This is a genomic window from Microvirga sp. VF16, assembly GCF_016864375.1.
GTDB lineage: Bacteria > Pseudomonadota > Alphaproteobacteria > Rhizobiales > Beijerinckiaceae > Microvirga.
Genome location: NZ_CP069355.1, coordinates 57,672 through 173,014 on the forward strand (window position 1 = coordinate 57,672; position 115,343 = coordinate 173,014).

At 59.3% G+C, this 115,343-nt stretch carries 97 protein-coding genes and 10 pseudogenes (2 of these 107 cut by a window edge); 34 read left to right on the forward strand and 73 right to left on the reverse strand.

Annotated elements, in window-relative coordinates:
* A protein-coding gene (locus JO965_RS25770; RefSeq protein WP_203444983.1) for an MFS transporter crosses the window boundary here: on the reverse strand, positions 1-461 show its 5' end (the start). 1,168 nt of this gene lie to the left of the window's left edge; the window shows 461 of its 1,629 coding nt (coding positions 1-461); its start codon is at positions 459-461; the stop codon falls past the left edge of the window.
* A gap of 1,444 nt (positions 462-1,905) precedes the next feature.
* Here JO965_RS25770 and JO965_RS25775 point away from each other — a divergent pair.
* The 6 genes and pseudogenes from JO965_RS25775 to JO965_RS25800 all read left to right on the forward strand — a co-directional run.
* Positions 1,906-2,196 (forward strand): annotated as a pseudogene (locus JO965_RS25775) (helix-turn-helix domain-containing protein); the annotation flags it as partial.
* Between the two features lie 31 nt (positions 2,197-2,227).
* Complete coding sequence (locus tag JO965_RS25780; protein WP_246777075.1) at positions 2,228-2,749, forward strand: transposase; 522 nt, start codon at positions 2,228-2,230, stop codon at positions 2,747-2,749.
* A complete protein-coding gene (locus JO965_RS25785; RefSeq protein ID WP_203444984.1) occupies positions 2,733-3,896 on the forward strand; it encodes an IS110 family transposase in 1,164 nt (387 codons plus the stop codon). The genes JO965_RS25780 and JO965_RS25785 overlap by 17 nt, the downstream gene beginning before the upstream one ends.
* 530 nt (positions 3,897-4,426) lie before the next feature.
* Positions 4,427-4,927, forward strand: a pseudogene (locus tag JO965_RS25790) (aminotransferase class I/II-fold pyridoxal phosphate-dependent enzyme); the annotation flags it as partial.
* Positions 4,902-5,774 (forward strand): phosphonopyruvate hydrolase, encoded by an 873-nt coding sequence (locus JO965_RS25795; RefSeq protein WP_203444986.1) that lies wholly within the window; start codon positions 4,902-4,904, stop codon positions 5,772-5,774. The pseudogene JO965_RS25790 and the gene JO965_RS25795, both read left to right, overlap by 26 nt.
* 6 nt (positions 5,775-5,780) lie before the next feature.
* Complete coding sequence (locus JO965_RS25800; protein ID WP_203445469.1) at positions 5,781-5,981, forward strand: transposase; 201 nt, start codon at positions 5,781-5,783, stop codon at positions 5,979-5,981.
* A 1,435-nt stretch (positions 5,982-7,416) separates the two neighbouring features.
* Here the strand turns inward: JO965_RS25800 and JO965_RS25805 are convergent.
* The 4 genes and pseudogenes from JO965_RS25805 to JO965_RS25820 all read right to left on the reverse strand — a co-directional run bounded on the left by JO965_RS25805 (position 7,417) and on the right by JO965_RS25820 (position 10,354).
* Complete coding sequence (locus tag JO965_RS25805) at positions 7,417-7,974, reverse strand: transposase (protein WP_203444675.1); 558 nt, start codon at positions 7,972-7,974, stop codon at positions 7,417-7,419.
* A 14-nt stretch (positions 7,975-7,988) separates the two neighbouring features.
* A complete protein-coding gene (locus JO965_RS25810; protein WP_203444674.1) occupies positions 7,989-8,531 on the reverse strand; it encodes a helix-turn-helix domain-containing protein in 543 nt (180 codons plus the stop codon).
* 26 nt (positions 8,532-8,557) lie between these two features.
* Positions 8,558-9,262, reverse strand: a pseudogene (locus JO965_RS25815) (aminotransferase class I/II-fold pyridoxal phosphate-dependent enzyme); the annotation flags it as partial.
* A 180-nt stretch (positions 9,263-9,442) separates the two neighbouring features.
* Positions 9,443-10,354 (reverse strand): LysR family transcriptional regulator, encoded by a 912-nt coding sequence (locus JO965_RS25820; protein ID WP_203444987.1) that lies wholly within the window; start codon positions 10,352-10,354, stop codon positions 9,443-9,445.
* 210 nt (positions 10,355-10,564) lie between these two features.
* On the opposite strand from JO965_RS25820, the gene JO965_RS25825 reads away from it, so the two are divergent.
* The 11 genes and pseudogenes from JO965_RS25825 to JO965_RS25880 all read left to right on the forward strand — a co-directional run bounded on the left by JO965_RS25825 (position 10,565) and on the right by JO965_RS25880 (position 22,435).
* Positions 10,565-12,136: an ABC transporter substrate-binding protein gene (locus JO965_RS25825; protein ID WP_203444988.1), complete on the forward strand. Its 1,572-nt coding sequence runs from the start codon at positions 10,565-10,567 to the stop codon at positions 12,134-12,136.
* 38 nt (positions 12,137-12,174) lie between these two features.
* A complete protein-coding gene (locus tag JO965_RS25830) occupies positions 12,175-13,218 on the forward strand; it encodes an ABC transporter ATP-binding protein (protein WP_203444989.1) in 1,044 nt (347 codons plus the stop codon).
* Positions 13,215-14,207 (forward strand): ABC transporter ATP-binding protein, encoded by a 993-nt coding sequence (locus JO965_RS25835; RefSeq protein ID WP_203444990.1) that lies wholly within the window; start codon positions 13,215-13,217, stop codon positions 14,205-14,207. Before JO965_RS25830 ends, JO965_RS25835 begins: the two co-directional genes overlap by 4 nt.
* Positions 14,207-15,142, forward strand: coding sequence for an ABC transporter permease (locus JO965_RS25840; protein ID WP_203444991.1), 936 nt, complete (start codon positions 14,207-14,209; stop codon positions 15,140-15,142). Before JO965_RS25835 ends, JO965_RS25840 begins: the two co-directional genes overlap by 1 nt.
* A gap of 11 nt (positions 15,143-15,153) precedes the next feature.
* Positions 15,154-16,023, forward strand: coding sequence for an ABC transporter permease (locus tag JO965_RS25845; RefSeq protein WP_203445470.1), 870 nt, complete (start codon positions 15,154-15,156; stop codon positions 16,021-16,023).
* Positions 16,024-16,080: 57 nt separating this feature from the next.
* Positions 16,081-16,845 (forward strand): hypothetical protein, encoded by a 765-nt coding sequence (locus tag JO965_RS25850; protein ID WP_203444992.1) that lies wholly within the window; start codon positions 16,081-16,083, stop codon positions 16,843-16,845.
* Between the two features lie 89 nt (positions 16,846-16,934).
* A complete protein-coding gene (locus tag JO965_RS25855; RefSeq protein WP_203444993.1) occupies positions 16,935-17,939 on the forward strand; it encodes a membrane dipeptidase in 1,005 nt (334 codons plus the stop codon).
* 179 nt (positions 17,940-18,118) lie between these two features.
* Positions 18,119-19,316: pseudogene (locus JO965_RS25860) on the forward strand (M24 family metallopeptidase).
* Between the two features lie 53 nt (positions 19,317-19,369).
* Complete coding sequence (locus JO965_RS25870) at positions 19,370-20,839, forward strand: alkaline phosphatase family protein (RefSeq protein WP_203444996.1); 1,470 nt, start codon at positions 19,370-19,372, stop codon at positions 20,837-20,839.
* A gap of 492 nt (positions 20,840-21,331) precedes the next feature.
* Positions 21,332-21,511 carry a recombinase family protein gene (locus tag JO965_RS25875; protein ID WP_246776992.1) on the forward strand — a complete coding sequence of 60 codons (180 nt, stop codon included), beginning with the start codon at positions 21,332-21,334 and terminating at the stop codon, positions 21,509-21,511.
* A gap of 3 nt (positions 21,512-21,514) precedes the next feature.
* Entirely contained in the window at positions 21,515-22,435 is a 921-nt protein-coding gene (locus JO965_RS25880; RefSeq protein WP_203444997.1) for a zinc ribbon domain-containing protein, read from the forward strand.
* 331 nt (positions 22,436-22,766) lie between these two features.
* Here JO965_RS25880 and phnN read toward each other — a convergent pair whose 3' ends face one another.
* The 15 genes from phnN to JO965_RS25955 are packed head-to-tail and all read right to left on the reverse strand — an operon-like array spanning position 22,767 to position 36,041.
* Positions 22,767-23,357: a phosphonate metabolism protein/1,5-bisphosphokinase (PRPP-forming) PhnN gene (phnN, locus tag JO965_RS25885; RefSeq protein WP_203444998.1), complete on the reverse strand. Its 591-nt coding sequence runs from the start codon at positions 23,355-23,357 to the stop codon at positions 22,767-22,769.
* Positions 23,358-23,361: 4 nt separating this feature from the next.
* Positions 23,362-24,111, reverse strand: coding sequence for a DUF1045 domain-containing protein (locus JO965_RS25890; protein WP_246776993.1), 750 nt, complete (start codon positions 24,109-24,111; stop codon positions 23,362-23,364).
* A gap of 21 nt (positions 24,112-24,132) precedes the next feature.
* Positions 24,133-25,419 carry an alpha-D-ribose 1-methylphosphonate 5-triphosphate diphosphatase gene (locus JO965_RS25895; RefSeq protein ID WP_203444999.1) on the reverse strand — a complete coding sequence of 429 codons (1,287 nt, stop codon included), beginning with the start codon at positions 25,417-25,419 and terminating at the stop codon, positions 24,133-24,135.
* Entirely contained in the window at positions 25,406-26,152 is a 747-nt protein-coding gene (locus JO965_RS25900; RefSeq protein ID WP_203445000.1) for a phosphonate C-P lyase system protein PhnL, read from the reverse strand. Before JO965_RS25900 ends, JO965_RS25895 begins: the two co-directional genes overlap by 14 nt.
* Before the next feature lie 14 nt (positions 26,153-26,166).
* Positions 26,167-26,994, reverse strand: coding sequence for an ATP-binding cassette domain-containing protein (locus JO965_RS25905; RefSeq protein ID WP_246776994.1), 828 nt, complete (start codon positions 26,992-26,994; stop codon positions 26,167-26,169).
* A complete protein-coding gene (locus JO965_RS25910; protein WP_203445001.1) occupies positions 26,994-27,905 on the reverse strand; it encodes an alpha-D-ribose 1-methylphosphonate 5-phosphate C-P-lyase PhnJ in 912 nt (303 codons plus the stop codon). The genes JO965_RS25905 and JO965_RS25910 overlap by 1 nt, the downstream gene beginning before the upstream one ends.
* Positions 27,902-28,996 (reverse strand): carbon-phosphorus lyase complex subunit PhnI, encoded by a 1,095-nt coding sequence (locus JO965_RS25915; protein ID WP_203445002.1) that lies wholly within the window; start codon positions 28,994-28,996, stop codon positions 27,902-27,904. The genes JO965_RS25910 and JO965_RS25915 overlap by 4 nt, the downstream gene beginning before the upstream one ends.
* A complete protein-coding gene (phnH, locus tag JO965_RS25920) occupies positions 28,996-29,541 on the reverse strand; it encodes a phosphonate C-P lyase system protein PhnH (RefSeq protein WP_203445003.1) in 546 nt (181 codons plus the stop codon). Before phnH ends, JO965_RS25915 begins: the two co-directional genes overlap by 1 nt.
* The gene (locus JO965_RS25925; protein WP_246776995.1) at positions 29,541-30,038 is read right to left on the reverse strand and encodes a phosphonate C-P lyase system protein PhnG; all 498 of its coding nucleotides are present in this window, start codon (positions 30,036-30,038) and stop codon (positions 29,541-29,543) included. The genes phnH and JO965_RS25925 overlap by 1 nt, the downstream gene beginning before the upstream one ends.
* Positions 30,013-30,711 carry a peptidase C39 family protein gene (locus tag JO965_RS25930; protein ID WP_203445004.1) on the reverse strand — a complete coding sequence of 233 codons (699 nt, stop codon included), beginning with the start codon at positions 30,709-30,711 and terminating at the stop codon, positions 30,013-30,015. Before JO965_RS25930 ends, JO965_RS25925 begins: the two co-directional genes overlap by 26 nt.
* A gap of 9 nt (positions 30,712-30,720) precedes the next feature.
* The gene (locus tag JO965_RS25935) at positions 30,721-31,611 is read right to left on the reverse strand and encodes an ABC transporter permease (protein WP_203445005.1); all 891 of its coding nucleotides are present in this window, start codon (positions 31,609-31,611) and stop codon (positions 30,721-30,723) included.
* Between the two features lie 12 nt (positions 31,612-31,623).
* Entirely contained in the window at positions 31,624-32,559 is a 936-nt protein-coding gene (locus JO965_RS25940) for an ABC transporter permease (RefSeq protein WP_203445006.1), read from the reverse strand.
* On the reverse strand, positions 32,556-33,425 hold the full coding sequence (locus tag JO965_RS25945) for an ABC transporter ATP-binding protein (RefSeq protein ID WP_203445007.1): 870 nt from the start codon (positions 33,423-33,425) through the stop codon (positions 32,556-32,558). Before JO965_RS25945 ends, JO965_RS25940 begins: the two co-directional genes overlap by 4 nt.
* Complete coding sequence (locus JO965_RS25950; protein ID WP_246776997.1) at positions 33,412-34,470, reverse strand: ABC transporter ATP-binding protein; 1,059 nt, start codon at positions 34,468-34,470, stop codon at positions 33,412-33,414. Before JO965_RS25950 ends, JO965_RS25945 begins: the two co-directional genes overlap by 14 nt.
* A gap of 11 nt (positions 34,471-34,481) precedes the next feature.
* Positions 34,482-36,041: an ABC transporter substrate-binding protein gene (locus JO965_RS25955; RefSeq protein ID WP_246776998.1), complete on the reverse strand. Its 1,560-nt coding sequence runs from the start codon at positions 36,039-36,041 to the stop codon at positions 34,482-34,484.
* A gap of 153 nt (positions 36,042-36,194) precedes the next feature.
* Between JO965_RS25955 and JO965_RS25960 the strand changes: the two genes are divergently transcribed.
* The 3 genes from JO965_RS25960 to JO965_RS49445 all read left to right on the forward strand — a co-directional run bounded on the left by JO965_RS25960 (position 36,195) and on the right by JO965_RS49445 (position 38,796).
* Entirely contained in the window at positions 36,195-37,715 is a 1,521-nt protein-coding gene (locus JO965_RS25960; RefSeq protein ID WP_246776999.1) for an alkaline phosphatase family protein, read from the forward strand.
* A gap of 17 nt (positions 37,716-37,732) precedes the next feature.
* A complete protein-coding gene (gene phnF, locus JO965_RS25965; protein ID WP_203445010.1) occupies positions 37,733-38,458 on the forward strand; it encodes a phosphonate metabolism transcriptional regulator PhnF in 726 nt (241 codons plus the stop codon).
* A 164-nt stretch (positions 38,459-38,622) separates the two neighbouring features.
* The gene (locus JO965_RS49445; RefSeq protein WP_371826921.1) at positions 38,623-38,796 is read left to right on the forward strand and encodes a hypothetical protein; all 174 of its coding nucleotides are present in this window, start codon (positions 38,623-38,625) and stop codon (positions 38,794-38,796) included.
* 243 nt (positions 38,797-39,039) lie between these two features.
* Here the strand turns inward: JO965_RS49445 and JO965_RS25975 are convergent, their stop codons facing one another.
* Complete coding sequence (locus JO965_RS25975; RefSeq protein WP_203445011.1) at positions 39,040-41,235, reverse strand: ATP-dependent RecD-like DNA helicase; 2,196 nt, start codon at positions 41,233-41,235, stop codon at positions 39,040-39,042.
* A gap of 896 nt (positions 41,236-42,131) precedes the next feature.
* On the opposite strand from JO965_RS25975, the gene JO965_RS25980 reads away from it, so the two are divergent.
* On the forward strand, positions 42,132-44,585 hold the full coding sequence (locus JO965_RS25980) for a type IA DNA topoisomerase (RefSeq protein WP_203445012.1): 2,454 nt from the start codon (positions 42,132-42,134) through the stop codon (positions 44,583-44,585).
* 250 nt (positions 44,586-44,835) lie between these two features.
* Here the strand turns inward: JO965_RS25980 and JO965_RS25985 are convergent, their stop codons facing one another.
* The gene (locus JO965_RS25985; RefSeq protein ID WP_203445013.1) at positions 44,836-45,243 is read right to left on the reverse strand and encodes a hypothetical protein; all 408 of its coding nucleotides are present in this window, start codon (positions 45,241-45,243) and stop codon (positions 44,836-44,838) included.
* Here JO965_RS25985 and JO965_RS48975 point away from each other — a divergent pair.
* Positions 45,242-45,376, forward strand: a complete 135-nt coding sequence (locus JO965_RS48975) for a hypothetical protein (protein WP_256451926.1) — start codon at positions 45,242-45,244, stop codon at positions 45,374-45,376. The two genes, JO965_RS25985 and JO965_RS48975, sit on opposite strands and share 2 nt — an antisense overlap.
* A gap of 5 nt (positions 45,377-45,381) precedes the next feature.
* Here JO965_RS48975 and JO965_RS49450 read toward each other — a convergent pair whose 3' ends face one another.
* The 5 genes from JO965_RS49450 to JO965_RS26005 all read right to left on the reverse strand — a co-directional run bounded on the left by JO965_RS49450 (position 45,382) and on the right by JO965_RS26005 (position 48,837).
* A complete protein-coding gene (locus JO965_RS49450) occupies positions 45,382-45,945 on the reverse strand; it encodes a helix-turn-helix domain-containing protein (RefSeq protein ID WP_371826922.1) in 564 nt (187 codons plus the stop codon).
* Between the two features lie 353 nt (positions 45,946-46,298).
* Complete coding sequence (locus tag JO965_RS48090; protein WP_246777000.1) at positions 46,299-46,814, reverse strand: hypothetical protein; 516 nt, start codon at positions 46,812-46,814, stop codon at positions 46,299-46,301.
* Between the two features lie 87 nt (positions 46,815-46,901).
* Positions 46,902-47,273, reverse strand: coding sequence for a DUF3800 domain-containing protein (locus JO965_RS48095; protein ID WP_246777001.1), 372 nt, complete (start codon positions 47,271-47,273; stop codon positions 46,902-46,904).
* A gap of 80 nt (positions 47,274-47,353) precedes the next feature.
* Positions 47,354-48,613 (reverse strand): type II toxin-antitoxin system HipA family toxin, encoded by a 1,260-nt coding sequence (locus tag JO965_RS26000; protein ID WP_203445014.1) that lies wholly within the window; start codon positions 48,611-48,613, stop codon positions 47,354-47,356.
* Positions 48,610-48,837, reverse strand: a complete 228-nt coding sequence (locus JO965_RS26005) for a helix-turn-helix domain-containing protein (RefSeq protein WP_203445015.1) — start codon at positions 48,835-48,837, stop codon at positions 48,610-48,612. Before JO965_RS26005 ends, JO965_RS26000 begins: the two co-directional genes overlap by 4 nt.
* A 104-nt stretch (positions 48,838-48,941) precedes the next feature.
* On the opposite strand from JO965_RS26005, the gene JO965_RS26010 reads away from it, so the two are divergent.
* Together JO965_RS26010 and JO965_RS26015 are read left to right on the forward strand one after the other, a co-directional pair.
* A complete protein-coding gene (locus tag JO965_RS26010) occupies positions 48,942-49,580 on the forward strand; it encodes a hypothetical protein (RefSeq protein ID WP_203445016.1) in 639 nt (212 codons plus the stop codon).
* A 209-nt stretch (positions 49,581-49,789) separates the two neighbouring features.
* Complete coding sequence (locus tag JO965_RS26015) at positions 49,790-50,059, forward strand: transposase (RefSeq protein WP_246777002.1); 270 nt, start codon at positions 49,790-49,792, stop codon at positions 50,057-50,059.
* Positions 50,060-50,212: 153 nt separating this feature from the next.
* Here the strand turns inward: JO965_RS26015 and JO965_RS48100 are convergent, their stop codons facing one another.
* The 20 genes and pseudogenes from JO965_RS48100 to JO965_RS26115 all read right to left on the reverse strand — a co-directional run bounded on the left by JO965_RS48100 (position 50,213) and on the right by JO965_RS26115 (position 73,282).
* Positions 50,213-50,449 (reverse strand): transposase, encoded by a 237-nt coding sequence (locus JO965_RS48100; RefSeq protein WP_246777003.1) that lies wholly within the window; start codon positions 50,447-50,449, stop codon positions 50,213-50,215.
* A 495-nt stretch (positions 50,450-50,944) separates the two neighbouring features.
* Entirely contained in the window at positions 50,945-51,172 is a 228-nt protein-coding gene (locus JO965_RS26025; RefSeq protein ID WP_203445017.1) for a hypothetical protein, read from the reverse strand.
* The gene (locus JO965_RS26030) at positions 51,169-51,810 is read right to left on the reverse strand and encodes a hypothetical protein (protein ID WP_203445018.1); all 642 of its coding nucleotides are present in this window, start codon (positions 51,808-51,810) and stop codon (positions 51,169-51,171) included. Before JO965_RS26030 ends, JO965_RS26025 begins: the two co-directional genes overlap by 4 nt.
* Complete coding sequence (gene panC, locus JO965_RS26035) at positions 51,807-52,742, reverse strand: pantoate--beta-alanine ligase (protein ID WP_203445019.1); 936 nt, start codon at positions 52,740-52,742, stop codon at positions 51,807-51,809. Before panC ends, JO965_RS26030 begins: the two co-directional genes overlap by 4 nt.
* 9 nt (positions 52,743-52,751) lie before the next feature.
* The gene (gene panB, locus JO965_RS26040; protein ID WP_203445020.1) at positions 52,752-53,633 is read right to left on the reverse strand and encodes a 3-methyl-2-oxobutanoate hydroxymethyltransferase; all 882 of its coding nucleotides are present in this window, start codon (positions 53,631-53,633) and stop codon (positions 52,752-52,754) included.
* Positions 53,634-54,539: 906 nt separating this feature from the next.
* Complete coding sequence (locus JO965_RS26045) at positions 54,540-56,192, reverse strand: MFS transporter (RefSeq protein WP_203445021.1); 1,653 nt, start codon at positions 56,190-56,192, stop codon at positions 54,540-54,542.
* 935 nt (positions 56,193-57,127) lie between these two features.
* Entirely contained in the window at positions 57,128-57,850 is a 723-nt protein-coding gene (locus JO965_RS26050) for a Crp/Fnr family transcriptional regulator (RefSeq protein ID WP_203445022.1), read from the reverse strand.
* 465 nt (positions 57,851-58,315) lie between these two features.
* Positions 58,316-58,573 (reverse strand): annotated as a pseudogene (locus tag JO965_RS26055) (alanine dehydrogenase); the annotation flags it as partial.
* Positions 58,574-58,602: 29 nt separating this feature from the next.
* Positions 58,603-58,914, reverse strand: a complete 312-nt coding sequence (locus tag JO965_RS26060) for a hypothetical protein (protein WP_203445024.1) — start codon at positions 58,912-58,914, stop codon at positions 58,603-58,605.
* Positions 58,915-59,810: 896 nt separating this feature from the next.
* Positions 59,811-61,445 carry an ABC transporter ATP-binding protein gene (locus JO965_RS26065; protein ID WP_203445025.1) on the reverse strand — a complete coding sequence of 545 codons (1,635 nt, stop codon included), beginning with the start codon at positions 61,443-61,445 and terminating at the stop codon, positions 59,811-59,813.
* Positions 61,442-62,380, reverse strand: a complete 939-nt coding sequence (locus tag JO965_RS26070; RefSeq protein ID WP_246777004.1) for an ABC transporter permease — start codon at positions 62,378-62,380, stop codon at positions 61,442-61,444. The genes JO965_RS26065 and JO965_RS26070 overlap by 4 nt, the downstream gene beginning before the upstream one ends.
* Positions 62,381-62,383: 3 nt before the next feature.
* Positions 62,384-63,340, reverse strand: coding sequence for an ABC transporter permease (locus JO965_RS26075; RefSeq protein WP_203445026.1), 957 nt, complete (start codon positions 63,338-63,340; stop codon positions 62,384-62,386).
* Between the two features lie 85 nt (positions 63,341-63,425).
* Positions 63,426-64,985: an ABC transporter substrate-binding protein gene (locus JO965_RS26080; protein WP_246777005.1), complete on the reverse strand. Its 1,560-nt coding sequence runs from the start codon at positions 64,983-64,985 to the stop codon at positions 63,426-63,428.
* Between the two features lie 93 nt (positions 64,986-65,078).
* Positions 65,079-66,422: a CapA family protein gene (locus JO965_RS26085; protein ID WP_203445027.1), complete on the reverse strand. Its 1,344-nt coding sequence runs from the start codon at positions 66,420-66,422 to the stop codon at positions 65,079-65,081.
* A 56-nt stretch (positions 66,423-66,478) separates the two neighbouring features.
* Positions 66,479-67,594, reverse strand: coding sequence for a succinylglutamate desuccinylase/aspartoacylase family protein (locus JO965_RS26090; RefSeq protein ID WP_203445028.1), 1,116 nt, complete (start codon positions 67,592-67,594; stop codon positions 66,479-66,481).
* Between the two features lie 973 nt (positions 67,595-68,567).
* Positions 68,568-69,659: an ABC transporter ATP-binding protein gene (locus tag JO965_RS26095; RefSeq protein WP_203445029.1), complete on the reverse strand. Its 1,092-nt coding sequence runs from the start codon at positions 69,657-69,659 to the stop codon at positions 68,568-68,570.
* A gap of 4 nt (positions 69,660-69,663) precedes the next feature.
* Positions 69,664-70,515, reverse strand: coding sequence for an ABC transporter permease (locus JO965_RS26100; protein WP_203445030.1), 852 nt, complete (start codon positions 70,513-70,515; stop codon positions 69,664-69,666).
* Entirely contained in the window at positions 70,515-71,369 is an 855-nt protein-coding gene (locus JO965_RS26105) for an ABC transporter permease (protein WP_203445031.1), read from the reverse strand. Before JO965_RS26105 ends, JO965_RS26100 begins: the two co-directional genes overlap by 1 nt.
* A 48-nt stretch (positions 71,370-71,417) precedes the next feature.
* Entirely contained in the window at positions 71,418-72,500 is a 1,083-nt protein-coding gene (locus JO965_RS26110) for a PotD/PotF family extracellular solute-binding protein (RefSeq protein WP_203445032.1), read from the reverse strand.
* Positions 72,501-72,574: 74 nt separating this feature from the next.
* Positions 72,575-73,282: a hypothetical protein gene (locus JO965_RS26115; protein ID WP_203445033.1), complete on the reverse strand. Its 708-nt coding sequence runs from the start codon at positions 73,280-73,282 to the stop codon at positions 72,575-72,577.
* Positions 73,283-73,553: 271 nt separating this feature from the next.
* Between JO965_RS26115 and JO965_RS26120 the strand changes: the two genes are divergently transcribed.
* The 3 genes from JO965_RS26120 (at position 73,554) to JO965_RS26130 (ending at position 76,390) form a co-directional block, all read left to right on the forward strand.
* The gene (locus tag JO965_RS26120) at positions 73,554-74,189 is read left to right on the forward strand and encodes a helix-turn-helix domain-containing protein (RefSeq protein ID WP_246777006.1); all 636 of its coding nucleotides are present in this window, start codon (positions 73,554-73,556) and stop codon (positions 74,187-74,189) included.
* Entirely contained in the window at positions 74,122-75,273 is a 1,152-nt protein-coding gene (locus JO965_RS26125) for an IS110 family transposase (protein ID WP_203445034.1), read from the forward strand. Before JO965_RS26120 ends, JO965_RS26125 begins: the two co-directional genes overlap by 68 nt.
* 610 nt (positions 75,274-75,883) lie before the next feature.
* The gene (locus JO965_RS26130) at positions 75,884-76,390 is read left to right on the forward strand and encodes a transposase (RefSeq protein ID WP_246777076.1); all 507 of its coding nucleotides are present in this window, start codon (positions 75,884-75,886) and stop codon (positions 76,388-76,390) included.
* 233 nt (positions 76,391-76,623) lie between these two features.
* Here the strand turns inward: JO965_RS26130 and JO965_RS26135 are convergent, their stop codons facing one another.
* From JO965_RS26135 to JO965_RS26170, 9 genes and pseudogenes are all read right to left on the reverse strand, one after another.
* On the reverse strand, positions 76,624-77,505 hold the full coding sequence (locus tag JO965_RS26135) for a 3-hydroxybutyryl-CoA dehydrogenase (RefSeq protein WP_203445035.1): 882 nt from the start codon (positions 77,503-77,505) through the stop codon (positions 76,624-76,626).
* Positions 77,506-77,570: 65 nt separating this feature from the next.
* Positions 77,571-80,195, reverse strand: coding sequence for a pyruvate, phosphate dikinase (ppdK, locus tag JO965_RS26140; protein WP_246777077.1), 2,625 nt, complete (start codon positions 80,193-80,195; stop codon positions 77,571-77,573).
* 88 nt (positions 80,196-80,283) lie between these two features.
* Positions 80,284-81,576 (reverse strand): citrate synthase, encoded by a 1,293-nt coding sequence (gene gltA, locus JO965_RS26145; RefSeq protein ID WP_203445036.1) that lies wholly within the window; start codon positions 81,574-81,576, stop codon positions 80,284-80,286.
* 10 nt (positions 81,577-81,586) lie between these two features.
* Positions 81,587-82,267, reverse strand: coding sequence for a 3-oxoacid CoA-transferase subunit B (locus JO965_RS26150; protein ID WP_203445037.1), 681 nt, complete (start codon positions 82,265-82,267; stop codon positions 81,587-81,589).
* Positions 82,267-83,004: a CoA transferase subunit A gene (locus JO965_RS26155; RefSeq protein ID WP_203445038.1), complete on the reverse strand. Its 738-nt coding sequence runs from the start codon at positions 83,002-83,004 to the stop codon at positions 82,267-82,269. Before JO965_RS26155 ends, JO965_RS26150 begins: the two co-directional genes overlap by 1 nt.
* 20 nt (positions 83,005-83,024) lie before the next feature.
* Positions 83,025-83,191, reverse strand: a pseudogene (locus JO965_RS48105) (4Fe-4S dicluster domain-containing protein); the annotation flags it as partial.
* Between the two features lie 191 nt (positions 83,192-83,382).
* Positions 83,383-84,387 (reverse strand): N(2)-acetyl-L-2,4-diaminobutanoate deacetylase DoeB, encoded by a 1,005-nt coding sequence (gene doeB / locus JO965_RS26160; RefSeq protein WP_203445039.1) that lies wholly within the window; start codon positions 84,385-84,387, stop codon positions 83,383-83,385.
* A gap of 324 nt (positions 84,388-84,711) precedes the next feature.
* Positions 84,712-85,791: a phosphotransferase enzyme family protein gene (locus tag JO965_RS26165; protein WP_203445040.1), complete on the reverse strand. Its 1,080-nt coding sequence runs from the start codon at positions 85,789-85,791 to the stop codon at positions 84,712-84,714.
* A 14-nt stretch (positions 85,792-85,805) separates the two neighbouring features.
* Positions 85,806-87,134, reverse strand: coding sequence for an aspartate aminotransferase family protein (locus JO965_RS26170; protein ID WP_203445041.1), 1,329 nt, complete (start codon positions 87,132-87,134; stop codon positions 85,806-85,808).
* Positions 87,135-88,114: 980 nt separating this feature from the next.
* Between JO965_RS26170 and JO965_RS26175 the strand changes: the two are divergent.
* From JO965_RS26175 to JO965_RS26185, 3 genes and pseudogenes are all read left to right on the forward strand, one after another.
* Positions 88,115-88,981, forward strand: a pseudogene (locus JO965_RS26175) (IS5 family transposase); the annotation flags it as partial.
* A gap of 71 nt (positions 88,982-89,052) precedes the next feature.
* Positions 89,053-90,093: an IS110 family transposase gene (locus JO965_RS26180; protein ID WP_203445482.1), complete on the forward strand. Its 1,041-nt coding sequence runs from the start codon at positions 89,053-89,055 to the stop codon at positions 90,091-90,093.
* 266 nt (positions 90,094-90,359) lie between these two features.
* Positions 90,360-90,542, forward strand: a pseudogene (locus tag JO965_RS26185) (IS5/IS1182 family transposase); the annotation flags it as partial.
* 340 nt (positions 90,543-90,882) lie between these two features.
* Here JO965_RS26185 and JO965_RS26190 read toward each other — a convergent pair.
* From JO965_RS26190 to JO965_RS26210, 5 genes and pseudogenes are all read right to left on the reverse strand, one after another.
* A complete protein-coding gene (locus tag JO965_RS26190) occupies positions 90,883-92,661 on the reverse strand; it encodes an ABC transporter permease subunit (RefSeq protein WP_203445042.1) in 1,779 nt (592 codons plus the stop codon).
* Between the two features lie 12 nt (positions 92,662-92,673).
* Complete coding sequence (locus JO965_RS26195; protein WP_246777078.1) at positions 92,674-93,672, reverse strand: ABC transporter ATP-binding protein; 999 nt, start codon at positions 93,670-93,672, stop codon at positions 92,674-92,676.
* A 253-nt stretch (positions 93,673-93,925) separates the two neighbouring features.
* Positions 93,926-95,029 (reverse strand): ABC transporter substrate-binding protein, encoded by a 1,104-nt coding sequence (locus JO965_RS26200; RefSeq protein ID WP_203445483.1) that lies wholly within the window; start codon positions 95,027-95,029, stop codon positions 93,926-93,928.
* A gap of 388 nt (positions 95,030-95,417) precedes the next feature.
* Positions 95,418-95,633 (reverse strand): annotated as a pseudogene (locus tag JO965_RS26205) (ISL3 family transposase); the annotation flags it as partial.
* A gap of 45 nt (positions 95,634-95,678) precedes the next feature.
* Positions 95,679-96,749, reverse strand: a complete 1,071-nt coding sequence (locus tag JO965_RS26210; protein ID WP_371826923.1) for an IS110 family transposase — start codon at positions 96,747-96,749, stop codon at positions 95,679-95,681.
* A 507-nt stretch (positions 96,750-97,256) separates the two neighbouring features.
* Between JO965_RS26210 and JO965_RS26215 the strand changes: the two are divergent.
* The 4 genes and pseudogenes from JO965_RS26215 to JO965_RS26230 all read left to right on the forward strand — a co-directional run.
* Positions 97,257-97,448 (forward strand): annotated as a pseudogene (locus tag JO965_RS26215) (methylaspartate ammonia-lyase); the annotation flags it as partial.
* A gap of 79 nt (positions 97,449-97,527) precedes the next feature.
* Entirely contained in the window at positions 97,528-98,628 is a 1,101-nt protein-coding gene (locus JO965_RS26220; RefSeq protein ID WP_203445045.1) for a M14 family metallopeptidase, read from the forward strand.
* Between the two features lie 130 nt (positions 98,629-98,758).
* Positions 98,759-99,916, forward strand: a complete 1,158-nt coding sequence (locus JO965_RS26225; protein WP_203445046.1) for a Xaa-Pro peptidase family protein — start codon at positions 98,759-98,761, stop codon at positions 99,914-99,916.
* 329 nt (positions 99,917-100,245) lie between these two features.
* A complete protein-coding gene (locus tag JO965_RS26230; protein WP_203445047.1) occupies positions 100,246-101,181 on the forward strand; it encodes a 3-hydroxyacyl-CoA dehydrogenase in 936 nt (311 codons plus the stop codon).
* Between the two features lie 189 nt (positions 101,182-101,370).
* Here the strand turns inward: JO965_RS26230 and JO965_RS26235 are convergent, their stop codons facing one another.
* The 12 genes from JO965_RS26235 to JO965_RS26295 form a co-directional block, all read right to left on the reverse strand.
* Positions 101,371-102,777, reverse strand: coding sequence for an aminotransferase (locus JO965_RS26235; protein ID WP_203445048.1), 1,407 nt, complete (start codon positions 102,775-102,777; stop codon positions 101,371-101,373).
* Between the two features lie 163 nt (positions 102,778-102,940).
* Positions 102,941-103,438, reverse strand: a complete 498-nt coding sequence (locus tag JO965_RS26240; protein ID WP_203445049.1) for an Lrp/AsnC family transcriptional regulator — start codon at positions 103,436-103,438, stop codon at positions 102,941-102,943.
* A gap of 75 nt (positions 103,439-103,513) precedes the next feature.
* The gene (locus tag JO965_RS26245; protein ID WP_203445050.1) at positions 103,514-105,058 is read right to left on the reverse strand and encodes a fumarate hydratase; all 1,545 of its coding nucleotides are present in this window, start codon (positions 105,056-105,058) and stop codon (positions 103,514-103,516) included.
* A 6-nt stretch (positions 105,059-105,064) separates the two neighbouring features.
* Positions 105,065-106,498: an aldehyde dehydrogenase family protein gene (locus JO965_RS26250; protein WP_203445051.1), complete on the reverse strand. Its 1,434-nt coding sequence runs from the start codon at positions 106,496-106,498 to the stop codon at positions 105,065-105,067.
* A 194-nt stretch (positions 106,499-106,692) separates the two neighbouring features.
* Positions 106,693-107,613: a LysR family transcriptional regulator gene (locus JO965_RS26255; RefSeq protein WP_203445052.1), complete on the reverse strand. Its 921-nt coding sequence runs from the start codon at positions 107,611-107,613 to the stop codon at positions 106,693-106,695.
* Positions 107,614-107,691: 78 nt separating this feature from the next.
* Positions 107,692-108,606: a CoA ester lyase gene (locus JO965_RS26260; RefSeq protein ID WP_203445053.1), complete on the reverse strand. Its 915-nt coding sequence runs from the start codon at positions 108,604-108,606 to the stop codon at positions 107,692-107,694.
* Between the two features lie 114 nt (positions 108,607-108,720).
* Positions 108,721-109,845: a CaiB/BaiF CoA-transferase family protein gene (locus tag JO965_RS26265; protein WP_203445054.1), complete on the reverse strand. Its 1,125-nt coding sequence runs from the start codon at positions 109,843-109,845 to the stop codon at positions 108,721-108,723.
* Between the two features lie 11 nt (positions 109,846-109,856).
* Positions 109,857-111,110 carry a methylaspartate ammonia-lyase gene (locus JO965_RS26270; RefSeq protein WP_203445485.1) on the reverse strand — a complete coding sequence of 418 codons (1,254 nt, stop codon included), beginning with the start codon at positions 111,108-111,110 and terminating at the stop codon, positions 109,857-109,859.
* Positions 111,111-111,398: 288 nt separating this feature from the next.
* Positions 111,399-111,488: a hypothetical protein gene (locus JO965_RS49455; RefSeq protein ID WP_371826966.1), complete on the reverse strand. Its 90-nt coding sequence runs from the start codon at positions 111,486-111,488 to the stop codon at positions 111,399-111,401.
* Between the two features lie 172 nt (positions 111,489-111,660).
* Positions 111,661-112,020: a hypothetical protein gene (locus JO965_RS26280; RefSeq protein WP_203445055.1), complete on the reverse strand. Its 360-nt coding sequence runs from the start codon at positions 112,018-112,020 to the stop codon at positions 111,661-111,663.
* A 402-nt stretch (positions 112,021-112,422) separates the two neighbouring features.
* Positions 112,423-113,910, reverse strand: a complete 1,488-nt coding sequence (locus JO965_RS26290; RefSeq protein ID WP_203445056.1) for a M81 family metallopeptidase — start codon at positions 113,908-113,910, stop codon at positions 112,423-112,425.
* 470 nt (positions 113,911-114,380) lie between these two features.
* On the reverse strand, positions 114,381-115,343 hold the 3' portion of the coding sequence (locus JO965_RS26295) for an aspartate aminotransferase family protein (protein ID WP_203445057.1). The gene runs 375 nt beyond the window's last position; the window shows 963 of its 1,338 coding nt (coding positions 376-1,338); its start codon lies off the right edge, out of view; it ends in the stop codon at positions 114,381-114,383.

Below are 115,343 nucleotides of genomic sequence, written 5' to 3' on the forward strand. Positions count from 1 at the left end.
AGATTGTAGCTCATGCTGTTGAGGGCCACCGCGCCGGGCAAGTGTTGCCGGGGAAGAATATCGCCCATCGAGGCGTACCAGGATGGGTCATGCAGCGCCCAACCGCAGCCGATCAGGAAGGTCAGGCTCAACAGCATCCAGGGTGTCAAGGCGCCGGCATAGGCGAGAAAGGCCAGGGAAGCAGAGACGCCTAACATCAGCAGTTGCGCCACCAGCATGATCCGCCGGCGATCAAAGTTGTCCGCGAGCGCTCCTGCGGCGAGCGAAAACATCATCACCGGGAGTGTGGCCGATGCGTGGACGAGGGCCACCATCTCATGGGACGTGGTAAGGCTCGTCATCAGCCACGCGGCTCCCACGCCCTCGACCAGGCTGCCCAGGTTTGAAACCAGAGACGCTGACCAGAGGGAACGGAAGGTCTTATACTGAAACAGGACCAGCGGAGATGTTCGCTTCGGCATGGTGAGTGGACTTTGTCATGAAATCGTGTTGGCGCAACACGAGCCTCTGGGATGGTGTTGAGAACAGTGCCGGATTAGCACTCATTCCGAACTCAGCACGTGTCTGCCGAGGGCATTTCTACTTGATCTTTCCTCGGCATGTTTCCCCGCATAACGCTCAGTTGCCGACCAGTTTGCAAGCCGATGAAACCCTCGGGCGCGCAGTGTCTGGCGAGCGAGGGCGCGAGACAGGACGATGAGTTCTCAAGATGTCATTCGCGCCACACCGGACCGCCCCTTGAACAGCGCTGCATGGGCGCACTGCTCGCTCTCGAATAGGTGTGGGTTCTAACGCTCGGACATACCGAGCCGGATTGAGAAGGCTTGTGACGGTGCGTCAGCGTCCTGGAGAGCCAGGACAGGCCAAGAGGCGTCGCAGGCGTTCTACGAGAGACAATCTAATCGTCATGTGGGACATCGGGGATCTGCGGAAGCGAGAGGAAGTCATGGGTGGAGGCATGCAAGCGTCTCCGGGAGGTCAGTGATTTCTGGCACGAATACTGCCGTATCGGCCAAAGGCCGTCTAGCTTGTGGATATGCGTTGACGCCAAATTTTTATTTGCATTGCCCCTCTTGACAGTGAGCCTCCTGCCTTATTCGCCTGAGGGGCCATGCAACATGCCTCCTGAAAGAGCTGCACCAAGGGCATACTTTTGATAGAGCGGCCGACAAGCCGAAGAAATTGCTCCCTCAGTTTCTGTAGCCACTGTGGTGGTGACGCACCTTCTAATCTGTCCCACGGTGTGAAGGCGTCAGAATACTATCAACTCCGAAGGTCGGCCGCATTTGGTGACACGGGAGTCTCATCGGGTACACCGCATGCTGCAGCGCGATGCGGACCTTCGAGCAACGCGCCAACGGCACCAGTGCGGCCACTTCATACGTCGGCTGAGAAACGCCGCGGCCGCATTCCATCAAATGCTGCTGCGGGTCATGGGTTGCGAACATACAGCTGTCGTGACTTATGGCAGTTGAGAGCACAAGTAGAGGACGGTGAACGCGGATGAAGTGACAGAGATCACGAGACAAAGATCAATGACCGTTCGTGGCCGATTGTTCACAATGCGGTTCACCATGACATCTCCTGAAAGGTCGGGGTTTAACGGATGCTCTTCACAGACGCGCAACACTCAATGGGGTGCGCGTGTGGGAGCCGCGGCGGACCACGCTGCCGATGACCTCGTCTCCCCACACAAGGCCGTCGCTGCTAAGTAGGTCTCCATAAGAGTTGCAACGGGAGAGCTGCGGGTGTTTCCTTGGGAGCATGCAACACCATGATCACTCTCCCGGGACGGGGCTCGACGAGGCGGATCGCAAGCGGCTGGCCGCAGCTCTTGCTGGCGCCCGTGAGGCCCGTGTGTATCGCCGCCTCGAGGCGCTGCTGTTGGTGGCCGAGGGCCATTCTATGGCCGAGGCGGCCCGCCGCTGCCGGGTCAACCGCTCCAGCGTCCACCGCTGGCTGGCGCAGTACCGGGCCGAGCACCAGACCACGGCACTGATCGACCGGCCGCGCAGCGGGCGTCCACGCCGTCACCCGAGGCTCACGCCGCAGCGGCTGGCGGCGGCCCTGGCACGCGACCCACGCCGCTGCGGCTACCAGGCCACGAGCTGGACGGTGCCGCTTCTGGCGCACGACCTCGCCGTGAAGGGCATCGCCGTCAGCCCCCGGACGCTGCGGCGGCGGCTGCACGAGGCCGGCTATCGCTGGAAGCGCCCGCGCTACGTCTATGTCGAGCGCGCGCCTCATCTGCAGAAAAAGGGGCATCGCCCGACGTCTGAAGGCCGGCTGGCACCGGGGCGATCGGCTGCTGTGCCTCGACTGGACGCTGCTGCGGCTGTTTCCACCCCTGCGGGCGACCTGGGCGCTCAAGGGCACCCAGGCGGTCGTGCCGATCACCGGCCGCAATGCCAAGCGGGTGCGGTTTGGGGCGATCGACTTGCGAAGCGCGCGCCGGGTGGTGCTGATCCGCACCCGCGCCGGTCAGGCCGATGCCCGGGCGTTCCTGTGCGCGTTGCGACGCCGCTACCGCCGTGCCGGCTGGCTCTGGCTGCTGAGCGACCGGGCCAGCGCCCACACCGCCCCGCAGACCCAAGCGCTGGCAACCCGGTTGCGCATCCGGTTCGTGTGGCTGCCCAGGCAAACACCCGAACTGAGCCCAATGGATCAGAAGCTATGGGGATACGGCGAGGACAGTGCATCATCGCCGGCGGAGCCAGCCAAAGGAGCGCCCCATGCCCCAGTGCCATGACTTGAGCCGATCTCGGAGTGCCTTCGTACAAGACAGCACGATCATCGCCGTCGTCGAGATGAGCCAGGCCAGCTGGCTCGTGGCCGCCATGGTGCCAGGCCTTGATCGCCATCCGCTCAAGAAGCTCGAGCCGGACCAGGACGGGCTGCTGCGCCTTCTGCGGCGCTGGCAGGACGAGGCCGTCCAGGCCGGCCGCCCGATCACCCGCATTGCCGTCGCCTTCGAGGCCGGCCGTGACGGCTTCTGGCTCGCCCGCTGGCTGCGGGCGCGCGGCATCGAGGCCTACGTCATTCATCCCACCAGCATCGCCGTCTCGCGCGAGCATCGGCGAGCCAAGACCGACCGGCTCGATACCGCCTTGCTCAAGCGGGCCTTTCTCGGCTGGCTGCGTGGCGAGTCGGATCACTGCAGCATGGCGGCGATCCCGTCTTTGGCGGACGAGGACGCCAAGCGTCCGAGCCGCGAGCGTGAGAACCTGGTCGAGGAGCGCACCCGGCTCGGCAACCGCATGAAGGCAACCCTCGCCCGCTTTGGAATTCGCAGCTTCCGGCCGACACTGCGGACCGCGCCCGAACAGCTTGAGGCGCTGCGCACCCCTGAGGGTGTTCCCCTGCCGCCCAACACCCTGGCCGAGATGCGCCGGGATCTGGCCCGCCTGCAGGTCGTGCGGGAGCAGATCCGGGAGATCGAACAGGCCCGTCTGGAGCGGCTGGACAGGGCCCCTGGAGAGCGGCATAACACCATGGTTCGCCTGCTGGCCCGGGTGATCGGGGTGGGGGTCGAAACGGCGGACTTGCTCGTCAACGAGATCCTCTCGCGTAATCTGCGCGACCGCAGGGCCGTGGCCCGTTACGCGGGCCTCACCGGGGCGCCGGACGAGAGCGGAGCCAAACGCCGGGAGAAGGGCTTGGCGAGGGTGGGCAATGCTCGGGTCCGTCGCAGCATGCTCCAGCTCGCTTGGCGCTTTCTGCGGTTCCAAGCCGACAGTGATTTGGCGCGCTGGTACCGGGCCCGCACCGCAGATGGCCGGGGAGCCACGCGCAAGACCCTGATTGTCGCTCTGGCGAGGAAGTTGCTCATTGCTCTGTGGCGTTTGGCAACGACCGGGGACCTGTCGCAGGGGATCATCCTTCGCCCGGCCGCGTGAGGCAAAGACCAAAGAGGCGATCAAGCTTCGGCCGCCAACGGCCGACACTGATCCGAGGTGGCGGCAACCCGACCCAGAGCATGGCCATCCTGCCGTGATCAGAATGGGCCCGCCGCCGCGGAGCTGCGCCAGCGATGCGCATGACTGCATCATGGGCCCGGATCTCAGTGATCCGCCGAATACAAGGGTGCCGGGCGATCGCCCGTGCCAGACGGCCAGCTCTCCTCGGATTGTCACAAGTCCAGCCTCCGCCAGACTGCACTCAACTCCATGACAGCAGGCTAAGACAGATGAATCAGCTCTTGACTTAAACGGCCCCATACAAGCTCTGGCGCGAGCTCAAGCGGCTGGTTGCGGCCAATCGGCAGGCGGCCTCCATCGATGCTCTGGCCGCTGATGCCGCAGAATGGGTGCTGAGGCTGACGCCGCAACAGGCGCGTCGCAAGGCTGGCATGGTATCCAAACACTTCTGGCTCAGAAAGCTGTCGCAGAACTTTTGGCAACCTACTTAGTGGTGCATCCGGCAGGTAGTGGGCTACGGCGCCGGGCCGAAGGATCTCATCAAGGCGATGAACACCATTGAGGGCCAGACATCGTCGCACACCAGTTCGATCTCGCAATATGCGGCGATCGAAGCCATTGTGGGCGATCAGAAGTATGTCGCAAACTTTGTGTCCAAGTTCCGCAAGCGTCGTGATTTCGTGGTCGAGAAAATCAACGAGGCCGAGGGCCTGACGTGCCGCGTGCCGGAGGGAGCCTTCTATGTCTTCGCCTCGTGCGCCGGCGTCATCGGCAAGACCACCGCTCAGGGCAAGCTGATCGAGACCGACACGGATTTCGCCATGTATCTGCTGGAACAATTCGGTGTCGCCGTCGTGCCGGGCAGCGGCTTCATGGCCTCGCCCTACATCCGCATTTCCTATGCCTCGTCGCTCGATGAACTCGAACGCGCGTGCGCCCGCATCCTCGCGGCCTGCGCGGCCCTTTCCGAAACCGGGAGCCGTTATGAGCAAAGCACGACAGTTGCGTGATCGCATGGCCGAACGCGGCCTGGTCCACATCATGGCCGCCCACAGCCCGCTTTCCGCGCGGCTGGCGGAAGAAGCCGGCTTTGACGGCCTGTGGGCCTCGGGCTTCGAGCTCTCGGCCCTGTATGGCTTGGCGGACGTCAGCCTGGTGTCGATGACGCAGCATCTCGACATGGTCCGCGCCATGGCCGAACAGTCGTCGCTGCCGATCGTGGCCGACATCGACACCGGCTTCGGCAATGCCATCAACGTCATCTATGCGATCCAGCAGTATGAGCGCGCGGGCGCTGCCGCCGTCGTCATCGAGGACAAGACATTTCCGAAGGTCACGAGTCTCGTCGCCGACGGTCGACAGGAACTGCTGCGGATTGAGGAGTTCGAGGGCAAGATCCGCGCGGCGGTCGCCACGCGGTCCGACCCTGACTTCCTGATCATCGCCCGCACCGAAGCCCTCATCGCCGATCTCGGGGAGGACGAGTCGCTCAGGCGCGCCGCGGCGTATGAGGCGGCTGGCGCCGATATGATCCTCGTTCATTCCAAGCAGAAGACGCCAGACGAGGTCGAGAGCTTTGTCCGCGCCTGGAACGGCAAGGCACCGATCGTCATTGTCCCCACCGCCTATCCGGAAATGAACGAGGCCCGCATCAAGGCATTCGTCAAGATCGCCATGGTCATCTATGGCAATCATGCCGTGCGCGCTTCGATCACCGCGATGAGGGATGTGTTCTCCCGCATCCTCAAAGATCGCGGCATCCACAACGTCAACCGTGCCATCGTCTCCGTCGAGGAGGTGTTCCGCCTCCAGAAGATGGATCAGGTTAAGGCTGACGAAAAGCAGTTCCTGTGCTGACTTAATCTGGGGGAGCATTCTCTCGGCAGTGCCGTCGCGGCCCATGATGCTGTCCATCATACGGCTCGTGAGTCTGCGCGTGGTCCGGTGCACATCAACTCGGCGGAAGGCTTCAATGACTGGGTGCGCCGCACCGTCTCAGGTGCGTTCCACCACATCAATGCGCATCGGGCTGATCTTTACTCCAATGAGATCGGCTTTCGCTGATCACAGCGGGTCGTCACAGGCCAGGCGCCGCGACATACGCGCAAGGCCCTAAGGTCACCAAGATCCTATCGGCGCGGGTCCCGCCAGTATGGCAACTCCTAGCCGTGCTTTGCTCAGCGGGCAAATCAGGCGCCGGACCCAAGCGTGTGGGAGCGACCTTCTCTCGCGACATGCCGCCTTCTTCGATGATCTGCAGCTTGCGTTCTGTTGTCCCGCGCCGCCGGACATGGCCAGCCATCAGCTGTACCTGCCGATACTTCTCGGATACGAGCTTGTCCTTAAGCACATGCTTGAGCCTTCCTGCTGATGCGGATGCCTGGTCGAAGCGGGGCGGCTCACCAGGGCGAATTATTGCAATTTAGCTATTAAATTGGCCCGTTTCCTGCACGACAATGCGAAAGTTGGATGATTTTTACCTCACTGGCGGTGTTAATTTGAAGGTTAAGGATGGTTCGGCCTCGGTGAAAAGCGGGATCGGGACCGACATGCGAAGCCATCCTCGGTTTGGTTGAGCAGCCCGCCGTGCTGTGTGTCGCCGCCTGTGTCGGAACGACCCGCCTGATCGACAACCTGGTCCTTGATGTCGCTTGTGACAGCGGAACAGATCTCGTCCTGGCGCAGCATCGCGATGTTTTTTGAAGGAAATTGCGCATGCCTCTGTTCTATTTCGATGTCCAATTGGGACCGAGTTGCTTGCCGGATCACACCGGCCTTGACCTGGAGACCGAGGCGGCCGCTGACTGATCGCCGGAGCCACGACCACCAAAACCCTCCTAGTGTGGTGCGACGAGCATGGCCCTCGCAGGGGCCGATCACCGTCGCGTGCCGTCAGCGACACGTGCTTTCAGCCGTGCCGGACGACGTGAGTGCCGTCCTAGCCACCGCCGGCGGCGAAACTGTCCGCCCTCGGCAAGGTTCGCATCATGCGGGGCCCTCTGCCGCTCGCGGCGCCCGAGAATTGGTCTTATGCCGCAACGCCTGACGGCAGGCAGGAACACTGTGCTTCTCAGCGGGACCGGGACGGCGCTCGCGCTCGTGACGGAACGGTTTTTCTCCGACCTCGTCTCGTTCGCGGCCTCGCAGCCATCGTTGTGCCGCGGCCGCGATGAAAGGTCGCGCACAGGATCAGCGACGCAGCCTGGGAGGTTTGAGCGATGACAACCCACCCGGACCTGATGTCTCACGCCTTCCCGGATCCCGACCTGATCGAGGAGATCCAGTTCCTGGATCACCGGATCCGGTTTGGACCGACGAAAACCGGCTGAGTGTCGTTTGTGGCGTGTCAGGGCCACCGTCCAACCATCGTTCTCGCGGGTGCTCGCGACACCCTGCTCGCGCAGTCGAACAAGCTAGTCGAGGAGCGGATCGGGGGGAGGCATTGAAGTGAGGAGTGATTATCGTTGGCCGCTGGCCTCTAAGTGGTGCATCCGGGAAGTCACGCCGCTCTCGGCAGGAGTGCAATGCCGGGTGAGCGGCGTGGGCGATGCCGACGGCGTCCGCCCCAGACAAACGGATGGCGGTGCGCATTCCAGTAGACTGTCGAGCGGTGGATCGCATCGGCGATCTCGTCCCAATTCTCGAAGCGCCGGCCCGCTAACGCCAGTGAACGCAGGATCTTCCACCAGGGCTCGATTAGATTGAGATAAGCCGCGTATTTGGGCTGGAACACCATCTCCCAACGCGGATGCGCCAGCACAAACAGCAGCACGTCGGTTGTGCGATGCGAGCTCAGATTATCCATGATGGCGTACACCCGCTTGGTCGAGCTCGGGATCCAGGTCTCAACCTGGTCCAGGAAGTCGACCCAAGGCGCACTGCCGCGTCCAGGATAGGGATGCGTGAAGGCTTCACCCGTTGCGGGACAGAATGCACCGAAGATGTAGCCTTTGGCGCGGCGGCCATAGTCAATCTCCTGTCTCGCGCGCTCGGCTGGTCGCGTCTTTGTCTGCACCAGCGCCCGCCCGGCATAACTCTTGGCGCTCACCGGTCCCATCTCGTCCAGACAGACTACACAACTGCCCGCAGGTGGCTTGGTGTAGAGCGTTTCGATCTTCCCCTTTTTTCGGCGAAGGCTGGATCAACCCGCTCCCCGAACCAGGTCTCGTGCTTGCGCCAGCGCAAGCCCTCGTGGAGCAGGATCTCGTCGATGCGGCTGCGTTGCATGGCGATACCTTTGTGCTCGTGCAGGTAGGCCGCCAATCGGTCGAGCGTCCAGGCAGCAAACGGCAGCCCGAGCGTCTGAGGCTTGGTCAACGCGGTGGCAATCACGGTGGCCGTCTGCTCGGGCGTGTAGGTCGGCCGGCGGCCCGAACGGTGCCGGTCCTTGAGCGCTTCCAAGCCTTCCGCGTTGAAGCGGCGAATGCGCTTGCGCACGGTCTCTCCATCCAGGCCAGCCCGGGCTGCAATCGCCGAGGCGCTCTCACCGTGACTGGCGCGCCAGATGATTTGCGCACGCTGCACGCGGTGGGCCGGAGCCGTGTGGGAGTGAGCCAGGCGCTTGACGGTCGCGAGTTCTTCAGCGGTTAAGTCCCGTAAGCAGACCGGTGCCATGGATCGCCTCCGCCAGCAGGTCAGAAGGGACTGCCATTATACCCCAGACGCCAGCCGGTCATGGCGCTGGATTTGGACACGCCATTGACCGTCAGGGTCCGGTCGATGAAGTCAGGGGCGGCTTCGGCCATCGTGGCGAAAGGCACGTCGTAAACGAGCTTCTCATAGATATCGTCCGCCAGCACATGGACCTGCGGATGCCGGCGCAGAACTTCGGCCAAGGTGGTGAGATCGGCCTTGGAATAGACCGCGCCGGTCGGGTTGTTGGGCGAGTTCAGCATCAGCCACTTGGTGCGCGGCGTGATTGCCGCCTCCAGATCCTGCGGCTTTAACTTGAACCCGCATGGCTCCTGGCAGGCGACGAGCACCGGCTCGCCTCCAGCCAACCTCACCATATCCGGATAGGAAACCCAACATGGCGTCGGCACGATGACTTCGTCCCCGGGATCGAGGCTGGCGAAAAGTGCGTTGAACACCACCTGCTTGGCACCGCAACCCACGGTGACCTGATCGATGTCGTAATCGAGCCCATTGTCGCGGAGGAGCTTCTGCCGGATCGCCTCGCGCAGCGGCTTGACCCCAGCGACCGGTGTATAGCGCGTCCTGCCTTCAAGGATGGCAGCGATGCCGGCCTTCCGGATCCCCTCAGGTGTCCCGAAATCCGGCTCCCCCTGGCTCAGCGTGACAATGTCAATCCCCTGCTCGCGCAAGGTGGCTGCCTTGGCGGTCATGGCCTTGGTCTGGGATGGGCGGACGGACTGGAGCCGTTTGGCAAGTAACGACAATGGAAGATCCTCGCAGAACCGAATTTTCGCCCGGCACTAAACGAGTCACCGGCCGCTTGCCAGTCTTGGTATCGCGCAAAGCGGGTATAATGATCGCGTTTTGCGATAAATTTCCAAAGCCGCAGGCTAACGGCCACCAGATTCGTCCTCCATCGTCTTCCGGCAGAGCCGGGTGAGCCAGCGGCAGAACGCACGGGCAATGTCCGGATTGCCGCCCCGATCCACCGCATAGGCACGGTATTGCATCCCGCTCGGCGCCCGCGAGCCGGGAAGCACTTGCAACAGGCCCTGTTTGATCAGGTCTGCGACGACAATGTGCGGCGTCACGAGCAGGGTCTGGCCGGTCGTGACCGCCGGCAGGGCCAGATAGTGGTGATCATAGCGCGCGCCGGTTTTGATTTCCGACGTCTTCAGGTCCATCCCGCGCAGCCAGGTTGGCAGAATGTCAGGGCGCGACGTGACGGCGATCACCGGCGTCGTCCGCAAGGCGTCGAGGCCGCGGCCGGCCACACAGTCCGGCGCACCGACGCAGACGAGTTGTTCATCGTAGACATCCCAGCGATCCGCCGGCTCGGTCAGCGTCAGGTCGCGGGTCAGCAACACATCGAAATTGTCGGTTCCGTTCGGGGCCGACAAAGAGCTGATGACATCGACGGTGACGCCACCCATTTCCTGCGAGAAATCGCGCAGGTTGGGGATGAGCACGGTATAGGCAAAGGTCGACAGCGACGTCCGCACGACGAGGTGGTTGGCGTCCTTGCGGTCATTGCGGCGCATGCGCTTTGCCGTGAACAGGATCGTGTCGAGCGGTTCGGCCACCGCATCGGCGAACAGCCGCCCGAAATCGGTCAGCCGGCTTTGGCGGCCGCGCCGTTCAAGGAGCTTTGCCCCGAAATAATCTTCGAGAACCGCCAGGTGACGGCTCACAGAACTCTGCGTGATGCCGAGCGCCTTCGAGGCTCGAGTGACACTGCTGTCGCGCGCAACCTGCACGAAGGCCCGCACCGCATTCAGAGACAGATCCTTTTCCTCAGCCACGATTCCTCGCCTCAACTTATCTGGAATTCATCGAGAATTCGGCGTTCGTTATCGCATTATTCGATGTACGTCATCAACCTGTAGCAAAAACGGGCGACTAGTCCCGACCGACACGGGCGCACATCAAGCGAAACACGGCGCAGAAACAATCTAGATGCCTAAACCGATGGAGCCGTGGTGGCCCGCCAAGCACCACAACAGGAGCCGCGCATGCACGATCTGACTTTTACAAGACGCAAGTTGATGACTGCTGGTGCCGCCTGCGGTCTGTTGGCCATGACCGGTGTGCGTTTCGCCGCCGCGCAGGCGGCGAACCGGCGCACGCTCAGGATCGGCATGTCCGGCTTCCCGCCCGCAGTGGAACCGGTCCTCTACGTTCATACGGCGACGCGGCGCATCGTGCCACAAATGTTCGACACGCTGATCGCTTTCGACCAGACCCCGGCCATGGCACTGCGCCCGGCCTTGGCAGAACGGTGGGAACGCGTGAGCGGAAAGGCGCTCCGCCTTTATCTGCGCAAGGGCGTGACCTTCCACAATGGCGGCCCATTGACCGCGGACGATGCCGCCTTCAGCCTCAGCCCCGAGCATTTGCTCGGCCCCGGTATGGCCGGTAAATCCACGGCGATGCAAACCCTGGATACGATCGACCGGGTCGAGGTCATCGACAGCCACACCGTAATCGTTCATGCCAAGGGCGAAGACCCTTTGCTCGAAAAGCGACTGGCGTCGTGGGGCTCGGAAATCGTTAGCAAGCAGGCTTTCGACGCAGCGGGTTCCTGGGAGGCCTGGACGGCTGCGCCGGTGGGAACTGGTCCTTACCGGATTGTCAGCCAGACCCTCGATGTCGCTGTTCAACTGGCCTCGCATGACGCGTATTGGGGTGGCTTGCCGCCTTTTGCCGGCATCCAGTTCCGGGTCATTCCGGAACTGGCCTCGCGGATGAATGCGCTAATGGCCGGAGAGGTGGATTTCGCCACCGACATTTCGCCGGATATGTTTGCTGAAATTGAGAAGCATCCGCAGCTCGAGGTTGCGGGCGGAGCGGTTCAGAATATTCGCTATCTGGCTGTCGATAAAACGAGCCCGGTTCTCGCAAAGGTCGGCATCCGCCGCGCGCTCAGCCTTGCGCTTGACCGCAAGGCTTTCGTCCAGGCGCTCTGGCAGGACAGGCTCCCAATTCCCAACGGCTTCCAGTTCCCGAGCTTCGGTGAAGCCTATCTCGAAGATTTCCCTGCCCTTGCCTACGATCCGGATCTGGCGCGCAAACTCCTCGACGAAAGCGGCTACAAGGGCGAAACCATCACCTATAAGTTGCTGAACAATTATTATCCCAATCAAGTCGCCGGCGCACAGGTCATGATCGAGATGTGGCGGGCGGTCGGTATGAATGTCGAAATTCAGATGATGGAGAATTTCGCACAGATCCAGACCAAGCCGGTTCATGCGATTTACGACAGTTCGTCGACCGCCATCTTCCCGGATCCGCTCGCTCATGCATGGCGCGAATTCGGGCCGAAAGGCACCTTGCCCAAGATAGGGATCTGGGCCAACGAGGAGTACTTCAGCCTTGGCGCAAAGCTCAAGGACACGGCCGATCCACAGGCGCGGCGGCCGATCCTCCGTAGGATGCTGGAGATTATCGGCCAGGACGATCCATCCTGTGTTGTCCTGCACGGTTCGGGCCAGTTCTATGGCAAGCGCAAGGACATCGCGTGGGAGCCAGGGCAGACACTCGATCTGAACTTCGGTCCCTTCAATCCCGCTTATGCGCGAAAATGACAACCGTCACCTCGACAGCCGGTCCACGGAAGGAAGCTATGCAAAATCTCGCCGGCTACACGCCAGTACCTGCTTCTCCGGAAGGTTCGGCCTCGCCGCTTCTGACGATCGAAGATCTGACGGTCGATTTCAGCGGCGTCCGCGTTCTTCGCGGGATCGATCTCGCGATTGCCCCGGGCGAGGCGTTGGGCGTCGTTGGTGAATCGGGCAGTGGCAAATCGGTCACCTGGCTAGCCGCTCTCGGCCTGCTGCCACGCACCGCGACCGTGTCCGGAAGCGTCCGGCTGGGCAGTACGGAGCTGCTGGGAGCGGCTGCCACGCGCCTCGACTGGGTTAGGGGCGGCCGCGTGGCGATGATCTTCCAGGACCCGTCAAGCGCGCTCAATCCCGTCATTCGGGTCGGCCGACAGGTCGGCGAGGTTCTCGCCCGGCACCGGGGTCTCTCGGGCGCGGCCATCCGGGCTGAGGCCAGACGCCTATTCGAACTCGTTGGCCTGCCGGACGCAGGCCGACGGCTCGACGCCTATCCGCATGAACTGTCCGGCGGCCAGAACCAGCGGGTCATGATTGCCATGGCGCTTGCCGGCGATCCGGACATGCTGGTCGCCGACGAGCCGACGACCGCGCTCGACGCCACAATCCAGGCACAGATATTGGACCTACTAACGGCGATCCGGCGGGAGACGGGCATGGCGCTCGTTCTCATCAGCCACGATCTGGGCGTCGTCTCCGAAACCTGCGAGCGCATTGTCGTGATGTATGGCGGTCGGATTGTCGAGACGGCTCCATCGGGGACGATCTTTGAGAGGCCGCGGCATCCCTATACACAGGGATTGCTTGCGGCATTGCCGCCGTTCGAAGGCGCATTGCGACGGCTCATCCCCATTGAGGGTCAGGTGCCGGAGCCTACGAACATGCCTCCCGGCTGTCCCTTTGCTCCCCGATGCCCGCAACGGCGGGCGGCCTGTGAAACGGTTGTGCCTCCCCTTGAGCAAATTGGGGATAGGTGGTTCTCCGCGTGCATAACCAGCAATGGAATTGACGCTGTTGCGGCATCTGAACTGAAAAGCATTCCGGCATGACGGATAACATTCTTGAATTGCATGGCGTTTCTCGCAGCTATGCGATGCGGCGGGGCCTCTTCGGACACAAGATTCCGATCCGTGCGGTCGATGATGTATCGCTGTCGGTAACAGAAGGGCGGACGTTGGCGCTGGTCGGCGAATCCGGTTCGGGCAAATCGACTACAGGACGGATCGCGCTCGGCCTCGAACGGCCGAACGGCGGGCGCGTGATCTTCCGCGGCGCTGACCTGCCGCCGGTCGATACCCTGCCCTGGCGCCGTATGCGCGCGCAGATGCAGATGATCTACCAGGATCCCTTGGCCGCGCTGGATCGCCGGCTTGCGATCGTCGATCAGGTCCAGGGACCGCTCGACGTTCATGATGTCGGATCGGTATCGGAACGAAGGCAAAAGGCGCTGGCGATACTCGACGCGGTGGGTCTGAACGCCAGCCACGCTTCCAGCCTCCCGCATGAGCTGTCGGGTGGGCAGCGTCAGCGCGCCGTGCTGGCCCGCGCGCTGGTCACGGAACCGTTATTGCTTGTCTGTGACGAGCCCGTCTCGGCCCTCGACGTTTCGATCCAGGCCCAGGTCGTCAATCTTCTCATGGACCTCCAACAGGATCTCGGCCTCAGTCTTCTGTTCATCAGTCACGATCTGAAAGTGGTGCGCCATGTCAGCCACGATATGGCGGTGATGTATCTCGGTCGCATCGTCGAATATGGCGAGACGAATCTTCTGCTCTCGCAACCCGCCCATCCCTATACCGAAGCGCTGGTTTCGGCGGTGCCGGCTGCCGGCCGTCGGACCCGTCAGCGTATTCTTCTCAAGGGCGAGCCACCCAATCCCGCCGCACGCCCGTCGGGCTGCACGTTCCATCCTCGCTGCCCCGTGGCGCGACCTGTATGCGCAAGCGTTTGTCCGCCGCTGGCAACACTGCCGGACGGACGAAAGGTCGCTTGCCATGCCGCCCACGCCAACCCGCTCAGCATGAAGGGCGAAAACTAATGTTGCGTTTCGTCGCCATTCGACTTTTGCGAGCCCTTCTGACAGTCGCGCTGGTCGTCACATTCGCTTTCATCGTGCTGAGACTTTCGGGCGATCCGGCGCATAGCATCATGGGTGAGGACGCTTCACCCGAGGCAATGGCCGCCTTTCGCCGTGAGTGGGGTCTCGACGACCCGCTCTGGGTGCAATATTTCCACTACTTCGCAGCGATCTTTCATGGTGAGCTCGGCCGGTCGATGCGGGGAGGCGGCCCCGCGCTCGACCTTGTGCTGGGACGGATTCCGGCAACGTTGGCATTGACCCTGCCCGCGCTCCTGCTGAAGCTGGGGATCGGCATTCCGGCCGGCATCTATGCCGCCTTGCACCGGAACAGCGCCGTCGACCGTTCCGTGATGGTCACCGCGGTTGCGGGCTATACCGTACCCAGTTTCGTCCTCGGCCTCGTGCTGGTTCAAGCCCTGTCGATCTGGCTCGGGTGGCTGCCGACCGGTGGCACGGGCGGCTGGCAGCATCTCCTGCTGCCGGTCATCACCCTCGGCATCGGTGGAGCTGCCGTCCTCGCCCGCTTCGTCCGCAGCGCGATGCTGGAGGTGCTGGGACAGCCCTATATCCGCACGGCCTGCGCCAAGGGCATCCCCTGGGCCGCAGTTGTGCGCGGACACGCCTTGCCGAATGCCGCCATTCCGACTGTCACCATCATCGGCTTCATGGTCGGCAATCTGATCGCGGGTTCAGTAGTGGTCGAAAGCGTGTTTTCCTGGCCGGGCGTCGGCAACCTGTTGGTGGTTTCCGTGGCGGGACGCGATCTGGCCGTCGTGCAATGCATTCTCCTGCTGGTGGCGCTCACAATGGTCCTGTCCAATCTCGTCGTGGATTTCCTGTACGGTTTCCTCGATCCGCGCCTGAGCAGCGCACCTGAAACCGGAGGACAGTGAAAATGAACGTGATGCAAAACATCGCGAAAACAAACGCAACGACAGCGAAGAAGAAAAAGAACGCGGGATACCGTCGGATACCGCTGACTGTCACTATCAGCGCGATCTGGATCGTTCTCGTTGTCCTCGTCGCGCTAAGCGCAGACATCATCGCGCCGTACAAGTACACCGCTTTCGATCTGCGCAACCGGTTGGCTCTGCCGTTCAGTCCGCAACATTGGCTCGGAACGGACGAACTCGGACGCGATATCCTGTCCCGGTTGATCGTCTCCGTGCGCATTTCAATTCTCGTCGCCGTTGGCGCAACATTGATCTCGGCCTGCTTTGGCACGGCCATGGGTTTTGCTGCCGCTCACTTTCGCGGTCGCGTCGAGCAATGCATTCTGATGCTCGCCGATTTTCAGGCGGCGATGCCTTTCCTGATCCTTTCACTCTCCGTGCTTGCCTTTTTCGGCAATGCGCTGCCGCTGTTCATCGGCCTGATGGGCCTTTATGGCTGGGAGCGCTATGTCCGCATCGCGCGCGGGCTAGCGATCGCCGCCAGCGCGCAGGGCTACGCCAACGCCGTTCGTCAGACGGGCGCAAGTCCATTACGGGTCTATCTGCGCCACATTCTGCCGAATATCTCCTCGACGCTGATCGTTTCGATGACGCTGACCTTTCCAGAAATCATCCTGATGGAAAGCAGCCTGTCCTTTCTCGGCCTCGGCGTTCAGCCGCCGATGACGAGCCTCGGGAATATGGTCGGCTATAGCCGGGAATATATGACGCGCGCACCCTGGATCATGTTTGCGCCGGCAGCGCTCATCGTCATGACGACACTCTCCGTCAGTCTGCTAGGCGATTGGCTGCGCGATCGTTTGGACAAGAGCCCAGAGTGACGCCGGAGCAGAACGGTCCTCGTCCTTTCGTCAATCGCAATCCAGAAAGAAGTCAAAATGAAACAAGACCACGGTCAGTCTGATCCGACCGCCCTTCTTCGTCCCGGCAAGCGCATTTACGGCGTGAGCATCGGCATCGCCATCATGGACCGCCGGTTTCCCCGTCCGGTCGGCGATCTTGGCAATCCGCGTTCCTTTGCCTTCCCCGTGCTGTATGACGTAGTGCATGGCGTCAACAATATGCCTGCCCTTTCCGTCGAGCAAACAGGAGATCTATTTACGCCGCTTTATGATAGCTGCATGCGGCTAGTCGACCAGGGCGTTGCTGCGATTACCACAACCTGCGGCTACGCCGCGCTTCTGCAGGAGCGGCTGGCCGAGAAGCTACCCGTTCCCTTCGCCGCCTCCAGCCTAGTGCAGATCCCTTCAGTCCTGGCATTGCTCGGGGGGCGGCGCAGGATCGGCGTGCTGGCCGCACGGGGCCGCAGCCTGACCGACCGACATCTCGCCGCGACGGGCGTAACGGCAGAGCAACTCGGCCGCATCCGTAAAATCAATCTTCAGGAAGCGCCCGCCTTCCGCCGCGCGATTCTCGACGCTCCTGGCGCCGAGCCGCTCGAAGTCCCTGCTGCGGCTCGGGAGATAGCTGCACTTTGCAAGGCATTGGCCGATGCCGATTCCGAAATTGCCGGCTTTGTCGCTGAATGCACAAATGTCGGTCCATATTCGGCCCACATCCAGGCAGCGACAGGCCTGCCGGTTTGGGACAGCGTCAGTCTCGTTAACTGGCTGCACGCCGGCGTCGCACGCGTCGCGGACTAAACGCATCGCTCTTCGGATGGCGACGTTCTCACGCATTCTCCTCGCCCCCGATCGGCAACGTAATCCTAATGAAAAAGGACAACCGAGAAATGACGTCAATTCGCGACGATGCCGTTGCGCTGACCAGAGACTGCTTTGTGTTCGACTGCCTGTCGAACGAGTACGTTCTGGACGAAGCCTATGCCCAAACCTGCCTCGATGCGGGAGTGAACGCCACAAACGTAACCTTTGCGGCTGAGCTCGATTGGGATGGCACGCTGAAGCTCTGGGAGAAGTACCTGAAGAAGATTGATGACAGTCCGCTGCTTCATCTCGCCTCGAATAGCGCGGATATCGAGCGAGCGCGGGCCGCGGGGAAACTGGCGGTCATCCCGGGTACGCAGGGCGCCTCGATGATCGACGACCAGCTCTGGCGGGTATCGCTTCTGTTTCGCCTTGGACTGCGGTTCGTGGGTTTGACCTATTCACAGTCCAACAAGCTCGCGGCGGGTTGCGGTGAGATCCGCGATGCGGGACTGAGCTTCCTCGGACAGGAATTCATCGCTGCCGTCAACGAGCTTCCGATGTTTCTCGACCTGTCCCATACTGGGCACGAGTCGCGGCGTCAGGCCATAGAATTGGCAAGGAACCCAACCTTCACCCATGCCAATGCCTATGCGGTTACGCCCAACGATCGCAACGTGAAGGACGAGGAACTGCAGGCCGTTGTCAAAAAGGGAGGCATGGCGGGACTTTGCTGCCTGCCGAGCACGGTCCGCAAGAGCCAGGCCACAGTCTCGGACCTGATCGACCACGCCGACTACCTCGTCTCGAAGTTTGGAATCGAAATCTGCGGACTCGGCCTCGACTACAGCGACGGATATATCGATTCAAAGGTGCAGCCGCCTGAGTCCATACGCTGGCGGACGCTCAGGCCGGACGTCTTCGGGACAAACCACGACTTCTTCAATCTGAAATATCCTCAAGGCGTCGAAAGCATCACCGGTTTGTCCAATATCACCTCGACGCTTATGGATCGTGGTTACTCACGAGACCAGATTTCAGCGATCCTCGGAGGCAACTGGCTGCGTACCATTCGCAAAGTCCTAGGGTAATTGCCAACAACACGTCACGACGTTGAACCTAGACAGAGCGTATCGTCAAGCAATCCGCTCTGTCTGAAACAGCAGCAGTTTTAGTAACACCCGATGGTCAGCAGCGCCCCGTCGCTCTCTCGACAGGAAACCTCATGGCTTATCTTCGCCCACTTGACCGCCAGCGCGCACAAGCTCTCATGCAGCAGGAAGGATTAGACGGAATCGTACTGATCCAACCCGAATCAATCACCTATGGCGCGGGCGCGCGCCCGGGCAGCGCCGCCGACTGGCGACAGGCAGGCGCAGCGTTCCTGATAGTGCCTGCAGATGCGGAGGAGCCAATCACCGCGATCATCGGCGATTTCTACGTTGAAGAGTTTCGAGCTGCTTCAGGAATCGATGACATCATGACATTTCCTGTCTGGGTCGATCTCATCGACATCGCAAAGATCCCCGCCGGACACCTCATCGAGCGTCTTTCGGCCGCTCGTCCGCCCGAACAGGTGCGCGCGAGGCCAGCGACCTTTAACCGCAAACAAACCTTCGCGCTTCTCGCGGATGCCTTGGCACGATGTGGGCTCTCAACGGCACGGCTCGGGACGGAGCATGCCTTTCTGCCGCTTTCAGATGCGGCAAATTTCATCGAGGCCTGCCCCAATGTGCGCTGGTCCGATGCGTCGCGACTCGTCAGCCGCTTGCGAATGATCAAGTCCACCGAGGAAATCGACCGACTGAAACTCGCTGCTCAATCCGCCGAGGCCGGCACTACGGCTGCCATCGCCCGCATCCGGCCCGGTTGCACCGCCGACGACCTGTTCGCAGTTTTCCGCATCGCCGCAGCACAGCGTGCGGCCGAACTCGGGCATGATGGCTCGGTCCTCGCGAACGGCGCCATTACGATCGGACCTGGTGCAACCGGGAAAGGCCGACCAGCACAAAAAGGGGATGTCATCCGCCTTGATCTCGGCTGCGTCATTGATGGCTATACGTCTGATTGCGCACGCACTGCCGTGCTCGGCCGACCGAGTGCAGATCAGCGGGCAATTTACGATGCCCTCCGCAACGCCTTAATCCGGCTTAGCACGCCTCCGCCCTGGGATCCCTTTACGCGAGGTGCATGAGACTGCAATGAAGTCCATGCATGCCCAAGGCTTTGACATGTATTGCCGAGGCCATTTTGGGCACGGCCTCGGTGCTTCAGTATTCGTCGAGGAATGGCCCTTCATCGCGGCGGATGAAACGACGGAGATCGAACCCAACATGGCGCTGGCCTATGAGTTGCCCTGGTATATTCGCGGCCTCGGGGCATTCATGTTGGAGGACCAGTTCACGATCGGCGCCCAGTCAGCCGATGCTTGCTGGACGTTGCCGCGCGAGCTGCTGATTTGCGACTGACAGAACGCTACAGACATTGCGCCCCAACCGAACTTCGCCAGGACACAAATATCATGCGATTTCTCATCGTCAGCTTCGACGGGTTACGCCCGGACCTCATCGACAGGAACCTGACGCCCAACCTCGCCCGGCTCCAAAATGCAGGCATGACGCTGTCCGGTCACCGCACGATCTATCCCAGCGAAACCCGTTCGGCCTTTCCGAGCCTTGTGACGGGTACCACGACCAGCCGGCATGGCATGGTCGGCAACAAGTACATCGACCGGTCCGTCACGCCGCAGCGCTACATCGACACGGCCGACGCGGTTCTCCTGCGCCAGCTCGACCTCGAGAGCCGCGGGCGGTTGATGTCGGCACCCACGCTTGGCGAAATCCTCGCCTCGGCCGGGCGCCGCCTTGCCGTTCTGGCGACCAACACGCCCGGCACCACCCGGTTCTTCCATCATAAGGCAGAAGATTTCGGGCATATCCGCCTCTCGGGCCATTTCCGCGAAGCCTGCACACCTGATGAGGTGCTGGCGGAAACCGAGGCCCGCCTGGGTCCGCTGCCGCCAGAGCCGCCGAAGACCGAACCCGATACGGCTGGGCAGGACTGGATCACCTCGGCTTTCCTTGAGGTGGTGTGGCCGAACTACTGGCCGGACGTCACGATCCTCTCCTACGGCGAGCCGGACATCACCTCGCACTTCCATGGCACAGGGGCTGACGCGACACGCGGCATCATCGCCCACTGTGATCGCCAGTTCGGCCGCGTGCTCGACTGGTGGGAAGCCGAGGGCGCCGCCGCCGGCGTGCAGATCATGGCGATCTCGGATCACGGTCACATCACCGGCCACACCCGCGTCTCCGTGGCCGACAGCCTGCGTGAAGCGGGCTTCCGGCCAGGCATCGCGCCTGCGTCTGATGTCGATGTCGTAGTCGTGCCGGGGCAAGTCGGCGCGCTATATCTCGCCGATCCAACCGACAACCAGGTCGCTAGGCTCGTCGCTGCGATCACTCACGAGCCATGGTGCGGGCCGGTCTTCACCCGCACAAAGAACGAGGCCGAGGGCATCGCTCCCGGCAGTCTCGGCCATCACCTCGTTTTCGCCGATCACGCCTGCGCCCCGGACGTCTCCTTCTGCTTCCGCGCGGATGACGGCATCGATCCCTTCGGCCTCATCGGCGGCACCTTCTACGACAACGACGGCCGCACGGGCCTCGGCGTGCATGGCGGCCTACATCCGAACGAACTGGCTGCCCTCGGCATCGTTGCCGGCTCGGCCTTTCCGGCTCGAGGCGCCGTCTCATCGGTTCCGTCCGGCATCTGCGATTTGGCTCCGACGATGCTGCACCTTCTCGGGATTGCGCAGCCGCAAAGCATGAGCGGACGCGTCCTATATGAAGTTCTGGAACGTCAACCGAAGGCTCCCCACATCTGCAGCGAAACCTTCGAAGCAAGGCTTGGTAGTTTCAGGCAGGTTCTACGGCGCGTTCGCGTCGGAGATACGACCTATATCGAGGGCGGAATCGCGGAAGGGTAAACCTCTGTACCGCAGAACTGCCATCACGCGAGCGTTAGTACTCAATACGCTCAAAAGTCCATCTCTTCGGACACCTCCTGCCGGGGTTTTGGTCCCTGTGCCAGGCGGCAGCCGAGCACTTCAAGAAACTGGTCGTAACGCTCGCCGCCTTTCGCCCGGGCGGCGGCTAGTGCAATCTCCGCGAGCAGCGCCGTCGATGTCGCTGAACATCCTGGGCTGAAACTCCCTCTTTTGGAACAGGAACAGACTTCTTGGTGTGAGAGCCCGTGATCTCGCAGTTTCGGGTTAGCTATCGACGCGGGTCAGGTTCGAGAAGTCCTCTTCCCAGCCATTTTGGTTAACTGAGAATCGCTTGCGGCGACTGAAGCGCGTTTGCGATCGAAGCTCAGGCCTACTCCAAACCCAGCCAACGCCCTTCGGCTACCGCTACATCACGCGTGAGGCTGGCGGGGAGACGCACGCTAGGAGATTGACGAGGAGGCCGCACAAATCGTGCGCCAGATTGTCACCTGGGTTGGGCACGAGCGCTCGATGCTGGCGGGAGTCTGCCGGCGCCTGCACGACAGCGGGCTTCCAAATCCGACTGAGCGGCCACACTGGAGCCGGGCGATGATCCATAGCATGCTGCTCGATCCTGCCTATGCGGGACAGGCGCTTTATGGTCGATGCTAGAGCGTGCCGTGGCGGCCGCCGCTTCATCCGCCGCGCGGCCACGATGGCCTGCCGCGGCGGTCCTGGCGGCAAGTGCTCGCCCCGACTGAGCGGCACATCAGCATCGCGGTGCCGGCGATTGTTGGCGAAGAACTCTTTGCGAGTGTCGCCGAGCAGTTGGAGGAGAACCGCAGACGCAGTCGCCAGCGGCTTGCGGGCGTTCAGTATCTGCTGCGCGGCCTACTGGTCTGCGAGAAGTGCGGTTATGGGTTCACCGGCCATCACCATCGCGGGCAGTGGCGCTACTATCGCTGTTGCGGCACCGACCGCAGCCGCTTCCACGGTGCATTCCGGTGCGATGCTCGGCTGGTCGCCACGGAGTTGCTTGACGAGGCAGTGTGGGACGAAATCTGCCGGCTGCTCGACGATCCGGCACAGGTGATCGCCGAGTATCAGCGGCGCCTGGACACCGTGCAGGCCACGCCGCATCGGCTCGAACTCGATGCCCTTGACCGTCAACGGGCCAAGGCCCGCCGCGCGCTCGAGCGGCTGATCGACAGCTACACGGAGGGACTGATCGAAAAGCCCGAATTCGAGCCGCGCCTGACCGCATTGCGCCGCCGGACAGCCCGGCTGGAAGCCGAAGCCAAGGCTCAACAGGAGGCCGATGAGCAGGTCCGCTCGCTGCACCTCGTCATTGGTAAGCTGGACCTGTTTGCCACGATGGTGCACGAGCGGCTCGGGGCTGCGGATTGTACGACGAAGCGCGACATTATCTGTACCCTCGTCAAGCGCATCGAGGTGGCCGATGATATTGTTCGGGTGATCTTCCGGGTTGATCCCGGCTTCTCAGGTCCACCTGAGACAGGCCGAACTTTGCACTATTGTCCAACACGTCGTTATCATGCATGCGATGCTCAAGACCGGCACCTTCTTCGACCATAGCGTCGGTGCTGCAGCTTGATCGTTTGAGAATCGCGTTCAATCTCAGAGCGCGCTGAGATGTCCCTGCCGGGATGTGGGCCGAGCCATTCCGCTTGATGGGATGCACTGCTGATACAGCCGAGTGCGTCGTCCACATGGGAAGGCTCCTTTCGCGAAGCTCGATCGTGCTGAGACGGTTGTCGACCGTGAAGACGACCCTGCTCCCGGCAGACGCTCACGCGGCGCGCCAAAAGACAGGCTGCGACCACGACTCTGCTCAGTGTTGCCTCGGCCCCGGTCGAGGGCCCATGTGGGTGAGGTATCGCGAAAAAGCTTGCAAAGTGGCCCGCGATTAGACGGCCCCATCAGAATCAGGATCCGCCGGCAATGAGCGCTGAAGAACCTCGACAAGCTGGTTGCCAGCAAAGGAGAGTTCGCCAGAATTGTCGATCGCCAGCGCATCATCTAGATTGACGTCAATCTTGTCGCTTCTCGCCAGGCGGGCTTTTCGAGACTCATGCCTCTCCCGTCCGCGCCTCTCCAGTCGTTGTGCCAGGACGGTTGGCGAGGCCGCGATGCTGATGACCTGAAGCGTGGCATAGCGGCGACGTGCTTCGGGGAGGATGGCGCGCGAGCCGTTAGCGACGACTACATGGCCTTGGGCAAGCCAGTCGTCGATGATGTTGGGAAGGCCGTAATGGAGCCCATGTGCCTCCCAATAGAGGGCAAAGGCTTCGCTCTCGACCTGTTTCCGGAATTCGGCGAGGTCGACAGGGTCATGGTCCTCCCCGACCGAAGCCGGGCGGGTGATGACGCGGCGGACGAAGCGAATCCGATCGTCATGCTGGAGACGCTCCTTCGCGTAGTCGATCAGGGTGTCCTTGCCGGCACCGCTCGGCCCGACTACCAGGACGAGCTGGCCGCTGAAACCAGGGTTCGTCATGATGCTACGCTCCCCGTTTCAATTCAAAACGGGAGCGGACGACGAAATCGGCCCCGGGCCGCGCCTGCTCGAACAGCGTCAGGGCATCGATGGCATAATCGTCCGTCGTCAGCGCCCCGAACAGCTTATCGAGCCGGTGCCGCACCCTCGATTGCATCCCAGACGGGAGCTTGTCGGTCAGCGTCATATGGAAGCGGAAACGGTCGAACACATAAGGATAGCCCCACCGCACCAGATGCGTGGTCTCGATATCATCGAGACGATGGCTCAGGCGTCTCTGCAATTCTGTTTCGTTCAAGGGTGCCCGAAACGGATCGAAGGCGTCAACGATGGTCGAGGCAAACGCGCGCAGCATCGGCAGCGGCTTGACCGGAACGAGGGCAAAGAAGCCGCTGATCAGATCAATCCGAAACCGACCGATCGGGCACGGCCGACAGGCCGCGGCAAAGCGGGACAGGGTTTCTTCGAGCTCGTCGATGTGTCGGCCGGCAGCGAGACGAAACGGCGCCTTCAGGGTCGCGTGGAAGCCGTAACGGCGGGGTTCCGTCGTGACGGACCGTGCCTCGTCGTGGATCTCCGGAGCAAGGCTGCCGCGAGCAGTCCGGAAGGCGTCTCGTCCCAGCCAATGAACGGCGGCTCGGGTTAACGGATGCCCGGCCGGCGGGCTGTAATAGATCGCGTAGCGTGGCTCGTCATCCGGACCGGGAAACACTGCAGCGACCTGTTCCGCCTCGGATCGTTCGGTGCTACTCACCTGATCGCTCCACCTGTCAAGTCACTGACGAACCGGCACTGGGCGGTATGGAACCTCACGATCCGCCATATTGCGGTGAGGTTGGATTGTCCTGCCAGCCTCATTTAACGAACCCCCAGCACTCCCTTGAGCCGGATGTGTTCCGACAGACTTCTCTCCCACGGTGAGCGTTCCGTCCGACCAGACCAACCGGCCGCCGCGAAGCGCGGCGCGCAGGCGCGGCATGCGGCCACGTTCAGCGATCACAAGGTCGGCGCGCAGCCCCTCGGCGATCTGACCGCGGTCGTCAAGCCCGAGCGCATTCGCCGGGTTTCGGCTCGCCAAGGCGACCGAGCTGGCAAGACCGCCTTCGCCAATGTCACCGAGCGCAATCACCGCCGGCAGGATCGCCGATGGATGATAGTCGCTGGCGAGAATATCGAGGACACCGGCCGCATAGGCTTCGCGAGCCGACAGGTTCCCGGAATAGGACAGACCTCTAACCGCGTTAGGAGCGCCCATGGCGATCGCAAGCCCGAGCCGCTTTGCCTCTTTCGCCGCTCCAAGGTTGATCGGAAACTCACTGATCGCGGCCCCGAGACTGTGCATCAGTGCCACCTTCTCGACGGTGTCGTCGTCATGGGACGCTATGGCAATACCACGGGTGCTCGCCAGCTCAGCCAGGCCGGTGACGATATGCATCGCGTCGCCATGCGCGGCGCGGTCAGCAATGCGCTGCTTGACGAGCTCGGCGGCTCGCGCCGTTTCAATCTTGTAGGCCTTCGCCGTGTTGGCGACATGGATCTCGATATCTCGATATTGGCCTTGACCGGGTGTGTGGTCCATCAGCGAGATCAGCCGAAGCGCGCCGGTATCCATCAACTTTTCTGCCACGGTGAGCGCGGACGGGAATGTCACCTCGAAGCGCGCATGCACACGGTGGTCGATCAGCAGCTCGGCGTGCATGGCGGCCAGCGCCTCGATCATGGCGCTCGTCTGTTCGACCGAGCGGACATGACCGTAGGTTGCCGGTGTAAAGGCAAGCGCTGCATAGGCGGTCGTCACGCCGCAGGAGGCAAGTTTCTTGTCGAGGTCGTAAATGCCAAGTTCGAGCGGCATGCGGGCATTGGCGCGCGGCTCGACCTCCTTCTCGATCATGTCGCCATGCATGTCGACGAAGCCGGGGAGCAGCAGCCTGCCGCCGCCTTCGACATCGGCATCCGCGATCGGCGTTTCCCGAATGTCGGCGATCAATCCGCCCTCGATCCTGACCGCGCCTCGCTCGATGACACGGTCCTTCAAGACGATCTCGAAATTACTCAGCCACATGGTTCGCCCCGTCCTCGATCTTGATGGCCTTCAGGTGGATTTCCCGGTCGATCAGCCCGGCTACGTCTTCCGGGTGATGGAAGACGCCGATCATCGCGACGCCGGACGCTTTCAGCTCGGCCAGGCGTTCGACGAGCGCCTGCCGGGCGGCGTGGTCGAGGGAGGCGGTCGGTTCGTCGAGGAGCAGCAGACGCTGCGGTAGGATCAGCGCACGCGCCAGGTTGACCTTCTGCTGCTCGCCACCGGAGAAGGTGGAGGGATAGGCCGGCCAGAGCTGGCGTTTGACCCCGAAGGCGGCAAGCCAGCGGCGGGCCTCGACAAGAGCCTCAGCATGCGGTGTGCCGGCGAGCCGGAGAGGCTCGGCGACGACCTCTTCCGCCGGAACGCGAGGGCGCGCATTCAGAAACTGCGTCACGAAACCGATTTCCCGGCGCCGCAGCACGGCGATATCGACATCGGCCGCCGCGGCCAGATCGATCACGCCCTCCCGCGTGTGGTAATAGGCATGGCCGGCGCGCGGCACGTAGGAGCGGTAGAGCGTGCGCAGCAGCGTCGATTTGCCGGCGCCGTTTTCGCCTTTCAGCAGGATGAACTCCCCTTCACCAAGTTCGAAATCGATGTTCTCGAAGGCAAAGAGCGTGCGCCTGAGGTGATGCATTTCGAATTGTTTAGAAAGCCTCTCGACACGCAGCACCGGTGCTCCGGCTCTGCGAGCGCTAACGTGAATGTTCATTTCGATATCTTTTCTCAAAGCTTGGCGTGGACGAGCTGCTGGGTGTATTCGTGCTGCGGATCCTGGAAGATCTGGTCAGCCAATCCCTGCTCAACCACCATGCCGCGGCGCATGACCATGACCCGATCTGCCATGGTGCGAATGACGCCGAGATCGTGCGAGACGAGAACCATGGTGATGGCGCGATCCCGCTGCAGCCGCTTCAGCGTGTCGAGCACCAGCGCCTGCACGCTGACGTCAAGGCCGGTGGTCGGCTCGTCGAGCAGCAGCACAGCGGGCTCGAGCGCGATCGCTTTGGCCAGCTGGACGCGCTGCTGCATGCCACCCGAAAGCTCGCGCGGTGTAGCGTCCATGCGCTGGATTGGGAACTCCGATGCATCAAGAGATTGGCGAGCGCGTTCGCGCAGCTCGGCGAAGTTGCGCTCTCCGGCGATCAGCAGGCGTTCGGCGACATTGCCGCTGCTCGTATGGTTCATCAGCAGGCCAAGATGCGGGTTCTGATAGACGATGCCGATGTGGCGCGCCCGCAGCATCCGCCGCTCGAAGCGGTCGAGCGTGAAGAGATTGCGCTCCTCCTGGCCCGGCAGCGCCAGATGGTAGCTTCCGGCATCAGGTGTATCCTCGAGGTTCATCATCCGAAGCAGAGTGGACTTGCCGGAGCCGGATTCGCCGACGATGCCGAGGACTTCGCCGGGGTAGACCGTGACGTCGACGCCACCGAGTGCCCTGACATCACCGAAGCTGCGGGTGATGCTGCGCATGGTTAGCATGGGTTCGGCCAGCATCAGCCGTGGCGGTTTATGCTTGATACCCGCCGCGTTCTCGATAGTTACGCTGGTCATCAGTCCATCCTCCCATTCTTGTACCAGGTCTCCCCAATCTCGACCTTTTGCCCTTCCGCCTTGCGGATGTGCTTGCTGGCGAAATTGCTGTCGGAAAGCTCAAACTTTGACGAACCGTCCTCCTGTGGAAGCTCGTTCATGAAGAAGCCGGTGACCTTGCTGCGGTAGCAGGTCTTGTCCCGATGGTCCTCGACCCGGTAAGGCACGTCGTCGAACACGAGGGGATCGACGTCCGTGTAAGGCGGTACGGCGTAGATCCGCTTTTCACCGCCTGCGGAGAGAATGGTCAGGTGCTCCGCCTGGTGCAGCTTCAACACGTCCCAGCGCGGGATCGGTGAAGGCGTGATCACGTGCCGGCCGTTGACGAGACTAGGATACTGATCGGCCTTCATAATCCGGCCGAACTTGACCAGTTGCTCGTAAAGAATGAGCCAGAGTTGACTATAGTCTGCGTCGCCATGCATCACTCTCGCGGCCGACATATCCGGCTGAACCGGCCGCAGCGGCTCCGGATTGGGCACCTGGAGAACCAAAATCTGGCCGTCTCGCAGCTTTTCCTCCGGGATACGGTGACGCGACTGGATGATCGTGGCTGCTTGAGTATCGAGGGTCTCGACACAACCCCCGACCCGACCGAAGAACTTGCGGATGCTGCAGGCATTGACGGAGTCGTCCGCGCCCTGGTCGATCACCTTGACGACGGAAGTCGGCTTCAGGAGCGTCAGCGTCACCTGAAGTCCGCCGGTTCCCCAACCACGCGCCATCGGCACTTCGCGACTGGCATAGGGGACTTGGTAGCCTGGCACCGCGACGGCCTTCAGAATGCGACGACGGAGCTCTCGCTTGGCCGACTCGTCGAGAAAGCCGTAGTTGAAATCAGCCCACTCCTTGGTCAACTCGTTCAGTCTCACAGCGCGGTCTCCTTCTCTTTCGATGCCATTTCCTCCTCGGTCTGAACTTTCGACGTCTCTGCTTCACGATCCGCCCTCACGCGTCTGTACGTGTCAAGCGTCGACTGGAAGGTAACGTAGTGCGGAAGTTTGAAGTGGAGGCAGAAGCCGGAGCCTTCGACCGGCTCGGTATGATAAAGCACGAACTCCTCGGTGACGGCTGGATGCGTATTGGGCTGACTGGATGCAAGATCGAGCGATGCGGCAGCAATCACTTTCACCTCATTCCAGCCAAAGGTAGCCGAGAAGCCGAGCTCGAGGTTCTTCGACTTGGAGATGATCTCCGCCTGGCTGACACGGACACGGCCGGCGCTGAAGATCGTCCCCCGCGGATGCCGCAACCGGAGCGGCGCTTCCGCGAGTCGCAGTTCGTTGACCGTCGGATGAACGGGGCCATAGCCGCGCATGGTGGAGTAGCCGAGCGCCAGCGTACCTCCGGTATCAGCACGGGCGAGACTCTGCAGCTTGTGAGCACGGCTGACGGGAAACAGCAGAGGCTGACGAGTGATGTCTGGAATGTCGTCCGGAACAACCTCCTCGATCGGGTGATCCTTAACGAGGCCCTGCGCTTTTTGCCATGCGGTGAGCGATGGCTGCGTCGCCGGCGCCGGTTCCGCTGCTGGGACCACCGGTTCCGGTGTGAACGCTTTCCCCTTCAGAACGCCGACCTGCAGCAGGCGGTGCGAATAATCAAGCGTCGGTCCGAGGATCTGGCCGCCTGGAATGTCCTTGAAGGCCGCCGAGATACGGCGAAGGGTGAAGAGATCCGGTTGCGTAACCGGCTCGGCGAAGCCGATCCGCGGCTGCGTCGTACGGTAGGCACGCAGGAGCAGAACCGCTTCGTATTGGTCTCCTCCGGCTTGCGCCAAGGCAAGGGCAGCCAGATCCGGTTCGTAGAGCGACGCCTCTCCCATAATGCGATCGATCAGATAAGGGAGACTGCTACGGATTGCGGTCACCCGATCAAGGTCGATGGTCCCGAGATCGTCTCGGAACAGCCGTTCTGATTGTTCGATGGCGTGTTCGCCACCCCTGGTTGCTACATAGGCCATCAGAGCATCTCGACTTTTGTTGAACGAGGGAGACCGATCGCGCGGTCGCCGTCGATGAGATAAACATCCCAGCCGAGGGGATAGCGGATCGCGTGAGAACGCACCTGCCAGAAGGACGGATCGATGCCATCGACCGCGATGGTCACGCTGTCCTTGATCCCAGGGCCAGTCAGCCACAGTCGGGCGCCGAAGCCGAAGCGAGCTGGTGCGAACAGGGTGGCCGCCTCGTCCGGATACGACAATGTGCCAACGCGCAACATCGAGAGTTCGGACACCTTTCTGGCGCTGTCAATCGTTGCGAAGACATAGTCCGCGTCGTGTAGGGAAGCGGCACGAGCACTGGTTTGGCGCAAAGCCTGCTCCAAGTTCGGATCATCCGAAACCGCGAAAGAGCATTCCCGATCGAGGAGGCTTTCTGCGATCGCCGCCCGTCCGTTGGAAGGTAGGGTTCGAACGATGCCAGGGCGGCTCAAGGCCCACATCAATTCCTCGAACGTGGCATTGGTCCGGCTATCATCGGCCGTCGGAAGCAGAGAGATTGTCATCAGAATGTCTCCATCTGGACGCGGGTTGCTTCGACCTTCTTTAGTCGTTCCCGATCGCTCTCTTCCTGATGGGCACATTCCGCATCCAGCAGTTCGACAATTGATAGGATATTGTGGCTGGCAGCGATCGCAGCGTCGATAACAGCCACCGCCATGGCATGTTCGAGATCCCTGCCGACGATTGCGCCGTAACCTTCCACCCCACGATCCGGCACCCGGATATGCGCCTCGGCGACAAGAACCTCGCCGAGATGAAATGCTGTTCCCCGCACTGTGTCCTGGTACGGCAGCATGGCGAGGCCGGTGCGATTGGTGATGACCGAAATCTCGCCAAGGCCGTTAAGGACCGTTTCAGCGCAGGCCTTGACGGCGTCAGGTCCACCTGATGCCAGGATCTCAAGTGCGCGCCGGTGGTCGAAACCACCGACAACAGGATCGTCAGTGTTTTTGTGTGTCATGTGTCTCTTTTCTTCAATTTGATGGGCGTAGATCGTCACTTGCTTCGAAGGGCGGCGGCAGCATTGCCAATGCCGCGCTGCCGGCCAGGACCACGGCTCGCTCTTCATCCGGCCCAAACTGGGAGATCTTCAGAAAGGCGTCATGGTCGACTGTCGTCATGTCGGTTTGGGCGTCTGCTTCCTTCAATGGGTCGTTGAAGGAGACGGTCTCGGCGGTGACGCCGGTCACTACGCTCCAGTGCGCGATTTTCTTTCCTTCGAAATCGATGCCGAGCATGACGATGGGGTACCAGCCTTGGTTCATCCAGCGAGCCAGGTCATCGATCGTGTAGTCGCGATGGGCGACAACGATGCCGGTCTGCGCTGCCTCCTTCAGGTCTCGCTCCTGAAGGATGCGCACCGCCTCCTTCTGGACGTCGTTTGCAGCACGGGATTCCAGGAAAGTTTGGTCGTGGCTGATAAGCGCGTGCGCCGCCAATCCTCGCCGTTTCAAAGTCAGCGCCAGGCCGAGCGGACCACAGCCCGCATGGATGGTCGTGGCTTCTCGCCAAATCTCCAATTCGAAAACTTCGTTGGGCACGAAATTCGGATCAAGCGCGGACATCACCATCATCACCGACGACGGTCCGCAGGTATAGTTTCTCTTCTGCCGATAAAGAGCGATCTTTCGCTCGACCGCCTGAACGGCCGGATCAGTTTGGGCTTGTGGCACACCTTCACCTCATTGTTTGTTCTGATCGTTTGGAGACCAGCCGTGGTCTCGCAGGAAATCGCTAAGCAGCATCAGAGAAAGAGCGGTCAAGGCGATCGCCACACCCGGGAGAACGGCTATCCACCAGGCCGTCATTAGATAACCTCGGCCGAAACCAACCATGTTTCCGAGGCTCGACATCGGAGGCTGAATTCCGAGGCCAAGGAAACTCAGCGTTCCCTCGAGCAAAATGATCTGCGTGAGCCCGATCGTCATGCCCGCAACGATCGTCGGCAGACAAGAGGGCAGCACGTGCTTGAGATAGATCCTTAATCGCGACGCGTTGTAGGTTCGCGCGGCCGTCACATAGAGGTGGTTCCTGGCCGTCAGCGCGGCTGCTCTTACCACTCGGGCGTGGCGCTCCCACCCGTAAAGGCCGAGAACGAAGACGAACAGAAACACCGAGTTGCCGAACACCGCTATGATGAGCAGGGCCACAATCATGAACGGCATCGCAGCCTGCATATCGACGAAAGCGGTCACGCATTCATCGACCACGCTTCCCAGTTCGGCGGCGAGAAATCCCAACAACGTTCCAAGCAAACTACTGATCAACGTGCCAGCCGCCGCCACCGCGACTGTAATCTGGATCGAGTAAATCAGCCGCGACAGAACGTCCCGCCCAAGGTCGTCGGTTCCGAGAGGATGGCTCCAGGTGCCTCCCAACAGAATCGGCGGCTGCAAACGAGCATCAAGCGCGATCGCCGCAGGATCGTATGGGGCGATCAATGGGGCGAGCACTGCAACGAGGACGCAGCTTATGATCCAAACGATTGACAGTTTCACCGAAAGGTCGGCCCACCGCCAGACCAACGAAACTTCGGTCGGCAGTCTGGCAGTTCTGAGGGACAAATCGGTCATCTCGATCTCCATTCAATGCTCTGACCTGCGCGCGCGCGGATCCACGACGACGTAGCAAATATCCACGGCGAGATTGGCCAGGATCATCATCGCGCCAGCCAAAATGACGATCGCCTGGACCACCGGGATGTCCCTGTTGCCGATCGAGCTGATGAACAGGTTCCCGACGCCAGGCCAGGAGAATACCGTCTCGACGACGATCGAACCGGTCACCAATCCGCCCACCATCAATCCCAACACGGTCAGGATCGGTATCGCCGCGTTGGGCAAGGCGTGATGGACCAGAATCCGCCATGAGGGGATGTCGCGCGCTCTCGCCGCCAAGACGAAAGGACTATCGAGAGCCTCCGCCAGCGCCGTGCGCGTATAGCGCGCGAGAACAGCCGCGTTCGCGGCCGCCACGGTGACGGCAGGCAGGATCAGGCTCGACCAGCCTTCCGCTCCATTCGTCGGCAACAACCTGAGCTCGATCGAGAAGATCAGCATCAATACAAGAGCGAGGAAAAATGCCGGGACACACAGGCCGCCGGAGCTGAGAACCGTGACAAGGCGGTCGACAAAGCCACGCCGGTAAACTGCGGCGATGATCCCCGCCGACGGCCCGATTGTTACAGCCAATGCTAAAGCGGCAGACATCAAGACGAGCGTTGCTCCAACATGGTCAAACACCACGGTCAACGCATCGCGGCGATAGATGTAGGATAAACCGAAGCTTCCAGTCAGAACGCTTTCGACGTAGGCAAGATACTGCTCGAAAATCGGCTTGTCCAAGCCAAGTTCGTGAGCGTACGCGGCTTTCATCTCTGGCGTGGCGTCCGGTCCGAGAAAGATCGTCACAGGATCGCCGATGCTGCGCAGCAGCACGAATACACAGGTCACCATCAAAGCAATCGACAGGAGAGCGCGCGCCAACTTGATACAGGCGAAGTTCAGAAGATGAGGGTTCATTGAAGCACCGCTTTCTCTGGGCCTTCCGAGGAAAGCGATTCTCTGCCCGCAACAGGCGCTGAGCGCTGCGTCTTGCTGGGGACCGACGCGAGGAGCGTGCGGGTATATTCAGCAGCGGGGCGAAGAAGAACGTCTTCCCTCAGGCCGCTTTCCACAACCCGACCGCGGTGAAGCACGACGATTTCGGAGCAGAGATAAGATATCGCCCTGATGTCGTGGCTGATGAACAGCAGGCTGAGGCCGCGCCGCTCACGCAGCTCGTTCAACAGGTTGAGGATTTGCGCCTGTACGGTCATATCAAGCGCAGATACCGGTTCGTCGCAGATCAGGAGCTCCGGTTCCACCAGCAGCGCCCGGGCGATCGTCACTCGCTGCGCCTGGCCGCCACTGATGTGCCGAGGAAGCTTTGCAGCGATTGCCATGGAGAGACCAACGCTTTCGAGCGCAGCCGCGACCCGTTCCATCCGCTCAGAACGGGGCAGCCGGAAATTCACGAGGAGAGGCTCCATCAACTGGTCGCCTACCGTCATCCGCGGATCCAACGCGTCCATCGGATTTTGGAAAATCGGCTGGACCCGGCGCCGAAACGACTGCAGATCGTGATGCGTAACCGGTCCGCCCTCGAAGGAAATTGTGCCTTGCCTTGGCCTTGCAAGTCCGAGCACAAGTTTCGCGATCGTGCTCTTGCCGCTTCCCGATTGTCCGATCAGCCCGACAGCTTGCCCCTTGGACACCGCAAAGCTGACATCACACAGTGTGGGACGAGCGGATGCTGCCGAGCGGTGGTAGTCAAACCCCACACCATTAAGATCCAGGAGGGGCCAGCCATCACGGTTAAATGCGTTTTCGCGGTCAAAAGGTTGCATCAGAGCCCCCGAGGTTATGACATGCTGCCGTGTGACTTACGTCGGTAGCAAACGTCGGCCTGATCCGCTTGCAGTTGTCCAGCGCGCTCGAACAGCGGGAGGCGAAGTGACAGCCGTTGCCCCTTAGCGAAGGATCCGGCACTCCTCCGGCGAGAGCGGCAAGCTTTGGTGGAGCAAGCGAAATCGCGGGCACGGCGGAAAAAAGGGTTCTCGTGTACGGATGCCTCGGCTGGCCGGCAAGTGCGCGGGTTGGGCCGATCTCGACGAGCTGGCCGGCATAAATGACGCCGATACGGTCGGAACGTTCGACGGCGAGGTCCAGATCGTGGGTGACGAAAAGCACCGCCATATTCCAGTCATCTCGCAGCCGCTCGATCAGGTCCATGATCTGCCTCTGCGTTGTCACGTCGAGTGCGGAGGTCGGCTCGTCGGCAATGAGAAGCCGAGGCTGGCGAGCAAGCGCCAACGCCATCATCACTCGCTGGTTCATTCCGCCGGACAGTTCGTGCGGGTATTTTTTCAGTGTCGCACGCGGGTCATCGATGCCCACGGCGTCGAGAAGGGATGCAGCGCGGTCGCGTGCCTCGCGTTTCCGCAGGTTGGACACGATCGCGACAGTTTCTGCCAATTGGAACCCAATCGTGCGCACCGGATTGAGGTATCGATTGGGCTGCTGGAAGATCATGGCGCGGGCGCTACGGTCGGCATTTGCCAGTGGCTTGCCATCGAACAATACATCGCCCGTGGCGCGCAGATTGGCCGGCAAGATGCCCATCAACGCGGAGCAGAGCAGGCTCTTTCCGCTCCCGCTCTCTCCCACCAGAGCAAAGAATTCGCCGTCTCGGATCTCCAGCGAGAGAGTTTCGAGCAAAGGCGTCTCGCGGGGACCGGTCGTCGATATCTCGAGATCAGACACTTCGAGGACGGGTCGCCCTCCAGCGTCAGGGTTGCATCGATTCCGCTCTGACTGAGTGATGTCGGCGCCGGGAGCCCCCGCCTTTTCGGCGGGGTTCAATGTGGCGCTGGGCGGCGCAAGAGTTGCCACAGACGCCTCCCTTACGACGCAATCGTGCCGGGGCGGAAGTCGAGCAGGCCGGTGGGCGTTGGAGACCATTTGAAGTCGGACCGCTTGCCGAAGAATTCGGCGAGCGAGTGGAGTACAGTACCGGGAGGGTCGACCTGATCGAATATGTCGAGCATCTCCTGGTAGGCGCGGCGCCGCTCCTTCGGATCGACTGCGGAAATGAGCGTCTTTTCCAGTTCGTTGAACCGCTCGTTCTTCCAATATCCGTTTTTCTGGAAGCCGCTCGCCGAACCCCAACGCGTGACGAATGAGGCCGCGGGATCCGGGAAATACGTCCCGTCCGAGGAGTTGTTGATAAAGCGCGGCACTTCTTCCTGCACCTGCGCCCAATTCTCTTTTCTCTGGATCTCGACGTTCAATCCTACCGCGTTCCACATCGCGGCCATGATCTGTGTTTCGGCGAGTTCGGCGGTGTAATAGTCTCCGACGGTCTTGAAGACGATCTTCTCGCCCTTGTAGCCCGCCTCCTTCAACAAGGTCTTCGCGAGCGCTGGATCATACGCCGGGACCGGCCGATCGGCATTATACAGAGCGCCATAGGCCGGCTGCTGATGCGATCGCGGAATGGATATGCGACCATGCCAGATGCTCTTCACCATTCCTTCGCGATCGATCGAAAGATTGAGGGCGCGTCGGATGCGCGGGTCCTTCAGCACCGGATTGGTGATTGCATCATACTGGACGGTCCTAAAAGACATCGTGTCGCCGCCGACGACATCAAGACGCGGATCAACCGTGATGGAGTCGAACTGGTCGGGCGCGATGGTGGTGATGATATCGAAATCACCGGCGCGCAGGCCCGCAACGCGTGCGGCAGGCTCGCGCACCAGACGGAATTCGATGCTGTCCAACGGAGGACGGCCGCCCCAGTAGTCGGGATGTGCTTCGAGGCGGATGCGGCTGTTTTCCACCGTTTCGACGACCCGGTACGGGCCGGCGCCGACGGGAGACCTCGCCCACTGGTCGAAGTTCGCAGCCTTGAGGAAGGCGGCCTTCGAGACAATCCCGCCACCATACGAGGTCAGGCGCTTGGCGAACACCGGATCCGGAGCCCTGGTCTTGAACTCGACATTGTATCGATCGACAGCCTTGACTTCAGCAAGCATCGGAAACGTGATTTGGCCGACGCTATAGCCGGGAGCGCCCTTTTCAAGCATACGCTCAGGGCCGAAGGTGAAGGCGACATCTTCGGCCGTAAGCTCCTGGCCGTCGTGGAACTTGACGCCTTGGCGCAGGCGCACCTTGAACACGACGTTGTCCGCCGTCTCGATCGCGACGGCCAGCATCGGCCGAAGTGCTCCGCCGTTCTTGTAGTCAATGCCAAACAGTTTGTCGTAGACGCTTTCCAGGACGCGGAAGCCCACGAGAGCAGTCGCGCGGGTATGCAAGGGATCCAGCTCCGTGCGCAGGTCCTGCATTGCAATCCGCAACGCTTTGCGACCGGTCTGTTGCGCCAAAGCAGGCATGGCATAAGGGAGCAAGCTCGCGCCCCCGATCAACTTCAGAACAGTCCGACGCGATTGGACGACCATGTTCAATTCCCTCATCTCTCCGGTTTCGGGATCCCGCAGCCCATTGCAGTCCCGCCGGCTCAGATACCGTCGTTCTATGACAGAAATAATACAGGTGCCTAGCTACCTAGGTACCTATTTTCGGCTCGACGTGTCCGACGGGGATGGTTATGGATGGAGCAGATTCGACCCATGGGGCATCCGCACATGAAATTCTTAGTCGTCGTCTTCGACGGACTTCGTCCGGATCAGCTGAATGAGAAAGTCACGCCGAATCTCTGCGCGCTTTCGAAGCTTGGCCTTGTCTTGAACAACCACACCGCATCATTCCCGAGTGAAACACGCGTGTCGTCGGCGGCGATCGCAACCGGCAGTCATTGTTCAGGTCACGGAATCGTCGCGAACAAATTCTTCGCCAATGGGGTCGCCATCGATGGCTCCTCCCTCCCTGCCCTGCTTGCGCTGGGAAGCGAAGCGGGCGGTGTGATGACTTCCGTCGCCCTGGGCGAGGTTTTGGCAAAGCACGGCAAGACCATGCTAGCGGTCGGATCGCAGTCCCAAGGGTCATGGGGGCTGTCGAACTGGGGAAATTGGCAGTCGGGGGGACCCGCTTACTGGGTTCATGATGCCGAACGATTCGCCAGCAACGAGGTCATACGGCGTATTGCTGCAGGTTTTCCTCCGCTCCCGGTGGGAGAACAACCCGCACTACAAACGATCAAACGGGTCATCGACGGATTTCTGGCCTACGCCGCCAGCGAGGCGCTGCCCGAGCTGACGTTGCTCTGGCTATCCGAACCGGACATCAGCTATCACATGTTTGGTCTGGTGCACCCCAGCGCCCGAGAGGTCCTCTCTCGCGTTGACCGCGAGTTCGGGCGCATCCTGGACTGGTGGGAAACGGAAAGGAAGAAGGAGCGAATCCAGCTCATTGCGGCGTCGGATCACGGCCATGCCATTATCGGCAAGCACATCTCTGTTGTTGAGCACCTTCGCCATGCAGGTTTCAAAGTGGGCGACGCCTTCGGCCCGGACGCCGATGTTGTCGTGAAGGCCCAACGCGCTGTGAACCTTTGGGTCCATAAACATGACGTCGGCCTGCTCAACGAAATCCACAGTTGCGTTTCCGTCGAACCGTGGTTCGGGATTGGCTTTTCCCGAACGACCGAAGGTGACGCGCCGCTTGTTCAAGGCACGTTGCCGCATTCAGCCGTCATGGCCGAGCATCCAAGAAGCGCGGATTTGACCTTCGTGCTCGGCAGTTGCGCATCCATCGATGCAGACGTCGACCCCGAGACAGTGTTCTACGACGGAGCTTATCCCGTCGGCGTCGGGATGCATGGCGGCCTGACGTCCTTTGAGCTTTCCGTTCTGGGCATCTTGGCCGGCGATTGGTTCCGGCCGGGTGTTTTGAGAACGCCTACCGGCATCGTCGACCTAGCGCCCACGATCCTGGCGGGCCTCGATCTGCCGATCCCTGAGACCGTTCAAGGCAGGATCCTTGAAGAAGCGATCGGTGGAGATGAGGGTCCGATTGACGAGGTGGAGGATGCAAGCCTGTCCGTCGAAAACGCCGGTAGCTGGGCTACCGTTCAGCGGGAGCGTTATCGCGGACGCCTTTATTTAAAGGGAACGAACTATAAATCCGCGCAGCACCAGGGCGACATCGGTCGCGTCACGACAGCTGCGATCTGAGCCTAACAGGGATAGTGATGTTTCAGGGCAAGCGATGGGAGTATGTGCGGGCAAAGATCGAGGAGAATATCGCCTCGGATCGTTTTGCGCCGGGTGAAAAGCTTCCAAACGATATCGAGCTCGCACGGCTGTATGGGGTCAATCGACATACCGTTCGATATGCCATACGGGCATTGGAGCAGCAGGGCTTATTGCGGGTGGAACAGGGTCGAGGCACCTTCGTCGTCGAAAACACCACGCCCTACTTGTTGTCCACTGAAACCAGATTGACGGACAACCTTCTTGCTCATGGCCGTTTAGCTCGCCGTACGATCTTATCCGGGGGGACCGGACCGGCTGATGATCGCTTGGCCAAGCATCTCGCGCTTAAGCCCGGCGATGACGTGCTCCGTATCGATACTCTCAGCTATCAAGATGAAATCCCTATCGTCATCGCGCACAGCTATTTTCCAGCGCAACGGGTCCCCGGGCTGCTGGACGAGTTTTCCGGCGTCAATTCAATCTCGACCGCACTCAAGCGTGTCGGCATCACGTCTTATTCCCAGCAATGGGTACAGATTAATGCCCGGATGCCTACGGAGGAGGAAGCTCGTCTCCTCGGCATGTCGACAGTTTCGCCAGTCTTCATCAAGGAGAATTTGGATTGTTCTGATGGCGTACCAATCAAGTACGGTGAGAACGTGCTTTGCGCTTCGAGGATAAGCTTTTTCATTGATTTCAACGACCTTCGACGGAAAGAGTAATTCCCAGGCAGGAGCACGGCTTGAGACTTGCAGCCTTATGACATCAACGGCATGTCCTGAACCGCGAGGCTGATACCTATCGTTGAGCTGGAGTTGCGCTTCGACAGCGCTCTTGCCCCGTCTTTGGCCTGTGCCATCGCCTCGGCTTCCGGTTTGTCCCACGCTTGCGGGATCTTAAAGATCGGCAGTTGGCACCATGGCGGACTCGGAGTTGCCCAGCAAACTTGAGCCGCAGATGGGCCGCCCGATCCGGGCTGATGTGGTATGCTCGGGCTGGCGTCAGTTGGCATTGTAGAATGAGAAAACCAGATTGCGACGAGTTCGGACATCAATCATGAGACAATCGGGCGGTCCGTTGTCTCACTTCAAATGTCAATTCTCAAGCCATGCGCCCTGAGTGATCACTGCCTCCAGCTCTAAATTCCGGGTCAGCGTTGAGAGACGATTGTCTCAAAGAAATGTCCAAAGCACCGCAAATTCTCAATTCAAATGCATCTTCTCAAATGAGGTGCTCACAGCTAAGTGCCTGAATAAACTCGCGCCGACGTCTCACACCAAAATGTCAACGGAAATCAGGAGAATTACGGGGAGAGCCACTCTCTGAGCTTGGTCCATCGACGTTTCGCCTGCCCTCCCCTGACGGCAATGCTAATGGCCTTCTTCTGCCCCACGAGGACCACAAGCTGCTTGCCTCGGGTGACTCCCGTGTAGAGCAGATTGCGGGCCAGCATCGTGTAGTGCTGTGTAGTCACAGGGATCACAACAGCCGGGTACTCTGAGCCTTGCGATTTGTGAATCGTCGTCGCGAAGGCCGGCACCAGCGTATCCAGTTCCCCAAACGGATAGATCACTTCCCGCTCGTCGAACAGGACCACAATGGCTCCTTCCTCGTGATCGATTCGATCGACCGTCCCGAGATCTCCGTTGAAGACGTCTCGGTCATAATCGTTCTGCGTTTCCATCACCCGATCACCGGGCGAAAAACGCCAGCCGAAGCGTTCGACAGTCGCTGGCGGATTCGGATTGAGAATGCGCTGAAGTTCGTGGTTCAGGTTTCTCGCACCAAGGACCCCGCGATTCATAGGGCATAGCACCTGGACATCCTTGGTTGGGTCCAGCCCAAAGCGGCGCGGGATTCGGTTCGTCACCACCTCAATCAGCTTGGCGACGCCTTCCTCGGGTTCCGCAATTTCAATGGTGTAGAAGTCGCTCGTCTCGCCGGCTTTGGGCGGCTGTGGCATCTGACTGTGATTGATGCGGTGGGCATTGACGACGATCTGGCTTTCCGCTGCTTGGCGGAAGACCTCCGTGAGGCGTGCCACCCGGATCTGTCCCGAAGTGATAATGTCGGATAGAGCCTGTCCAGGGCCGACGGAAGGCAACTGGTCCACGTCGCCGACCAGCAGCAACCCAGCATGACTCGGGATGGCTTTGGTCAGGGCATTCATCAGCGGCACATCGACCATTGAGGTCTCGTCCACCACGAGCAGGTCGCAGTCGAGCGGGTTCTCCTCATTGCGCGAGAACCCACCATGCTTGGGATCAATCTCCAGTAGTCGGTGAATCGTTTTAGCTTCCAAGCCGGTCTGCTCGGTCATGCGTTTGGCGGCACGGCCCGTGGGCGCCGCCAGCAGCACCCGAACGCCCTTGGCCACCAGGATGCGCAGGATAGTATCGAGGGTCGAGGTCTTGCCCACCCCAGGGCCACCCGTCATCACAGCAACTTTCGAAGTGAGCACTAGCCCCACTGCCTCGCGCTGGGAGGGAGACAGAATTTTACCTGTCTTGCCCTCAACCCACGGCAGAGCCTTTTCAAGGTCAATCGCCGGCCAAGGTGCTGTGCCGCTGGCGCGTGCTATCAAACGTTCAGCAATGGCGCGTTCTGCCCCATGCAGCCCTTTCAGGAAAATGCAGGTCTCGTCCTCGACCGTGTCGGACAAGACATCCTCTCCCTGGAGTTCCTCGGCCACGGCAGCCCGGATCAGGGCTGCGTCCACCTCAAGCAGCTTCTGGGCCAAGGTGATGAGCATCTCGATGGGAAGGCCGCAGTGCCCCTCGTCGGTGGCCGTCTGAAGCGCGAAGGAGACGCCGGCCCTGAGCCGGTGGGGTGACGTCTTCTCCACCCCGAGCTTGGCCGCGATAGCGTCTGCGGTTCGGAACCCGATCCCTCGCACGTCCCGAGCAAGCCGGTAGGGGTTCTCGGTCATCACCTTGATGGCCTCATGGCCATAGGTCTTGAAGATGCGGACTGCCCGGGCGGTGCCGACCCCGTGCGCATGAAGGAAGATCATAATCTCCCGTACGGCCTTCTGCTCAGCCCAGCCCGCCACAATCTTTGAGGCCCGCCACGGCCCAATTCCAGAGACTTCCTTCAATCGCTCCGGGTTAGCCTCGATGATCTCGAAGGTATCCTCTCCGAAGGCAGCGACGATGCGTTTGGCCATGGCAGGCCCAATGCCGCGCATCTGACCTGAGGCAAGGTACTTTTCGATGCCCTCAATGCCCGTGGGAGGCGTGGCTTTGAGCACATTGGCCTTGAACTGAAGTCCATGGGTCCGATCGCTGAACCAGATCCCGGTCGCGGTCACCCACTCGCCCGCCCCAATAGCAGGGGCGTGGCCCACGACCGTGACCAAGTCGCGTTTGCCGCGAGCCTGCACCCGCAGCACGCAAAACCCGTTCTCGGCATTGTGGAACGTGACGCGCTCGACCGTGCCTGCGAGAGCCTCAACAGGCTGACCTCTTTCCACCTGATCGGGTCGGACCATCTGGTTCATGCACCGCCCAGAGCCGCCGCATTGGCTCTGTCCCTGTTATTCTACTGCTCTGGTATTCTACTGCTCTGGACATTTGCCGACGAGAGCGAAGCTGGAGAACGACTAAGCCCCATGCACAAAGATTGTGTTCTTGTTTTGTCCTGCGAACCATTGTAGCTTCCCAATGTTTCGTGTGAGCCTGACTTAGGCCCGCTCGTTCGTGATTGAGGAGGATTGCGGCTGAACGGCACAACCCACCAACGTGCCGTGGACGATATCCACTCACCTCGGCTGCCTCTTGGTCTTCCTCATATTCGTCACACCCGTACGACGGGCAACCTCAACGGCGACCTCGGACCAGAACCGACGGCCTGATTCACTACCTCGTCTGAGACAGTACTCTGCTTGCTCCCGAGCCCGCTCGTAAGCGGCCCTCCCCTCGTACGCAATCAGAGACACGGCTTCGTATTCAATGACCGTGAGATCGGTGGCGGGGGCGGGCTGCCGGCGAAACCATTGTCGGATGCGATGAAGGAGTTTCAGCATGAGGCCATCGTCGTTCTGGTGATGGATTGAGCAAGCGAAACCCGATCGCCCCAACCTTCGGCAACCTGCGCTGATTACGATTGTCAAAGACAAAACAGGCTCGCTCCAGCCTGAGCCAGAGCGAACCTGTCCAAGGGGTGATCCGCAGTGGGGTCTAGAACACCGTCGGATCAGAGCCCCGGCAGCTGTTTTTCCCCTGGTCTCCCAAGGTACCGTGGGTCGCTAGCTCCGCCCGAACTCTGATATGGTGACTATCCCTTTTCTCAAAAGAGATCCCCGATCAGCCAGTTCGCCACAGCTCCTTCAGTTATTGACCGGCTTTGGCCCTAGAGATAATGTTCCCTCTATGTTCCAATTGTAGCCCCCGGGTCATGACCGCTCACTCAGTATCGCGCACGCTGTTCTTCTTCGAGAAGCCCTCGGCCATGCGCCAGCTGCAGCAGTTCTTCAAGTCGCCGAGCACGATCTGCGTTTCGGCCGAGGGTCACCTGTTAGCAGCAGTAGAGCCCAGCGATGTGCGGGACGAGTGGAAGTCCTGGCGTTTCGACACGCTGCCGATCGTGCTCGAGCGCATTCCGGTCACCTACGGCGCCAGCCGCTCCGGCCAGTCGCACAAGCCCAAGGTCGAGGCGATCAAGCAGGCTCTCCAGGGCGTGGAGCGGGTGATCATCGCCACCGATCCAGGCCGCGAGGGCTCGATGATTGCCTGGGAGGTGCTTGAGTATCTCGGGTACAGAGGCCGCGTAGACCGTCTGAAGCTGGGGGCCCTCGACGAGGTCTCGATCCGGCGGGCCTTTGCGGTCATGGCCAAGGAGCCGGATTCCGGCGAGCGCGACTATGCTGCCTACCTTGAGGCCCTCTGCCGCCAGTACGAGGACTACCACCTGGGGCTCAATGGCACCCGCGCCATCTCCCTGCGGCTGCGCCCGCCTGCCTTCCGCGAGCCCTGGCGCTTTGGCGGCGTACAGACGCCAACGCTTGCGATCCTGGCTGACCTGGAGAAGCGCATCCGCGACTTCGTCCCGCAGGATTATTTCAAGATTGCTCTGGTTGTCACAACAGAGACTGGGGCGGAGATCACCCTGTGGCATGCACCGAAGGACAAGATCCTCGACAAGCAGGTGGCCGCAGCAATCCAGCAGGCGGCCGCCTCTTGGTCAGGGCCTCTGAGTGTCGAGCAGAAGGATGTGCGCCGCTCGCCGCCTCGCCTGTTCTCGAAAGACACTCTCGCTCGCCGCTGCGCCAAGCGGTTCGGCTGGGATCCGCAGCATACGGCGAAACTCGCCCAGGACCTCTATGATCAGGGCTACCTGACTTATCCCCGTACCGAGTCCGAGCACCTGCCTGAGAGCCAGACAAGTGATGTCGGCGCAGTGATTGCGAGCATCGTCGGAGCCCTAACCGATCTCGCCGGCCTTGTGCCAACCGCAGGTGATCTTGTGTTCCGCAAGGGTAACAAGGGCCATTACGTCAAGGATCCCGGCGAGCACCACGCCATCGTGCCCTTGCGCAAGGTGCCCCAGCCGGGCAGCGTCAGCGGAGATCACCTGCGTCTCTGGGAGCTGGTGGCCAAGAGCTTCCTGGCGGCCCACTTGCCCGACGGCATCGATGCGCGGACCACGATCGCCGTGCAGGTGCCGACAATGCTCGGGCCGAAGCGGTTTTCGATCAGCGGCAGCGTGATCAAGTCCCCGGGTTGGCGGGCTGTCTATGGGGCCGAGGTCGACGAGGAGAACGAGGCTGTTCCGGGCAAGGCCAAGCCGGACGAGGAGCCCACCACCGGCCGCCTGCCGCCCGTCCGGAACAACGAGCCGGGAAAAGCAACCGACGCCCGGATCGAGACGGCCAAGACCGAGCCGCCACGCCGGATTACCCGCGGCGAGTTGCCCGTCGTCATGGGCCGCCTCATCGATCAGGTGGAAGACCCGGCGCTCAAGGCGGCTCTGGAGAATCCGGTGAACCCGAACGAGCCCAAGGGACTTGGGACCGCGGCAACCCGCGACACGATCTTGCCCAAGCTCCAGAAGAGCCAGTATGTTGACCTGCTGAAGGGCAAGGATCCGCCGATCCAGGTGACGGAGGTCGGGCTCGCTTTCATCGCTGCCGTGCGTCGGGTCTTTCCGGCCTACGGCGACCCGGTTGGCCGGGCGATGTTCGAGGCTGACCTGGCCAAGATCGGACGGGCCGCGACACGAGATGAGGCGGTCCGGCAAGCCGCCGCCTATCAGGAGCGGACGCGCACCCGCGTGCAGGAACTGATAGGAGCGATTGCACAGTCGCAGACAGTTACTGTTGATCCAACAACAGTCCCAATGAACTCTGCGGCGGCCGGGAAACCGCCGACGAAGGCCATGATTGCCTTCGCCACGTCCATTGCTGCCCGGAAGGGCGTGAAACTTCCTCGTGGTCTGAAGAGCAATGGCGCCATCTGCCGGGCTTTCCTGGACCAGCATGCGCCGGCACGATCATCGGAGCAGGGAGAGCACAACCCTCAGAATGGACTCCGCCCTCCGAGCGAGGCGATGATGCGCTATGCACGGGCACTGGCCGAAGAGCACGGCGTGGAGTGCCCACCAGAGATCACGACCGACTTTGCCGCCTGCCGGGCTTTTCTCGACGCACATGCCTCACGCAAGGCAACGAAATCAGAGGACAGGAACGGGACCAAAGTCCGCAGGAGCCGGTCGTCTACTCCCCCGAATGCTGACCATGACGACGGCGATGCTAGGGCTTCTGCCGTCAAACGGTCGATAGCTGCCAAGACCGGATCGACTCGCGGCCGTACACGAGCGCGCCGGGCAAGTCCGGCTCAACCGACTCGATAAGCTCGACAGCCGGTCTGCACAGCGCGTTGTCGGCTCAGGCTCATTGCTGAGAGACAATCGAATGAATGGCCAAGATCCATGAATTTGCCCCAACACCCATGAACCCAGCGCATTCATCAGGTGCCAAGGCACTATCTCTGAATGGGTCCGCCTGTAGGGGGGCATAAGAATTTGTGAGGCATCCCTGATAAATCAGCTTCAGGAGATCCGCCATCGCAACACGTAGCCCGCCCATCAAAGGGGGCTGCCCTCAAGGGCTGCATAGCTGCCCACCTAAACTCATGCTCTCCTGCCGCTTGGACATCGACAGGCCGATTCCGTTCAGAAGCTCGGTCAGCCGTTCGGTGGCCACCTGGCCTTGCGTGTGCAGGGCGAGGCAGAATCGCCGCGCGCCGTGTCCGTACCCGCTCGTGATCCCTTCCGGCAACGGCGCGATGGTGGTCTGACCCTCTGCCGTCACCCACCGTTCCCGTTTGTAGTGCACCACCTCGGCGACCACGACGAGATCCCGGCGCACCACCGCCTTGTAGCCTTTGAGGCGCGAGCCGGGTGGAGCCTCAACCTGGATGGTGACCTCGCGGGTGATCCGATCCCGTTTGGCACCGCGCCCAGGGCGTCGGCCCGATCCGACCGGCCGCGGCTGAGTGGCTTTCTCCATGCCGGACGGCTTGAAGGGCGCGCGGCGGCAGGTGCTTGAGCCGCGCGATCTCGTCCTTCAGGGCCTGATTGTCGAGGCGCAGGTTGCAGTTGTCGAGGCGCAGCCGCTCGACCTCCTCTTGCAAAGTCTATGACGCCATCATGACGCTGAGGTGCCGTTCCCTAAGGTCTCTTCAATCATCCTTGGATTCCGATCTAACAGAGCGAGAAGGACCCGGGCAGGCCCGTGCGGAAACCATTGCCCCTGCTCCCACCGTCTGACCGTGCGCGCTGACACTCCGATACGGCGGGCAAACGCCACTTGAGAGAGGCCTGTCTTTTTGCGAATCGCTGCGGCATCAAGGGCATCAGGAATTGTCAAACTTCCGCCTAGGCTCTGACTGTCTTCCGCCAAGCCGAGGATGTCGCCCAAACTGGCGATCAGCCGCTCGAAATCATCAGCCTCTCGCAAAGACTCGCTCCCTGACATAACACCGCAACCGAGCCGCTGATGGGTAGGCCAACACTCATGACCCGATTGTGTTTGGCTTACCACCTTCTCCCATGGATATTCAGGCCGAAATTGATCGCCGATCTGGACGACGCGCCTCGCGGACAAGCGCCAATTGAATGCAGTCGCGAGAGAGCAGACTGATGGTCCATTTCCGTTCTCACGGTCAAGCTCGGAGACGTAGCAGGCAGCGCCCCCCGCAAAAATCGGCATCGCAACTGCGCCGCTTGTTTACTATTGCTTATCCATCCCGGACAGGCTCAGACAGGCTTGGCAGCTAAACTATTGAAAAGGTTTGCGCGCCGGAGAGGATAAAACTGAGAACATGTATGTTATTGTAACTGCTTTGTAATTTCTGAATCTCTCCTCTGTACTACGGCAGCGAAGCAGCCGGCTGACAAAGCCGTGCGCTCCTTATCCGCCGAGTTGGCCAACTTCTTTCTTCCGCCGGTCTTCCAGCTCCTCGAAGTGTTTCTGTAAATCGGCGGGCAATGGCGCCTCTGGCGGGGGAAGATAGAGGATATGGCGCCATCTCTTGTCCAAGGCGCTCAGGGACACTTCGTCGGTCAGCCCTCGTCTCGCCTGTGTCCAGAACAGCGACTCCAGCTCAGGGGAAGGGACTTCTCCTCTTGGAGCCGCTTAGCGATCCACAGTGTGATGTCCACCATTTCAAGCCCGGCGCTGGAATCGCCGGAGGCAAAGGTTGGGGCTACTTCGGGCATATGCGAATAATCAAATGTCGGCATGCCAGGCCCCAGATCGCCCTTGTGACCTCTCAGTCTCCTATAGAACTCCGCCAGTTCGCCCTGCGCCCTGTTGAATTCAGTCTGCCGGTCAACGGTGATGCGCCTTACTTGCTTTTTACGTGCCGATGAATGAAGGGCGATAGTTTGTAACACCTGCTGAAAACCAACGAGGTTCGGCGATATCTGCAAGGCGCTATCATAGTTGCCCACGCCATAGCTGATCTCATGCGGATTGGCGGCCGCCCATCTGAGCGCGCCAGAAACAAGCTCCCGTGAGCGGGCGTCCGGAAGGGTAGTTACGCGTGGCAAGAGATCATTGCAAAGCTTAGTGAGCATTTGCGCTGCACGTGCCAGATTGCGCTCCCGCCTCGCCCTCCACGCCTCCTTCGCGAGGAATTCGTCAAATAGATGGGCCACTTTGAACTATAGGATATAACGAAGAGGAGTAAAATATTGATGCCAGGAGACAGCCTTGTTCAGGCCGGAGTTAAAAACCTGGTCGAAGAAGCAGATAACTGCGTGATCGGGCTTCTTGACCTTGAGGAGGGAGAAGCGCAGATCGTTCTTTTTGCTGAAACTTATGAGCTTCTCTGCGACGGTGGTCAGCCGCGCAACGCCGAGCTCGTTAGCATGAATCCTATTTACACCTAGTCCCCGGCGCAGATCCTTCAGTAAAGGCTCGGCGATCACGTCAAGGTTGGCGGACGCGCTGAGTAAGCCGTAATAAAGGATGGGTTGGTTTGGGTCGAATAGTTCCAGACCCGTATTGCCGCTTTCATCAATAAAACAATACATGAATCATATAGCCTCTTGTCGGTTTCGACGCGATCTCACCTGCTCTTCACGATTCCGGACTGGCACTACCGCTTATTCGCTTAATTAGGCGTCGCAATTCTCAACAAATGCGCCGCGCGAGCCTCAATGATACGACGGACAACTGTAAGAATTTCATGGGTAACGCCCGCCCCCTCAAATTCTGCCAGAAGCTTGTCTGCCTCGCCTCTGATGCGCCCTGCCAGTTCGGCTATGTCCTTGACCAGAAGGCGCTGAGCGCTGCGCGTCTCCGGGACGAGCGTGAGCCAGTGTTGCAACTGTATCGTGTCTGGAACCGAGCGCCCGCCGATCGCCATAGCGAGCTTCTTCGCGAGCCGCGGATATGCAGCCGTGCAAACGACATCATATAGCGGCGCAAGGTCAGGAACCTTGCCGCGATAGAGCAAAGCGTAATTCTTTCCGTGAGCGTCGGCGTTGCCGACAAGGTAATGGAAGATCAGCATACGAAGGAAGCGCAGACGGTCTGCCGCCGGACGCGCGGTGGCGCGGCCAATCAGGTCCAGTGCCTTCTCTGTCCCCGGTCCGCCTTCCTCTTCATATTTGAGCTCCGGCGGCACGCTCAAAGCCTGACAGAAATCTTCCTGGTGCAAGCGTGTGATCGTTCCGCCCTTGTGCGGCGAGCGGTCGTAGCGTTCGATGATCAGGAAGGATATCGCGCCAGTGCGGCGCATCTCGACGGCCGGCACCGGAAGTTTCAGGCGCGCTGCAAGGTGCAGGCAGAACAGTTCGTTCTCCACCGTGCCGTCGAGCGCCTGAATGAAGGGCTTGAGGATATGCGTAGTTGGTCGGCCGCCTTTGGCGAGGCCGATATCGTCGCCTTCCACGCAGACTGCAAGCTTGTCCTGCGCGCCGGCTAAGGACAGCCGGACACCTTCCTCACCGCCGAGCAAAGGACGCTCCCGCAGCTTGCCAAGGATTTCTTCGAGCCGCGCCGGGTTCAGCAGTTCGACGCCATCATCATCCGACGATGGCGGCGCCTCGCCGGCCCGATAGAGAGACAAGGCCCCAGCGCATTCACCACCGATCACTTCCAGGAGCCCAAAGGCATTGCCAGCAGAAATGCCGAGCGCACCTGCGAGGCGCTGCCGCGCGCCCTCATCCGGTAGCAGGCCTGAGAAAAAGGGACGAACCACACGGTCGGCGTAAGGCGCCTCCTGCAATGGCATGGAAAAGGAGATGGAGCGCGGCTCTCGTCCGGCGAGATAGTTGGGATCATAGGCGTAGCTCAGAGCACCTGCCTCGTCCTGAGCGAGGATGCCCGCCTTTGTATCGCCGAACCAGACATCGAGCAGGTGCGTCATGGCGCACTCTCTAGGCGGCTTCCGACGGAGACGCTAAGGCCTAGAGCGGCCGCCACCTGAAGAGCGCGTCCGATCTGACAGCTCTCCTTTCCCGCCTCCAACTCGCGCACAAACCGAACGCCCACGCCGGTAAGCCCGGCGAGCTGTTCCTGTGTGAGTTTCTGCGACCTCCGTTCCTGGCGGATTATGAGACCAAAGCTTTTGCTGTCTAAAACCGTTTGCATAAATCATCCCTATCGGGACGATTATAGCAGTGTGAGGATCAAGAATCTATAAAAAAGAACCGATCGGGACGATCAAGTGGCTAAAAGCCCAGCAGTAGCCAAAAATGTCCCGATCGGGGCGATTAGAGGACAGCCCTGATTCTATTAGAAGTACTAACCCTCCGTCGGTCCTCGTCGCCGATGCGAGTATTGTGATCAACCTCAACGCCTCAGGGCGGGCATCCGAGATCATCGCGGCGCTCCCCCACCGTATCGTGGTGACGGACAACGCCGTAACCGAGCTTGAAGCGGGTGAACGCAACGGCCATCGCGACGCCGGGCATCTGCGCCAACTCATCGATGCCGGTCTCATGGAACATGTCAAAATCAGCGGCATCGGAGCGCCCATTTATGAGAGTCTGATTGATGGTTCCGCCCGGCTCACCCTAGACGATGGCGAAGCAGCAACCATTACCTGCGCAGTGGAATTGGGAGGCTTCGCTTTGCTCGACGAGCGTAAAGCGCGAAGCCTCTGCGCCGCCTCGTTTGGCTCGCTGCCGCTCGCCTGCTCCGCAGAACTGCTTATGCATCCCGCCGTTGCGACCGCTCTTGCCTCGGCTCACATCGCAACGGTCGTCCGCGCGTTACAGGTGGGCCGCATGCATGTTCCGCCGGAGTTTGTCGGCGAGATCGCAAGCCTGATCGGACCCGAACATGCCGGATCTTGTATGAGCTTGCCGAAAAGTTTGCGAAGAATGGCCTAGTCATCACTAGAGCATTTTTCGGCGAAGTGGATCCGGTTCGCCATTAAAAGATGCGGCAAACCAAGAACAGAGCTGATTCCACGTTAGTGGAAGCAGCTCTAAGAGGCTGGTGAGCAATTTTATTGCTTACTTTAAGTCTTTGATTCAGAATGGATTTCGTGAGGAATGTGAGGCGGATGCGGGCTGTTTGACGGTTGAGGAGCCCCGCTATGGATATCTGTCTCTATGCCAGCGATCTCAACGACGACGAATGGGCGCTGCTCGCGCCACTGATCCACCGCAGCCATCTGGCCGGGCGGCGACAGATTCATCCCTTCCGCCGCATCGTCGATGCGGTCTTTTATTTGCTCCGCACCGGGGCGCAATGGCGACTGCTGCCGCATGGGTATCCCCCGCGTTGCACCGTTTTCTATCACTATGCCCAGTGGCGTGAGAACGGCACCTGGGAGCAGATCACGCGCGCTATACTGCGGCGCTGATTACCCGCAGATCTAACACAAGGCAGGCGCATGGCGGGGTACGTCGAAAGCCGCCTCAGGGCGACTGGAGACGTGCCCCGCGTCTATCGCCTTCTCAACCTCAGAGATCAGCACCGCGCCGCAAAGGCGGCCGCCTTTGCTCTTTCCAGCGCTTCAGCTCGTGTCGTCGTTTATCAGCGGTTTTCGACCGTCTTCGACAAAGGCGGTCCGCTCAGGGGTGGCCTCATGGGCGGCGAACCCGCAGAAACGCCGGAATGAGGCGCGATCCTCCAGTGCCTCCGCCAGCTTCACATCGGATAAGTCGTACCAGACGGCCAGTAGCAGGGCTCGGAACAAGGCCAGCGGTGGCCAGGCGGGTTCGCCCTTGGCAGCAGCGTAGATGTCGGCCAAGTGCCGATCCAGTGAGGACCAGTCGATCAGCTCCGACAGGCGGTCCAACGAGCCGCGATGGGTAAGGGATCAGCGATAAACGCGAAGACTTCCTGTCCAATCTGACGGCGTGCCATGGGACCGTTCCCGTCCTGTCCAACAGCTCCATTGAATCATCCAAGCAGCAATGGGTCGAGGCCACCCGCGCACAGGTCTCATTAGTCCCTCTTCGCCGAAGATGCAGACATTCGAGACGGGCCGACACCTCATCGCCTTTGCGGACAGGCCGGACGGGAGCGCCTCCCAGCCACCGGCACACCTCCTCCAGAGTTGCGAATTCCTCCTCGACCGCTGTGAAGGGAGACGGACGTGGAGCCCCTGGATGATCATCCAGAAGCTCGACAATCCACGTGGTGCTCTTGCTGTTCATGCCGCAGCGGACCACGCTGCCGATGATCTCGTCTCCCCACACGAGGTCATAGCTGCTGGATGCCAGCTGCAGAAGATGATAGCCCCTCACCTCAACGCCTCCACCCGCTGCTCGACCAGCTTGTGCGACTGTGCGAGCAGGGTTTGGCGATCACACGCGAGAACGATGGTCGGACGCTGGCCCTGACGCGCCACGAACGACACCCAGCCGGAGTGCGTCGGTCCAAACCGGATCCGATGATCCAGGACCTGGATCTCCTCGATCAGGCCGGGATCCTGGACGGCTTGAGAAGCCAGGTCAGGCTGGATTGTCATCGCTCAAGCCTCACAGGCTGCTTCGCTGGTCCTGCTTGCGATCGTCCATCGAGGATTCTGCTCAACGATGGCCTCGCGGCCGCAACTGAGATGAGGTCAGAGAAAAACCGTTCCGTCACGAGCGCGAGCGCCGTCCCGGTGCCGCTGAGGATCACAGTGGTATGCGCGAGGATGATAGCCGGTTGGGAGTGGCGCGCTGAGGCGCTGAGCCGCGATGGATCCTCAGACGGATCAGCCGTGAGGGGCCATACGTGCGCGACGAGCGTGCGACGGGAGGGACGGAGCCGGGCAATGACGGTGCCAAACGGCAGATCGGTCGTTTGCAGAACCTCCTCCATGCCGGCCGCCAGGCGTTGCGGCACGAACCAGTTCTCCGCTGTCGCGAGCGGCAGAGGACCCCGCATCATCGGCACCTGCCGGAAATGGACGCTTTCAGACGCGGCGGGTCCCAACGCAGCTTTGACGTCGTCCGGCACGGCTGCCAGCACGTGTCGCTGACGGCACGCGACGCTGATTGGTCCCTGCGCGAGGCCATGCTCGTCGCACCACGCCCGGAGGGTTTCGGTAGCCGTGGCCCCCGCGATCAGGCGGGTGCTCAGCTCCTGAATGAGAGCCTCGGTCTCGGATCGTGCCGTCATGACGGTCGCGGTCCTGCCGCACCAGCGGTGGCCTGCCGCCCGATCACATGCGAGACCAACTCGAGCTCGTGATCGGCCAGAGCTTGAGGTGGAGGGATCAGGAGCACATTGTCGATCAGGCGCGTGGTCCCGACACAGGCGGCGACGCATAGGGCGGCGGGCTGCTCGACCGAACCCAGGATGGGTTCGAGCGTCCGGGCATCCACCAGCTGCAGATACTGCAGCTGATCGACCTCCGTCATCTGGGCCTGCGCTGTCTCGACCAGCCGCTGGCTGTCGCGCTCTCCGGCCTGAAAGGCCGCGTGGGCCGCGAACAGGCCACGGCTGAGGCAGCGGGCGCGCGCGCGATCGGCGGCGCTCAGGTAGCTGTTGCGGCTGCTGAGCGCCAGCCCGTCAGGTTCACGCACGGTGGGGACTGTCACGATCTCGATCGGCAGGTTCAAATCCCGCACCAGCTGCCGGATCACGGCACATTGCTGGAAGTCCTTCTGGCCGAAGAAGGCGACATCCGGCTGCACGATGTTAAACAGCTTGGTCACCACGGTGGCCACGCCGCGGAAGTGGCCCGGCCGGACGGCGCCGCACAGCGGCTCGGCCACAGGTCCCGGCTCGACGTAGGTCTGGAAGCCGGGTGGGTAGATCTCGCTCGCGTCGGGCACGAAGATCAGGTTCACGCCGGCCGTGCGGCAGAGATCGTGATCGGCTTCCAGGGCACGGGGATAGCGGTCGAGATCCTCGTTGGGGCCGAACTGGGTCGGATTGACGAAGAGGCTCACCACGGTGATGTCGCAGCGGGCGACGCTCTCCTCGATCAGCGCGCGATGGCCCGCATGCAGAAAGCCCATGGTGGGCACGAAGCCGACCCGCAGGCCTGCGGTGCGGTAGCCTTTCAGGCACTGGGTCAGCGACTTGATTGTGCGAAAGGTGGGCATCGGCGGACCTCAGGCGCTGGTCGTGGAGGGATCCGGCGTCCAGGCGGATACCGCCGCCCGGGCCTCGGCCGGCAGGGCATAGGCTTCTGCGGGTGACGGAAAGGCGCCGCGGCGCACGTCCTCGGCCCAATGGGCGAGAGCCTGCTGCAGCAGATCGAAGCCGTCGAGGTAGGTACGCACGAACTTGGGCCGGTGGCCTTGGCTTAGCCCGAGCACGTCGTGCAGGACCAGCACCTGGCCCGAGCAGTCAGGCCCTGCCCCAATGCCGATGGTCGGGATGGTCAGGGTGCGGGTGATCCGCGCCGCCAGCTCGGAGGGGATGCCCTCGAGCACAAGGGCAAAGCAGCCGGCTTCTTGGAGCCGATGAGCGTCCTCCAGGATCCGGATGGCGTCCTCGGCTCCCCTGCCCTGCACCTTGAAGCCGCCCATGGCATGCACGCTCTGCGGCGTCAGGCCGAGATGGCCCATGACCGGGATCTCGCATTCCACGAGCGCCCGGATCGTTTCGACCCGCTTTTCTCCGCCTTCCACTTTCACGGCCGCCGCACCGCGCTGCAGGAAGCCACCGGCATTGCACAAGGTGTCGTCGAGGCTGAGGTGGTAGCTGAGATAGGGCATGTCGGCGACGAGCAGGGCCCGAGGCTTGGTCCGGGCCACGGCTTCGAGATGATGGTTCATCATCGCCATGCTGACCGGCAGGGTGTTGTCGAAGCCGAGACACACGTTGCCGACGCTGTCACCGACCAGAAGCATGTCGACCACGGGATCAGCCAACCGGGCCGTGACGGCATCATAGGCCGTGGTCATCACCAGCCGCTCGCCATCGCGCACCCGTTGCTGCAGCATCGGGATGGTGGCAAGCGGCCGATCGGGTGAAGGATGATGGCTCATGCGTACCTGCGCACCGTTGAGGCCGTAGAGACTACTCGCCACGTGTCCACAATCAGCTCGAAATTCGGCTGCCGTTGCCAGCAGCCTAAGTTTGGGAGGAATGCCTTTCCTCAGAGGAGCGACTGAGCGGGTAGATACGAGTCGCGCAAGGCCATTAGCATCAAGCAAAAAGCATTGAAATCCCGTGTCGCACATGTAATCGATTACGACATTAAATTGTTTGCCGGGATCTCGCGTTGTGTTGGGTAGAACACAGAATGCAGACGCCCTGTCGAGCTTTCATGGCGATTCCCGCCTGACCAAATTGCGCTATCGGCGCTTGTACCATAGCCAGATGACATCTTAAAAAGGCAGGTCGCAACATCACCGAGCACAGCGGTCTTTCACGGGCAGAGCGAGCCTGCGCAATCTGCATCTGTCGCGAATTGCTCGTCCATTCGCTTGCGATCGTCAACTCAAGAAGAACAAGCTGACTGTCTGCGATCAAAGGACAGCAAGAACAATCTCAATCAGGGGATAGATATAGAAAATCTAACCCTTGAACCCAGGCTCGTCGCCTCGCTCCTCGTATTCCCAGCGCGGCGCCCTTCTGTTCGTTCATTTGGGGCCCGTGTGCGGCGTTGATTTCAGCGGCCATCCTGGGAGCCGACGTCAATGCTCGCAGCCTTAAGCTGACCATGATTGCGTGCTGGAGCGATGACGCTGCATAGCATCTGACCAGGTGCATCGGCAGCCGTCACGAAGGATGGCGCAATGAAGAGCGGCAGCAGAGTGCAATCCGAATCGACCGTGATATGCCGGCGGCAGGTATAGGTTGAAATGGCTATCCCACAGCCCAAGAAAGCGCGGGTGCAGATGCACTTCTGCAAGCGCAGGTGGACGCGAACGACCCAGACCGTGAACAGATCAATGGCGGGACAAATACGGGGCCGGCTCGCGTTTGCGGGCCGTGCTTGTTGGTCGCTCAATCATGAGCGTCATGTGAGGTGGCTCCTCTCCCCCGTGCAACTGGAAGACGCGCTCGTCGAGTTCCCTGTCTGCTGTCGTGAGGCGGTGGTTGAGACGCAGGTAGTCGGTCCAGGTCGGGGTCTGGAAGGTTTCCGTCCATTGCAGTGGTTTCTGAAGGTTGCGCTGGAGGGTCCAGCGACGGGCACCGACGCGGCTGTGCACGTGCCGGCGTTCCCGCATGAGATCCAGGAACGGCGCAACATGGGTCTCGGGGATCAGATACTCGACCTTGACGATGATGGGTCCACTCCTCGGCTTCAGATTGAGGGCTACGGCCGGGGCGTCGAATTCCTCCAAAGGGTCGGGCTCGGAGCCACGGTGCTCGCGCAGCGGAAACAGGACGCCGGCTGCAGCAACGAGCACCAGAGCCCCTGCGGAACCCTCCAGCGCCCAGGTCAGGGAATGGTTCTGAGCCACCATGCCCCACAACCAACTGCCGGCTGCAAGACCGCCATCGACCAAAGCGTAGTAGATCGAGATGGTGCGCCCCACGACCCAGCGCGGGCTCGCCAGCTGCACGCTCACGCCAAGCCCGGACCAGGCGCTGACCCACCCCGCGCCGCCCAAGGCGAGGGCCACGGCCGCCACAGCCACCGAGGACGTCAGGGCCAGGGAGAGGGAGCAGGCCGCGCAGGCGAGGCAGGCCAGCGTCATCAGCCTCTCTTGCGCCAAGATCCGTCTGAACACACTGTTGGCGACACCGGCCAGGAACGCGCCGGTCCCAAAGCCGGCCATCGCAATGCCGAACGCGATGGGCCCTCCTGCCAGCCGGTCGCGGACCACCAGGGGCAGCAGCGCGAGGATGGCGATGCTGGCCAGGCCGAAGAGGGTTCCGCGGGCGATCGCCGCCTTGATCTCCGAGGACAGCGCGGTAAAGCGCAGCCCGTCATAGATCGCCGTGCGCATCGACTCCCGCGGGAGCGGCGAAGAGCGAACCTTCCATTGGCGGCGCCAGATGGTGCCCAGAGGAACCAGGTAGCTGAGGGTGGTGACAATGAGAGCTGTCAGAAGGCCAAACGAGGCCACCACCAGGCCGCCGAGCGCCGGGCCGATGGTCCGGACCGTGTTGAAGCCAACGGACAGCAGCGTCACGGCCGCGGGAACATCCCGTCGGCTCACAATGTCGCCCACCGAGGCTTGCCAGGCGGGATCATTGAGGGCGGCGCCGCTTGCGATCAGGAAGCTGAAGCCGAGGATCATCCACGGGCTGACAAGGCCCAGCGCCACACAACCGGCCAGCATCGCCGATGCGATCGTCATCAGACCCCAGCCAGCGAGCATGATCCTGCGACGGCTGTAGTTGTCGGCGATGGCGCCGACGAAGACAGACAACATGAACACGGGCAGGGTCGATGACGCCTGCACCAGCGCGACCATTAGATCGGACGTTGAGATCGTCGCCATCAGCCAGCTGATGGCAACAGTCTGCATCAGCCAGCCGAGATTGGAGACCTGCATCGCGAGCCAAATGGAGCGAAAGGTCGGGTTCCTGAGCGGCGCAAACGTCGTTGGCGCAACTGCAGCCGCATCTTCACCCGCTATGCTACTCATTGTGTTGGCCGTCCTCGCCGTGCGTTTCATCGGCTCCCACTTGGTCCAGAGGTTCGGGTCTGATCAGTTTCGCTGCCGCGGACGTGGATCTGTATCGATTGTGACTGCGGTCAAGAGCGCCTACCTTCCCCATAAGGCCACCATTCCACGCGGCGTGATGCGTGAGTCCACCATCGCCTGCCTGCAGATTGCTGTCATAACCTATGCCAGCTGAGAGCATAAGTTACGGCCGCCCACGCAGATGACGTGGCAGACGCCACCAGAAGAAGATCAATGACCGTGCGTGGCCAGCTTTTCACAATTCGGTTCAACATGACATCTCTTGACGGGCAAGCGTTCAATCGATTTTCTTCGCCTGCGACTCAGCTTGGATATCGCTTCCTGTCTCATGCGCGCTCCCGCAAGCACAGCTTGTGAGGGCGATCCCCTTCCGGCACCGCTCCAGGCGCCTTCGAGCGAGGTCGCATTGTAAGACGGGCCGATCGATCCACCAATGACCATCCTTGGGCGGAAAACGCGTAGCAGAATCAACCTTGGTGCGCGAACACGCTCCTAACATGATCAATCCTCGTTGTTCGAGAGAAGGAGTTTCTATTTTCCTCAAAAGAGCTAGAAGATTGCTTCTCCAAGATGATCCCAGCGGAAGAAACACTCTCATACAGGACAAGGGCGTCTTGCGAGAGCAAGAATAATTTGCCTGGAATCATTCTTTGAGATGAAACGGCAAGCTTCATTGTCCATCTGACTCAAGCTCCAACGTTCTTCAAAGCAGACCAATTCTGTCACTCCGGCGAAAGTCATCAAACGGTCAGGTGGATTGCACCGGCGATACCGGCCATAGCCATAGACAGGTAAAGCAAGCGATACCCGGTGGATGGTCGGCGTCGGACCCACTGATGCTCATCATCGTCATCCTCTGGGCGCATCGTGCTCTCTCAGCTCTGTGCGGGTGAGAGTTGCCGTGACCGCTGCCGCGCGATCTCATAACACCCACATGCGATCTGCTCGAGGCCGAAGCCATCGGTCACGGTGATTGCACCGCGGTCCTGGCTGATCAAACCCGTTGACTGAAGCCCACACGTGACAAGACTAACCGTCGACCGTTGCACCCCCAGCATGCGGGACAGATGCTCGTGCGTGAAGGGCAAGGTCGCCTGATCGGCGCGATCGCGCATGGTCAGGATCCAGCGGCAGCAGCGCGCTTCGACCCCGTGGGCGATGTTGCAGGCCATCGTCTGAAGAGCCTCTGCCAGCAGGGTCTCTTCGTAGCGCAGGAAGAGATCCCGCAGGTTCGGTCGCTCCTCGAACGCACGACGCAGGACGCCAGTGTCAATGCGGGAGGCACGGCCTGCGATGTGAACAACATAGCGCCCCAGAGATTGTCGTGTCACGAGCATGCTGGCCGAGCCAACCATCGCTTCAGACCCGAGCACCGCCATTTCGACGGTTCTGCCGTCGGGGAGAGCCGTCATGAGCGAGACAACGGCCTCAAACGGAAAGTACACGAACGGCATGCTCTCGTTGGTCTCGTAGAGCACAGTGCCCTTCTTCAGCTCGACCCGCTGAAGGTGTGGCTCAAGATGCGCGAAGTCGTCCGGCTGCAGCGCCGATAGCAACCGGTTCGTACGGTGGGATAAGAGGCATGAGGAAAGGGACATGGTAGTAACCCGTGACTTATGTACGTCTTACGTTTTGAGAGACTGACAAAAGCTCAATCGTGGTGCTAACCTGGTATCGAGTGGCCAAGCCTTCCCCCTCGTCTCGACCTCTCATCAGAACTTGCAATCCCTGATGGGTGTCACCGCTCTGAAAGAAAGGGGGCTCGCTGCGGCGCTGCCGAGCGAGCCCAAGTTTGGGAGGACCGCCTCAGAGTAAACCTCCGCGTCAGACGGAGGCGAGGTGGCGGGACCGAAGGCCACCTCCTTCGCTGCCGGCGCTGCCGACAGGGAGAGCAGCGCAAGGACGACGCCTGCGATAGAGAAGGTCCATAAAACATCGTCAGACATGCTCATGCCTGAACCCCTCCGCAACCTTAGGATTTGACGAGCGGCTGTTTTCTTTTTTCTCCAGATGTTCTACTGAGCGAAAGTCGACACTGACCCAGCATTCGGCTCCTACTCAAATTAGGCAGCGATTACTTCTTCAACCGCTGAAAAGGCGAGACCCAGACTGTCAGCGACAGCCTTGTAGGTCAGCTGTCCGCGGTGAATGTTGAGACCATTTCGCAGCTGGCGGTTCTCGGCCACAGCGCTGTTGCCCTTGTTCGCCAGCCCTAGACCAAACGGGAGCGTAGCGTCGTTCAGGGTGTGGCTCGACGTGAGCGGAACGGCGCCAGGCATGTTGGCGACACAGTAATGAACAACACCGTCGACCTCAAAGGTCGAAAGCGCGGGGAAAGACCACCGAGGATTCATCGATAACCGCTCGGTCCTACGGCAGCTGTGACCACAGACAGATCACCGCATGTGCCGACGTAATGATTATGGCTGACGAGACGCCTCGCAAAAATTCCGAAACCAAAGCCGTCATTCTGAGTCAGTCCCTTAGCTTTTGACGACACTTCTTTAGCTGATTGTGTTTTTCGCGGTGCGTCCTGATCTGAGATCTCAACACGACCAACAAAAGAGGTGCAGCTACCATAGATAGCTACGTAGCCTTGGCTTCTCAGATTTTGTTCCATTTCATCGAGCGAGTTAAACCACTGGCGAAGTAAGTGGATCATTTTGGCCTCCAGCTGCTATGGGCGGCTTGCAAGATCTGTGCCAAGGGAGGGTTCGCACACTAATTTCGCAGAACTCTGCCTCCAATCAGCAACGTCACCCAAACCGAGTAGACAGCGGGCGGCCGCGAGCGTCCAATTCAGTTTACAGATTGGTGTCTTCTGGCGCCGAGATGACGGCATGCGAAGCGGTGGCCAGAGCTGGGCAAGCGGGCGTTAGGCACGGCGCGGGTTGACAGTAATGCGCCAGCGCCACTGGCCAGCGCGCTGAGCTTCATACCCCATGGAAGTCTGTCATCCTGCGATGCGCTCCATACCCCAGAGTGTATCCCGGCGTACAATGTGAACACTCTGACACGGCGGATCCGCGTTCAAATTGCGCTCTGCCGCAGTTTGGGTGCAGTTGCGCGCTGAACTAATGCGGTTTCCAGGAGGTTGCACATGCACAGAAGCTTGCGATTCTCACCTCTGATCCCGCCTCGTCTGATCGTGGATCAAGTCCACGCCGATCCACCGCAAGTGACGATCACTTGCCGAGTTGATATGGCATCTACCTGCAAACCGGTGGAAGAATTTCTTCCACCTATGCTCAGAGATAGGTAGAGCACGCTGTAACGAAGGGATTCGGCGCTGAGGTGCCGAGCGTCGTATGGATTCTGATCTGGCTGTATTCTTGCCTCCGCTCAATCAATCCTGTCTCTTCCGTCATCCATCAGAAAGGAGAACGGAGAAGTCCGTTCGGAGATGGTTACGAAGCGCTCTGTTGCATCCATTGGCCGTGGGATTTCTGAGCTGGGCGAAGTCTCGATGGAGTTCAGATAGGTGGATCGATCCAGCGTCTAGCCGGTGAAACGCGAGCGATTCCCCTATAAGCTCCTCGGCTGCGGCCCCTAGCAATTTCATGAATAGGATGCGGCCAGCGACGCCCGTTTTCTAGCTTGAATTGTGGGATCAGGCACAGGAACGGAACCAATCAAAAGCCGGGTATATTCATGCTTTGGAGCTGACAGCACTTCGCTGGTCGAGCCAAGCTCCAAAAGCTCGCCATTGCGCAGAACTCCCACGCGGTGTGATATTGCTTCAACCACGGCCAGATCATGGCTAATGAATAATGCGGCAAAGCCCAGTTCCTTTTGTAAGGCCCTGAAAAGCTCCAGCACTTTGGCCTGGATCGAGACATCGAGGGCTGAGGTCGGTTCATCGGCAACAATAAATTCGGGGTTCAACGCCAGCGCCCGCGCGAGACCGACTCTTTGCCGCTGACCGCCCGAGAGTTCACCAGGGTACCGCGCAGCCATGTGACTTGGCAGTTGTACCTGATCAAGTAACTCGAGCACCCGCGCCCTGAGAGCCGGTGCTGATGGCATGGCGCGGTGCACCCGCAGCGGCTCAGCGATACAATCAAAAACCGTCATAAAGCGGTTAAAGGATGAGGCTGGATCCTGAAATACAAATCCTGTGCGTCGGCGTATCTCCCGTAGAGTCTTGCCGTTGGTAGCACGCAGATCCGTACCGAAAAGTCGCATTGCGCCACCAGTCACCGGTGAGAGCCCAACGACGGCGCGACCAATCGTACTCTTGCCCGAGCCGCTTTCGCCAACAAGCCCCAACACTTCGCCGGCCGGAATGTCAAAGGTGACCCCCTTGACCGCGGGCGCTGGAGTAGTGCCGAAGCGGCCAGGATAGGTAATCTCCAGGCGTTCAGCTTCAAGGACGAGCCGCTCCCGGGTGACCACACCCTCCTTCGCTGTCTCCTGTCCCAGCCGAGGTACAGCGGCTAATAGCCTGCGGGTATAGTCGGCTTTCGGCGCCGCAAAGAGCACAGTGCTAGGTGCTTCCTCAACAATGCGGCCCTGGTACATTACCGCCACCCGGTCGGCCAGGTCTGCCACTACACCCAGGTTATGGGTGATAAGCAGTATTGAACTGCCCAGTTCATCCCGGCAACGCCGCAGCAGATCGAGAATGCCGGCTTGGACTGTCACATCCAGAGCTGTGGTCGGCTCATCGGCAATGATCAGCGCCGGACGGAGCGCCAGCGCCATGGCAATCACGACCCGCTGTTTCTGGCCGCCGGAAAGTTGGTGCGGATAGGAATCTACCCTCGTCTCGGGATTCGGGATACCAACATCACGCAGCAACTCGATTGCTCGAGCGCGGCAGGCTCGTGGGTCACGCATGCCATGCGCCTTCAATCCTTCCGCAATCTGCCAGCCGATGGTGAAAACCGGATTGAGCGCGGTCGAGGGTTCTTGAAACACCATGGCAGCGGCTCCGCCGCGCAGCCGCTTGAGATCGTTCGGCGAGGCTGTCAACACATCCTCTCCGGTCAAGCTGATGCGTCCGCCGACCGTTGCGCCCTCCGGAAACATCTTCAGGATTGAGCGGGCAGTGAGTGATTTGCCCGAACCGCTCTCGCCCACCAGGGCCAAGATCTCACCCGGTTGCAGTTCCAACGAAACACCGCGAACAGCCTCGATCGCGCCATGGCCGAAAGAGATATTTAAGTTCTCGATAGAAAGAGGGACAGTCATACTGGCTCTCCATTTCTGGACCGTGGTGAGACAAGGTTAAAGAGCCTTCTGATCATGCCTACTCCCGGTTGAGCGCGCATACTTGGATCCACTAGGTCGCGCAGACCGTCACCGATAAGGGTCAGGGCGACTACAGTCATCACAATGGCCGTACTGGCGAAAAGAACCATGTAGGGCGCCTTCGCGATTGCCGCTTTGCCGTCATAAAGAATGTTGCCCCAGCTAGGGCCGGGCGGAGGAACCCCCGCGCCCAGAAAGCTCAACGCGGCCTCGATCACGATCGTCTCGGCGAAGATGAAAGTTGCCTGTACCGCCAAGACCGACAGCACATTGGGAAAGATGTGCCTCACCATGATGTGGAGATTGCTGGCTCCCATTGCGACGGCCGCTTCGACGAAGGTCTCGGAACGAAGCGCCAGTGCGCGAGCGCGCACCAAACGGGCAATTCCTGGCACGAATACAATGGAGAGCGCGATCAAAAGATTGCTAAAGTTTGGGCCGAAAGTCGCTGTCAGCGCCACCGCAAGCAAAAGGGCTGGAATGGCCATCAATCCATCGCAAATTCGCATGAGCACATGGTCAAGACTACGAGAAAAACTCGCCAAAATTCCTATCCCCACACCGACCGCGGCGGCCATGAGCGTCACACTGGCTGCGAGGCGAAGCGAGGTCGAGGCACCGGCCAAGATGCGCGCAGCCAAGTCGCGTCCGAAGTTGTCGGTTCCGAGAAGATGCGCGGATGAGGGGGGTTTGAGCCGGTTCAGAGGATCGACGGATAAGGGATCTAAGCCCAGCAAAGGCGGGAGCACCGACGCGGCGAGAGCCATACTGCCGATTATGCCAAAGCCGATGAGCAGCCGAGGGTTGTGGATCGCGCGGGAAAAGGTGCTGCGGTGCTGTCCAGTAATCGTATTGATGGTGACTGTCATAGCCATAATTCACTTCGCTCCTGCGCCAAGTCGAACCCTGGGATCGATCAGGCCGTAGAGCAGATCTACCAACAGATTAAGACCGAGATAAATGCAGGTCAGGAACAGGACGACGCCTTGCAAAACAGGATAGTCCCGCCGCACGATGGCGTTCACGAGCAGTGAGCCGATTCCAGGGATATTGAAGATTGACTCAGCTACCACCGCACCGGTAACCAACGAAGCGAAGCTCAACCCGATCATTGTGATGATCGGAAGGCCGGCATTGCGTAGGACATGGGCGAAGAGCAGACGGTTCTCACTGACTCCACGCGAACGGGCGGCGTCGACATATTCTGATTTCAACACGTCAAGCACCGACGCACGTACTGTACGGGTGATCACGGCTGCGTTAATCGTGCCAAGAGCTAGTGCGGGCAGGACGAGATAGCGCAAACCACCCCATAGATCGCTGAAGGGATCGCGATAACCCGCCACCGGCAACCATTGCAGCCAGACTGAGAAAACGATCACCAGAATGAGACTGAGCACGAAGCTCGGAAACGTGAGGCCAATCAGCGTAAATCCCGCAACACTATGGTCGAAGAGCGAGTCCCGCCTGCGCGCTGCCATTGTGCCCAAAGGTATAGAGATCAAAAGCGCATAGACGATTGCCAACACCGACAGCTGCACGGTAGGTAGAAAGTTCTGCCCGATAGCATCCGCGACCGACTTGTTGAGGAAATAGGAAGTCCCTAGATCGCCATGAGCGACTCTTGAGATCCAGCTGAGATAACGAACCCAAAACGGATCATTCAGTCCCATGCTGTCGCGCAGCTTCTGGACATCTGCCTCCAGCGCTTCTGGCCCAAGGATAATGCGCGCCGGATCGCCGGGGGTATACCAAGCAATCGAAAATATGACGATCGACGCGACAAGCAGAACGGGCAGGAGTGCTCCGACCCTGCGCAGAAAGTAAGAAAACATGACTTCCTCCCCAGTGAGGATGCGGTGCCGCCCTCATCTCGAGGGCGGCATCTTTGCAAGAGCGCAGTAGCGCCTAGGCCATCGTTCAGTTGTTCAGGCGAGCTGTCCACCAGATCGGTTCGTTTTGGATCTGAATTGCCTGAACCTTCCTTGACATGCCAAAGGCATAATCGATTTCGCCGACTCTCACGGATGGAATGTAGTTTTGGTTCCAGGCTTCAAGCTTACGATAAAGGTCTTGCGCTTCACTCATCGTGCCAGCCTTGCGGAACTTGGCGAGAATGTCTTCGAGTGCCGCATCTTGAGGCCCACCGGGGAAATCCTTATTGAGAAAGATCAGCTGCGTTGGATCAGTTTTGGGAACAGAACTCAGCGCGATCAGATCCCAGGCTTTCCCAGCACGTACCTTAACGAAAGTCGGCCAGTCGTAGCTTTCAACCTTGACGTTCAGCCCGAGGCTCTGCAACTGTTGCTGGATCACGATGGCGGCATTGTACATTTCGGCGAAGTCACGCGTGGTGATGAAGACCAATTCCCTCCCATCATAACCCGCCTCTTTAAGCAGTTCCTTGGCCTTGGTCGCATTAGCAGGATTGAATTCAGTTTCGCCCACCTCTGTCGTCCACTGCTTCTGGTCCAGCATCATTAAATGATTGTTCAATCGGAAGAATCGTGGATCTACTGCTGCTGCTGTCAGAATCGACCGGCGTTCAAGGCCGATATTGACCGCCTCGCGTGCCCGCTTGTCCTGAAAAATTCCGGATTTGCTGTGATTGAATCCTAGGTTGAGCATCGTGGCAGGGTAGGAGTCGAGCTGCAGCCTGTCATCCTGCTGGACTTCAGTTATGCTTTCAAAAGCCAGTGGGTTGACGATATCGTACTCCCCCGTCGACAGGCCCAGAGTACGAGTAGATTCGTCCGGAACGATTTCGATCCTCAGCTTGCTGAACGCCGGTGTGTGATCCCCCGCCGTGCCGCTTTGTTTGCCGCCGAAGGAGGTGTATCCGTCGTAGCGCTCCAACTCCATCATGCGATCTACCTGCCATTTGACCAAGCGAAAGGGACCGGTTCCGACGATTTTGGTGGCAGGCTTGTCCCCTGCGGCGGCAATGACCGCGGCAGGCATGATCACCGCACTTTGCGCAAATCCCAGTGCTAACGTATCCAGCACATTGAACCGTGGCGAAGGCAAATTCAGCACAACCGTGTTCCCTCCCTCGGCGCGCCAGGTCGCTCCCTGGAAAACATTCTTTCCGGGTAATGAATAGGTCCCCCAGCGTTCAAGCGACGCAATGACATCATTGGGTGCTAACGGCTGACCATCGTGGAATTTAATGCCGGAACGCAAGGTGAAGCGATACGTCCGGCCATCTTCGCTGGCGCTCCAGCTTTGAGCTAGTCCGGGCTGGATTTTCATATCCGCATCCAGCGTCAGGAGCGTTTCGAAGATGTTACGAACAAGCGTGTTTGTTAGAGTAGAGGTGGTTACATGCGGGTCGAGGCTGGGTGGCTGAGAGCCGTAGGCGACTACCAGGGTGTTGTTCTCTGCTGCCGTTGTTGTACCGGCAAACGCAAAGGATACTAGCGATAGTATTGCCGCAGGCAATGACTTGCGTATGTGCTTTAGGTGTAACATGATATTCATTCCTCTCTTCGAAGGTTATTGCTTATCCGCGACAGATTAGCTGGAGTTTCCTCCCTTGATACTCAGTGATGTAAGGTACTACTCCGTTGCCTTCTAAAGTTGGACATACGCTAGATTACCATTGGAGACATAGCGTGTTGGGCTTTTGGCCAAATGGCAGGTCTCCCCATTCCGCACGAGCTTGGTCCCAAACGGCTGAGAGAGTGCCGAAAAATGGTCGAGAATGGCGGATGCTGTTTCACCCGAAGCCAACCGCGGCCTGCCGCGGCGATGACGAGCTTCGCCAAGACCTAGGGATACGGGGTGGATCGTCAGCGAAATGAGTTCATGATCATGAAATTCGCAGACCGGCAATACAGTCTGCCAATACCGAGGAGATGCAGGAAATCCAATGAGATCATCCTTCGTTCTCTGTTGGTAGAGCGCACCAGGCGTAAGGCTTTGATCCACGCGGAACCAATCGTACGAATCTGCAGGCAAACGCTGCACGAGCTCGTTCTGGCCAATGAAATTTCCGAGGCCATGAAATATTGGCTTCTGCTTGTATATTTCGAGGCCTCTGAGAACGTGCGGGCCATGACCTACAATAACGTCGGCCCCTGCATCGATGGCAGCATACGCGAACTCGGTCATCAGTTCAGCGGGATCCTCTTCCCTCTCTCCTATCTCGTGAGTGTGGATGCTTACCAAGACGATATCTGACATCCGTCGGGCCTCTTCGACCCAAAGCAGGATTTCCTGCAGATCTTGTTTATTTGCTTGTTGCAGATACTTCGGATAATCGCCTGCCCGAAAATTCATTCCGTTGAATGGAAAAACGTCGGCCGGTGCCTCATAGCCGAAGCCAAGATCAATATCTAAGCGCCGCAGTTGTTCGATGCCCAAATCCAGCGCGATTTTTTTGATTTGTTCGAGCTGTTCAGGCAACACCTGATATATATTCTCGACACGAAGTGGGTTGAGGCCTGGCCTTCCCTGCATGGCATGAGTCTGTCTGCTTGCCTGTTGCCCTCTTGCGAACGTAGAGGCGCAAGCAACCATTCCTATCGTTGCAGATGGTGTTGTGAAATAAGAAACCCGTCGTGCCTCCTCAAGATTCCGTCCACAGCCGGCGTGACAAAGTTTTCTGTCATCAAGTTGGTCGAGTGCGTATTCAAGACCGGATATACTGTAGTCCAGGCTATGGTTCGTGGCTGTTGCAAACAGATTGAAACCGGCTTCTACGAGCTCGTCGAGAATCCACGAGGGCGCTCCAAAGTGCGATCCTCCGCTGTCAAGTGCAGGATCTCCTCGATAATCGTTCGGTAAGACTTCGAGGTTGGTAAAGGCAGCATCAGCCTGCCGGATGAGATCGTATAAAGGCGTGACTTCCGGGTCTGTCTTGCTAAGCAATCGCCTCTGGATAATGCTATCGCCGGTCAGAGCTAGAGTTGTCATCTGATCATCCTTTGATTGACAATAGAGATTAGGAATCAGCTGCGAATGATCCGACTTTACGGAAACGGGTCGCCGGGTTCTGTAGGAAGCTCGGAGTCGCCGGCGATTGTTGCAATGGTGGCGCCAGGCACCGCGATTCTGCTGGCAACCCGTCCGAACATGATACCCGATGTGCGCGCTGCTACGGAGTTCCGCTCACCTGTTGCTGGGTTGAGGATTTGAGCAACTTCCTCACCGACGGCAATCTGGTCGCCGGGAGCTTTTGAAAATATGATCAGACCCGGCATGTTTGCTCGAACGAAGTCGACACAACCACGGGAGATGTTGCGCACCGGAAAATCAAGCTCGTGTACTCCGCGGGGCGTTAACACGCCAACGGTTTCCATGAAAGCGATAAGGCGCAGAGCATCATCTGTGGCAATGTCGTCCTGTACGTCCCTTGTACCACGATACTCAATTGTGGCAGCGAAACATCCGGTCATCGATGTATCGGATAAATGCTCTGCCACCATTTGCCATGGCAGGAAACAACTATCCTTAAATGTAAGGCCGCCATTAACGCCACCAACTGTAACCACGCTACCGATATGACGAGATAGGATATCTGCGGCCGGATGCTGATGGTCGCTAACAAAAGCGTAGACTCCGGCTTCGGAGTCACTATGCAAATCCAGCACGTAGTCTGAGTCGACAGCGAGACCAAGAAGAACCTGCTTCAGGCTATCGATTTCTGTCTTCGGGACTAGTTGATCAACAATTTCGCGCATGGCGCACTTAACGGTAGAGCGATCTACAACACCGCCGCTATTCTTTAGCTGTGTCAGGCGTTCGCCCAACAACAAGCTAATATCAGGGAAGTTGCGGTTGAAATTACCTCCGGTACCCAAATCCGATCGACCTGCATGATAGCCCTGGATCATTTGGGCAAGGCCAACTGGGTTAGCGCACGGCACCACGATAATCTCACCACGAGGTTCGTCATCGCGATCTCGGAGGAGTTGAACGAGGTGGTGCAGGATCAACATTCCAGGTGGTTCTTCAGTATGTAGCCCACCTTGGAGGTATACTTTGGGGCCATTACGTCCAGCACCAAAGCGATAGGCAACGATTTCACGCTGAGTACCAACCCACGAGACCGACAGTGGTATATGTTCTACAGTCGATAACATCATTCGGACTTTCTGTTGTACCTTTCGCATCACGCTGCGGATTGGTCCACACGCCATTGTTACAGCAGCGCTCTAGTTTGATATTACCTTTAGCGTTCGATCACACTGTGATCTCCACTACTGGACGAAGTATCTCCATCACGTCGTGGATGCTGTTGCTACTAGAAAGAAGCGGACGTAACTCGATTGCGCCCCCCCGACCAAGACGCAGCCTAGATGGCAACGGGTTTGTTTGTGTCGGGACAAAGATGCCAGTGATGGGCACGATCTAGTCGCTGCATGGTGAGGCAAACGCCTTTGCATTCAGGACCTAGGGGCTGCCGATCCCAACAGCATCGCCTCTATAACGGCGCGGCCGTCGGGTAGACCGTTACTCATTTCTAGCCTCCTTAGACCTGCTGTTTCGTTTGTTGCTTTTCTACTGGCAACGTTGCGAAGGGATTGCCGGCATGCACTAGGTTCATATCGCGCTAGTTCCCTTCTGGTTTTTCAAAATCAGAATGGGCAGCATGTTAGACATTGGCAAGCATACAATTTATATTGTTGCCATCTGGAGTTTAGATGGATAACTGCCGCCAGCCTTGCTCGGAGATCCGCGAAAGAAAGCGCTACATAGACAACGGTTCACCAGACGGCACCGTCAGCTCCGGACGACGCTCACCGTAGGTCTCCTGAACGATGGACATTTGCTCGGCGATCGTCCGGTGGCGGCGGCGTTGCGGTCCATCAAGGGTTTCAAGCTCGGGGGAGGAATGAGTCAATAAGCCAAACACTACTTCTATCTCTTAGCGAGGTGGGAGATCCTGTCCGGTCTATTCTGGGGCTACTTCAGGAGATAGAGATAGCCAAGCAACCGACGGCGACTACTCAACGCAGTAGGCGCTCGACGCGCCACCCGCGGTACGGCTAGAAAATCTCTGACGTGAACCTCGTCCCGTCTGTGGACACTGGTCGACTATCACAATCATAACCATGATCAGGTTTTGAACACGAGAACATCGGATGCTGCAAAGCTAATACGTACTGGTTGGCCCGGAATGATTGCCGGAACGCCACCGATATCCTTTCGGATTGCTAGCAGCCTAGTCTCACCCGGTAGGTCAACCACAACATGCACATCAGCCCCCAAAGGGGCGACGTCTACCACAAATCCTTCCAAGCAATTCTTGCCGAGTGCATCTCTCGCTACATTATTTGTTGCGTCCAGAATCTCGATATACTCCGGCCTGATGCATAGATCGACACTTCCGCGATGATCTGCCTGGGTTGAGCTTGTATAAATTTTCATCCCATTGCTGGTGATATACGAGCTAAGACTTCCACTTGATGGACCGCATCTCGTCGCGTGAAACCAGTTGGACCGGCCAATAAATTCCGCTACAAACCTGTTTGTGGGAGCCTTATAAATCTCTGTGGGCGAGCCGTACTGAACCACCTTTCCTGCATGCATGATTACGACTTCGTCGCCGAGGCTAAGAGCTTCCTCCTGATCGTGTGTAACGACAATCGTTGTCGCACCTACTGATCTGAGGATTTCCTTAAGCTCAAGGCGCAACTCAAGGCGTAGCTTGGCGTCAAGTGCGGATAACGGCTCATCTAGTAGAACGATTTGGGGGTCGGTTGCCAAGGCCCGGGCGAGTGCTACGCGCTGCTGCTGACCGCCGCTTAGCTGACTAGGATATCGGGCCTCCATGCCGTGCATACGCACGAGCGACAGCATCTGCGCGACACGGGAAGGTATCTTTGACTTCTGAGTTCTGCGGTATTTCAATCCGTAGGCGACATTCTGCTCCACCGTCATGTGCGGAAAGAGCGCATAGTCCTGGAAAAGAAGTCCAACATTGCGTTCATAAGGTCTGAGATGGCCAACGTCTCGCCCCGCGATCGACACAGTACCGCTGTTCGGCTCCGTAAACCCGGCTACCATGCGTAGCGTTGTTGTCTTCCCGCAGCCACTTGGGCCTAAGAGTGAAAGAACCTTTCCCTCTTCTATTGTCAAGGAAAGTCCATCGACAGCCAAAAAGTCACCGTATCGTTTGGTGACATCTTTCAGTTCAAGAACATTCATCTATTTAACCTCGATAAGATCCCTGACCGATAGCTCGCTCGAGACCGAGCACGCGATCAAGCACGATCAAAATGACGACGGTTAGCCCCATCAGAAAGACAGCGGCTGCAGCGAGAGTGAGATCAAAGTTCGACCGCATCAGACTAATGAGAGCGACAGGAAGCGTATACGTACTGAAGTCGCCCAAAAACAGACTGATCGTTAAATCGTCCATAGAGAACGCGAAGGCAAAGATCGCACCAGCGGCAATACTGTTCTTGGCGAGCGGCAAAGTAATCGTGAGAAAAGCCTGACGCTCATTCGCGCCAAGGCTCAGTGCAGCTTCACGTAGCGTGGCACTTATACCGAGGAGCCCAATCAATGTCATTCTGATTGTGAAAGGAATTGTGATGATAAGATGTCCGGCAACTAATTTCAGAAATGTCGGCAGGACATTTACTGCAGAAAATATCATCAGAAAGGCAAAACCGATGATAACTCCCGGGATCACTAAAGGCGAAAGGAAAGCTGTTGTGATAGGTTCCCGCCATAGCGCAGACATCCGACTGATTGCCAGCGCGGCTAGCGCTCCAATCGCGGTCGCAATGGCGGTCGCCGAAACTGCCAGCAACAAACTCGTCTGGAATCCCGCCCAGAGATAAACATTGTGAGCAAATTGTTCGAACCACTTTATCGACAGACTTGGCGGAGGGAATGGACCGAGATAATCCCGCGAGTCGAATGACATGAGTACAGTCATTATGACTGGCAGCATAAGAAACATTGCTGTAACTGCGATTACTGCTTTCAGGAGTGCCGCAAGGCTAGCATCAAGATTTCTTTTAGAAATAATCCCTAGGGGTCGTTTATTAGGCATCAGTGCTTCCTATCGAGTACGGCCGCCAATCTAGAGATTATCAGGATCAGTAGAATTGAGAGGATCATCATAACAATGGATATCGCAGCCCCGCTTGGGTAATTTGCCACTTCACTGAAACGACTATAGATAAGATTCGAGATAAACTGCACCTTGCCTCGGCCAAGAACCCAAGGGATGGCGAACGCGCTTATGCCAAATGTCATTGAGACCAAGAACGCAGAGACGATTCCTTTAATACACAATGGAATTGTTACCGAAAGATGAGACTCTACCGCCGAGGCACCAAGCGATTGAGCCGCCTCAGTCAAACGAGGGTTGAAGTCCAAAACCCCACTCATCATGATAAGTATAGACATCGGGATTGTATAGTGAAGCAGTCCAAATACGATAACAACGTTGATATAGGTGACGCTGTTCATGTTGATTCCGAAGAAGGATACGAGCGGCGCGAGTACACCAACAGAACCAAACGTGAGTTCAATCGCATAGATCCGAACTAATGCACTCAAGAACATCAGCCCTATAAGGGCCGACATCCAGATCTTGCGTACATTCTTAGATGCATTCCGGGCTATGTAGTAGGCTACGGGAAATGCAATGATGACAGCGGTGACGGACGCGCAGAATGCCAACACATAGGTTTGGGCGAAGTAGCGCACATAGGCTGAGTGGAAAAGCTCCGTGTAATTCTGAACTGTAAAGGGAGACCCCGCTACAGCGCCAATTCGACCTGGTGTAAATGTACGAAAGCTCTCATCGACAACCATAAATAGTGGCAGCAAGAGGAAGAGTATAAATACTGCTGCTGCTGGGAGCAGCAGCAGCAGCAGTTGGGGCTTAGAGCGTTGCATCGCTTCCTCCAGCCGGCGCGCCCTGCGCCATAGATTGCGCAGTTCTCCTCAAAGAAGAGGCTGTATTTCCTGCTCCCAGCGTTTCATCCAGGTATCGGCCTGTTGAGACATATAGGACCAGTCCGGAACGTAGGCGTGTTTACTCATTTCCTCATTGTTAAGAACAAAGATTTTAGCTCTGTCAGGAACCGGCGCCTTGATATTGGCCGGGATGGCCCCGACTATCTCATTGTATTCCCCATTAATCCTTGGGCTTAAAAGGAAATTCACAAGTTTGAACGCGGCTTGTGTATTGCCGCCCTTCAGTACGCTCCATCCCTCTTGTAGGTAGAACGTTCGGAATCCAGATTTCGGATCCATTTTGTTTAGCAACTTCATTTTGAAGTTTTTGCTCAACTCCGAGTAGGAAGAGTTACTCTGAAACGTTATCGCAGTCTCGCCGGAACTAATAGAATTGACAGTATCGGTATCTGAATTAGCAACTCGGCCGATATTTCCGCTTTGCGCTAGCTTCTTCATGAAATCCCACCCGGGTTCCATGTTTTTCTCATCCCCTCCTTTGTGCAGAGCCAGCGCTACGATTTGAACATTTTGGTTCAATGTAGGTATCGGGAAGCAAATCTTACCCTTCAGGCGAGGATCCAATAAGTCATCGAGGGTGGAAACCTCAAATGGAGTTTTATCAGCTCGATAGAACCAGGAGAGCGCTGTAACCGTGCGAGGAATATTGACAATGTTGCCGCTGTCATCCTTAACGAGCAACTGTGGTGGGACATCGACAAGGTTGGGGACCTTTTCCAAGGTGACCGGCTCCGCCCAACCCTCGCGGGCCACAACCTGCCACGACACATCCCATCCGGTGAGAACATCGATCCCAGGACGCGGCCACATGGCCTTGATTTTCGGCAGAATGGCTGCCGAACCACTGGTATGCAGTATCCAGTTGACACGAATATCAGGCTGTTTCGCGACCATCTCCTGCATTGCTTTGATGTAGCTTCCGCCCCATTCAACCACGGTAACCGCCTCGGCAGCATACGCCCCTGCTGATCGCATGAGCGAGACACCCGCGCCAAGCGCCGCAACTGAAGCTGCACTCTTTAGAAGGTTCCGGCGTGAAATCGTGAACATGATCGTTCCCCAGTTGTGTTAATGGCAAGTAACGATGCTAGGCTCGACTCCAAAGTTTGATGCGCTCACCTTCATCATGCGACGGAGGCCAAGGTCATTCGGCACAGGGTCGTAATGTCGTAAGCAGGCAGCCCTGTCACTCGCCGAACCGCTGGCGCTGTCAGCGGCATTGCTGTGCACTCGAGTAGAAACGCGCCGATATCTGGATGTGCTTTGTGCAAGGCCTGAACGCTGGCGACGACATCCTTTTCGGTGTCCGCAGGGTCCGTTGGCGGCGGCGGGCGCATATTCTCGTTTCTCACTAAAACGCTATCTTCGATCCCTCCAACCACTACCCTGGACCGTGCACTCGGGTCCGTAATCCCGAGCATGTCATCGGTCAGGTGCTTTGGCTGCGCGACGAGAACGGCGAGTTTAGAGCGGGGAGGCAATTGGTTGAGCAGTGTCGGCAGCAGCAGCAGGCTTGACGTCACCACAGGCACATTCACGGCCGCAGCGACTGCAGCTTGGTGTCGGATGAAGTAGCCACAGTTGGCAGTTATCACCGCTGCGCCGCGTTCGACCAGGCGCTTGGCTGCGGCGATGCAAGCCGGCTCGAGCTCCGGCGCGCCGGGGACAACGAGGTCCGCCCATGCGCCCTCAACGGCTTCGGCGATTACAGGAACACCGTAAGTCGTTGAACTCATTAAGCAGCCATGTGGTGGTGCCGCCGGCATGGCGTCGGGCGCCTCACCGCGCTCAAGATTGAGAATTCCTAGAGAGCGTTGGGGTTGCGGTGCCATTCAGGACTCCTTGGGCGTGGGTATGTTGCAACTTTCGAAACCTTATCGCGACGTCACGGCGAGATCCGCCGAAGTGGTTCCCGCAGGTCGACCGGCCAGCTTTCAGGTTACCTGCGTCGCTCTAAGTAAGTGAAAGCCAGTAGACAGCGAGCAGCCTTAGGGTGTCCAATTCAGTTTGCAGATTGGTGTCATCTTGCGCTGCGATGACACCATGCTAAGTAGGTCGCCATAAGACTTGCAACGCGGGCGCTGCGGGTGTTCCCTGGGGAGCATGCAACACCATGATCACTCTCCCGAGGCGTGGCTTGACGAGGCGGATCGCAAGCGGCTTGCCGCAGCGCTTGCTGGCGCCCGGGAGGCCCGTGTGTATCGCCGCCTCGAAGCGCTGCTGCTGGTGGCCGAGGGGCATTCTGTGGCCGAGGCGGCCCGCCGCTGCCGCGTCAACCGCTCCAGCGTGCATCGCTGGCTCGTCCAGTATCGGGCCGAGCATGAGGCCACGGCCCTGATCGACCGGCCGCGCAGCGGGCGTCCCCGCCGTCAGCCGAGGCTCACGCCGCAGCGGCTGGCGGCGGCCCTGGCGCGCGACCCGCGCCGCTGCGGCTACCAGGCCACAAGCTGGACGGTGCCACTGCTGGCGCACGACCTGGCCACAAAAGGCCTCGCCGTCAGCCCGCGGACCCTGCGGCGGCGGCTGCACGAGGCCGGCTATCGCTGGAAGCGGCCGCGCTATGTCTATGTCGCGCGCGCGGCTCACCTGCCGCAGAAAAAGATCTCATGGGCCAGCGACCGCCGAACTGGTGAAGTAAGGCGGTCACCTCACCTCACCCTGGAGGCCGCTCATGTTCTCCTCTCCCTCAGCCGACGCTTCAGTCTCGGACAGCACCCACACGATCTTTCTGGCGCTTGAACTCAGCCGCCGCTCCTGGCTGGTGGCGCTGCACGCCCCCGATGCCGCGAAGATCGAGCTGCATCGGCTTCCCGCCGGTGATGGACAGGCGGTGCTCGACCTGCTTGCCCGCATCCGGACCCGCGTGGAACGACGCACCGGCGTGAGCCCACATGTATCGTGCTGCTACGAGGCCGGCCGCGACGGGTTCTGGCTGCACCGCCTTCTCGAGGCGCACGGCGTCAGCAGCCATGTCATGGACCCGAGTTCGCTGCAGGTCGACCGCCGGGCCCGGCGGGCCAAGACGGACCGCCTGGATGCCCAGGCTCTGCTGCGGGCGCTGATGGCCTGGTCTCGCGGCGAGCCGAAGGTCTGCTCCATGGTCCGCCCACCGTCACCGGACGAGGAGGATGCGCGTCGCCCGAGTCGCGAGCGCGCCACGCTGCTGCAGGAGCGCATTCGCCTGGTCAACCGGATCAAGGGGCTGTGTGCGACGCAAGGAATCGACGACTACGAGCCGCTGCGGCCGGATCGCCGCCTGCGCCTGGCGCAGCTGATCACGGGAGATGGCCGGCTCTTGCCGCCGCGGCTGTCGGCGGAGATCGCGCGTCAGCTCGATTGGCTTGAACTCGTGCTGCGGCACTTGGCCGAGGTCGAGACGAGGCGCGATGCCGAAGCGGCGGCGGCACGAGCCGCGTCCTCGTCCAAGCTTGGGACCTTGCTGCATCTGAGGGGGATCGGCTCTGAGATTGCAACTGTCCTCGACAAGGAGGTGTTCTACCGATGCTTTGCCAGCCGGCGCCACGTGGCTGCCTATGCCGGGCTGACGCCCAGCCCGTTTGCGAGCGGCCGCCGCTCGCGCGAGCAAGGCATCACCAAGGCGGGCAACGCCCGCGCCCGCAAGGCGCTGATCGAACTCGCCTGGCTGTGGTTGCGCAACCAGCCTGACAGTGCACTGGCGGCTTGGTTCCGCAGCCGTGTGGGGTCGGCCACTGGGCGGGTCAGACGCATTGCAATTGTGGCGCTCGCCCGCAAGCTGCTGATCCTGTTGTGGCGCTATGTCGAAACAGGCGCCCTGCCAGCCGATGTGGCCGTGAAGCCCTGAACCCGCTTGCGCGCTGGCGCGGGAGTGTCAGCGCGTGATGTCTGAGGGGAGTGCGACCGCGTTGTCCCCCCTGGCTGGAACAATGCCGCGAAAAAGAATGGTCGCGCTCACCCCGGAGCCCGTTCCCGACGCATGCGGGATTATGGTCAGGGCTTGGGCCCAACCGGATATAAGGTGATGCGGACGAGCGGTTCGCATGAGCGCCATCGGGCTCAGCCTCGGACGTCACCGCAAACTGTCGAATCCCGACCGTGATTTGACGGACAGTGTCGGAGCGAGTTGCCCTCGGGCAGTCTCCATGATGGCTTGGACCTTCGGCCGGCCCTCAAGCCCTGCGCCTGCGGCGCACCGCGAAGCGGCTGCGGGACTTGACCGCCCGCCTCGCCCAAGCTGAGAGCCGCCATGCCAGAATGGCAGGCTTTGAACTCGGCTTCCTTTGGTTCGACCCTCTCGGCCAGGTCAAATTCTGACTTCGATCCGGCACACCGCCTGCCAGCGCTTGACGTATTGGCCCATATAAGGGGGGATTACCCGACGCCTGAAGGCGGGCTGGCACAGGGGCGATCGGCTGCTGTGCCTCGACTGGACGCTGCTGCGGCTGTTTCCACCGCTGCGCGCGACCTGGGCGCTCAAGGGCACCCAGGCCCTCGTGCCGATCACCGGGCGCAACGCCAAGCGGGTGCTGTTTGGGGCGATTGACCTGCGCAGCGCGCGCCGGGTGGTGCTGATCCGCCATCGCGCCGGTCAGGCCGACGCTCAGGCATTCCTGCGCGCATTGCGCCGCCGCTACCGCCGCGCCGGCTGGCTCTGGCTGCTCACCGACCGGGCGAGCGCCCACACCGCCCCACAGACCCTGGCGCTGGCCACCCGGCTGCGCATCCGCTTCGTGTGGTTGCCCCGGCAGGCGCCCGAACTGAGCCCGATGGATCACCTCTGGCGCGAGCTCAAGAGGCTGGTCGCGGCCAACCGGCAGGCCGCGTCCATCGAGGTTCTGGCCGCCGATGCTGCTGATTGGGTTCTGAGGCTGACGCCGCAGCAGGCGCGTCGCAAGGCCGGCATGGCATCCAAACGCTTCTGGCTCAGGAAGCTGTTGCAGAACTTTTGGCGACCTACTTAGCCGGTAACCGGCGCTGTGAGAGCGGCGTCAGGCGCGATGTTGCAAGGTCCGTCGCTATAGTCCCGTCAGGCGAAGGGATCAATCCGGTATGGTTCTTCAGCAAGTTCTCGCCCCATGGCCTGGTGTTGGACGGTATCTGAAACAGGTCGACTTCTAGAGCAATCCGCAGTTCGCGTCCTGTGAGGCCTTAGTCAGCTCCTTCCAGGATTAAGAAAGGAACTACAGCTCATTTGCTATCTTGTTGGTTTAGGGTGCTCCGCGCGGTAATCGTAGAAGCCACGCTTTGTCCTTTGGCCAAGCCATCCGGCCTCTACATACTTCACGAGAAGTGGGCAGGGGCGGTACTTAGAGTCCGCCAAACCCTCATAAAGGCCTTGCATGATCGAGAGGCAGGTATCGAGGCCGATGAAATCGGCAAGTTGGAGTGGTCCCATTGGGTGATTGGCGCCGAACCGCATAGCCGTGTCGATGGCGTCCACTGATCCCACCCCCTCATAAAGTGTATAGATGGCCTCGTTGATCATAGACAGCATGATGCGATGGACGATGAAAGCCGGGAAGTCCTCTGCAGGGGTTGCTGTCTTGCCAAGTCTCCTGATGAACTCTTTCGCCGCCTCGTAGGTAAAGTCCTCGGTGACAATGCCCCGGATCAGTTCCACAAGCTGTATCTCATGCACAGGGTTCATGAAGTGGATGCCGATGAAGCGCTCTGGCCTATCAGTGGATGCGGCAAGCCGCGTGATGGAGATTGAAGAAGTATTGGTCGCTATCAACGCATCTGAACGCAACAAGGGACAGAGCCCAGCGAGAATCGTACGCTTCACCTCCACGTCCTCGCTGGCGGCTTCGATCACGAGGTCGCAGGCGGAAAAGTCCTTATAGGTTGTGGCTGGCCTGATCCGCTTGAGCGCAGCTTGACAATCGGCGTCTGTAATGGCGCCTCTACTAACTTGGCGCGACATGTTCTCGCTGATCGAGGCAAGCCCGGCGTTGATCCGCTCACCGGATAGATCGTTGATCCGGACTTGGATTCCCGCTAAGGAGCAGACATGGGCGATGCCACTACCCATCTGCCCCGCGCCAATGATGCCGACCGTTCTGATTGCAATGCTCATCCTGACATCCCAACTATTCTGCTCCTCCAAGGAGGGCCGAATAAGGTCCAAGCGACGCACTGAGTTTAAAGCGCCCTTCTTTGGCTCAGTTTAAGACCGGCCTGCGCCGCCGCGAGGCGTGCGATCGGCACGCGATAGGGCGAGCACGACACGTAATCGAGCCCGACCGACTGACAGAAATGGATCGATGCCGGATCGCCGCCATGCTCGCCGCAGATTCCGAGCTTGATGTTCGGCCTCGTCGTCTTACCGCGCTCCGCCGCAAGCTTGACCAGCTCGCCCACCCCCTCCTGGTCGATGGTGACGAACGGATCCGCCAGCAGCAGCCCTTTTTGCGTGTACGGGCCGAGGAAGGATGCCGCATCGTCGCGCGAGATGCCGAGCGTCGTCTGCGTCAGATCGTTGGTGCCAAACGAGAAGAACTCCGCCGATTCCGCGATCTCAGCCGCACGCAGGGCCGCACGCGGCAGCTCGATCATGGTGCCGACCTGATACTCGACGGCGACGCCGCTTTCCTTGGCGACCGCTTCCGCCATGGCGACGATGCGCTCCTTCACCAGATCGAGCTCCGGCTTCGTCATCACGAGCGGCACCATGATCTCAGGGACCACGGGCTGGCCGGTGGTCTTGCCGGCCTCGACTGCTGCCTCGAAAATGGCACGCGCCTGCATCTCGGCGATCTCAGGATAGGCCACGGCCAGACGGCAGCCGCGGAAGCCGAGCATCGGATTGAACTCGTGCAGCTCGCGGGCGCGGTGCCTGAGCTTGTCGACGGAGGCGTTCATGGCCCTTGCCACCTCCTCCATCTCCTCTTCCGAATGCGGCAGGAACTCGTGCAGCGGCGGATCGAGCAGACGGATCGTGACGGGCAGACCGCTCATGATCGAAAACAGCTCGACGAAGTCCTGGCGCTGCATCGGCAACAGCTTGGCAAGCGCCGCCCGGCGGCCAGCCTCGTCGTCGGAGAGGATCATCTCGCGCACAGCGACGATGCGGTCGCCCTCGAAGAACATGTGCTCCGTGCGGCAGAGCCCGATGCCCTCCGCGCCGAAGTTGCGCGCGGTCTTGGCGTCGAGCGGTGTCTCCGCATTGGCGCGCACCTTCATGTGGCGCACCTTGTCGGCCCAGCCCATGAGGGTGGCGAACTCGCCCGACAGCTCCGGCTGCAGCATCTCCACTTGGCCCAGCAGCACCTGGCCGTTGGAACCGTCAATGGTCAGCACATCACCCTTCTTCAGCGTCTGCCCCGCCACCGTCAGCGTCTGCTTGGCATAATCGACGCGGATCGATCCGGCGCCCGAGACGCAGGGTTTGCCCATGCCGCGGGCCACCACGGCGGCGTGCGAGGTCATGCCACCGCGGGTGGTCAGAATGCCTTCCGCCGCGTGCATGCCGTGGATGTCCTCAGGCGAGGTCTCGACGCGCACCAGAATGACCTTGTGACCGGCCTTCCTGGCCGCTTCCGCATCGTCCGAGTTGAACACGATCTCGCCGGAAGCAGCACCCGGCGAGGCCGGCAGGCCGCTGGCGAGGATCTTGCGCTCGGCCTTGGGATCGATGGTGGGATGCAGCAATTGGTCGAGGGCCGCCGGCTCGACGCGGGTGATCGCCTCCTCCTGCGTGATCAGGCCCTCGGAGGCGAGTTCCACGGCGATGCGCAAGGCGGCTTTCGCCGTGCGCTTGCCGTTGCGGGTCTGGAGCATCCAGAGCTTGCCCGTCTCGACCGTGAATTCCATGTCCTGCATGTCACGGTAATGTTTCTCGAGGATGCCGTAGATGCGCACGAGCTCGTTGTAAGCCTCGGGCATCGCGCCTTCCATCGAAGGCTTGTCGGAACCGGACGCAATGCGGGCCTTCTCGGTGATGTCCTGCGGCGTGCGGATGCCCGCCACCACGTCCTCACCCTGAGCATTGATCAGGAACTCGCCGTAGAGCTCCTTCTCGCCGGTCGAGGGATTGCGGGTGAAGGCGACGCCGGTGGCGGAGGTCTCGCCCATGTTGCCGAACACCATCGCCTGCACGTTCACCGCCGTGCCCCAGCTCGCCGGGATGGCGTGCAGCTCACGGTACTTGATGGCGCGGTTGTTCATCCAGGAGCCGAACACGGCGCCGATGGCGCCCCAGAGCTGCTCCTGCGGCTCCTGCGGGAAGGGTTTTCCGAGCTCCTTCTCGACCAGCGCCTTGTAGCGCGGGAGAATGGCTTTCCAGTCCGCGGCGCTCATGTCGGTGTCGAGCGAGTAGCCCTTGCGGTCCTTGTACTCGTCGAGGATCTCCTCGAAGTGGTGATGCTCGATGTCGAGCACCACGTTGGAATACATGGTGATGAAGCGGCGATACGAGTCATAGGCGAAGCGCTCGTCGCCGGCGCCCTTGGCCAGCGCCTCGACGGTGACGTCGTTGAGGCCGAGATTGAGCACCGTGTCCATCATGCCGGGCATGGAGACCCGGGCACCGGAGCGGACGGAAACGAGGAGCGGATTGGCGGCATCGCCGAAGGTGCGGCCGGTGAGCTTGCCGACATAGGTGAGCGCCTGCTCGACCTGGGCCTTCAGCTCCGGCGGATAGGCGCGACCGTGGTCGTAGTAATAGGTGCAGACTTCCGTGGTGATGGTGAAGCCCGGAGGCACCGGCAGGCCTAAGTTGGACATCTCGGCCAGATTGGCCCCCTTGCCGCCGAGCAGGTTCTTCATTCCCGCCTGGCCCTCAGCCTTGCCGTCCCCGAAGGTATAGACCCACTGGGTTGTTATGCGGCTATCCTGCCAAGAAAAGAGATTTTGATTATCCACGAAGGGTCTCCAGAATGTACGGGCGCTGAGATGATCCGGTGTAGAGCTGGCGCGGGCGGCCGATGCGCTGGGACGGATCCTCGATCATCTCGCTCCACTGGGCGATCCAGCCGACCGTGCGGGCCAGTGCGAACAGCACCGTGAACATGGAGGTCGGGAAGCCCATCGCCTTCAGCGTGATGCCCGAATAGAAGTCGATGTTCGGGTAGAGCTTCTTCTCGACGAAGTACTCGTCCTTGAGCGCGATCTGCTCGAGCTCCACGGCCACATCGAGGAGCGGATCGTCCTTGATGCCGAGTTCGTTCAGCACCTCATGGGTGGTCTTCTGCATGATGCGGGCGCGCGGGTCGTAGTTCTTGTAGACCCGGTGGCCGAAGCCCATGAGACGGAACGGGTCGTTCTTGTCCTTCGCCTTGGCGATGTATTCCGGAATGCGATCCGGCGTGCCGATTTCCTCCAGCATCTTCAGCGCCGCTTCGTTGGCGCCGCCGTGAGCCGGTCCCCACAGGCAGGCGATGCCGGCCGCAATGCAGGCAAACGGGTTGGCACCCGAGGAGCCAGCCAGACGCACGGTCGAGGTCGAGGCGTTCTGCTCGTGATCGGCGTGCAGAATGAAGATCCGGTCGAGCGCGCGCGAGAGCACCGGGTTGACCTTGTACTCTTCCGCCGGAACCGCGAAGCACATGCGCAGGAAGTTGGACGAGTAGTCCAGATCGTTCTGCGGATACACGAAGGGCTGGCCGATGGAGTACTTGTAGGCCATGGCGGCGAGCGTCGGCATCTTGGCGATCATGCGCATGGACGCGATCATGCGCTGGTGCGGATCCGAGATGTCGGTGGAGTCGTGGTAGAAGGCCGAAAGGGCGCCGACGCAGGCGACCATGATCGCCATCGGGTGCGCGTCGCGGCGGAAGCCGGTGAAGAACCGGTTCATCTGGTCGTGCACCATGGTGTGGCGCGTGACGCGGTAGTCGAAATCGGCCTTCTGGGCCGCGGTCGGCAGCTCGCCGTAGAGCAGCAGGTAGCAAGTCTCGAGGAAGTCGCCGTGCTCGGCGAGCTGGTCGATCGGGTAGCCGCGATAGAGCAGGATGCCCTGGTCGCCGTCGATATAGGTGATCTTCGACTCGGTCGCCGCCGTCGAGGTGAAGCCGGGATCGTAGGTGAACATCCCGGTCTGGCCGTAGAGTTTCGAGATGTCGATGACGCTCGGGCCGATGGTGCCTTCTTTGACCGGCAGTTCCACGGACTTGTTGTCGACGGTGAGTGTGCTGATGGTGCCCTGCATCGGTCTGTCCTCAGGCCGCGTTCGACTGCCCGCCATTCAGGGCGACCTTGAACTCGGCCTGGGTCTTGGCCTTGATCTCCTCGAGGGTGACGCCGTCGGCGAGCTCGATCAGGGTCATGCCGGAGCCGCCCTTCTTGTCGATGGCAAAGACGCCGAGATCGGTGATGACGAGATCGACCACCCCGGTGCCGGTCAGCGGCAGGTTGCACGCCTTCAGGAGCTTCGCATCCTCCGAGCCGTCCTTGGCCTTGGCCACGTGCTCCATGACCACGACGACGCGCTTGACGCCCGCCACCAGGTCCATGGCGCCGCCCATGCCCTTCACCATCTTGCCGGGGATCATCCAGTTGGCGAGATCGCCGTTCTCGGCCACCTGCATGGCGCCCAGGATCGACAGGTCGATATGGCCGCCGCGAATCATGCCGAAGGAGTCGGCGCTCGAGAAATAACTGGTGGTCGGCAGCTCGGTGATCGTCTGCTTGCCGGCATTGATCAGGTCCGCATCCTCCTCGCCCTCATAGGGGAATGGGCCCATGCCGAGCATGCCGTTCTCCGACTGCAGCTGCACGCGCATGCCCTTCGGGATGTAGTTCGACACCAGCGTCGGAATGCCGATGCCGAGATTGACGTAGAAGCCGTCGCGCAGCTCCTTGGCCGCGCGGGCGGCCATCTGGTCACGGGTCCAGGCCATCAGACTTCCTCCCCTGCTCCGGCAGGCACCGCCGCCTCGGCGCGCTTGCGGGTCGTGCGTTGCTCGATGTGTTTGACCGGGTTCGGCACATGCACCAGGCGCTTCACGAAAATGCCCGGCGTGTGGATGGAGTCCGGGTCGATCTCGCCCGCCGGCACCAGGTTCTCGACCTCGGCGACAGTCATCCGGGAGGCGGTGGCCATCATCGGATTGAAGTTGCGCGCGGTCTTGCGATAGACGAGGTTGCCCTCGGTGTCGCCCTTCCAGGCATGGACCACCGAGATGTCGGCGAAGAGACCTGTCTCCATGACGTAACTCTCGCCGTTGAACACACGGACCTCCTTGCCCTCGGCAATCAGCGTGCCGACGCCGGTCTTGGTGTAGAAGGCCGGGATGCCGGCACCGCCAGCGCGGATGCGCTCGGCCAGCGTGCCTTGCGGGTTGAATTCCAGCTCCAGCTCGCCGGAGAGATATTGCTGGGCAAACAGTTTGTTCTCGCCCACATAGGACGAAATCATCTTCCTGATCTGGCGGGTCTCGAGCAGGCGGCCGAGGCCGATGCCGTCGACGCCGGCATTGTTGGAGATGAAGGTCAAATCCTTCGCCCCCGAATCACGGATCGCCTCGATCAGCGTCTCCGGAATGCCGCACAGGCCGAAACCGCCGGCCATGATGGTCATGCCATCCTTGACCGCCCCGGCCAGCGCTGCCCGCGCATCGCTGTAAACTTTATCCATTTGTCTCAACCTTTCGGATTTCACATATTGGTGCAGTTTGGCACGCCGCCCTCGGGAGTGACCCGGGTGACGTTCTGGTTTGGGTCCTTGACGTCTCAGGCCTTGCAGCGGACGCAGTTCTGGGCGTTAATCTGGTAACGCACGCCCCCGCGCCCTCGACGCACTCATACATGCCCGCCGGGCAATAGCATCTCGGTCTTGAGCGGCCGGTCCGGGTCGGAGCGCCAGTTCCGCAGAAGCCCGTCGAGGCTGATAGGGTCGATCACCGCACCATCGTTGCGCCAAATACCGAGCCACGACTCGTACTTGCGCTGCTTTGAGCAGCAACCATTACAGGTTTGAGGTCCGGTCGCATTACCTGCAAGCTCCTCGAGGTCGCTATGGCTCGATTAGGCTGGCAATCAACATGACGAAGTCGCCAGATTTGACGAGTCCCGGGAAATGCCGCCCCATTACGATTCCTTCCCGGCGCGACCGAATTACAATCGGGCTTACCCCTGTGTGACCGAGCGGCCAAATTCGGGCAACCGTGTCGCCTTTCGCGACGCTATCTCCAAGGTCGACGCTGAATTCGATCAGGCCACTATCCTCGGCAAATGTGAAGCAGTCTTGGTCGGGCATGTCGATCCACTGCGTAACCTGCGGCTCAATAATGCCTCTTGCAATTCCAGCTGCTGTCAAGACATTTCGCAATCCCCGCTTCGTTCGCCCAACGCTAGCAGCGGTCGCGGTCCCCCCACCACCAAGCTCTGGGCTGACAAACACTTTGCCGAGTTCTTCCGCTGCAGTATCAAACAAGCCAACGGAATCGATCTCAAGCATTTTGACCGAATACGGTGCGCCGAACGCTTCAACCATTCTAAAAGCTTCAGCCTGCTGTACCTTATTTGGAACAATGTGGGCTGCAGCGAAGGGCAGAAAATCGATTGTTTTGCCGCCGGCATGGCAGTCCACGACGACATCAGCCATCGGAAGCAGCACACGCTGAAAGTAATCTGCAATCTTCTCTGTGACTGTCCCGTCGGGACGCCCTGGAAAAGACCGATTTAGATTGAGCCGATCGATCGGTGATGTTCGTGTAGCGGACTGCAGTGCGGGATAGTTCATTCCAGGCACGATGATGACCCGCCCCGATATTTCTTCCGGCCGGAGCGTATAAGCCAAGTCGAATAGCGCGATCGGCCCCTCGTACTCGTCTCCGTGATTTCCGCCCGTTAAAAGCGCCGTCGGACCAGAACCATTGCGGACAACGGTAATCGGAATTGTCACAAATCCCCATGCGGAATCATCTCTGCTATAGGGCAACCGAAGAAAGCCGTGGTGGCAACCGTCAGCTTCGAAATCCACAGTCGAAGAGATGGGAGATGGCCGTAGATCACTCATATCTTGTCTTTCCCTTTCAACGCATGTTTACCTGTAGCCCTAGCTTCTCACGGAAATTCTTGTTGGTGCTGACATTCTGGGTACGGGAGCCGCTGCGATGACTAGCACCAGCAACTGCAGCCGTAGCGCTTTGCTGATGCTCTGCCGGTGTCTGAACCTGCTCCAGCAAATAAACGACAAGCGTCTGCGAGCGCTACTCATTGCAACGTACGATCGGCGCGGTCTGCTGCCTTATGGCGTTTGTGAGCAGGAAATGCGAAAAATCGTGCGATGCGCAGTCGACGGTGTTCCCTCAAGCCGCATCGAATTTGGTCGCTTCTGCGCTCACGAGCCAGGAACACCAGCGCGACAGCGGAACCGGGCGATGACGTCATCCAGGGGTACAGCCATGGCCCGCCCCAGGTTCGCCCAGTAATAGTCGGCGCCAGCGAGCAGTTCCTCTCGCTGTTCAGGTGCGCGCTCTGCCTTCCAGTGCCTTATCAACGCGAGCATGGTCAGCCGCGCGAGAGCCGCAACGGGAAGAAGTGGAAGTTCCGACTCCTTGATCGGCCGGCTCTTCTCGTATCCGGCGACAAAGGCAAAGGCATCCTGCCAAGGGTGCTCCTGAGTGCGGCCGATCAGGTGAGCAACCGCATTTGCCGGATCAAAGATCACCGCACTGAAGACAGTATCACCAAAATCAAGGACGGCCTTCACGAGGACATCGCTGTGCGGGTCCACTACGACATTGTTGGGAGCATAGTCACCGTGGATTACTTGCATCTCAAGTGCCGGCAGCTTCGGCAGCACGACTTCTTCGAAGAGTTCGAAGGCCCGTTGGGCCAGCAGCCGGCGCTCAGGGTTCGGCGTGTACTCAACTAGTCCGGCCCAATGGGGGAAGTGCCGTATGTCGTAAACTATGTTGCGTGTGGCGGCTGGATGCTCGAATGATCGGAGCGCGACGTTGACTCGCCCGAGCGTATCGCCCAGCTTGGTCAAGTGTCCAACGTTGGCATCAATTTGCTCCCACAACACACCTTCGACATAGCAAAAGACGCTGAGTGTTCGAGAAGTGCCATCGCCCACGCCGATTGAAACGCTATCGGCCTGATCAAGGGTCGTCTTGATCCGCTGTACAGGCAATGCCGGAGCGGTATTTTCAAGGTACCGCATCGCCGCAATCTGCAACGCCGTAACTGGTTCGGGCTCGTCAGACGGTGACACCTTTACGAGGTATTTGTTCACATTGGATTTCAGCTTGAAGGTATGACCCTTTTCAACGCCCAATCGCTCAACATGCCCACTCAGACCGTAGTGCCTCTCAAGCATGTTTTTCAACAGCAAGGGGTCGATAGATTGGCTCGATGAGAGCAGGCTGCTCTCCTCTAGAAGACGTTTAATTACGGCGTCGGGTGATTTTCTCATGCAGTTGGAGCCTTCTAGAGCCGCTGCTTCGCTACGATAGCGAAGGTCTCAAGGAATCGGGACACATCGGCAGCAGTGAAAGCGACCGGAGGGCGAACTTTCAACACATTCCCCGCGGGACCGGTCCGGCTGATCAGAACGCGGCGATCACGAAGGTCCTTGATGATGCCTTCGCAAAGAATCGGGTCAGGCTTGAGCGTCTCTCTGTCCTTGACGATCTCGACACCAAGGTACAGGCCGCTGCCGCGGACTTCCGCGACATAAGGAGAATCCCGTGTCAGCGCTTCAAGCCCTGCCCGTAGGGTCGCGCCGTTCATGGCAACGCGTTCACGGACATTCTCCCGCTCGAACACGTCGAGCACTGCGGACGCCGCGGCTACAGAAACTGATCGCCCCCCTAGTGTGTTGAAGTAGCTGACCTTCTGTCCGAATTCGTCGGATACTTCCGGACGGAAGACGATGCCAGAGATGGGGTAACCGTTCCCCATTGCCTTGCCCATCGTGACGATATCGGGAATCACCGCGTGCCGACTGAACCCCCACATAGAGTCTCCGAGCTGAGCGAACCCGGATTGGACCTCGTCAGCAATGTAGAGGCCACCGGCGGCGTGAACCTCGTCGACCATTGCCTGCATGAAACCCACCGGGTGAGTAAAAATGCCATCGGAGGTGAACGCAGCGTCGGCGATCAAGGCTGCTAGTCTGTACCCATGCCGTTCAAGATCAGCAATTGCTGATCGCACTTGATCCCGCATGAACTCCTCAAGAGTTTGTTCAGGTCCGCAGAGCCTTGGATCAGGAGCGGCAATAAGGCGGACGTTCGGCCCGAGCGGGGACCCTGCGCCCAGCATTGGAGAAAAACTCGACACCTCACGAGTGCGACCGTGAAACGCCCAACGAGTAGCAATGATCCCCTCGCCTCCCGTATGGAACCTCGCGACCCGACTTGCGAGATCATTTGCTTCGGATCCGGTGCAGGGGAAGCTTACCTTCGACAGCTCAGCTGGGAATGTCGCAAGTAGCTGCTCAGCGTAAGTAACCAGTGGCTCATGGGGATAGCGAGTATCAGTATTGACCGCAGCGAGTTGGCGGGTCACCGCCCCTACTACGTGCTCGTGTGAGTGACCAACACCCTGAACATTGTTGTACGCATCGAGATAGTCATTGCCGTCACGGTCAATTAGATGAGCGCCAGAACCCGAAACAAATTCCACTGGAATCGTCTCTGAAAACTGGTAGCCGGGACCGAGTACCCTGTTCCGGCGTTGAATAATGTCCTGGAGTCGTTCGGGCAGATCGCTGCTACCACTCGCGTCGATCCGCTGGGGAAGGTGCGCGCTCATCTCAGTATGACCTCGAACGAACGAAAAAATTGACAGGGGTTTTCGTCGGGCTTGTTGCTATCTGGTGAATAGGAGCAGCGCTTCGCAAAATGTTGGCAGGCTCAGCCTGGGCCCGAGGTGTTGCAACCGGTACGGCAGCTGCTGCGAAAAGGGATACTTTCATCCGGAGTGTCCTAGTAGCTGGGATCAGTGACATCTCGTCGATCGGCAATAGACAACCTGAGGCCGTAGGCGTCCAATTCAGTTTGCAGATTGGTGGCATCTTGCGCCGTGATGACGCCTTCCAAGGCGGTGACCGGAGCTATGTGAGCGTCGCACCTCTTATTCCTGTTGGTTACCAAAGCAAACGAGTTCCGGACTAACGCCGCGATGCGGACCCTCCGCTGTATCCGGGCGCGCGGGCAAGCCCCCGAACTGACACTGAAGCCGGTCCTTGGACGAGAAGACTGCTTGGCGCGTTGCCTGGGCACGAGGCTTGGTTGACATGCTCCGCGGCGCGAAACGGCGTTTTCTGCCGCCTCAGGCGGGATAGACGCGAAGCCGGCGCTACTGATTATGGAACGGACTCGTGTCACGGGTGCATCTTTGCGTATAGCTGGTTCGGCAGTATTGTCATCGAACACATGCCTTATCCTGCGAAATGACCATCATCTTCTTCGCGGAGCCCCCGTCAATCCGATACGCTGATTACTATATCTTAAACCGGTTACGGCATACCTTACGTTCATCCTGATAAGATGAATATGATGGCTTTAACAGCGCGAACTCCGCCCCATCGGAGTGCCGGAAAGCACGGCAGTCGAAGTGGTCGTCCGTGAAGAATCCCGATCTCGTTGAGACAACTGGGATATCGGGCGCATTATCGCCTTCGATTCTGCAGGATTGCGCCCCAACAGCAGTGGATTTCCTGCGTTTTCCGTTGCCGCTCCAGCCCAGGATCTGATTCACTCAGGAGCACTCCACCCGGCCGGAGTTGCGCCATGTCGACGCCGAAAGACGAGCGCCAGAAGGATCTGTTCCGCCCCGCCCTGGACAGCATCATCGACCTGAAGCATCCGCTGGTGCTGCTGGCCCAGCGCATCGACTGGGCCTTCCTTGAGCGCCGCTTGAGCAGCATCTACAAGCCAGGACCGGGCCAGCCGCCCTTGCCGGTGCGTCTGATGGCTGGCCTGATGATCCTCAAGCACATGGAGAGCTTGTCCGACGAGGCGCTGTGCGCCCGCTTCCTCGACAGCCCTTACGTGCAGTTCTTCTGCGGCGAGGTCAGCTTCCGCCATGATCTGCCCTTCGAGCGCTCATCCCTGACGCGCTGGCGCCAGCGGCTGGGCGAGGAGCATCTCACGGCTCTGCTGCAGGAAAGCCTCGCCGTGGCGCATCAGACCGGGGCTCTGGCGACGAAGGATCTCGAGCGGGTGGCGATCGACACCACGGTTCAGCCCAAGGCGGTGGCTTATCCCACCGATGCCCGCCTGATGCACCAGGCTCTGATCAAACTCGTCGATCTCGCCAGGCGGTGTGGTGTCCGGTTGCGCCAGAGCTATCGCCGGGTGGCCAAGCACGCCCTGATCCGGATCGGCCGCTATCAGCATGCGCATCAGTTCAAGCGTGCCAACCGCGAGCTCCGGTTTCTGCGCGCCCGGCTTGGCCGGGTGATCCGGGACGTGCGCCGCAAGATCAAAGGGAATGCGGCCCTGGAGGAGCCCCTGGAGGAGCGCTTCGGCCCACTGCTTGCTCTGACGGCGAGAGTCCGGCAGCAGAGCCAGCGCCAACGCGGGCCCAAGGTCTACGCGCTGCATGCGCCGGAGGTGGAGTGCATCGGCAAGGGCAAGGCCCGCACGCCCTATGAGTTAATGGCATGGACCACGCCCGCTCCCGGCAGCACCCTGCAGACACGGGCTGGGCAAGTGGAGCAGAAACCATGTCACAGACCATTGCGACCATCGGCATCGACCTGGGCAAGCACACCTTCCACCTCATCGGATTTGATCCGCGTGGCGCCATCGTTCTGCGCCAGAAGCGGTCAAGGACCCAATTGGAGCAGACCTTGGCCAACTGCCCACCCTGCCTGATCGGCATGGAGGCCTGCTCAGGAGCGCACCATCTCGGACGGCGGTTGGCGCAATGGGGGCATGACGTCCGGCTCCTGCCGGCTCAGTACGTCAAACCCTTTCTCAAGGGCCACAAAAACGATTATCGTGATGCCGAGGCGATTGCTGAAGCAGTGCAGCGCCCCACCATGCGGTTTGTGCCGCTCAAGAGCCCCGAGCAGCTCGACCTGCAGGCGCTGCACCGGGTGCGCAGCCGTCTCGTGACCCAGCAAACCGCCATCATCAACCAGATCCGCGGCTTCCTGCTTGAGCGTGGTGTCCCGGTCCGGCAGGGCGTCGCACCCTTGCGAGCGGCCCTTCCCGAGATCCTGGCGACCCGATGCGATGTTCTTTCCCCCCGAATGGTGCGGCTGATCGAGGACCTCATCGGAGACTGGCGCAGCCTCGATGATCGGATTGCCGCAATCACGACAGACATTACCCGGCTGGTCAAAGAGGACGAGCACTGTCAGCGGCTTGTCAGCGCTCCGGGTGTCGGACCGCTGATCGCCAGCGCCATGGTCGCGGCAATCGGAACCGGTGAAGCCTTTGCCAAAGGGCGCGATTTTGCGGCCTGGCTCGGCCTCGTACCCAAGCAGCTTTCCACGGGGAACCGTACCATTCTCGGGGGCATCACCAAACGCGGCAATCGTTACCTGCGGACCCTGTTCATCCAAGGGGCCGGAGCCGTGCTGCTGAAGCAGCAGAGCTGGTCGCGGCACGGGTTCGGTGAGTGGCTTGAAGCAGCCACGAAACGTCTGCATCGGAATGTGCTGGTGGTAGCTCTGGCCGCCAAGCTGGCGCGGATTGCCTGGAGCCTGCTGGTTCATCGTCGTCGCTTCGCCCCCGGCTTGGTCGCAGAGGCAGCCTAAGAAGCAGCAGCTTCTCTGAAATGAGACGTCCCCCCACGGTTTGCGAGACGGAAGAGAGATGAATGGATGAACGGCCCTGCCGGCACTTCTGAAGCCTGATTGTCACCCACGGCCGCTTGAGGCCGGTGAGTTATTGAGGACAGGAGTGCGCGGATCTCCATGATGGCTCGGAGCACCAGCTCCATAGAGAAGCCGAATAGATTGGCGCAGACCACTTCATCCAAATGTCAAATTCCGGCTTGCAACGCGGGCGTGGTCCATAGATCGGCTGCAAGGTCAGCATCGCCACGCCGGTGACGAAGCCCAAGGGTGGTCAGTTCGTGCTGCATGCCCGGGCGCTCCACGGCAACCCGTATGACGGCCACACGCTGGCGGCCGCGGTGGCCGATGTGACGGTGACGACCGGGGTTGAGGTCAAACGCACGCATGTCGACAGGGTCTTGAGCGGATGGTTCATTCGCCTGTCGCCTTGCCGTCGGTATCTTTTCTATGCATGAGGTGGCGAATACATAGGGATCAGCAACATCTCCGTGTTTCGTGGATTTCCTGGGCAAACTGACGGTCACAGTTGGCTGAGTCTGCCGCCGCAGATGGGCCATGCTGCCGGCCGTTCACCGCCGGCTGTCTGCACTCAATTCGACCTTGTGCGACGCGGCTTACAACGGAACTTGGCAGATCCGGTCTCAATCGTCGCCGTTTACTCGTAAGCGCCAGGCATCCGCTGACCGGCCTCAGCGGTCCCGAAGACCGCTTTCTCAGCAGGGGATTGAAACCGACCATGTCCCGGTCTCATCCGGCTGCGGGTACGGCAGCCACATCTTTGGATTGTGCCCTGGAGCGCCACCAAGTAGCGTAGAGTATGACCAGCCACAGCACAGGCAGAAGCGTCAGCAGCGATGCGACTGCGGCAACCGTCGGATCAATTTCATGGCGTATGTTCTGCCACATCTTCAGCGGCAAAGTGCTGACCGCGAATCCGCTAACCAACGATGTGACGACAACCTCGTCGAATGAATGGATGAATGCAAAGAGCGCGCCGCCGATGATGCCTGGTCGTATCAGCGGTAGTGTGACCCTTACGAACGCCTGCATGGGACGAGCCCGCATGCTCATTGCCGCCCGCTCCAGCCGTCGATCAAAATTCGCAAGGGTCGCCGACACGATAACGACGACATAGCCAATTGCACCGAGAGTGTGCGCCAGAACGACGCCGGTCTGGGAGCCGAGTAGTCCAAGATTGACCAACCCGAGGTATGTCGCGACGCCCACGACAATGATCGGAATGGTTATCGGTGTTAGCAGTATCATAGTGAGCAGAGTGCGTAGATCAGAACGGACACGGCTGAGGCCATAGGCTGCCAGAGTACCGACAAGCGTTGCAAGAATCGAGACCGCCACGCCAATCTGAACGCTCGTCCAGGCGGAGCCATACCATGTTGGGTCGCTAAGGAACGAGCGATACCACTGAAGTGAGAAGCCTGATGGCGGGAACTCAAGAAACGACTTGTCACTGAATGACATGATGATGACGACAAGCTCTGGAAAGAGTAGGTAGAAGTTTACAAGAACCAGAAGCACTACGCCAGCAATCTTCGACCAATGGCCTTCGGATGACGCTTTGTGAAGGTGAGCCGTCCAGCGCCGTGCCCGGTAAGAGGTTGCGAGCTTATTAAGGAGGCGTTTCAGCCTGTTGAGTAAGTCGAGCCGAATTTGCGATGACTTCAATGATTGCGGCTTGCGGCCCTGTGTGCCGGAAAGATCAAGTCCGAACATGGAAAGCAACGCGATTGCGATTGCCAGAAGAATAAAGGATGAGGCAGCGATCGACCCGAAGCTGAATGCGGCAGAAACCTGCGATGCGATGAAGGTCGACAGCATGGCGTCCCCTAGTCCGCCAAGGGCGGCAGGTGTAATGTAGAAGCCGAGGCAGATCACAAAGACCAACAGCGTACCGCTGCGTACCCCAGGCATGCTGAGGGGGAAGAATACCCGCCAGAAAGCGGTACCCGGCCGCGCGCCCATGCTGCGGGCGGCTGCCATCAGCGACTTATCGATCCCCATCATGACGCTAATTAGGGGCAGAATCATCATGGGCAGCATGATGTGCACCATGCCGACATAGACTGCCATCCGGTTGTAAATAATCGGAAGCGGGCTAGAGATCAAACCCACTTTCAGAAGTAGGTTATTGATCAGGCCGCTGTCTCCAAGAATCACAATCCAGGAATAGGTGCGTGCCAGACCACTGGTTAGATAGGGGATTACAACCAGCACAATAAGTACGATGCGGAGACGCTTCGGGGCGGCAACGATAAGGTAAGCAGTTGGATAGCCGATGATGAGGCAGATAGCCGTCGCGATAGCGCTTATCTCAACCGTCTGAAGGAGCACCCGAATATTCGCGGGCTGGTTAAGAAACGCCTGATAGTTAGTGATAGAAATGGCAGGCGCATCTAGACTTTCTAAGAACAGCTGGACAATTGGTACCCCGAAAACGACGAGCAGGATCGCAAGGGCTGGCATGATGAGGCCGAAAGGCGTTCGACCCAATTTTTGCAATGCATTCATGTAACTTGTCCTTCAAGCCTTCACGGAGCGAACGTCGGCTCTTAGCCAGTCAAGTCGCACTTCGTCACCGGGAGTGAACACCTGCTGCCCTGATGCGACGTGCTCACGCACAAAGAGCACAGTGTTGCCTACCCGCACGCGATATTTCCTCAATGGTCCGGCATAGATCATTTCTTCCACGCTTCCCGTGACGATCTGACGTCGATCGGCATTGTCTAGGGAAGCTGCCGCTGTCGAAGCAATGCGAACGCGCTCCGGCCTGACCATTGGTAATGACTCTGGTGCGCCGGCCCTTTCGTCTCCCGAGACAAATACAGGATCGTCAAGAAAGTTTGCTTCCCCCAGAAAGTTCGCAACAAAACGAGTCGCGGGACGATCGTAAAGCGCTTCCGGCGTGTCGCACTGTTCAATGCGACCTGCGCGCATTACAACGATACGATCGGATAGTGTGAGTGCCTCTTCTTGATCGTGCGTCACACAGATGGTTGTCTTGCCGAATTCCTTATGGAGGCTTTTGATCTCGCTCTGCATCTGCTCACGAAGATTGCGGTCTAGTGCGCCGAGAGGTTCGTCGAGCAGGAGAACTGGCGAATCAGCAATGAGCGCTCGAGCCAATGCTACGCGCTGCTGCTGCCCACCGCTCAGTTGTGATGGCATGCGACCGCCAAAGTCTGCAAGGTGCACGCGTTCAAGCATACTGTGGACCCGCGTTGCTCTCTCAGCAGCCTTCATACCGCGCATCTCCAGCGGAAACTCAAGATTTTGCCGCACGGTGAGGTGCGGAAATAACGCATAGCTCTGGAAAACGATGCCCTGGTCGCGGCCGTAGGAAGGCACTGCCGCCACCGACTTCCCAGCAATAAGGATGTCTCCTTCGCTGGGCGCTTCGAACCCGGCGAGCATCATCAGTGCTGTGGTCTTGCCTGATCCGCTCGGCCCGAGGATAGTCAGGAACTCGCCGCGACGAACGCTCAGCGACAGATCCCTGACTGCTGTGACTAGCCCATACATCTTGGTAACGCCGCGAAACTCGATTTGCGCGGGCGGCGGGCTTTGTTTCAATGCATCATCCTCGGCAAATGAGACGGGCGCGCCGGCAATGATCTGGGGGCAGTCGCCGTGCTTATTATCGGTCAAAGGGACAGCAGGTAAATCCTGAGGTAAATCCTGCAGTTTGGGAACGAAGGCGTGCGCCATAGTGACTCCATCAAGATCTCTGGTGCAAGCGAGGCGACGACTGGATAATCGTCGCCTCGCTTCAGGGCTATCGAAGGACCCAGTCGCTCCAGCGCTTAACGAGCTGTTGTGCATTCGTGAGGCCGTCCGGCCCGACCTCGGAGTACCATTGCCCGTTAATCGGAATACTTTTAGCTAGGTACTCTGGATAGGTCGGGAGTTTTCGGGCGAGTTCCTCTGGCAGCAGTTTGAAGGCGTTACGGTTAACCGGGCCTTCAGGAAAATGTTTGGCAAGGTTTGCTTGGTTTTCGGCACGACATGCGAATTCTATAAACTTTTGTGCATTTTCTGCATTCGGACTTCCCTTTGGAATCACCCAATAATCCCAGGTCATCTTTGCCTGATTGCGATTAATCTCGAGCGGAGAGCCTTGGTCTATCGATGAATTCGCCCGACCGTCATAGGACATCATAACGTCGCCAGATCCGCTCCGCATTAGTTGCTGAATCTCGGACCCACTCGTCCACCATTTCCGAATATGGGGCTTGATCTTGTCGAGGCTTGCAAAAATACGGTCAATGTCCATCGGGTAGAGTTTATCGGCAGGGACTCCATCAGCCAATAATGCCTCTTCCCAAGGACCTTCAGAGCCATACTGACCAGCGACAAGGAAGCGGGTGCCAGGGAACTGCTTGACGTCCCAGAACTCGGCCCAATTCGTTGGTCGCGGTTTGCCTGCAGGGAACTTCTTCGTGTTCCAGACCATATTATAGCTATAGATGAGTGTTCCTACACCATAGGGGTCCTTAGCAAAATCAACTATCCCGTTTAGGTCTTCAGGCCTGAATCTTGAGTAGTCGATTTTCTCAAGCATCCCTTTGGCCGCTGCAGAAGCTAGGGCGCCCTGGATTAAGGGAACCACGTCGGCAGTTACGTTATTTGATTTGGCCATCAATTCCAGCTGCGCTGGGTCAAAGTCTTGAGATATTGGAGTTACCTTGATCCCAGTTTGGGCTTGGAATGGCTTCACATAAGCTTCCAAGACACCTTTCCCGGATTCGCCGCCGTATGTAACGACCCGCAGCTCGTTTGAACTCTGCGCGAATGCCCCCCCGGCAGGAGCTGCTAACGCTCCAGCTGCAATTGCGGAGGATCCTTGCAGGAAGTGCCTTCGGTTTATCAGTAGACTCATTTTCATTCACCCTCTGTTTGCCCCATCGCCTTTGTTGGCAGGGATTCTATGTATGTCTGTAACTTGATTTCAATATGGCGGAAGTCCCGAACCTCCGCCAAGGCCCAACCTAATCATACGTGGGCCGCAGAATTTTTGTCGCATCGGGCGGTCATTCTTGATTAAGGTCACGCAGTTTTAGGCCGACAAGAATAGTTTACATATCGATGCCATCTGATTTCCAGATGGCGCAACTGCTCGAGGGGACCGTTAGGAGTGGGATGGCGCCAGCAACGATAAAGTCCAGCTGATTTATCGCGATAGAGCGGTTTGTCTTGCAAAGCGGTGGAGCACTCTCATGATTTCTCCTCGATTGCTGGTTGCGTGGCTCTCCCGCACTCTGTGTTGATTACGCTGCCAGAAGCACCCGACGGCGCAGAAAATCAAACCTGGCACGTCCATAGATGGAGCGCTTTAGGAGCTTAAGGCGCGTGTGACCCTCGGCTTGCCCACTGCTCCACGGCTGTGTCAGGGCTACGCGAACCGTTGCCCCATCCTGCTCCCGGCTAACGGCAAAAGTCTCGACAACCTGGATGCCTGATGACCGAGCTTCCGCAATCCTTGCTCTCAGAGTCTTGATGGACGCCTGCTCGCTATTTGGAATCTGACGTCACGGCAATATTGATGAATGAGCGTGCAGAAGCCCTCGGCAATTTCGGCCGCGGTTAGACTTCCAGCCTTCCACGAAGTGCTCGTAGGTCCGCTCCGCCTGCTCAGCCACGGCCCGTTCCTCATCCCGCAACTCGTGGACGTTGTAGGCAATACGACAGGCATAGCTCAGATCGCGTCGGTTTCCCATCGTCCGCGCAAGGCCCGCCTCCAGTTCCATGGTCAGGCGTTTGTTGGCAATCAGCGCAGAGAATGCCCAGAGATAGTCCTCCTCCTTGGCGGGCAGGTGCCAGCAGAGGTCGACCTGCTTCGACGCCAGGGCGACCGCGGCGATCTGATGGCCTCGTTTAGCGCGGATGCGCACGAAGAAGGCATGCAGCGGACCTGGAGACTTCGCCGCAGCCCAAGCCGCCTCGACCAGCATGACCCGGGCATGCCTGCGCCCGGCTTTGCTGATGCGGCCATGATGGGCGGCGCCCAAGCTGGACTGACGAACCCGGGGATTGAGACCGAAGTAGCTGACCAGTTTCTGCGGGCTCTTGAACCGTTGGATGTCGCCGATCGCCGCCATGAGACCCGTCGCCACGGCCAGATTGATGCCGGTGATGGTCAGAAGCCGGTGCACCTCGGGGCTTTCCAGAGAGCCCTGCGCGATCTCACGGTCAAGGCCCTCTAGATCTTCTTCCAACCTGTCAAGCTCCCGGATATGCCGATCGATGGCAGCCCGCTCGTCGTCCGGCAGCGGTTGCCGTGACAGCCAATCCCGACCGCGCTTGTTGAACAGATCGGCATGGGGGCACTTCGGAATCAGATGAGCGTGAAGGATAGAATGCACCTCGTTCTTGATCCGGGTCCGGTGGCGCACGACCTGATAGCGCTGCGCAACCAGGCGGCGCATTTGTTCGGTCGCCTCGTCCGGGGTCCAGATCTCCGGAAGGAAGCCTGCTGCACGTAGGCTCGCAAGGGTGCCGGCATCCACTTTGTCCGTCTTCAAATGAGCATGGGCGATGGCCTTCACCCGCAACGGATTGGCGATCACCACCCGCACGGCGGCTGGCGTGCCGCAGCACATCACTACCCCAGATCACCACCTCCCCGAAGGTCTGGTGGATGTCGATGCCAATCACGCGTCGCATTCCAGCCTCCATCATCATCCAAATAAACCCGGTGGGCCTCGCACGAGATGGTCCCGACCTGGTAGGTTTCTTTCTCAGAGGTCGAAAGGAAGAGCAGGTACGCCCAGCGCAGTGTTCAACCAGCTACAGAGCGACCGCACCAAGCAATTTCTATCGGCAGGGAAAGAAACTATTTGAATGCGAGCCACTCCAAGTATCCCGGCTCCGGGACATGCCGTTAGACACTTTCGCGGACCAACCTAGCGGTCACACTCCTGACGCGGCAGCTTCGGGTGCATGGGATTGCAGGGTCGACCTGAAGGCCTTCTATCTTAAATCGCGATGGCTGCCTTCGGGGCATTATATTGGCAACACCGATTTCATGTGATGCATACTCTTTGGGCTCAGGCATGCCCTGACTTCGCCCGCCTAGAACGGCGTGACCAACCTTGAGAACCAATACCGTGCAGATCAAAGACGTCATTCTCACGCCCGGCCACGGTGCCTTTTTCTACGATGACCAAGCGGCTATTCGGGCAGGCGTCGGCCAGGACGGCTTCATCTACGTTGGTGACCCGGTCACGCCGGGATTTCGGTCCATTCGAGTTCCTGCAGCATGCCTCAGCATCGGTCTTGTACTCGCAGATGACACGATCGCACCTCGTGCGGTGCTACAGAGTGGCCAAGCCGTTCATTATAATTCCTGATCAAGAGACGGCAACTGGAGGTAAGTAGATGAATCTAGACAGCGTGAAGCAGATTGCCGAGGTAGACTTTTCTGACACCTATCTTGAGGCTAGGGAGAAATTTTTGGCGGCGGTGCCAAATGCCCGAGCGTATCCGTGCAGCGCAAAGGGTCCGTCTGGCGAGGCTCTCTATACAGATGTAGCCTATTTTGGTCCAACAGATGCCAAGAGGCTCTTGGTTCTGATTTCGGGCACCCACGGTCCAGAAGGATATCACGGTTCTGCGGCCCAGTTGCTGTTCTTGCGCGCGAAATATCACGAGCAGCTTCCACACTCGACGGCAGTGCTCTTCATCCATGCCCTCAACTGCTACGGTTTTGCCTGGAATCGAAGGGCAACGGTAGAGGGATGCGACCTGAACCGTAACTTTATCGACTTTTCGAGCCCCATCCCCCCAAATCCTGGATATGAAGAATTGGACGAATTCTTCGTTCCTGAAGATAGATCGGAGGAGGGTATCAGACGGGCAGAAACTGCAATTGATCAATACCGCAAGCTGCACGGTGACGCGGCCTACCTATCGGCGAGAGCGCAGGGACAGTATACAAGGCCCGGCGGTTTGTTTTATGGCGGAACCGAACCCACGGAAGCCAGGCGAACCCTTGAGAAGATAATGGCCGACTTCGATGTGTCGACTCGAGACGAGGTCATCATCATCGACTACCACACTGGCCTAGGCCCATACGGGTACGGTGAGATCCAATGCGAGCAACCATCTGGTCTCAAGGGCTACCACCGAGCAGAGAAAATCTTTGGCCCTTCCGTCACGTTGCCCGACCTTGGCACATCCACATCACCAAACTTGCACGGAACCCTTGACGAATATTTTCAACGCCTCCTCGGGGATCGGCATACGTATGTCGCCGTGGAGTACGGAACCTACCCAATCTCAGAAGTCATGTCCGCTATACGAGACGAGCACTGGTTATTTAGGTTTCGCCCCGACCAAGCTGACTCTGAACTTGGGCGAGAGATACGGAACGCCAGTAAGCGGAGCTTCTATCCTCAAAAGCCTGATTGGCAGGAGATGGTTCTCTGGAGAGCACATCTGGTCCATCGGCAAGCACTCGAGGCGCTTGCATCAGAATGATAGCCCTCTGCGCGGGCTATAACCGGCGGCGGTCAAATCGTCGGACCTCGCTATTCTCGGGTGGATATCAACACGGCTTCCGTCCACCCCTGCTACCATCAATCAACACAAGTATTGAAGGATCCACTTCATGAGTTCTCATAGCCCAATCCCCTTCACCGGTGCCCCGTTTCAGAAATCAGAGTACGAGCGACGGCAAAAAAAGGTGCTTGAAGCGGTGGCCGGGGCTGATCTCGACGCGCTGATGGTCACCGCCCACGGGCATCTCCGCTATCTCAGCGGATACGATGGGATGGGGGCATACTTCATGCCGTTTCCGCTGATTTTGGTGCCCGGACGCGCACCAACGTATGTCGTTCGGGAGTATGAGCTCACCGGCGTTCGCGCGGAAAGTTGCATTGATGAGATCGTTGGCTATACGGAGCAGCCTGACTTTGCCAGAGTGTGCGCTGATGTTCTTCGGCAGTTGGGACTGGCTAACCGCAGGGTTGGCTTCGAACTCGGCTGTTGGAACCTCGCGCCTGCCGATGTAATGGCGTTGCAGGCGCGCCTTCCGGATATGAAGGTCGCCGATGCCTCTCGTTTGGTCTCATCCGTGATGGCCGTTAAGAACGAACTGGAAATTCAGGCCATCCGCGACGCAATGGCCATGACCGATGTGGCTGTGCAGGCATTTCATCAGTCGCTGCGGGACGGCATCACCGAGGTGGAAATGGCTGAGGCCATCCGGAATGAGGTCACGAAAGCTGGTGGCGAGGACTTCGCTTTGACCTCGATCGGATTCGGTGAGCGGGCGAAGCTGCCGCACACGAAGCTGACGCGCCACGCAATGGGCATCAACGAACCTGCCATGGTGGAATTCGCCGGCATGAAGCAGGGATATGTCGGGCCGATCGTCCGCAGCGCTGTCATTGGACAGCATTCTGAAACTGAAATTCTGCACACCTTATCGGAGGAGGCGCTTGAAGCCGCAATCGCCGCTATCAAGCCAGGTGTGATGGCGGGAGATGTAGATGCCGCAGCGCGCAGAGTAATCGAGCGATCTGTGCGACCGCAGGCACTCAATCATCGGGTTGGGTACCAAACCGGAGCCCCCTGGAACGAACGCGGCAACATCAGCCTGGAGCCCGGCGCAACCGATATCCTTCAGGCCAATATGACCGTTCACATGCCAGTGATCCTCATTGGGGAAGGCGGTTATATGATTGGCTGCAGCGAGACCGTGTTGGTGACAGAGCGCGGAGCAGAAATACTCAGTCAAACACCACACACTCTCTTCCGGGCTTAATTTCAACAAGCCACTGGCAGCGCGGCGATGCAAATTCGCCGCGTTCATTTCAACCGTGCGCAGCTCTTGTTGAGGTAGACTGGAAATTACCCTCCTGGGCTGCTGGGTTAACTTGACCTGTGATTCGCCTCAACGGATGGGAGGTAAATCATGGGTTGCTGCTATTCTCTTGATCTTCGGGTGCGCGTTGCTGCCTTCGTAGTCGTGAGAAGTTCCCGTCGAGCGGCAGCCAAGCACTTTGATGTCAGTGGGGACTACGCCATCAAGCTGGTGCCGCAGATATGGGACACCCGCTGACCTAACCTTCCGTGATCAATAAAAGGCTGGACATGGCCAATATTAAGTCTGTTGGTGTCGTTGGTGCGGGGCTCGTGGGCACGAGCTGGGCGATTGTATTTGCGCGTGCTGGGCTTCAGGTAAAGGTCTATGATGCGTCGGAATCAGCACGAGAAAACGTTAGTCGACAGCTCGCGCGAAGCCTCATGCAGATGTCCCAACGCGGACTCCTCAAGCTGTCGGCGCAGGAGGTTGAAAGTCGCATCGAAGTCGTACCGACATTAGTGGATGCCGTTCGAGACGCAGATTACGTTCAAGAATCCGTCCGCGAAGATCTGACAGTTAAGCGGGAGGTTGCAGCGCAGATCGCAACAGCTATTCAGGCGCATTCAGTTGTCGGGAGTTCGACTTCGGGCTTTCCGTCATCAGCCTTTACTGAATCGTTGAAGCGGCGCGAGCAGTTCTTGGTAGTCCATCCTGTAAACCCGCCCCATCTCGTCCCAGTGGTCGAAATCGTACCAGCACCTTGGACGTCTCGCGATGCAGTAGCACTCGCTGGTGCATTTATGAGGCAAGTGGGACAGCGCCCCGTAGCTGTTAACCGCGAGATAGACGGTTTTATCTTAAACCGCCTTCAGGGTGCGCTACTGGACGAAGCTTGGCGGCTCTATTCTGCGGGGTACGCGAGCGTTGAAGACATTGACGCAACGATCTCACATGGACTGGGAATGCGGTGGTCCTTCATAGGTCCATTTGAGACAATCGATCTAAATGCTTCAGGCGGCCTTGCTGGATATGCGGAGCATCTGGCGCCAATGTACCGGCGAATTGCGGAAACACGTCCGATCGAGGAGCCCTGGAGCGACGAGGCTGTCGCTCGCGCCCATGCTGAACGACGGAGCGTTGTTCCTAGCGAGGATTTACGGAAGCGACGGGAGTGGCGCGACGAGATGCTGCTGCGGCTTCTCGCTTTTAAGCAGGGTGAATGATCCGCTGTGGAGCTGCCGCTGGTTAGGTTCATCCTTGAGACATGCCAAGTTCCGTTCAGACGTGATAGGCGATAGCGGCTGGTGCGATCCTAGGCCAATGGCTGGTGCGTCTGACCGCTTCGAGCCACACATCGTCGGCTCCCCGCCTACAATGTGATGTGGGGGCCTGAGGCCCCCACATCACGGGTTTCAGATCGCCCCTTCGGTCTTCAACGAACGGTAAGTCGTTTCGACAGCCCGCGCAGTAGCGTCAACAATGATATCGATCTCGGCGCGCGTGATGATCAGTGGTGGAGCATAGCCGAGAGTATCGGCGTGGGGCATGGCGCGAGCGATAACCCCATTTTCGAGCAAAGCTGCCGCCGCCCGCACTCCAACTTGCAACGTTGGCTCGAACGGAATGCGCTCCTTTGGATTTCTCATAAGCTCAACAGCTGAAAGAATGCCGACACCGCGGACCTCACCAACTATGGGATGCCCCTCCAGTTCGGCCTTCATCCGACCATGCCAGTACGGTCCGACGTCGCGAACATGATCGAGGATGTTTCGTTCCTGCATCACCTGGAGATTTGCTAGAGCTGCCGCGGCGCAGAGGGTATGTCCCGAATACGTCCAGCCGTGGCCGAGAGGCCCATGCTTCTCGGTACCTCGCTCCAAGACGGACCACACGCGCTCGCCGATAATCGACCCGGAAATCGGCAGGTAAGCCGAGCTTATTCCCTTGGCAATGGTGACAAAGTCCGGACGCATACCGTAGAGATGCGAACCGAATTTTTCGCCCGTTCGGGCGAACCCGCAAACCACCTCATCTGCAATCAGCAGAATATCGTACTTGTCCAACACCTCCTGGATGGCGCTCCAGTATCCTTTGGGGGGAGGAACGATCCCGCCCGTTCCCAACACAGGCTCTCCGATAAATGCAGCGACAGTGTCCGGACCCTCAGCGAGAATAAGCTCCTCGAGGTCGCGAGCACAGCGTTTTGAAAAATCCTCTTCACTTTCGTCTTTGGCCGCTTGGCGATAGTAATGCGGCGTCGTCGTATGACGCACCACGTTAAGCGGCAAGTCGAAGAAGTCATGGAAGAACGGAAGTCCTGTCAGGCTGCCGGTGACCAGTCCAGAGCCGTGATAGCCTCGATGACGGGAGATAATCTTCTTCTTCTCCGGGCGACCTAGGATATTGTTGTAATACCAGACCAGCTTAATATTGGTTTCGTTGGCGTCTGAACCCGAAAGGCCGAAGTATACCCTTCGCATGTTCTGGCCGAAATACTCCACCACTGCCTCGGCCAAGCGGGCCACGGGGGCAGTGCTTTGGCTGGCATACACGTGGGCGAAGGGTAGCTCGTGAGCTTGCCGGCTGATTGCGTCGGCGATCTCGGACACTCCGTAGCCCATGTTGACACAGTACAGACCACCAAAGCCGTCCAAGCTCTTCCGGCCCTCGGTATCCCAAAGATAAACGCCCGCCGCCCCCGCCATGATGCGGTTTGGCGTCTCGCCTCGACTGTGCTTCGCCAAATGCGTCGAAGGATGGAAAACATAGTTCCGATCCTTCTCTTGGATCTGTGTGGTTCCTAGATTGATCAACGACACAGTATTCTCCCTTCATTCGCTCCGCGGAGACACTGGTCAGCCGCCTCGAGTGTCCAGAATCATAGCCCGAATTATCACTGCCGTTTTGCGGGAATGGGCCTCCGTAGCCGGAGAACTTACGGAATTGAGCCGAATTTCCGCAAAAACCACGGGAACGGAGCGGTTAGGGCTGCTGGAGGACAGAAGGTGGAATTGGGGAATTGGACTTGACCGGTTTTGTCACGATGAGGCTGTAGTACTGGTCTATTCCTAGGCCTGCCTGCAACAGCCCCTCCATGAACTTTTGGTAGGCAGCCATCGATGGGGATGCGACACGCATCAGATAGTCGACACGGCCTCCGATTGCCCAGCAATCCAGGATTTCAGGAATATCCTGAATGGCAGCCTCGAAATGCCGTTGATCTTCCAACCGATGTCGGTCCAAAACGACCTCAACCATGACAAAAAGCACGCCGCCAATCAGAGCGGGACTGAGCCTAGCATGGAATCCCTCGATGAGACCCGAAGCCTCAAGCGACCGAAGGCGCTCTGAACAGGCTGAGGTCGAGAGATGTACGCGCCTGGCAAGTTCGCTTTTGGAGATCCGACCGTCAGCTTGAATTTCCGAAAGGATCCTGAAATCCCACTTGTCCAAGCGCACGGGCGGATCGTTCGATTTCATGAGTGGCTTAACCAGGTTGTTGGTAGCAGCACTATACCCCGCCAGAGTTGGCGCCTAAACGCCCGCTTGTCACGGTTAGACTCCGATGCTGCGCGCGATTTTGTCGGCCGCCATTCGATTTCGCCATTCAGCAGGCCCAGTCTTGTGAATGGAGTTTCCGTCGACATCTACGGCCATGATGACAGGCATATCCTGTACTTCGAGCTCGTAGATAGCTTCCATACCTAGATCTTCAAACGCGATGATTCGCGCTGCCTTGATCGACTTCGAGATCAGGTATGCCGCGCCACCTACAGCGATTAGATAGGGGGCTTTGTGTTTCACTATCGCATCAATGGCCGCTGGTCCCCTCTCTGCCTTGCCAACCATTGCGAGGAGCCCTGTTTCAGCCAACATCTTCTCAACGAACCCGTCCATGCGGCTGGACGTCGTTGGACCAGCGGGACCGACAACTTCTGTTCCGACGGCGCGAACCGGACCGACATAGTAGATCACGCGTCCACGAAGATCGACAGGCAATGGCTCACCTCTGTCAATGAGGTCCACCATGCGTTTGTGGGCCGCGTCGCGACCTGTCAGCATCTTCCCGGAAAAAAGCAGACTTTCCCCGCACCGCCACGATGCCGCCTCTTCCCTCGTAACGGTGTCCAAGTTTACTCGACGTACGTTGAGCGGGGTCAGGTCGGCACTGTCAATGTCAGGCCATTCACTGAGATCGGGCGGGATCAGGTCGACTGGTCCGGAGCCGTCCAACGTGAATTTCAGGTGCCGATTGGCGGCGCATTGCGGGATCAGAGCTACAGGCTTGGATGCAGCGTGTGTCGGGTACGATGCGACTTTCACATCGACGACTGTCGTCAATCCTCCGAGGCCTTGAGCTCCAATCGCGAGCGCGTTGATCCTCTCATACAGTTCGATCCGCAAGGCTTCTTCGGGTGTCGACGGTCCCTTGGCGATCAAATCTGCCATGTCGATGGGCTCGTTCATGGCTTCCTTGGCTAGAAGCATCGCCTTTTCAGCGCTACCTCCGATGCCGATCGAGAGCAAACCCGGCGGACACCAACCGCTCCCCAGAGATGAGACGGTGTGGACCACCCAATCCGCAACAGACGCGCTGGGGTTCAGCGTCGCGAATCGGGCTTTGTTCTCGGATCCTCCGCCTTTCGCCGCTACAGTGATTTCGATTTGGCTACCGGGTACAAGCTCAACGTGTACGACTGCCGGCGTATTATCGCGAGTATTCACCCGGGCTCCGATTGGATCTGCTACGATTGAGGCCCGGAGAGGATTGTTGGCATCCAAATACGCCTTGCGCACCCCTTCGTTCACGAGCTCGGCGAAACTGCTCTTTGATTCAATGCGGACGTCCATTCCTACTTTGGCAAAGATCACGACGAGGCCCGTGTCTTGGCAGATCGGACGTCGACCAAAGGCAGACATCCGCGAGTTCAGCAGGATCTGGCCGATCGCGTTCCGCGCCGCGGGGCTCTGCTCTCGCTCATAAGCTTGGGCCAGATAGCGAATATAATCCGGAGGGTGATAGTACGAGATGTACTGAAGGGCGTTGGTGACGCTCTCGGTAATATCTGCTCCGGCTATGATCCGTGGATTATTACTCATGAGATGTCACCTATGGGACGGGAGCTCATTGACAAGCTTCAGGTTTTGGAAGCCTCTGACCCCCTGTTCACCGCCTTCGTACCCGTAACCGCTCTGTTTGACACCCCCATACGGAGAGTCCGCAGACACGCCTTTCAAAAAGTTAACGCTGACAGCGCCCGCAGACAACCCGTTCACCAGAGCCTCCTTCGCTTCCGAGTTGCCGGTAAAGAGGTAGCCGGCGAGGCCATATTCTGTGGCGTTGGCTTCATCAATAGCCTGGTCGATGTCGTCAAAGGGAGCAACGGTAAGGATAGGACCGAACGGCTCTTCATGGAGCACCTTGGCATCACTTGGTACGTCGGTGAGGATCGTTGGGGGCCAGTAAAAACCCGGCTGCTCGAGGCGAGCGCCTCCGATTTGGATGCGGGCACCGCCGTCGACGGCGTCCTTGGTTAAGCGCTGCATGGCTTCAATCCGCCGCGCGTTCGCCATTGGCCCCATTTCAGTTGCCGGGTCGTCCGGTGCACCAATTCTGATCCTGCCCGCAGCTTCCGTTATCCGGGCCACAAAGTCATTATACAAAGGTCGAGCGACCAAGATCCTGCTCGGTGCATTGCAGCTTTGCCCTGCACATTCGAACTTGTACTCGAGAATTGCTGGAATCGCCTTTGCGAGATCGGCATCGTCGCACACGACGACCGGGGAGTGCCCTCCGAGTTCAAGAATGCACCGCTGCAAATTGTTCGCAGCGGCTTTCGCCAGTTGCTTGCCGACCGCTGTTGACCCGGTGAACGTCAAAACCTTCACAATCGGTGAGGCGAGTAGGTGCGTCGAGATTGCCGCGGGATTACCGAACACGACGTTGACCACACCGTCGGGAAGGCCTGCTTGATGCAATGCCTCGGCTATATGAACGGCTGCACTGGGTGTTTCTTCAGCTCCCTTAAGGATAACGCTGCAGCCAGCCGCGAGTGCAGGCGCCAGCTTACGCGCGTTCAGCACGGCCGGATAGTTCCAAGGCGTAAAAGCAGCAACCACGCCGGCGGGTTCAAGCCTTATCGTACGGTGCTCGTCGATCGGAGACGCCGCGCAGAGCCGCTCGGCGTGTACCCCGTTCCACTCCAGAGTCTCGACGGTGCGCTTATACTCGCCTGTCGCCTCAGCAACGGTTTTCCCCTGTTCCTCCGACAGGTTCCTAGCCGCTGCGTCAATGTTGTTGGCCAGTATCTTGGAAGCCTTGATGAGAATGGCACCGCGCTCGTTAGCTGGCAGCGCGGCCCAAGCCTTGCTGCTTCCCTGCGCTGCAGCCAGTGCCTCGTCCAAGTCCTGCGCTGTAGCCGAAGCAACTGAGGCGAAGGCGTTCTCTGTCGCCGGATTTATCACTGGCAGGGTGGCACCGTCACTGGCGGCCCGCCACGTACCGTTGATAAAGAGCTGGTGGCTCCTGGTGTAGGACATAGGTTGCTCCGATTGCGTGATGTTGCTTGCGTGAGCGCGGTCCGATGCTCGAATGCTTCGCAAGGGTTGATCACAACTTCATCGCGATGGAGGCGAAGGGTCAAATATCAAATATTGCCGAGGTCCATCTCGAAATTAGATGACCGAAGGTCAAACGGCAAAAAATCTGTGCATTGTGCCGAGTAAGCAGGTCCTCAAGCGCGATCTAAGGTCAGCCAGTGCCCGCTTTCGATCAATGTATCGACGACCTTCGGGATCAGCTTGCGTAATGCAGCGACGGCAGGAGTGCGATCGTCTCTGGGGTTTACAGCGAGTACGACAAGGCGGGTGATAACCGGGTCTACTATCTTTATGGTTCGAACCAGGCCTTGAGAAGCCTCTTTATGGATGGCTGATGGTGTGAGGATGGAGTACGCTTTGCCTTCCATAACCATACCTATGATGGTTGAAAGCGAGTCCACCTCGAACCTCACGTCAAGCACGCAGCCATGCTGTGAAACGACATCGGCCACAGAACGTCGCACGTTGTTGTTGCGCATCGGAACGGCCAACGGGAACGCATGTAGTTCTGAAAGGGGTATCGAATCCTCGAAAGGCGGCTCTCCTGGAGGCGCCACGAGGCAGAACTCCTCGCGTGCCAGAGCCGTCATTGGACCAACACTGTCCTCCGTTCTATAGAGAATTGCAAGCGACAGACGCCCAGCGCTCATCCACTCTTCAAGAGGCCCAGTCATCCCTTCAATCATTTTAAGGGACACGCGCGGCAGTTCGTTTCGCACGGCTTCCAGCAGAGGGGCACTCAGAACTCGCGCAGCTCCAGAAGGAATTCCGATCGTCACCTCGCCAGCCGGCGACGTCATTTTATTGGTGAGCTCGGCCTCGGTCAGCTGAACTTCCTTAAGGATAGTCCGAGCCCGATCGAGCAGCTTTTGGCCTGCATCCGTTACTCTGACGCCGGTTCTCTCACGCACCAAGAGGTGGGTGCCAAACCCTTCCTCAAGCTGCCTGACATGCAAGCTGAGTGCGCTTTGGGCAACGTTGAGGAGTGTGGCAGCTTTTGTAAAACTGCCGGCCTCCACGACGCCGACAAAGTACTTAAGCTGCCTGATTTCCATGAGTTGAAGAGCCCAGCCAAGAGTATTCCCAACTAAACATATCAATCTCGAAACGAGATGGCAACCGGACCCGGGAGATCACCCGGCAGGCTGGAGCGGCGCCAAATCCTGACCTTCACTGTGATCGATCTTGCCGGCGAGAGCCAGAATCTGATGGGCACGCCGGATGACAGGAGGGTCGACCATCTTTCCGTCCACCACAAACGCACCGAGTCCGTTCTTCGCAGCAACTCTCTCGGCCTCGGCAATATTGAGGGCCCATTCGATCTCCTCCGCACCAGGTGAGAAAGCTTCGTTGAAAATGTTCACTTGTGCAGGATGAATGGCCAGGGCACCAGCGAAGCCGAGCCGGTGCGCGTGAATTGCGTTTTGTCGTAGCTTCTGGGTGTCCCGGAACTCGCCAATGCTTCCAACGAAGCCCAAGGGGAGCAGTCCAGCCGCCCGAGCCGCAAATAGCACCGCCAAGTTTGGCGCCAGAAGGAGATCAAATTCAGGAGAACCGCCCACGGCTGTACAGAAATCCTCGGGACCAAGCGCCATGGCAGCCATCCTGGAATGGGATGACGCGATGTCGGGCAGACGTTCCATTGCCCGGGGGCTCTCAATCTGAGCAAGGAAGCGGACTTTGCCATGGGGGATTCCCCGCTTTTGCTCAAGCTCCGTAACAGCGTCGGCGATTTCCATCACCCATTCGGCCGACTCCACCTTCGGCAGAACAAGCGCATCGACTCCGCGGATAATGGCCGCATCAAGATCGGTCGCCAAGTCACGCAACCCGCGGTTGACCCGAACTAGAACGGAGGCGCGCTGAGACCCAACTGTTGCAACGCTTTCAGACAGTTGCCGCCTGGCTTCCGGCTTCATGTCATGAGGAACTGAGTCCTCTAGGTCGAGGATAATACCATCGGCGCCCCGCGCATGTGCCGATGAAACGTACTTACGGCTATGAGCTGGAACGAAAAGCAGCGATCGCCAGCGTGGAACGCCAGTCATGACACCAATCCTAGTTGTGACGGAGAACCGTAGAATTCTCCGTCATATATCAAAGCGTCCATCTCATTCGCGCAAATGAGGCGCACAGAAGCGTTCCTCGAAATTTATGAAGGGTTACCCTTGCAACTCTTCTCGCACAGATGCCGTATGAGCGCTCAGGGCTGGGACAGGACGGAACGAGGGTTCCTCATTATTGAAGATCGCTGCGGGCGCAATCATGTTCACCGTCCCCTCAGGTGTGTCTACCCGGACCCTTCGGACATGCGGGTGCTGGGCGACGGCTGGGATGTCCCGCAATCGGCCATAGGCCAGTCCTGCGGCCTCAAGTTCTCGCATTGCTTCTTCACTGGACAGTTCAGAGAAACGGGCCTGGATGATCTTGTCGAGATGGCGACGCGTGCCGAGCCGCTCCATGTTATCCGCAAACCCTGGCTGGCGGGTTAAATAGGGCTGTTTCAGGAACCTAGCGCAGAAACTCACCCATTCCCGATCATTCTGAACCGAAAAAATGATGTCTTTGCCGTCAGCGCAACGATAAGCTCCGTAAGGCGCCAGCGACGGATGGTTTACGCCAGAACGAACTGTCCTATAGTTGCTATAATCATACTGTAGAATTGGTACATTCATCCAATCCACGATGGCATCAAACAAGGAAATCTGGATGGATGTCCCCTCGCCCGTCCGCTCTCGGTGGAAAAGTGCCTCGAGAATGGCGCTGTGCGCCGTCATGCCTGCCGAGATATCGCAGACCGAGACGCCTACACGCGCTGGGCCTTCGTGCGTCCCCGTGATGGCGCTGAGACCTGATTCAGCTTGAACGATGAGGTCGTACGCCTTGAGGTGGGAGAATGGCCCCCCCTCTCCGAAACCAGAGATGTCGCAGGTGATCAGGCGTGGAAAGCGCTGGCGGAGGTCCGACGATCCGAACCCCAGCTTAGCAATGCTACCTGGCTTCAAGTTCTGGATGAACACATCAGCCTTAGCAATGAGTGAGTCCAAGACGGCCCGATCAGGCTCGGATCTGAGATCCAAGCAAACTGACTCCTTGCCCCGGTTAAGCCAGACAAAGTAGGCGCTCTGTCCTTGTACCAGCTTGTCGTAATTGCGGGCGAAGTCGCCCTCTGGTCTTTCGATCTTGATGACCCGCGCCCCTGCATCCGCAAGGCGACAGGATGCGTAAGGCGCCGCTACTGCCTGCTCGACAGCGACAACCGTGATATCCTTGAGACTGTTTCGCATTACGGCGCTCGCTATGCAACGTTGTGAGGTTGGGTCCGACGACGCTTGAGCACGGCAAGGAGTCGATTTTGTTCATTCCCGACGATGGTCAAACCTTCATCGACTCCCATTCCAGGCTTGGCGAGCATCATGTCTGCTTGCGACGCCACTGACACGTGAACCGATGCGCGTGCAGATACATCGGTCTCACTGCAACTTCCCCCAACGTATGCTCCGACATTGTTCTCCTTGCATATGAGAACGGCGCGTGCGGTGTCGGCGATCGAGCCGACATCGGGGGTTTTGATCTGAACGAGATGGGTGGCTTTTGCCTCAGCAAATAACCGGACATCTTCGAGGGTGTTACACCGCTCATCAACGACGATGCGTGCGCGAGAACCGCGGCCATCCAAGATCGCGACAATTTGAGCGTAGTTATCGACCTGCGCCTGGGTCGACCCGAAGTCAGCTGGAGATTCAATATTGAGGGTGAACTCTGGAACTGCGTCAGAAACCTTGCTGATGAAGTCGGATATCTTTTGTGGATTGAGACCGATCTCTAGACCGATCCAGCCATAAACATCGAAATGAAGGACAGGACTGTACTCGGGTTGGCCGATTTCTCGTACACGCCGGGCGACCCACCTTACGAAATCGATGAAAGTGTGGCCGTCTGCTCCAAACTTACTACGTGAATTGATCAAACCGTGAGGAAGTACATCCACCGACTTGAGGATCATCTTGTCCACGTTGACTTCGCGAGCATCGCCACTCTGGCAGTAGATCGGAACACGGCGCTGCGGCAGCGGCAGTCCGAATTCAGCACAGATTACCTCGGCCATCGTGCTCCTGGCGGCATGAGCCGCTGCGCTCAGCAAGGCTTGGCTGACACCATACTCGATAGAGAGCGGAAGCCGCTCCCCTTCCGAGAACTCGAACGCTCTGGAACATGCGTCGAGGAAATGGGATGAATCGGTGTTTAGAAGCCGAGGGACAATAACCTCTGACGTCAGATCCATAATTTGACCGGCGTGGAATAGTGGATCACGGCCGCCGGCCCCAGAGTACTGGACGCCCATCATGTCGCCCCAAACGATCGTGTCATCTGCGAGTACAAGACCGATGCTGAGGCATGCTGCAGGAACTCGAATGGACTGAAATCCCGGCGTGACCGGGTCACCGACGTAGATGAAGCCGTCCTGGCCGACGCCTGCCCGAATAGCCGCTTGGTCATCGTAGAAAAAGGCACCGTGGCCGGGCGTGAGAATGACGTCTTTGATCTGCACGGTATTGGTTCTCAAGGTTGGTCACGCCGTTCTAGGCGGGCGAAGTCAGGGCGTGCCTGAGCCCAAAGAGTATGCATCACATGAAATCGGTGTTGCCAATATAATGCCCCGAAGGCAGCCATCGCGATTTAAGATAGAAGGCCTTCAGGTCGACCCTGCAATCCCATGCACCCGAAGCTGCCGCGTCAGGAGTGTGACCGCTAGGTGTGAGTTCTGATCAGGTTTTCCGGCGAGAGCCTGAGCCGGTGTTCGTCGGCCGAGGCTACCATGCGGGCGCTGCTGATTGTACTAGGACAGCCAACGTGGCAGGTCAGGGACCCGAGCATCGGACGAGCTGAACAGGATTGCATCGGCCCACTCCCGCAGCAGTGTCTGGATGAAGCGCTCGGCCTTGCCATTGGTCTTGGGTGTTAAGAACGGGTGCCGATGTGCCGGATCCCGGGCATCCGCAGCGCCTTACGGAACAGCCGCCCCACGTAACCGGCCCCATTATCACCCATCACCCGCTCAACCCGGATGCCACGCGCTCTGAACCAGCGCTAGGCTCTGACTAAGAAGGCAGTGGTCGAGCAGTGGATCTCGTCCGGCCGCACCTCGACATAGGCCAGCCGGGTGGCGCCATCGATCGCCACATGAAAGCAATCGTACCTGGCACCCGCGCCTGGGTTGCGCCGGTCACCCGTGATGTGATGGCCCACCGCTCGAAGCGAGCCAGCTTGTCGATGTCCAGGTGGATCAGCCCGCCAGGGTGCTCGCGCTGATACTGCACGGGTGGCTTCTTCGGCTTCAGGGCCACCAAGCGACCAAAGCTACGCCGTGTGAGCCAGACTGCTACAGTGGAGCGGGCCACCTTATTACCGGCGATCTCCTCGGCTGCGAGCCGGTACTCCCGCCGGAGCATCTCAATCACGCTGATCCAGGGTTCTCCGGTTCGTTTGGCGACTGTCATGGGACGAGAGGAGCGGTTGTCCAGCCCGCTGCCCTTCCACCCGGTAGTGGGCCAGCCACTTGTGCGCCATGCACTCGTTGACGCCAAAGCCGGTCGCCACTTCTCGGATAGGTTGACTATCCTCAAGAAAGCGGCGGATCAGTTCCGCTCAATCCGGCTGGGTCGTATGGGCATTTTGGCGCGGGGTGTTCATCTCTCAGGTCCATCAGTCATCGTATCGCGATGACTACCTTCAGTCCCTCAGACGGGATGAACCACCTCCCTAGATCTCACACCTAGGCGAGCCGGTGCATGCCGCCCCTCAAGGCATCTGAGAATTTGAAGCATGAGCTAATGCCCTACAACGACGCTGATGAGTCATCCCTATGGCCTCCAGTGAACTTCGCCGTCGAGAGGATAGATAGGGCGGGCAAGTTTCCGGAAAGAAAACAAGTCGTAATTGGAGCTAGTCACGCCGCCGCTTGCGCACTCGACCATTGCTTTACAGTGTTTCTCAAAGACCGGCCGGCAATACATTCTCGACTTGAGAATGAGATAGCGCGCCTTCAGAGGATCTATTGCCGTACAGTGAAAGACACCGAGATCCCATGGTTCGTGGGGACGTTCAGTGATAAGAATGATCGCTGAGTCGGTTTGAAACTTGACGGCCCGCCCCATATGGCAAAGCTGCCCGCGATAGATTGGGCCAGACACGACATAGCTGCCATCACTTGCAGCAATTACCTTCCCACACAACCGCAAGGGAGCATGAGGCGGGGCGAACCCGTCTGCTCCTACCTTGTTACCAAGATCAATCGTTGCAGTCGCTCCGATGCCAGCCTCAATCAACTCGGTGACGATCTGTGGATCACAGATGGGGCCGGCAACAATTCCATCCAAACCTGAGGCAAGTGCGGTCGCCAACACATCCATGTTGTCGCAGGTGCCACCCGACATGCAATTATCCCCATGGTCAAGGAGCAGAACCGGCCCAGTTCCCGGTCCACCCGCCGCTTCTCGTGCAGAGGAGAGGGACTGTTCTAGCGATGATTCATGGTAGAGGAATTCTTCGCGCCTCCTCCAAGCTTCCATAGCAACTTCATCGGCGACCGCGCGCGCGATTACCTCGTCCGATGCCACCGCCACCACGGAGACGCCAGTTTCGGCGAGATCGGCGATCGGGAAGCCGCCGAACAGTGTGACGGCGTATACGCCGTCGCGTTGCTCGGCGACGCGAGTCAGGTTGATCAGATCTGTCATCGCACAATCTTCGTTGGTGTTCATCTTGAGCGTCGCTGCCAGCATTGGCGGATGGCTCCATGCCTGTCGAGGCCGTAGTCCGTCCTTGAGCATCGCGTCGATGATACGCGCTACATGTTCGCCAGTCGCGTACATGTCGATATGTGGATATGTCTTGAAACCGACTATGCAGTCGCAATTATCCAGCATGCGCTGCGTGATATTACCATGCAAATCGAGCGCGACCCCGAGAGGAACGTCAGGGGCAGCACTTCTGACGCGTGCCAGCAGTTCTCCCTCTGCGTCGTCGAAGCTCCGCGTCACCATCGCACCATGTAGATCGAGAAGGATCGCGTCGCAACCATGCTCGACAGCAGCAACGATGGCGGAGGCCATTTTCTCAAAGGCTTCGTCCTCAACGAGTCCACTGGGGTTGGCGGTAGCCGCGAGCGGTGTGATCAGCTCCGCTCCGTTCCGAAGCGCGTAATCGTGAAAGGCGCCTAAGGCCGTGTTCGAGCCGTTGCCGAAGGCATAGGCTTCCTCGTCCCATTTGGGATCGAAGGAATTCAGGTCGGTTCGCACGGGTGAGAATGTATTAGTTTCGTGGTTAAGGCGGGCAACGACAATGCGCATCTTAGATCTCCAAACAGTTCCACAGTCGATTAGCCTCTCCGGCTAGCCTGCTGCCGATGGCCAGGGTTTATGACCATTTGCTCAACCCCAACGAATTTTAGATCGGCGGATAGCGACCGGGAGTCATAAATTCTCCAAGCCGAGCGCCTTGAGTCTGATTGGAACATGTTCGCCGATGGCCCGCTGATGTTAACTACCATTTTGATGCTTTCAAAATCTCGGTCTAAAAGCCAATGAACGTTGCGTCTGCTGCTCCTATACATGCCTCCGGCAGGCAGTCGCAGGTCTATACTGCGCTCACACATGAGCACATGGCCACAGCAAACGAGCTCCGCGTCAGAGGTGAGCACGAGGCGAACCCGATACTGGTGGCTCTGATTGCCTTGCGAGGCGGATATGCATGAGCTTTCTCTCGGTTAATCGCTATTGACGCAGTCACTTCATCGTGGGCGCGCAAACGTTGCGTAGGATCAAGTGACGCGTTTCAAGGCATCCGACAAGGTGTCAATGATGGCGTCGATCTGAGCGATCTCGATAATGAGAGGCGGCGACAGAGCAATGATATCGCCCGTGACCCGGATCAACAGCCCTCGCTCAAAGCAGTCAACGAAAGCATCATACGCCCTGGTTCCTGGAGCGCCTGTGCGGCTTTCCAGTTCGATGCCGGCAATCAGACCGATGGTGCGAATGTCGACGACGTTCGGGAGTCCTTTCAGACTGTGGATGGCATCATGCCAGTAGGTTTCGATCTCGGATGCCCGGGTGAGCAGTCCTTCCTCTCGATAGATCGAGAGGGTCGCCAGTCCCGCAGCACAGGCGGCCGGATGGCCTGAATGCGTGTAGCCGTGGAACAGCTCGATCTGGCTTTCCGGCCCCTGCATCAGCGCATCATGGACCTTCCGACTGGCGAACACGGCGCCCATGGGAATGGCACCATTGGTCAGGCCCTTGGCCGTGGTCACGAGGTCAGGCACGACACCGAAGTAATCCACCGCAAACGGCGCCCCAAGACGCCCGAAGCCCGTGATGACCTCATCGAAGATCAGCAGGATGCCATAGCGGTCACAGATCGCCCGCAAGCGCTCGAGGTAACCTTTCGGTGGAATGAGAACGCCGGTTGAGCCTGCCACCGGCTCGACAATGACGGCTGCAATCGTTTCCGCCCCATGGAGGGCGACGAGGCGCTCGAGATCATCCGCGAGTTCAGCACCATGCTCGGGCTGGCCTTTCACGAAGGCATTGCGAACCGGATCATGGGTATGCCGCAGATGGTCGGCGCCAGGGAGTTGCGGGAACAAACGACGGTTGTTCAGGATGCCGCCGACCGTGATGCCTCCGAAGCCCACGCCATGATAGCCACGCTCCCGCCCGATCAGACGCGTTCTGGTGCCCTGGCCAATGGCGCGCTGATAAGCGATGGCGATCTTCAGAGC

What these genes read in the sequence shown, in the direction of transcription:
- JO965_RS25895 (WP_203444999.1), bottom strand. Translation starts at nt 25,419, where the DNA reads ATGTGGCTGAGTAATTTCGAGATCGTCTTGAAGGACCGTGTCATCGAG.
- JO965_RS25915 (WP_203445002.1), bottom strand. Translation starts at nt 28,996, where the DNA reads ATGGCCTATGTAGCAACCAGGGGTGGCGAACACGCCATCGAACAATCA.
- JO965_RS26155 (WP_203445038.1), bottom strand. Translation starts at nt 83,004, where the DNA reads ATGGATAAAGTTTACAGCGATGCGCGGGCAGCGCTGGCCGGGGCGGTC.
- JO965_RS25795 (WP_203444986.1), top strand. Translation starts at nt 4,902, where the DNA reads ATGAGCAAAGCACGACAGTTGCGTGATCGCATGGCCGAACGCGGCCTG.
- JO965_RS26255 (WP_203445052.1), bottom strand. Translation starts at nt 107,613, where the DNA reads ATGGAAATCAGGCAGCTTAAGTACTTTGTCGGCGTCGTGGAGGCCGGC.
- JO965_RS25955 (WP_246776998.1), bottom strand. Translation starts at nt 36,041, where the DNA reads ATGGTCGTCCAATCGCGTCGGACTGTTCTGAAGTTGATCGGGGGCGCG.
- JO965_RS26150 (WP_203445037.1), bottom strand. Translation starts at nt 82,267, where the DNA reads ATGGCCTGGACCCGTGACCAGATGGCCGCCCGCGCGGCCAAGGAGCTG.
- JO965_RS25980 (WP_203445012.1), top strand. Translation starts at nt 42,132, where the DNA reads ATGACCGCTCACTCAGTATCGCGCACGCTGTTCTTCTTCGAGAAGCCC.
- JO965_RS25935 (WP_203445005.1), bottom strand. Translation starts at nt 31,611, where the DNA reads ATGACCGATTTGTCCCTCAGAACTGCCAGACTGCCGACCGAAGTTTCG.
- JO965_RS26005 (WP_203445015.1), bottom strand. Translation starts at nt 48,837, where the DNA reads ATGCAAACGGTTTTAGACAGCAAAAGCTTTGGTCTCATAATCCGCCAG.
- JO965_RS26045 (WP_203445021.1), bottom strand. Translation starts at nt 56,192, where the DNA reads ATGAGTAGCATAGCGGGTGAAGATGCGGCTGCAGTTGCGCCAACGACG.
- JO965_RS25870 (WP_203444996.1), top strand. Translation starts at nt 19,370, where the DNA reads ATGCGATTTCTCATCGTCAGCTTCGACGGGTTACGCCCGGACCTCATC.
- JO965_RS48975 (WP_256451926.1), top strand. Translation starts at nt 45,242, where the DNA reads ATGCCGGACGGCTTGAAGGGCGCGCGGCGGCAGGTGCTTGAGCCGCGC.
- JO965_RS26030 (WP_203445018.1), bottom strand. Translation starts at nt 51,810, where the DNA reads ATGACGGCACGATCCGAGACCGAGGCTCTCATTCAGGAGCTGAGCACC.
- phnN (WP_203444998.1), bottom strand. Translation starts at nt 23,357, where the DNA reads ATGACGAACCCTGGTTTCAGCGGCCAGCTCGTCCTGGTAGTCGGGCCG.
- JO965_RS26085 (WP_203445027.1), bottom strand. Translation starts at nt 66,422, where the DNA reads ATGACAACTCTAGCTCTGACCGGCGATAGCATTATCCAGAGGCGATTG.
- doeB (WP_203445039.1), bottom strand. Translation starts at nt 84,387, where the DNA reads ATGAGTGATCTACGGCCATCTCCCATCTCTTCGACTGTGGATTTCGAA.
- JO965_RS25805 (WP_203444675.1), bottom strand. Translation starts at nt 7,974, where the DNA reads ATGGGACCGGTGAGCGCCAAGAGTTATGCCGGGCGGGCGCTGGTGCAG.
- JO965_RS26090 (WP_203445028.1), bottom strand. Translation starts at nt 67,594, where the DNA reads ATGATGTTATCGACTGTAGAACATATACCACTGTCGGTCTCGTGGGTT.
- JO965_RS48095 (WP_246777001.1), bottom strand. Translation starts at nt 47,273, where the DNA reads ATGTATTGTTTTATTGATGAAAGCGGCAATACGGGTCTGGAACTATTC.
- panB (WP_203445020.1), bottom strand. Translation starts at nt 53,633, where the DNA reads ATGAGCCATCATCCTTCACCCGATCGGCCGCTTGCCACCATCCCGATG.
- phnH (WP_203445003.1), bottom strand. Translation starts at nt 29,541, where the DNA reads ATGACAATCTCTCTGCTTCCGACGGCCGATGATAGCCGGACCAATGCC.
- JO965_RS49450 (WP_371826922.1), bottom strand. Translation starts at nt 45,945, where the DNA reads ATGCCGATTTTTGCGGGGGGCGCTGCCTGCTACGTCTCCGAGCTTGAC.
- JO965_RS25905 (WP_246776994.1), bottom strand. Translation starts at nt 26,994, where the DNA reads ATGACCAGCGTAACTATCGAGAACGCGGCGGGTATCAAGCATAAACCG.
- JO965_RS26000 (WP_203445014.1), bottom strand. Translation starts at nt 48,613, where the DNA reads ATGACGCACCTGCTCGATGTCTGGTTCGGCGATACAAAGGCGGGCATC.
- JO965_RS25960 (WP_246776999.1), top strand. Translation starts at nt 36,195, where the DNA reads ATGGAGCAGATTCGACCCATGGGGCATCCGCACATGAAATTCTTAGTC.
- JO965_RS26165 (WP_203445040.1), bottom strand. Translation starts at nt 85,791, where the DNA reads ATGAGAAAATCACCCGACGCCGTAATTAAACGTCTTCTAGAGGAGAGC.
- JO965_RS26260 (WP_203445053.1), bottom strand. Translation starts at nt 108,606, where the DNA reads ATGACTGGCGTTCCACGCTGGCGATCGCTGCTTTTCGTTCCAGCTCAT.
- JO965_RS26250 (WP_203445051.1), bottom strand. Translation starts at nt 106,498, where the DNA reads ATGTCCTACACCAGGAGCCACCAGCTCTTTATCAACGGTACGTGGCGG.
- JO965_RS26110 (WP_203445032.1), bottom strand. Translation starts at nt 72,500, where the DNA reads ATGTTCACGATTTCACGCCGGAACCTTCTAAAGAGTGCAGCTTCAGTT.
- JO965_RS26080 (WP_246777005.1), bottom strand. Translation starts at nt 64,985, where the DNA reads ATGAATATCATGTTACACCTAAAGCACATACGCAAGTCATTGCCTGCG.
- JO965_RS25940 (WP_203445006.1), bottom strand. Translation starts at nt 32,559, where the DNA reads ATGAACCCTCATCTTCTGAACTTCGCCTGTATCAAGTTGGCGCGCGCT.
- ppdK (WP_246777077.1), bottom strand. Translation starts at nt 80,195, where the DNA reads ATGAAGAACCTGCTCGGCGGCAAGGGGGCCAATCTGGCCGAGATGTCC.
- JO965_RS26010 (WP_203445016.1), top strand. Translation starts at nt 48,942, where the DNA reads ATGTCCCGATCGGGGCGATTAGAGGACAGCCCTGATTCTATTAGAAGT.
- JO965_RS25840 (WP_203444991.1), top strand. Translation starts at nt 14,207, where the DNA reads ATGTTGCGTTTCGTCGCCATTCGACTTTTGCGAGCCCTTCTGACAGTC.
- JO965_RS26060 (WP_203445024.1), bottom strand. Translation starts at nt 58,914, where the DNA reads ATGATCCACTTACTTCGCCAGTGGTTTAACTCGCTCGATGAAATGGAA.
- JO965_RS26015 (WP_246777002.1), top strand. Translation starts at nt 49,790, where the DNA reads ATGGATATCTGTCTCTATGCCAGCGATCTCAACGACGACGAATGGGCG.
- JO965_RS26195 (WP_246777078.1), bottom strand. Translation starts at nt 93,672, where the DNA reads ATGTATGGGCTAGTCACAGCAGTCAGGGATCTGTCGCTGAGCGTTCGT.
- JO965_RS48090 (WP_246777000.1), bottom strand. Translation starts at nt 46,814, where the DNA reads ATGCTCACTAAGCTTTGCAATGATCTCTTGCCACGCGTAACTACCCTT.
- JO965_RS25975 (WP_203445011.1), bottom strand. Translation starts at nt 41,235, where the DNA reads ATGAACCAGATGGTCCGACCCGATCAGGTGGAAAGAGGTCAGCCTGTT.
- JO965_RS25780 (WP_246777075.1), top strand. Translation starts at nt 2,228, where the DNA reads ATGTCGAGCGCGCGCCTCATCTGCAGAAAAAGGGGCATCGCCCGACGT.
- JO965_RS26120 (WP_246777006.1), top strand. Translation starts at nt 73,554, where the DNA reads ATGCAACACCATGATCACTCTCCCGAGGCGTGGCTTGACGAGGCGGAT.
- JO965_RS26265 (WP_203445054.1), bottom strand. Translation starts at nt 109,845, where the DNA reads ATGCGAAACAGTCTCAAGGATATCACGGTTGTCGCTGTCGAGCAGGCA.
- JO965_RS25830 (WP_203444989.1), top strand. Translation starts at nt 12,175, where the DNA reads ATGCAAAATCTCGCCGGCTACACGCCAGTACCTGCTTCTCCGGAAGGT.
- JO965_RS26240 (WP_203445049.1), bottom strand. Translation starts at nt 103,438, where the DNA reads ATGAAATCGAACGATCCGCCCGTGCGCTTGGACAAGTGGGATTTCAGG.
- JO965_RS26230 (WP_203445047.1), top strand. Translation starts at nt 100,246, where the DNA reads ATGGCCAATATTAAGTCTGTTGGTGTCGTTGGTGCGGGGCTCGTGGGC.
- JO965_RS25945 (WP_203445007.1), bottom strand. Translation starts at nt 33,425, where the DNA reads ATGCAACCTTTTGACCGCGAAAACGCATTTAACCGTGATGGCTGGCCC.
- JO965_RS26025 (WP_203445017.1), bottom strand. Translation starts at nt 51,172, where the DNA reads ATGACAATCCAGCCTGACCTGGCTTCTCAAGCCGTCCAGGATCCCGGC.
- JO965_RS26100 (WP_203445030.1), bottom strand. Translation starts at nt 70,515, where the DNA reads ATGCCTAATAAACGACCCCTAGGGATTATTTCTAAAAGAAATCTTGAT.
- JO965_RS26105 (WP_203445031.1), bottom strand. Translation starts at nt 71,369, where the DNA reads ATGCAACGCTCTAAGCCCCAACTGCTGCTGCTGCTGCTCCCAGCAGCA.
- JO965_RS25835 (WP_203444990.1), top strand. Translation starts at nt 13,215, where the DNA reads ATGACGGATAACATTCTTGAATTGCATGGCGTTTCTCGCAGCTATGCG.
- JO965_RS26115 (WP_203445033.1), bottom strand. Translation starts at nt 73,282, where the DNA reads ATGGCACCGCAACCCCAACGCTCTCTAGGAATTCTCAATCTTGAGCGC.
- JO965_RS26095 (WP_203445029.1), bottom strand. Translation starts at nt 69,659, where the DNA reads ATGAATGTTCTTGAACTGAAAGATGTCACCAAACGATACGGTGACTTT.
- JO965_RS26135 (WP_203445035.1), bottom strand. Translation starts at nt 77,505, where the DNA reads ATGAGCATTGCAATCAGAACGGTCGGCATCATTGGCGCGGGGCAGATG.
- JO965_RS25785 (WP_203444984.1), top strand. Translation starts at nt 2,733, where the DNA reads ATGCCCCAGTGCCATGACTTGAGCCGATCTCGGAGTGCCTTCGTACAA.
- JO965_RS25985 (WP_203445013.1), bottom strand. Translation starts at nt 45,243, where the DNA reads ATGGAGAAAGCCACTCAGCCGCGGCCGGTCGGATCGGGCCGACGCCCT.
- JO965_RS26050 (WP_203445022.1), bottom strand. Translation starts at nt 57,850, where the DNA reads ATGTCCCTTTCCTCATGCCTCTTATCCCACCGTACGAACCGGTTGCTA.
- JO965_RS25850 (WP_203444992.1), top strand. Translation starts at nt 16,081, where the DNA reads ATGAAACAAGACCACGGTCAGTCTGATCCGACCGCCCTTCTTCGTCCC.
- JO965_RS26170 (WP_203445041.1), bottom strand. Translation starts at nt 87,134, where the DNA reads ATGAGCGCGCACCTTCCCCAGCGGATCGACGCGAGTGGTAGCAGCGAT.
- JO965_RS25845 (WP_203445470.1), top strand. Translation starts at nt 15,154, where the DNA reads ATGCAAAACATCGCGAAAACAAACGCAACGACAGCGAAGAAGAAAAAG.
- JO965_RS26190 (WP_203445042.1), bottom strand. Translation starts at nt 92,661, where the DNA reads ATGAATGCATTGCAAAAATTGGGTCGAACGCCTTTCGGCCTCATCATG.
- JO965_RS25855 (WP_203444993.1), top strand. Translation starts at nt 16,935, where the DNA reads ATGACGTCAATTCGCGACGATGCCGTTGCGCTGACCAGAGACTGCTTT.
- JO965_RS26210 (WP_371826923.1), bottom strand. Translation starts at nt 96,749, where the DNA reads ATGTGCTGCGGCACGCCAGCCGCCGTGCGGGTGGTGATCGCCAATCCG.
- JO965_RS26065 (WP_203445025.1), bottom strand. Translation starts at nt 61,445, where the DNA reads ATGACTGTCCCTCTTTCTATCGAGAACTTAAATATCTCTTTCGGCCAT.
- JO965_RS26245 (WP_203445050.1), bottom strand. Translation starts at nt 105,058, where the DNA reads ATGAGTAATAATCCACGGATCATAGCCGGAGCAGATATTACCGAGAGC.
- JO965_RS25900 (WP_203445000.1), bottom strand. Translation starts at nt 26,152, where the DNA reads ATGAACATTCACGTTAGCGCTCGCAGAGCCGGAGCACCGGTGCTGCGT.
- JO965_RS26290 (WP_203445056.1), bottom strand. Translation starts at nt 113,910, where the DNA reads ATGCGCATTGTCGTTGCCCGCCTTAACCACGAAACTAATACATTCTCA.
- gltA (WP_203445036.1), bottom strand. Translation starts at nt 81,576, where the DNA reads ATGCAGGGCACCATCAGCACACTCACCGTCGACAACAAGTCCGTGGAA.
- JO965_RS26125 (WP_203445034.1), top strand. Translation starts at nt 74,122, where the DNA reads ATGTTCTCCTCTCCCTCAGCCGACGCTTCAGTCTCGGACAGCACCCAC.
- JO965_RS26225 (WP_203445046.1), top strand. Translation starts at nt 98,759, where the DNA reads ATGAGTTCTCATAGCCCAATCCCCTTCACCGGTGCCCCGTTTCAGAAA.
- JO965_RS26220 (WP_203445045.1), top strand. Translation starts at nt 97,528, where the DNA reads ATGAATCTAGACAGCGTGAAGCAGATTGCCGAGGTAGACTTTTCTGAC.
- JO965_RS26070 (WP_246777004.1), bottom strand. Translation starts at nt 62,380, where the DNA reads ATGGCTATGACAGTCACCATCAATACGATTACTGGACAGCACCGCAGC.
- JO965_RS26200 (WP_203445483.1), bottom strand. Translation starts at nt 95,029, where the DNA reads ATGAGTCTACTGATAAACCGAAGGCACTTCCTGCAAGGATCCTCCGCA.
- JO965_RS25825 (WP_203444988.1), top strand. Translation starts at nt 10,565, where the DNA reads ATGCACGATCTGACTTTTACAAGACGCAAGTTGATGACTGCTGGTGCC.
- phnF (WP_203445010.1), top strand. Translation starts at nt 37,733, where the DNA reads ATGTTTCAGGGCAAGCGATGGGAGTATGTGCGGGCAAAGATCGAGGAG.
- JO965_RS26075 (WP_203445026.1), bottom strand. Translation starts at nt 63,340, where the DNA reads ATGTTTTCTTACTTTCTGCGCAGGGTCGGAGCACTCCTGCCCGTTCTG.
- panC (WP_203445019.1), bottom strand. Translation starts at nt 52,742, where the DNA reads ATGCCCACCTTTCGCACAATCAAGTCGCTGACCCAGTGCCTGAAAGGC.
- JO965_RS25810 (WP_203444674.1), bottom strand. Translation starts at nt 8,531, where the DNA reads ATGGCACCGGTCTGCTTACGGGACTTAACCGCTGAAGAACTCGCGACC.
- JO965_RS26180 (WP_203445482.1), top strand. Translation starts at nt 89,053, where the DNA reads ATGTCACAGACCATTGCGACCATCGGCATCGACCTGGGCAAGCACACC.